This is a genomic window from Campylobacter novaezeelandiae, assembly GCF_018968685.1.
In the GTDB taxonomy this organism is placed as follows: Bacteria; Campylobacterota; Campylobacteria; order Campylobacterales; family Campylobacteraceae; genus Campylobacter_D; species Campylobacter_D novaezeelandiae.
Genome location: NZ_CP076657.1, coordinates 862,483 through 977,825, shown reverse-complemented (window position 1 = coordinate 977,825; position 115,343 = coordinate 862,483). Strand labels below are relative to the sequence as shown.

At 27.8% G+C, this 115,343-nt stretch carries 111 protein-coding genes, 2 tRNA genes, 1 other RNA gene and 1 pseudogene (2 of these 115 only partly in view); 71 read left to right on the top strand and 44 right to left on the bottom strand.

Annotation, left to right across the window (positions count from 1 at the left end):
• From phsA to mnmH, 17 genes are all read left to right on the top strand, one after another.
• Window positions 1-1,907 carry the 3' portion of a thiosulfate reductase PhsA gene (gene phsA / locus CNZW441b_RS05040; RefSeq protein ID WP_131165816.1) on the top strand. It extends 343 nt beyond the left edge of the window, so the window shows 1,907 of its 2,250 coding nt (coding positions 344-2,250); its start codon lies off the left edge, out of view; it ends in the stop codon at window positions 1,905-1,907.
• Between the two features lie 6 nt (window positions 1,908-1,913).
• Window positions 1,914-2,486 carry a 4Fe-4S dicluster domain-containing protein gene (locus CNZW441b_RS05035; protein ID WP_131165815.1) on the top strand — a complete coding sequence of 191 codons (573 nt, stop codon included), beginning with the start codon at window positions 1,914-1,916 and terminating at the stop codon, window positions 2,484-2,486.
• A complete protein-coding gene (gene nrfD / locus CNZW441b_RS05030) occupies window positions 2,479-3,426 on the top strand; it encodes an NrfD/PsrC family molybdoenzyme membrane anchor subunit (protein ID WP_131165814.1) in 948 nt (315 codons plus the stop codon). The genes CNZW441b_RS05035 and nrfD overlap by 8 nt, the downstream gene beginning before the upstream one ends.
• A gap of 168 nt (window positions 3,427-3,594) precedes the next feature.
• Complete coding sequence (locus CNZW441b_RS05025; protein WP_131165813.1) at window positions 3,595-4,641, top strand: flagellar basal body P-ring protein FlgI; 1,047 nt, start codon at window positions 3,595-3,597, stop codon at window positions 4,639-4,641.
• Window positions 4,641-4,967, top strand: coding sequence for a rod-binding protein (locus tag CNZW441b_RS05020; RefSeq protein WP_131162898.1), 327 nt, complete (start codon window positions 4,641-4,643; stop codon window positions 4,965-4,967). The genes CNZW441b_RS05025 and CNZW441b_RS05020 overlap by 1 nt, the downstream gene beginning before the upstream one ends.
• 68 nt (window positions 4,968-5,035) lie before the next feature.
• Window positions 5,036-5,236 (top strand): flagellar biosynthesis anti-sigma factor FlgM, encoded by a 201-nt coding sequence (locus tag CNZW441b_RS05015; protein WP_131165812.1) that lies wholly within the window; start codon window positions 5,036-5,038, stop codon window positions 5,234-5,236.
• Between the two features lie 37 nt (window positions 5,237-5,273).
• The gene (locus tag CNZW441b_RS05010) at window positions 5,274-5,708 is read left to right on the top strand and encodes a flagellar protein FlgN (RefSeq protein ID WP_131165811.1); all 435 of its coding nucleotides are present in this window, start codon (window positions 5,274-5,276) and stop codon (window positions 5,706-5,708) included.
• Window positions 5,709-5,718: 10 nt separating this feature from the next.
• On the top strand, window positions 5,719-7,545 hold the full coding sequence (gene flgK / locus CNZW441b_RS05005; protein ID WP_131165810.1) for a flagellar hook-associated protein FlgK: 1,827 nt from the start codon (window positions 5,719-5,721) through the stop codon (window positions 7,543-7,545).
• Between the two features lie 104 nt (window positions 7,546-7,649).
• Window positions 7,650-8,414, top strand: coding sequence for a TIGR02757 family protein (locus CNZW441b_RS05000; RefSeq protein ID WP_131165809.1), 765 nt, complete (start codon window positions 7,650-7,652; stop codon window positions 8,412-8,414).
• Window positions 8,404-9,171, top strand: a complete 768-nt coding sequence (locus tag CNZW441b_RS04995) for a TSUP family transporter (protein ID WP_131162893.1) — start codon at window positions 8,404-8,406, stop codon at window positions 9,169-9,171. The genes CNZW441b_RS05000 and CNZW441b_RS04995 overlap by 11 nt, the downstream gene beginning before the upstream one ends.
• A 10-nt stretch (window positions 9,172-9,181) precedes the next feature.
• A complete protein-coding gene (locus tag CNZW441b_RS08205) occupies window positions 9,182-9,313 on the top strand; it encodes a hypothetical protein (protein ID WP_262867985.1) in 132 nt (43 codons plus the stop codon).
• A gap of 10 nt (window positions 9,314-9,323) precedes the next feature.
• Window positions 9,324-10,022, top strand: coding sequence for a tRNA1(Val) (adenine(37)-N6)-methyltransferase (locus CNZW441b_RS04990; RefSeq protein WP_424944978.1), 699 nt, complete (start codon window positions 9,324-9,326; stop codon window positions 10,020-10,022).
• Window positions 10,012-10,386, top strand: coding sequence for a YkgJ family cysteine cluster protein (locus CNZW441b_RS04985; protein ID WP_131162891.1), 375 nt, complete (start codon window positions 10,012-10,014; stop codon window positions 10,384-10,386). Before CNZW441b_RS04990 ends, CNZW441b_RS04985 begins: the two co-directional genes overlap by 11 nt.
• Window positions 10,359-11,630 carry a tetratricopeptide repeat protein gene (locus CNZW441b_RS04980; RefSeq protein ID WP_131162890.1) on the top strand — a complete coding sequence of 424 codons (1,272 nt, stop codon included), beginning with the start codon at window positions 10,359-10,361 and terminating at the stop codon, window positions 11,628-11,630. The genes CNZW441b_RS04985 and CNZW441b_RS04980 overlap by 28 nt, the downstream gene beginning before the upstream one ends.
• Window positions 11,618-12,304 carry a beta/alpha barrel domain-containing protein gene (locus CNZW441b_RS04975; protein ID WP_131162889.1) on the top strand — a complete coding sequence of 229 codons (687 nt, stop codon included), beginning with the start codon at window positions 11,618-11,620 and terminating at the stop codon, window positions 12,302-12,304. The genes CNZW441b_RS04980 and CNZW441b_RS04975 overlap by 13 nt, the downstream gene beginning before the upstream one ends.
• A complete protein-coding gene (locus CNZW441b_RS04970; RefSeq protein ID WP_131162888.1) occupies window positions 12,304-12,795 on the top strand; it encodes an HIT family protein in 492 nt (163 codons plus the stop codon). Before CNZW441b_RS04975 ends, CNZW441b_RS04970 begins: the two co-directional genes overlap by 1 nt.
• Complete coding sequence (gene mnmH / locus CNZW441b_RS04965; RefSeq protein WP_216681268.1) at window positions 12,779-13,789, top strand: tRNA 2-selenouridine(34) synthase MnmH; 1,011 nt, start codon at window positions 12,779-12,781, stop codon at window positions 13,787-13,789. The genes CNZW441b_RS04970 and mnmH overlap by 17 nt, the downstream gene beginning before the upstream one ends.
• On the opposite strand, the gene CNZW441b_RS04960 is transcribed toward mnmH, so the two are convergent.
• Window positions 13,778-15,304 carry an inorganic phosphate transporter gene (locus CNZW441b_RS04960; protein ID WP_131162886.1) on the bottom strand — a complete coding sequence of 509 codons (1,527 nt, stop codon included), beginning with the start codon at window positions 15,302-15,304 and terminating at the stop codon, window positions 13,778-13,780. The genes mnmH and CNZW441b_RS04960 overlap by 12 nt on opposite strands.
• A gap of 115 nt (window positions 15,305-15,419) precedes the next feature.
• On the opposite strand from CNZW441b_RS04960, the gene CNZW441b_RS04955 reads away from it, so the two are divergent.
• Entirely contained in the window at window positions 15,420-16,184 is a 765-nt protein-coding gene (locus tag CNZW441b_RS04955) for an inverse autotransporter beta domain-containing protein (RefSeq protein WP_131162885.1), read from the top strand.
• On the opposite strand, the gene CNZW441b_RS04950 is transcribed toward CNZW441b_RS04955, so the two are convergent.
• Window positions 16,185-17,573, bottom strand: a complete 1,389-nt coding sequence (locus tag CNZW441b_RS04950; protein ID WP_131162884.1) for a cation:dicarboxylate symporter family transporter — start codon at window positions 17,571-17,573, stop codon at window positions 16,185-16,187.
• A gap of 195 nt (window positions 17,574-17,768) precedes the next feature.
• On the opposite strand from CNZW441b_RS04950, the gene cetC reads away from it, so the two are divergent.
• The 4 genes from cetC to mnmG all read left to right on the top strand — a co-directional run bounded on the left by cetC (window position 17,769) and on the right by mnmG (window position 22,215).
• Window positions 17,769-18,266 (top strand): energy taxis response protein CetC, encoded by a 498-nt coding sequence (cetC, locus tag CNZW441b_RS04945; RefSeq protein WP_131162883.1) that lies wholly within the window; start codon window positions 17,769-17,771, stop codon window positions 18,264-18,266.
• A gap of 271 nt (window positions 18,267-18,537) precedes the next feature.
• The gene (gene cetA, locus CNZW441b_RS04940) at window positions 18,538-19,794 is read left to right on the top strand and encodes a bipartate energy taxis response protein CetA (protein WP_424944980.1); all 1,257 of its coding nucleotides are present in this window, start codon (window positions 18,538-18,540) and stop codon (window positions 19,792-19,794) included.
• A gap of 17 nt (window positions 19,795-19,811) precedes the next feature.
• On the top strand, window positions 19,812-20,309 hold the full coding sequence (locus tag CNZW441b_RS04935) for a PAS domain-containing protein (RefSeq protein ID WP_131162881.1): 498 nt from the start codon (window positions 19,812-19,814) through the stop codon (window positions 20,307-20,309).
• 52 nt (window positions 20,310-20,361) lie between these two features.
• Complete coding sequence (mnmG, locus tag CNZW441b_RS04930) at window positions 20,362-22,215, top strand: tRNA uridine-5-carboxymethylaminomethyl(34) synthesis enzyme MnmG (RefSeq protein WP_131162880.1); 1,854 nt, start codon at window positions 20,362-20,364, stop codon at window positions 22,213-22,215.
• A gap of 9 nt (window positions 22,216-22,224) precedes the next feature.
• Here the strand turns inward: mnmG and CNZW441b_RS04925 are convergent, their stop codons facing one another.
• Genes CNZW441b_RS04925 through mltG form a run of 5 tightly spaced genes read right to left on the bottom strand, consistent with a single transcriptional unit; the run spans window position 22,225 to window position 26,297 of the window.
• Window positions 22,225-24,006 carry a peptidoglycan D,D-transpeptidase FtsI family protein gene (locus CNZW441b_RS04925; protein WP_216681600.1) on the bottom strand — a complete coding sequence of 594 codons (1,782 nt, stop codon included), beginning with the start codon at window positions 24,004-24,006 and terminating at the stop codon, window positions 22,225-22,227.
• Window positions 24,007-24,012: 6 nt separating this feature from the next.
• Window positions 24,013-24,312, bottom strand: coding sequence for a flagellar hook-basal body complex protein FliE (fliE, locus tag CNZW441b_RS04920; protein WP_131162879.1), 300 nt, complete (start codon window positions 24,310-24,312; stop codon window positions 24,013-24,015).
• Window positions 24,313-24,314: 2 nt separating this feature from the next.
• A complete protein-coding gene (flgC, locus tag CNZW441b_RS04915; protein ID WP_131162878.1) occupies window positions 24,315-24,809 on the bottom strand; it encodes a flagellar basal body rod protein FlgC in 495 nt (164 codons plus the stop codon).
• A gap of 9 nt (window positions 24,810-24,818) precedes the next feature.
• Window positions 24,819-25,250, bottom strand: coding sequence for a flagellar basal body rod protein FlgB (gene flgB / locus CNZW441b_RS04910; RefSeq protein ID WP_131162877.1), 432 nt, complete (start codon window positions 25,248-25,250; stop codon window positions 24,819-24,821).
• A gap of 51 nt (window positions 25,251-25,301) precedes the next feature.
• Window positions 25,302-26,297: an endolytic transglycosylase MltG gene (mltG, locus tag CNZW441b_RS04905; protein ID WP_131165802.1), complete on the bottom strand. Its 996-nt coding sequence runs from the start codon at window positions 26,295-26,297 to the stop codon at window positions 25,302-25,304.
• Between mltG and CNZW441b_RS04900 the strand changes: the two genes are divergently transcribed.
• The 17 genes from CNZW441b_RS04900 to CNZW441b_RS04820 all read left to right on the top strand — a co-directional run bounded on the left by CNZW441b_RS04900 (window position 26,212) and on the right by CNZW441b_RS04820 (window position 42,716).
• Window positions 26,212-28,758 carry a YhdP family protein gene (locus tag CNZW441b_RS04900; protein WP_216681267.1) on the top strand — a complete coding sequence of 849 codons (2,547 nt, stop codon included), beginning with the start codon at window positions 26,212-26,214 and terminating at the stop codon, window positions 28,756-28,758. The two genes, mltG and CNZW441b_RS04900, sit on opposite strands and share 86 nt — an antisense overlap.
• A gap of 124 nt (window positions 28,759-28,882) precedes the next feature.
• Window positions 28,883-29,191: a 4Fe-4S binding protein gene (locus tag CNZW441b_RS04895; protein WP_131165800.1), complete on the top strand. Its 309-nt coding sequence runs from the start codon at window positions 28,883-28,885 to the stop codon at window positions 29,189-29,191.
• A gap of 15 nt (window positions 29,192-29,206) precedes the next feature.
• Complete coding sequence (locus CNZW441b_RS04890; protein WP_131165799.1) at window positions 29,207-30,331, top strand: 2-oxoglutarate synthase subunit alpha; 1,125 nt, start codon at window positions 29,207-29,209, stop codon at window positions 30,329-30,331.
• Complete coding sequence (locus tag CNZW441b_RS04885; protein WP_131162872.1) at window positions 30,332-31,177, top strand: 2-oxoglutarate ferredoxin oxidoreductase subunit beta; 846 nt, start codon at window positions 30,332-30,334, stop codon at window positions 31,175-31,177.
• Window positions 31,174-31,725, top strand: a complete 552-nt coding sequence (locus CNZW441b_RS04880; RefSeq protein WP_131165798.1) for a 2-oxoacid:acceptor oxidoreductase family protein — start codon at window positions 31,174-31,176, stop codon at window positions 31,723-31,725. Before CNZW441b_RS04885 ends, CNZW441b_RS04880 begins: the two co-directional genes overlap by 4 nt.
• A gap of 148 nt (window positions 31,726-31,873) precedes the next feature.
• Window positions 31,874-32,137 carry a DUF2018 family protein gene (locus CNZW441b_RS04875; RefSeq protein ID WP_131165797.1) on the top strand — a complete coding sequence of 88 codons (264 nt, stop codon included), beginning with the start codon at window positions 31,874-31,876 and terminating at the stop codon, window positions 32,135-32,137.
• Window positions 32,138-32,155: 18 nt separating this feature from the next.
• Window positions 32,156-32,671, top strand: a complete 516-nt coding sequence (locus CNZW441b_RS04870; protein WP_424944979.1) for an exporting protein — start codon at window positions 32,156-32,158, stop codon at window positions 32,669-32,671.
• 15 nt (window positions 32,672-32,686) lie between these two features.
• Window positions 32,687-33,580, top strand: a complete 894-nt coding sequence (locus CNZW441b_RS04865) for a polyprenyl synthetase family protein (RefSeq protein WP_131165796.1) — start codon at window positions 32,687-32,689, stop codon at window positions 33,578-33,580.
• Window positions 33,580-34,893 carry a glutamyl-tRNA reductase gene (gene hemA, locus CNZW441b_RS04860; RefSeq protein ID WP_131186613.1) on the top strand — a complete coding sequence of 438 codons (1,314 nt, stop codon included), beginning with the start codon at window positions 33,580-33,582 and terminating at the stop codon, window positions 34,891-34,893. The genes CNZW441b_RS04865 and hemA overlap by 1 nt, the downstream gene beginning before the upstream one ends.
• Window positions 34,880-36,586, top strand: coding sequence for a proline--tRNA ligase (locus tag CNZW441b_RS04855; protein WP_131186612.1), 1,707 nt, complete (start codon window positions 34,880-34,882; stop codon window positions 36,584-36,586). The genes hemA and CNZW441b_RS04855 overlap by 14 nt, the downstream gene beginning before the upstream one ends.
• Window positions 36,583-36,975 carry an FxsA family protein gene (locus CNZW441b_RS04850; protein WP_131186611.1) on the top strand — a complete coding sequence of 131 codons (393 nt, stop codon included), beginning with the start codon at window positions 36,583-36,585 and terminating at the stop codon, window positions 36,973-36,975. Before CNZW441b_RS04855 ends, CNZW441b_RS04850 begins: the two co-directional genes overlap by 4 nt.
• Window positions 36,972-37,898, top strand: a complete 927-nt coding sequence (gene hemC, locus CNZW441b_RS04845) for a hydroxymethylbilane synthase (protein WP_131186610.1) — start codon at window positions 36,972-36,974, stop codon at window positions 37,896-37,898. The genes CNZW441b_RS04850 and hemC overlap by 4 nt, the downstream gene beginning before the upstream one ends.
• Window positions 37,898-39,700, top strand: a complete 1,803-nt coding sequence (locus CNZW441b_RS04840; RefSeq protein ID WP_131186609.1) for a menaquinone biosynthesis decarboxylase — start codon at window positions 37,898-37,900, stop codon at window positions 39,698-39,700. The genes hemC and CNZW441b_RS04840 overlap by 1 nt, the downstream gene beginning before the upstream one ends.
• 119 nt (window positions 39,701-39,819) lie before the next feature.
• Window positions 39,820-40,176 carry a FlaG family protein gene (locus CNZW441b_RS04835; RefSeq protein WP_131162863.1) on the top strand — a complete coding sequence of 119 codons (357 nt, stop codon included), beginning with the start codon at window positions 39,820-39,822 and terminating at the stop codon, window positions 40,174-40,176.
• A 1-nt stretch (window position 40,177) separates the two neighbouring features.
• Window positions 40,178-42,118, top strand: coding sequence for a flagellar filament capping protein FliD (fliD, locus tag CNZW441b_RS04830; RefSeq protein ID WP_216681266.1), 1,941 nt, complete (start codon window positions 40,178-40,180; stop codon window positions 42,116-42,118).
• Between the two features lie 9 nt (window positions 42,119-42,127).
• The gene (fliS, locus tag CNZW441b_RS04825) at window positions 42,128-42,511 is read left to right on the top strand and encodes a flagellar export chaperone FliS (RefSeq protein ID WP_131165791.1); all 384 of its coding nucleotides are present in this window, start codon (window positions 42,128-42,130) and stop codon (window positions 42,509-42,511) included.
• Entirely contained in the window at window positions 42,495-42,716 is a 222-nt protein-coding gene (locus CNZW441b_RS04820) for a hypothetical protein (RefSeq protein WP_131165790.1), read from the top strand. Before fliS ends, CNZW441b_RS04820 begins: the two co-directional genes overlap by 17 nt.
• Here the strand turns inward: CNZW441b_RS04820 and rnpB are convergent.
• Window positions 42,704-43,031: RNase P RNA component class A (gene rnpB, locus CNZW441b_RS04815), an RNA gene on the bottom strand. The two genes, CNZW441b_RS04820 and rnpB, sit on opposite strands and share 13 nt — an antisense overlap.
• Before the next feature lie 104 nt (window positions 43,032-43,135).
• Here rnpB and efp point away from each other — a divergent pair.
• Window positions 43,136-43,705 carry an elongation factor P gene (efp, locus tag CNZW441b_RS04810; protein ID WP_131162859.1) on the top strand — a complete coding sequence of 190 codons (570 nt, stop codon included), beginning with the start codon at window positions 43,136-43,138 and terminating at the stop codon, window positions 43,703-43,705.
• A 4-nt stretch (window positions 43,706-43,709) separates the two neighbouring features.
• Here the strand turns inward: efp and CNZW441b_RS04805 are convergent, their stop codons facing one another.
• A complete protein-coding gene (locus CNZW441b_RS04805) occupies window positions 43,710-44,729 on the bottom strand; it encodes a bifunctional 3,4-dihydroxy-2-butanone 4-phosphate synthase/GTP cyclohydrolase II (protein WP_131165789.1) in 1,020 nt (339 codons plus the stop codon).
• An 81-nt stretch (window positions 44,730-44,810) separates the two neighbouring features.
• Here CNZW441b_RS04805 and CNZW441b_RS04800 point away from each other — a divergent pair.
• Window positions 44,811-44,885: transfer RNA gene (locus CNZW441b_RS04800), tRNA-Gln, on the top strand.
• A gap of 11 nt (window positions 44,886-44,896) precedes the next feature.
• A tRNA-Met gene (locus CNZW441b_RS04795) sits at window positions 44,897-44,972 on the top strand.
• Window positions 44,973-45,393: 421 nt separating this feature from the next.
• Here CNZW441b_RS04795 and CNZW441b_RS08135 read toward each other — a convergent pair.
• From CNZW441b_RS08135 to CNZW441b_RS04755, 8 genes are all read right to left on the bottom strand, one after another.
• On the bottom strand, window positions 45,394-45,624 hold the full coding sequence (locus CNZW441b_RS08135) for an AAC(3) family N-acetyltransferase (RefSeq protein WP_279586429.1): 231 nt from the start codon (window positions 45,622-45,624) through the stop codon (window positions 45,394-45,396).
• Between the two features lie 107 nt (window positions 45,625-45,731).
• Complete coding sequence (locus CNZW441b_RS04785; protein ID WP_131165788.1) at window positions 45,732-47,156, bottom strand: anaerobic C4-dicarboxylate transporter; 1,425 nt, start codon at window positions 47,154-47,156, stop codon at window positions 45,732-45,734.
• Window positions 47,157-47,398: 242 nt separating this feature from the next.
• Entirely contained in the window at window positions 47,399-49,462 is a 2,064-nt protein-coding gene (locus CNZW441b_RS04780) for a flagellar hook-length control protein FliK (protein WP_131165787.1), read from the bottom strand.
• Entirely contained in the window at window positions 49,462-50,631 is a 1,170-nt protein-coding gene (locus CNZW441b_RS04775; protein ID WP_131165786.1) for an MFS transporter, read from the bottom strand. The genes CNZW441b_RS04780 and CNZW441b_RS04775 overlap by 1 nt, the downstream gene beginning before the upstream one ends.
• Complete coding sequence (locus tag CNZW441b_RS04770) at window positions 50,609-51,109, bottom strand: hypothetical protein (protein ID WP_131162855.1); 501 nt, start codon at window positions 51,107-51,109, stop codon at window positions 50,609-50,611. Before CNZW441b_RS04770 ends, CNZW441b_RS04775 begins: the two co-directional genes overlap by 23 nt.
• Window positions 51,106-51,351, bottom strand: a complete 246-nt coding sequence (locus CNZW441b_RS04765) for an AtpZ/AtpI family protein (protein WP_131162854.1) — start codon at window positions 51,349-51,351, stop codon at window positions 51,106-51,108. Before CNZW441b_RS04765 ends, CNZW441b_RS04770 begins: the two co-directional genes overlap by 4 nt.
• Entirely contained in the window at window positions 51,348-52,622 is a 1,275-nt protein-coding gene (gene hemL, locus CNZW441b_RS04760) for a glutamate-1-semialdehyde 2,1-aminomutase (RefSeq protein WP_216681265.1), read from the bottom strand. Before hemL ends, CNZW441b_RS04765 begins: the two co-directional genes overlap by 4 nt.
• Entirely contained in the window at window positions 52,622-52,897 is a 276-nt protein-coding gene (locus CNZW441b_RS04755; RefSeq protein WP_234194087.1) for a hypothetical protein, read from the bottom strand. Before CNZW441b_RS04755 ends, hemL begins: the two co-directional genes overlap by 1 nt.
• A 139-nt stretch (window positions 52,898-53,036) precedes the next feature.
• Here CNZW441b_RS04755 and folD point away from each other — a divergent pair, with 139 nt between their 5' ends.
• The 5 genes from folD to dnaK all read left to right on the top strand — a co-directional run bounded on the left by folD (window position 53,037) and on the right by dnaK (window position 58,077).
• Complete coding sequence (gene folD / locus CNZW441b_RS04750; protein WP_131186605.1) at window positions 53,037-53,879, top strand: bifunctional methylenetetrahydrofolate dehydrogenase/methenyltetrahydrofolate cyclohydrolase FolD; 843 nt, start codon at window positions 53,037-53,039, stop codon at window positions 53,877-53,879.
• 15 nt (window positions 53,880-53,894) lie between these two features.
• A complete protein-coding gene (lepB, locus tag CNZW441b_RS04745; RefSeq protein ID WP_131186604.1) occupies window positions 53,895-54,746 on the top strand; it encodes a signal peptidase I in 852 nt (283 codons plus the stop codon).
• A gap of 149 nt (window positions 54,747-54,895) precedes the next feature.
• A complete protein-coding gene (locus tag CNZW441b_RS04740; RefSeq protein ID WP_243830419.1) occupies window positions 54,896-55,681 on the top strand; it encodes an HrcA family transcriptional regulator in 786 nt (261 codons plus the stop codon).
• A complete protein-coding gene (gene grpE / locus CNZW441b_RS04735; RefSeq protein WP_131162848.1) occupies window positions 55,678-56,184 on the top strand; it encodes a nucleotide exchange factor GrpE in 507 nt (168 codons plus the stop codon). The genes CNZW441b_RS04740 and grpE overlap by 4 nt, the downstream gene beginning before the upstream one ends.
• A 21-nt stretch (window positions 56,185-56,205) precedes the next feature.
• Window positions 56,206-58,077, top strand: a complete 1,872-nt coding sequence (dnaK, locus tag CNZW441b_RS04730; protein ID WP_131162847.1) for a molecular chaperone DnaK — start codon at window positions 56,206-56,208, stop codon at window positions 58,075-58,077.
• Window positions 58,078-58,736: 659 nt separating this feature from the next.
• Here dnaK and CNZW441b_RS04725 read toward each other — a convergent pair.
• Window positions 58,737-61,826 carry an autotransporter outer membrane beta-barrel domain-containing protein gene (locus CNZW441b_RS04725; RefSeq protein ID WP_216681264.1) on the bottom strand — a complete coding sequence of 1,030 codons (3,090 nt, stop codon included), beginning with the start codon at window positions 61,824-61,826 and terminating at the stop codon, window positions 58,737-58,739.
• A gap of 355 nt (window positions 61,827-62,181) precedes the next feature.
• Between CNZW441b_RS04725 and CNZW441b_RS04720 the strand changes: the two genes are divergently transcribed.
• The gene (locus tag CNZW441b_RS04720; RefSeq protein WP_131163841.1) at window positions 62,182-62,523 is read left to right on the top strand and encodes a cupin domain-containing protein; all 342 of its coding nucleotides are present in this window, start codon (window positions 62,182-62,184) and stop codon (window positions 62,521-62,523) included.
• Here the strand turns inward: CNZW441b_RS04720 and CNZW441b_RS04715 are convergent.
• From CNZW441b_RS04715 to CNZW441b_RS04655, 13 genes are all read right to left on the bottom strand, one after another.
• Window positions 62,520-63,305: an FkbM family methyltransferase gene (locus CNZW441b_RS04715; protein WP_131165978.1), complete on the bottom strand. Its 786-nt coding sequence runs from the start codon at window positions 63,303-63,305 to the stop codon at window positions 62,520-62,522. The two genes, CNZW441b_RS04720 and CNZW441b_RS04715, sit on opposite strands and share 4 nt — an antisense overlap.
• A 7-nt stretch (window positions 63,306-63,312) precedes the next feature.
• Window positions 63,313-64,482 carry a pyridoxal phosphate-dependent aminotransferase gene (locus CNZW441b_RS04710; RefSeq protein ID WP_131163842.1) on the bottom strand — a complete coding sequence of 390 codons (1,170 nt, stop codon included), beginning with the start codon at window positions 64,480-64,482 and terminating at the stop codon, window positions 63,313-63,315.
• 187 nt (window positions 64,483-64,669) lie between these two features.
• Window positions 64,670-66,514, bottom strand: coding sequence for a biosynthetic arginine decarboxylase (gene speA / locus CNZW441b_RS04705; protein WP_131163843.1), 1,845 nt, complete (start codon window positions 66,512-66,514; stop codon window positions 64,670-64,672).
• On the bottom strand, window positions 66,511-67,737 hold the full coding sequence (gene hisS / locus CNZW441b_RS04700) for a histidine--tRNA ligase (RefSeq protein WP_131163844.1): 1,227 nt from the start codon (window positions 67,735-67,737) through the stop codon (window positions 66,511-66,513). Before hisS ends, speA begins: the two co-directional genes overlap by 4 nt.
• A complete protein-coding gene (gene tmk, locus CNZW441b_RS04695; RefSeq protein WP_131163845.1) occupies window positions 67,734-68,315 on the bottom strand; it encodes a dTMP kinase in 582 nt (193 codons plus the stop codon). The genes hisS and tmk overlap by 4 nt, the downstream gene beginning before the upstream one ends.
• Window positions 68,306-68,782 (bottom strand): pantetheine-phosphate adenylyltransferase, encoded by a 477-nt coding sequence (coaD, locus tag CNZW441b_RS04690; RefSeq protein ID WP_131163846.1) that lies wholly within the window; start codon window positions 68,780-68,782, stop codon window positions 68,306-68,308. Before coaD ends, tmk begins: the two co-directional genes overlap by 10 nt.
• 15 nt (window positions 68,783-68,797) lie before the next feature.
• The gene (locus CNZW441b_RS04685; RefSeq protein WP_216681263.1) at window positions 68,798-69,367 is read right to left on the bottom strand and encodes a UbiX family flavin prenyltransferase; all 570 of its coding nucleotides are present in this window, start codon (window positions 69,365-69,367) and stop codon (window positions 68,798-68,800) included.
• Window positions 69,364-70,023, bottom strand: a complete 660-nt coding sequence (gene flgA, locus CNZW441b_RS04680; protein WP_131163848.1) for a flagellar basal body P-ring formation chaperone FlgA — start codon at window positions 70,021-70,023, stop codon at window positions 69,364-69,366. The genes CNZW441b_RS04685 and flgA overlap by 4 nt, the downstream gene beginning before the upstream one ends.
• A gap of 20 nt (window positions 70,024-70,043) precedes the next feature.
• Entirely contained in the window at window positions 70,044-70,814 is a 771-nt protein-coding gene (locus CNZW441b_RS04675; protein WP_131165980.1) for a MetQ/NlpA family ABC transporter substrate-binding protein, read from the bottom strand.
• A 53-nt stretch (window positions 70,815-70,867) separates the two neighbouring features.
• Window positions 70,868-71,626 carry a methionine ABC transporter permease gene (locus CNZW441b_RS04670; RefSeq protein ID WP_131165981.1) on the bottom strand — a complete coding sequence of 253 codons (759 nt, stop codon included), beginning with the start codon at window positions 71,624-71,626 and terminating at the stop codon, window positions 70,868-70,870.
• Window positions 71,608-72,618, bottom strand: a complete 1,011-nt coding sequence (locus CNZW441b_RS04665) for a methionine ABC transporter ATP-binding protein (protein ID WP_131165982.1) — start codon at window positions 72,616-72,618, stop codon at window positions 71,608-71,610. Before CNZW441b_RS04665 ends, CNZW441b_RS04670 begins: the two co-directional genes overlap by 19 nt.
• 2 nt (window positions 72,619-72,620) lie before the next feature.
• Complete coding sequence (locus tag CNZW441b_RS04660) at window positions 72,621-75,233, bottom strand: valine--tRNA ligase (RefSeq protein ID WP_131165983.1); 2,613 nt, start codon at window positions 75,231-75,233, stop codon at window positions 72,621-72,623.
• A 35-nt stretch (window positions 75,234-75,268) separates the two neighbouring features.
• A complete protein-coding gene (locus CNZW441b_RS04655; RefSeq protein WP_131165984.1) occupies window positions 75,269-76,360 on the bottom strand; it encodes a hypothetical protein in 1,092 nt (363 codons plus the stop codon).
• A 128-nt stretch (window positions 76,361-76,488) separates the two neighbouring features.
• On the opposite strand from CNZW441b_RS04655, the gene CNZW441b_RS04650 reads away from it, so the two are divergent.
• The 4 genes from CNZW441b_RS04650 to CNZW441b_RS04635 all read left to right on the top strand — a co-directional run bounded on the left by CNZW441b_RS04650 (window position 76,489) and on the right by CNZW441b_RS04635 (window position 81,166).
• Window positions 76,489-78,504, top strand: coding sequence for an ATP-dependent helicase (locus CNZW441b_RS04650; RefSeq protein ID WP_216681262.1), 2,016 nt, complete (start codon window positions 76,489-76,491; stop codon window positions 78,502-78,504).
• A gap of 50 nt (window positions 78,505-78,554) precedes the next feature.
• Window positions 78,555-79,295, top strand: a complete 741-nt coding sequence (locus CNZW441b_RS04645; RefSeq protein WP_216681261.1) for an extracellular solute-binding protein — start codon at window positions 78,555-78,557, stop codon at window positions 79,293-79,295.
• A 106-nt stretch (window positions 79,296-79,401) separates the two neighbouring features.
• Entirely contained in the window at window positions 79,402-79,902 is a 501-nt protein-coding gene (gene tpx / locus CNZW441b_RS04640) for a thiol peroxidase (RefSeq protein WP_216681260.1), read from the top strand.
• A gap of 109 nt (window positions 79,903-80,011) precedes the next feature.
• The gene (locus CNZW441b_RS04635) at window positions 80,012-81,166 is read left to right on the top strand and encodes an MFS transporter (RefSeq protein ID WP_131163856.1); all 1,155 of its coding nucleotides are present in this window, start codon (window positions 80,012-80,014) and stop codon (window positions 81,164-81,166) included.
• On the opposite strand, the gene CNZW441b_RS04630 is transcribed toward CNZW441b_RS04635, so the two are convergent.
• From CNZW441b_RS04630 to rplI, 7 genes are read right to left on the bottom strand one after another with little or no spacing between them, the layout of a single operon-like run.
• Complete coding sequence (locus CNZW441b_RS04630; RefSeq protein WP_131163857.1) at window positions 81,156-82,925, bottom strand: aminopeptidase P family protein; 1,770 nt, start codon at window positions 82,923-82,925, stop codon at window positions 81,156-81,158. The genes CNZW441b_RS04635 and CNZW441b_RS04630 overlap by 11 nt on opposite strands.
• Before the next feature lie 10 nt (window positions 82,926-82,935).
• A complete protein-coding gene (locus tag CNZW441b_RS04625; RefSeq protein WP_131163858.1) occupies window positions 82,936-83,484 on the bottom strand; it encodes a hypothetical protein in 549 nt (182 codons plus the stop codon).
• The gene (locus CNZW441b_RS04620) at window positions 83,477-84,628 is read right to left on the bottom strand and encodes a hypothetical protein (RefSeq protein WP_131186696.1); all 1,152 of its coding nucleotides are present in this window, start codon (window positions 84,626-84,628) and stop codon (window positions 83,477-83,479) included. Before CNZW441b_RS04620 ends, CNZW441b_RS04625 begins: the two co-directional genes overlap by 8 nt.
• Window positions 84,615-85,487: a GTPase Era gene (gene era / locus CNZW441b_RS04615; protein WP_131163860.1), complete on the bottom strand. Its 873-nt coding sequence runs from the start codon at window positions 85,485-85,487 to the stop codon at window positions 84,615-84,617. The genes CNZW441b_RS04620 and era overlap by 14 nt, the downstream gene beginning before the upstream one ends.
• Entirely contained in the window at window positions 85,484-86,803 is a 1,320-nt protein-coding gene (hslU, locus tag CNZW441b_RS04610) for an ATP-dependent protease ATPase subunit HslU (protein ID WP_131163861.1), read from the bottom strand. Before hslU ends, era begins: the two co-directional genes overlap by 4 nt.
• A complete protein-coding gene (gene hslV, locus CNZW441b_RS04605; RefSeq protein ID WP_131163862.1) occupies window positions 86,800-87,342 on the bottom strand; it encodes an ATP-dependent protease subunit HslV in 543 nt (180 codons plus the stop codon). Before hslV ends, hslU begins: the two co-directional genes overlap by 4 nt.
• A complete protein-coding gene (gene rplI / locus CNZW441b_RS04600; RefSeq protein WP_131165990.1) occupies window positions 87,342-87,785 on the bottom strand; it encodes a 50S ribosomal protein L9 in 444 nt (147 codons plus the stop codon). The genes hslV and rplI overlap by 1 nt, the downstream gene beginning before the upstream one ends.
• Window positions 87,786-87,960: 175 nt before the next feature.
• On the opposite strand from rplI, the gene CNZW441b_RS04595 reads away from it, so the two are divergent.
• Genes CNZW441b_RS04595 through CNZW441b_RS04580 form a run of 4 tightly spaced genes read left to right on the top strand, consistent with a single transcriptional unit; the run spans window position 87,961 to window position 90,584 of the window.
• A complete protein-coding gene (locus CNZW441b_RS04595) occupies window positions 87,961-88,209 on the top strand; it encodes an RNA-binding S4 domain-containing protein (protein ID WP_131165991.1) in 249 nt (82 codons plus the stop codon).
• Window positions 88,203-88,610: a tRNA (adenosine(37)-N6)-threonylcarbamoyltransferase complex ATPase subunit type 1 TsaE gene (gene tsaE, locus CNZW441b_RS04590; RefSeq protein WP_131165992.1), complete on the top strand. Its 408-nt coding sequence runs from the start codon at window positions 88,203-88,205 to the stop codon at window positions 88,608-88,610. The genes CNZW441b_RS04595 and tsaE overlap by 7 nt, the downstream gene beginning before the upstream one ends.
• The gene (lptB, locus tag CNZW441b_RS04585) at window positions 88,603-89,331 is read left to right on the top strand and encodes an LPS export ABC transporter ATP-binding protein (RefSeq protein ID WP_131163866.1); all 729 of its coding nucleotides are present in this window, start codon (window positions 88,603-88,605) and stop codon (window positions 89,329-89,331) included. Before tsaE ends, lptB begins: the two co-directional genes overlap by 8 nt.
• Window positions 89,332-89,333: 2 nt before the next feature.
• On the top strand, window positions 89,334-90,584 hold the full coding sequence (locus CNZW441b_RS04580; protein WP_131165993.1) for an RNA polymerase factor sigma-54: 1,251 nt from the start codon (window positions 89,334-89,336) through the stop codon (window positions 90,582-90,584).
• A 9-nt stretch (window positions 90,585-90,593) separates the two neighbouring features.
• Here CNZW441b_RS04580 and CNZW441b_RS04575 read toward each other — a convergent pair whose 3' ends face one another.
• A complete protein-coding gene (locus CNZW441b_RS04575; RefSeq protein WP_131165994.1) occupies window positions 90,594-91,532 on the bottom strand; it encodes an NAD(P)-binding domain-containing protein in 939 nt (312 codons plus the stop codon).
• A 68-nt stretch (window positions 91,533-91,600) separates the two neighbouring features.
• Here CNZW441b_RS04575 and CNZW441b_RS04570 point away from each other — a divergent pair, with 68 nt between their 5' ends.
• Complete coding sequence (locus CNZW441b_RS04570; RefSeq protein WP_131163869.1) at window positions 91,601-92,833, top strand: glutamate-5-semialdehyde dehydrogenase; 1,233 nt, start codon at window positions 91,601-91,603, stop codon at window positions 92,831-92,833.
• 11 nt (window positions 92,834-92,844) lie between these two features.
• Here the strand turns inward: CNZW441b_RS04570 and CNZW441b_RS04565 are convergent, their stop codons facing one another.
• Complete coding sequence (locus tag CNZW441b_RS04565) at window positions 92,845-93,450, bottom strand: nitroreductase family protein (protein WP_131163870.1); 606 nt, start codon at window positions 93,448-93,450, stop codon at window positions 92,845-92,847.
• Window positions 93,451-93,551: 101 nt separating this feature from the next.
• Between CNZW441b_RS04565 and CNZW441b_RS04560 the strand changes: the two genes are divergently transcribed.
• From CNZW441b_RS04560 to CNZW441b_RS04550, 3 genes are read left to right on the top strand one after another with little or no spacing between them, the layout of a single operon-like run.
• Window positions 93,552-94,697, top strand: coding sequence for an efflux RND transporter periplasmic adaptor subunit (locus CNZW441b_RS04560; protein ID WP_131186693.1), 1,146 nt, complete (start codon window positions 93,552-93,554; stop codon window positions 94,695-94,697).
• Window positions 94,697-96,622 (top strand): ABC transporter permease, encoded by a 1,926-nt coding sequence (locus CNZW441b_RS04555; protein WP_131165996.1) that lies wholly within the window; start codon window positions 94,697-94,699, stop codon window positions 96,620-96,622. Before CNZW441b_RS04560 ends, CNZW441b_RS04555 begins: the two co-directional genes overlap by 1 nt.
• 1 nt (window position 96,623) lies before the next feature.
• A complete protein-coding gene (locus CNZW441b_RS04550; protein ID WP_200287104.1) occupies window positions 96,624-97,979 on the top strand; it encodes a TolC family protein in 1,356 nt (451 codons plus the stop codon).
• Here the strand turns inward: CNZW441b_RS04550 and CNZW441b_RS04545 are convergent.
• From CNZW441b_RS04545 to CNZW441b_RS04530, 4 genes are read right to left on the bottom strand one after another with little or no spacing between them, the layout of a single operon-like run.
• Window positions 97,969-99,081 (bottom strand): GDSL-type esterase/lipase family protein, encoded by a 1,113-nt coding sequence (locus CNZW441b_RS04545; protein ID WP_131163874.1) that lies wholly within the window; start codon window positions 99,079-99,081, stop codon window positions 97,969-97,971. The two genes, CNZW441b_RS04550 and CNZW441b_RS04545, sit on opposite strands and share 11 nt — an antisense overlap.
• Window positions 99,074-100,051 (bottom strand): SGNH/GDSL hydrolase family protein, encoded by a 978-nt coding sequence (locus CNZW441b_RS04540; protein WP_131165998.1) that lies wholly within the window; start codon window positions 100,049-100,051, stop codon window positions 99,074-99,076. Before CNZW441b_RS04540 ends, CNZW441b_RS04545 begins: the two co-directional genes overlap by 8 nt.
• Window positions 100,051-101,415, bottom strand: coding sequence for an MBOAT family O-acyltransferase (locus CNZW441b_RS04535; RefSeq protein WP_131165999.1), 1,365 nt, complete (start codon window positions 101,413-101,415; stop codon window positions 100,051-100,053). Before CNZW441b_RS04535 ends, CNZW441b_RS04540 begins: the two co-directional genes overlap by 1 nt.
• 18 nt (window positions 101,416-101,433) lie before the next feature.
• Complete coding sequence (locus tag CNZW441b_RS04530; protein ID WP_131163877.1) at window positions 101,434-101,934, bottom strand: ferritin; 501 nt, start codon at window positions 101,932-101,934, stop codon at window positions 101,434-101,436.
• Window positions 101,935-102,164: 230 nt separating this feature from the next.
• Between CNZW441b_RS04530 and CNZW441b_RS04525 the strand changes: the two genes are divergently transcribed.
• From CNZW441b_RS04525 to CNZW441b_RS08290, 11 genes and pseudogenes are all read left to right on the top strand, one after another.
• Window positions 102,165-104,615 carry a hypothetical protein gene (locus tag CNZW441b_RS04525; RefSeq protein ID WP_216681259.1) on the top strand — a complete coding sequence of 817 codons (2,451 nt, stop codon included), beginning with the start codon at window positions 102,165-102,167 and terminating at the stop codon, window positions 104,613-104,615.
• A gap of 2 nt (window positions 104,616-104,617) precedes the next feature.
• Complete coding sequence (locus CNZW441b_RS04520) at window positions 104,618-105,934, top strand: MATE family efflux transporter (protein WP_216681258.1); 1,317 nt, start codon at window positions 104,618-104,620, stop codon at window positions 105,932-105,934.
• Window positions 105,910-106,554 carry a M48 family metallopeptidase gene (locus CNZW441b_RS04515; protein ID WP_131163880.1) on the top strand — a complete coding sequence of 215 codons (645 nt, stop codon included), beginning with the start codon at window positions 105,910-105,912 and terminating at the stop codon, window positions 106,552-106,554. The genes CNZW441b_RS04520 and CNZW441b_RS04515 overlap by 25 nt, the downstream gene beginning before the upstream one ends.
• Window positions 106,555-106,571: 17 nt before the next feature.
• Window positions 106,572-108,092: a hypothetical protein gene (locus CNZW441b_RS04510; protein ID WP_216681257.1), complete on the top strand. Its 1,521-nt coding sequence runs from the start codon at window positions 106,572-106,574 to the stop codon at window positions 108,090-108,092.
• Window positions 108,073-110,262, top strand: a complete 2,190-nt coding sequence (gene hypF, locus CNZW441b_RS04505) for a carbamoyltransferase HypF (protein WP_216681256.1) — start codon at window positions 108,073-108,075, stop codon at window positions 110,260-110,262. The genes CNZW441b_RS04510 and hypF overlap by 20 nt, the downstream gene beginning before the upstream one ends.
• 75 nt (window positions 110,263-110,337) lie before the next feature.
• A complete protein-coding gene (hypB, locus tag CNZW441b_RS04500) occupies window positions 110,338-111,066 on the top strand; it encodes a hydrogenase nickel incorporation protein HypB (protein ID WP_131163883.1) in 729 nt (242 codons plus the stop codon).
• Window positions 111,066-111,347, top strand: coding sequence for a HypC/HybG/HupF family hydrogenase formation chaperone (locus CNZW441b_RS04495; RefSeq protein WP_131163884.1), 282 nt, complete (start codon window positions 111,066-111,068; stop codon window positions 111,345-111,347). Before hypB ends, CNZW441b_RS04495 begins: the two co-directional genes overlap by 1 nt.
• On the top strand, window positions 111,331-112,422 hold the full coding sequence (hypD, locus tag CNZW441b_RS04490; protein WP_216681255.1) for a hydrogenase formation protein HypD: 1,092 nt from the start codon (window positions 111,331-111,333) through the stop codon (window positions 112,420-112,422). Before CNZW441b_RS04495 ends, hypD begins: the two co-directional genes overlap by 17 nt.
• The gene (gene hypE / locus CNZW441b_RS04485; protein WP_216681254.1) at window positions 112,419-113,393 is read left to right on the top strand and encodes a hydrogenase expression/formation protein HypE; all 975 of its coding nucleotides are present in this window, start codon (window positions 112,419-112,421) and stop codon (window positions 113,391-113,393) included. The genes hypD and hypE overlap by 4 nt, the downstream gene beginning before the upstream one ends.
• The gene (gene hypA / locus CNZW441b_RS04480; protein ID WP_131163887.1) at window positions 113,393-113,737 is read left to right on the top strand and encodes a hydrogenase maturation nickel metallochaperone HypA; all 345 of its coding nucleotides are present in this window, start codon (window positions 113,393-113,395) and stop codon (window positions 113,735-113,737) included. Before hypE ends, hypA begins: the two co-directional genes overlap by 1 nt.
• A gap of 1,074 nt (window positions 113,738-114,811) precedes the next feature.
• A pseudogene (locus CNZW441b_RS08290) lies at window positions 114,812-115,343 on the top strand (autotransporter outer membrane beta-barrel domain-containing protein) (its annotated part continues 1,632 nt past the right edge of the window); the annotation flags it as partial.

Here is a 115,343-nt window from a genome sequence, read left to right as displayed (position 1 = left end):
AAGAAGCTTATAAGTTTATTGCTTTAAAACTAAATGAAATTAAATCAAAATATGGAGCTAAAAGTGTTGCCTTTGCCTCAAAATCAGGTCCTGAGTCTATATTTATAAATCAATTTGCTTATGCTTATGGATCGCCTAATATTTTTGATCACGGAAACACCTGTCCTAGTGCTTATTCTGTGGCTTTAAAAAGTGTTTTTGGAACAAGTTCTTTAGAAAGAGATTATGCTAATGCTAAATTTATACTAAGTTTTGGACATAATATTTATGAGGGTATGGTTATTAGTTATATAAGAGCTATAAATAAAGCCTTAGAAAAAGGTTGTAAATTAGTTTCTTTAGATCCTCGTTTTTCTATGCTTTCTTCAAAGGCAAATGAGTGGATACCTATAAAACCAGCAAGTGATGTAGCTTTTATGTTGGCATTTATTCATATTTTAATTTATGAAGAGCTTTATGATAAAAAATTTATTCAAAAATACACCATAGGGTTTGAGAAGCTTAAAGAAAGTATAAAAGATTACACCCCAGAACTTATGGCTAAAGAATGTGATATAGATGCTAAAAAGATTAAAGAGCTTGCACGAGAATGCGCTTCTTTTTCTCCGCATTGTATTGTAGATTATGGACATAGAAGCACTTTTACTCCTGAAGAAATCGAATTTAGAAGAGCTATAGCCATTGCAAATACTTTGCTTGGAAATATAGAAACTAAAGGTGGAATTTATTTTTTGAAAAATGCAAAAATTTATAATAAATTTGCAAAAGAAAATGTAGCACCTATCTTTGAAAATGTCTTACCAAAGATTATTAAACCAAAAGATTTAAGGATAGATGGGGTTGATATTAAGGATGGAGAATTTAGCAAAATTGGAGAAAAAAGAGGAATTTATACTAAAGTTTTTAATACTATTTTAACTCAAGATCCTTATCCGATTTCTGGACTTTTTATTTCAAGATCAAATCCGGTCATAACGGCCAATAATGCAAAAGAAGTAATAGCAGCTCTTAAAAAACTTGAATTATTTGTTTGCATTGATATATATTTAAGCGATAGTGCGATGTATGCAGATGTGATTTTGCCTGAGTCAAGCTATCTTGAAAGAGATGAACAATTTTTGGCAAATGCAGGCAAATATCCAAGCTATAGTGTTCGTCAGAAAGTACTTGATCCTATAGGTGATACAAAGGCTTCTAGTCAAATTTTTAAAGAGTTGGCTACTTATATGAATTTAAATAAATTTTTTCCTTATAAAGACATAGAAGATTTTAGAATGAAACAAGCTTTTAAATATCCTGAATTTATATATGAACTTAAAAATAAAGGAGTATTAGAATATGGGATTGAGTTATTGGCAAGAGATAAAGAAAGTATTGAAAAATTTATAGAAAAATATCCTAATTCTAAGCAATTTTTAGACGAAGATGGCGAATTTAAAGATTTGCTTGCGTGTCAGACTTTAAGTGGCAAAATAGAACTTTTTGATGAGGTATTGGAAAAAGCTTGTGCAAGGGGAGCTTTAACATACAATAAAATAAAATTAAAAGAAGAAAATGAGTTTTATTTTATACAAGGAAAAGTAGCTGTACATACTAATGGACATACAGTTAATGTGCCTTGGCTTAATGCTTTGATGGATAATAATGCTGTATGGATTAATCAAAAAATTGCCAATGATTTAAATTTAAAAAAAGGAGATAGTATAAAAATCACAAATGAAGTAGGTAGTGTAATAGCACAAGTTTTGCCTACTATAGGTATTAGAGAAGATACCATTTTTGCTTATTTTGGCTTTGGACATATAAATAAAAAAGGTATAAGTGCTAGTTATCTTTTAAAAAATGATATTTCGCCAGTGTGTGGTAACAATGTTCATACTATAGGTGTTAGCATAGAAAAAGTTTAAAGGCTTATAATGAAATACGCAATGATTTTTAACACTCAAAAATGTATAGGCTGCCAAGCTTGTACTATAGCTTGTCGTAGTGAAAATTCAGTTCCTGAAGGCCTTTATAGGCTTCAGGTTAAAATCAAGGGCCCTAAAGGTATTTTTCCTAATTTAGTTTTTGATTTAAAAAGACATTCTTGCCAGATGTGTGAAAATGCTCCTTGTGTTGCTTGTTGTCCTACAAAGGCTTCTTTTATAGATGAAAATGGTATTGTAGATATTGATGCAAATAAATGTGTGGGTTGTTTATATTGCATCGCAGCTTGTCCTTATAATGCAAGATTTTTGGATCCTAAGAGTAAAATTCCTAATAAATGTAATTTTTGTAAAGATACTCATTTAAAATTTTATGGAGAGCCTGCTTGTGTTAGGGTGTGCCCTTCAGATGCTTTAATTTTTGGAGACTTAGAAAATATCAATGATCCACTCTATAGTGTTTTAAGTAAAAAAAATTACATTAGATACAAAGAGTACCTTAAAACAAAACCAAAATTATTAATCATAGCTGCAAGTAAAGGAGAAATAAATTATGAATGAAATTTGGGGCATAGAAAATACAAATCAAATTTGGCATTGGCCAATAGCTATTTATTTATTTTTAGCAGGACTTTCTTCAAGTGCGCTTTTAACAGCTCTTAGTTTAAAATGGAGCAATGCAAAATCATATATCGCTTTTATTAAATCAGGCATTCTTATTTCTCCTATAGCAATTATTATAGGGCTAATTGTTCTCATTTTTGATCTTAGTAATCCTTTGAATTTTTATCAGCTTTTATTTCATTATAATTTAAAATCAGTTATGTCTATAGGAGTTTTGCTTTTACTTTTTTATACCCCAATTTGCGTGATATATGCTCTTGCTATTTATAAAGAGTTTTTACAAAAAACATTTTTTAGTTTTTTTATAAAAAGTTTTAAATTTATGTTTGATTTTTTAGAAGTAAAATTAATTTATATAGAAAGAATTCTCTTTATTTTGGGAGTTGGAGTTGGAGTTTATACAGGATTTTTACTTTCTGCTATAGAAAGTTTTCCTGTTTATAATAGTCCTATTTTGCCTGTTTTATTTTTAACAAGCGGTTTATCAAGTGGAATTGCAGCTTGTATATTTTTTGGAATTTTGTTTTTTAAAAAAGATCTTTTAGAGGAAAAATCTAAATATCTTTTAGCAGCAGATTTAAGGGTGATTCCTATTGAGTTGTTATTAATTTTTGCTCTTTTTATGGGACTTTATTTTCAAGGCAAAGGATATATTATTCCGATTATAAGTATAAATTTTAGTTTTTTAAGTTGTATTTTTTGGATAGGAGTAATTGGATGCGGTGTTGTAATTCCTAGTATTATTTCTATTACTGCTTTAAAAAATCACGCTTATAGATTAAATTTTATACTCTTAAATTCTTTTTGTGTAATGCTTGGAGTTTTAGCTTTGAGACTTTTTATATTGTATGCTGGGAATTTTTATGATTTAAACTAGTTAAATTTATTAATTTTTATATGAATATTAAATATTTTATTAGTTTAATTTATAGATTTTAGTTTCTTTTATACAAGAAATTGTAATTTTTATTTTTATCAATATTTGGAAAATTGGAACATTTCTTGCTTTGTTTTTGTATTAAGTTATAGATTAAAGGAATAATCGATGAGAATTTTGGCGTTTTTTTTATTCTTTATTGCTAGTGCTTTTGCGGTTCAAATTAAGGATATTGCCAACACCGTTGGAGTAAGAGACAACCAATTAATAGGTTATGGTTTAGTTGTTGGATTAAATGGAAGTGGAGATGGAACAAGTTCTAAATTTACTCTTCAATCCGTTTCAAATCTTTTGCAAGGTATGAATATAAAAGTTGATCCAAATGATATTAAATCAAAAAATACTGCAGCAGTTATGGTAACTGCAAAACTTCCTGCTTTTGCAAAAAGCGGAGATAAGCTTGATGTAACTGTTTCATCATTAGGAGATGCTAAATCTTTGCAAGGTGGAACTCTTTTGCTTACAGCTTTAAGAGGGATTGATGGAGAAATTTATGCCATAGCACAAGGTTCTTTATCTGTAGGAGGTTTAGCTCCAAGACCAGGAGGAGCAGGATCTCATTCCACTGCTGCTACTGTAATGGGAGGGGCTAATGTTGAAAGAGAAATTCCGCAAAATTTTAATGAAAGCAATAATTTAACTTTAAGCTTAAAAACGGCAGATTTTAAAACAGCCAATGATATAGAAAGAGTTTTAAATACTATTTTTGAAGAAAATGTTGCAAAGGCTGTTGATTCAAGAACAATAAAACTAAACAAACCAGAAGATCTTTCTAATGTAGAATTTATGGCTAGAGTTTTAGAACAAGATATTGCTTATACGCCACAAAATAAAGTTATCATTGATGAAAGAACTGGCACAGTGATTGCTGGAGTTGATGTAGAAGTTGAACCTATTTTAATTACTCATAAAGATATTACTATTAAAATTGATCCTAATAATTCTACTGCTTTAGCTGGTAATGAGATTGATATGAAAGATGGAGGAATTGTTGATCCTAATTCTAATACTTTAAGAATTAATAGTTCAAAAACAACTGTAGCAAATATAGCAAGAATGCTTAATAAGCTAGGTGCTAGTCCAAATGATATTATAGCCATTATGGAAAATTTAAAAAGAGCAGGTGCTATTAATGCTGATTTGGAGGTTATATAATGAAAATTGATAATTTCTTAAATACTTATAATATGTCAGGTCAAATTTATGATTTAAAAAAACCTTTTGAAGCTAGAGTAAAAGACAATGAAGTTATTGCAAAAACACCTCAAGATCAAGCTTTAAAAGAGCAAACAGATGCTTTTGAAGCTTTTTTGGTTAAATCTGTGCTTGATATTTCTTTAAAAAATCAAAATTCACTTTTTGGAAAAGATGCAAGTGATGAGATTTATTCGTCTATGTATAATGATACTATGAGTAAAGCTTTAAGTGGCGGACTTGGATTTTCTAAATTATTATACGATTTTTTAAAAGAAAGGAGTTAATTTTTTTTAGATTTATCCGATATGCCTTATAGGAAATTGTAAAATCCATTTTAATAAGGAAGGCAAAAATGATAAATCCAGTAAAACAAGGTTATCTTAGTAGCATTGCTGCTGTAGATACAAATAAATCAGATAAAAAAATAAAACTAGATAACACTCAAAAAACGGAAAATGAGAAAGTTGTAAAAATTGCTGAGCAGATTAAAAATGGAGAGTATAAGATAGATTTGAAAGCTACGGCAAGTGCAATTGCAGATTCTTTAATCTAATTTCTTTTCTCCTTTTTTGAGTAAAAAAGGAGAAATAATGATAAAAAAACATTTAGATGAAGTCAATGCGATTTTAGAGGATTTAATTTCGCTTACTACTGAAGACATAGAAAATATTAAAGTTGCCAAACATGAAAGTGTTTCTTCAAGTGTAGAAGAAAAAAATAAATTAATATCTAAATTTAATCAAGCCAAAAAAGAACTAGATCAAGCTTTAATTACTCTTAATAATAGCTCTACAGCAGGATTATCTCAAGTGCTTGATGATGAAGATAAGCAAAAGCTTGATCAACTTAAAAATAATCTTCAAACCCTTTATGCAAAAAATAAAGAATATGCAAAATTTGTTTTAATTGTTAAAGATTTTTTAGATGGCTTGCTTAATAAAATGTTTGATACAAATAATGGAACAAATAATGCTTATGGAGATAAAAAGACTACACCAGAATCATTTTTTAAAATAAATGTTTAAAGGGTTATAAATGGGTATTTTTTCTACATTGCATACAGGAGTAACAGGACTAAAAGCAAGTGAAGTTCAAATTGCTACAACAAGTAATAATATTTCAAATGCTAATAGCACTTTTTATACTCGTCAAAGAGTTGTTCAAACAACAAATGGATTTTATACAACAGGAGGAGTGCAAGTTGGCACTGGAACGAGTGTTGATAGTATCATTCGTTTGCATGATGAGTATTCTTATTATAAGTTAAAAAATGCCTCAACGCAACTTGAATATACAAAATATTTAGGAGATACATTAAAAGAAGTGTCCCAAAGATTTCCAGATCTTCAATCAACTGGAATTTTAAAAGATTTAGAAAATTATAATAAAGCTTGGAATGATTTTGCTTCAAATCCTAATGAAAATGCGACAAAAGTAGCTCTTGTTAAAGCTACTCAAACCCTAACAGAAAGCTTAAATAATACTTTTTCTACTTTAGGAAAAATGCAACAAAAAGTTAATGATGATATCAAATCAACAGTTGATGAGATCAATCGTATTGGTGAAGAAATCGCAACAATTAATAAACAAATTTATGGACAAGAAGCTTTGATTACAGAACATGCTAATGAATTAAGAGATAGAAGAGATGAGCTAGAATTGACTCTTTCAAAATTAGTAGATAGTGTTGCTTCTAAAAACCCAATCGATCAAAACAGTCGTTTTGATCAAACTATTACAGATCCTGGTCATCAATATAATCTTAGTATAGAAGGTTTTACTATAGTCGATGGAATCAATTTTCATCCTTTAAAGCTTGATTATGATGATAAAAATAAATCTTATAGCATTTATTATGAAACAGCAGATGAAAAAATTCGTGATTTAACTGGAAAGATTAAAGGAGGGCAGCTTGGAGCACAACTTGATCTTCGAGGTAGAGATTATAATAAATTAGAAGGAAAGTATGAAAATGGAATCCTTCAAGGTTATATGGATTCTTTGGATACTTTTGCAAAAACTTTAATTAATGAAACAAATAATTTATATGCAAGTTCTGCAAAAAATTCAATGACTTCTGATTATATTAATGGTCTGCAGTCTAATATACCTTTAATGAATTATGATAGAACTATACAACCTGGAAGTTTTGATATTGTTATTTACGATGAAAAGGGAGATAAAAAAGCTACAAAAACTATTACTATAGATGTTAATACTACTATGGAGGATTTGGTAAGGCAGATTAATTTTAACTCCGATGATAATGGCGATCATAACAGCCAAAATGATGTAGATGATTTTATCAATGCAAGTTTTAGCTATGATCCAAAAAGTAATAGTGGTTTATTTCAAATCAATGCAAAAAGTGGTTTTAAAGTTGCTATTGAAGATAAAGGAACCAATTTTGCAGGGGCTTTTAGCATAGGGGGATTTTTTAGTGGAAATAATGCAGGGAATATTTCTGTTAAAGATAGTATACTAAGTGATCCTAGCACTTTAAGAGCAAGTTTAAGTGGTGTAGATAGTGGTAATGATATGGCAAATAAGATTATCCAACTTCAATACGATAAAGTAAATTTTTATAATGATGATGGCACTATTGATAAGCTTACTTTGGAAGAATATTATAGAAAATTTACAGGAAAGATTGCAAGCGATGGAGAAAACAATGAAGTTATCCTTGCAAGTAATACCACTTTATACAACTCTGTTTATACAGAGTATCAGTCCAAAAGCGGTGTAAATACCAATGAAGAATTGGCAGCTTTGATACAATATCAATCAAGTTATGGGGCAGCAGCAAAAATTGTTAGCACTGTTGATCAAATGCTTGATACTTTATTGGGGCTTAAATCTTAGAAAATGGTTTTGAAATTTGACTTTTTTGTCAAATTTCTTCTTAGTTTTTGAAAATTCTTATATGTATTGATTTTGTATTAAGTTAAAGCAAATAGAAGGTTTTAATGCAAAATTTAAATAATCTTAAAATAAAATTAGATAATTTAGCAAAAGAAAAAAATAATCTTGAGTCTTTGTTTAATGCTCCTGATCCTCTTCAAATTGCTAAAATACATAATGATGAATTTATATCATTAATCTGTGCTCTTTTTGCTTATGGAAATGCAAAAAATATACTTAATTTTTTAAAAAAGCTTGATTTTAATTTAATTAATTCAAGCGAGGAACAAATTAATAAAAAATGTAAAAAATTAAAATATCGTTTTCAAAATGAACAAGATATCACCCAGATTTTTATTACTTTTAGAAGATTAAAACAAGAAATTTCCCTTAAAGAATTATTTACTAGTGCTTATCAAAAAGAAGAGAATATTTTAGATGCTATTTTAATTTTTATGCAAAAAATAAAAACATTAAACAATTATGAAAGTTATGGATATAATTTTTTCTTTTCTAAAATTTTTGAAAATATTCCAAAATCCCCATTAAAACGTTATAATATGTTTTTAAGATGGATGGTAAGAAAAGATAATCTTGATATGGGACTTTTTGATAAAATTCATACTAAAGACCTATTAATGCCTTTAGATATACATACTTTTAAAACCTCTATAGCTTTAGGACTTGTTAAGCGCAAAGTGTATGACTTTAAAAGCGTGTTAGAATTAACAAATAAACTCAAAGAATTTGATTTTTATGATCCTGTAAAATATGATTTTGCTCTTTATAGATTGGGGCAGAGTAAGGAGATTTTAAAACATGGGACTTGAGAACTTTGATGTAATTTATTATTTTGTGCTTTTGTTTGTTGCTATTTTTGCAGGATTTATTGATTCTATTGTAGGAGGAGGTGGTCTTATAACTATACCCGCTCTTTTAGCCTGTGGGGTTTCACCGCATTTGGCTATAGCAACTAATAAACTTCAAAGTGTTTTTGGATCTTTGACCGCTGCTTTTACTTACTATAAATCAACAACTTTGCCTCATTTAATTTGGGGAGTTTTTTTTACAGCTATTGGAGCGGCTATTGGAAGCTATGGTGTTTTATTTGTTGAAGATGATTCTTTAAAAATTATAATATTAATATGTTTAACTTTTACCTTTTTATATATTGCATTTAAACCTAATTTTGGAAAAGAAGAAAGCAAAGCAAAGATTAAAAATATTAAAATTTTTCATATTATTTGTGGGTTAACTTTGGGTTTTTACGATGGTTTTTTAGGGCCAGGAACTGGATCTTTTTGGATTTTCGTTTGTGTTTTTTTATTGGGTTTTAGTATGAAACAAGCTAGTATTAATACTAAAATTTTAAATTTTTCTAGCAATATTGTCGCCCTTTTTATTTTTATTTGGCAGTATAAAATTTTATGGGATATAGGTCTTTTAATGGGTTTTGGGCAAATTATAGGTGCATTTTTAGGTTCAAAACTTGTTTTAAAGACTAAGGGTCATTTTATAAAAATTTTATTTTTAATTGTTGTTGCCTTAACAATTATAAAAGTATCTTGGGATTATTTTATAAAATAAAGGAAAATTTATGCATAAGATTATTTTTTTGATTATTTTTTCTTCTTTGCTTTTTGCAAAAGATTTTATAAATTTCGATCAAAATATTTCTAAAGAGCAACAAATAAATAAAAAAAAGATAGTTAAAATTCCAACTCATTAAGGATATGGATTTGGAGCTTTTACATTTTTTTCAATATAAACAAGGTTATCGTTACAATAGCGATTCTTTATTGCTTGCAGATTTTATATTAAAAGAGGGTATAAAATCTGAAGTTTTAGATGTTGGGAGTGGTTGTGGAATTATAGGGATATTATTAAAAAAAAATATTTCTAGTTTAGATTTAAATTTGTTGGATATTCAAGAGGAAAATATAAAACTTATTAAAAAAAATTTAGAATACAATTCTTTAGAGGCTAAAGTATTTTGTGAGGATTTTAAAAATTTTAATCCTTTGAAAAAATTTGACTTTATTGTAAGTAATCCTCCTTTTTATAGACAGGGGGCACAACTTGGCAATGATTCTCATAAAAATATAAGTAAATTTAGAGAATTTTTACCTTTAGAAATTTTCATAGAAAAATCTTATCGTTTATTAAAACCTCGAGGAATTTTGTATTTTTGCTATGAGAGTATGGCTTTAAGCGAAATTTGTGCTTTATTAGAGAAAAATAATATAAAAATTATTAAAATTTGTTTTGTTTATAAAGATATAAAATCAAAATCAAGATTAGTTTTGATTAAAGCAAGAAAAGGAGTAAAAAGTTCTTGTGAAATTGTAGCTCCTTTTTTAATGTATGAAAATAATCATTTGAGTGATAAAATGAATGAAATTTGCTTAAGATTTGGGATAAAAAGTTATGATATATGAAAAGGATTTTCCTTATGCTTTTGATGAGAATGCTTGTGCTAAATGCGGGGGAAAATGTTGCACTGGAGAAAGCGGTAATATTTTTATAAACAATGAAGAAATAAATCTTCTTAGTGATTATTTAAAACTAGATAAGAAGCAATTTATGGAACAGTTTATAAAAAAAGTTGGCTTAAGGTATAGCTTAAAAGAGGTTGAATTTGAACAAGGATATGCTTGTGTTTTTTTTGATCAAATAAAAAGAAATTGTAGTATTTATGAATTAAGACCTAAACAATGCAAGACATTTCCATTTTGGAAATATTTTAAATATCATAAAGAGGAATTACAAAAAGAATGTATAGGAATTTATTATTTATCTTAATAACTATTTTTTTAACAGCTTGTGCAAATAAAAATCAAGTAATTTTTAAAGACCACAAAGAGCAACAAAGCAATAAACTTGATGCACAAATTCTTAGTGCTTTAAATTATGAATATTTTAACAATTATAAAAAATCCAGAGATATTTTTTTGGAACTTTTTAGAGAATATAAAGATGTTGTTTTTTTGCAAAATGCATATTTTTTAACATTAGCCAATAATTTAGATGATATTAAAGAGATTGATAATATAGCTAGTGCTTATGTAGATGAAAATGATAATCTTAAAAGACTCAGTGCTTTTTATGCGTTAAAAAGCTTAGAGCTTAATAGGGCACAAAAACTAATCAAAGAACTTTTAGCTAAAAATTCTAATGATCCTAGAAATTTAGAACTTTATGGCGATTTATTTATGCAAAAAAAAGATTTTATTAATGCTTTAAAATATTATAAATTAGCCTATGAGCAAAATCCAACAGAGGATTTTTTATTTAAAATTATTAGTTCTTATGCAATTTTAAATGATGCTAAAAGTATTAAAAAATTACTTGAAAAATGGCGTCAAAAAAATGGTTGCACGCTAAGATCTTGTGTTATATTGGCTAAAATTTATAATGATGAAAAACAATTTGATTTGCTTGAAAGCGTTTATATAGATCTTTATAGATTAAGTAATAATAAAAGCTTTATTTATTCTTTGATTGATGTTTTAAATAAAGAACAAAAAAAACAAAAAGCTTTAGATTTAGCTATAGAGTATGATTTAGATGATAATATTAAAATTTTTTTATATCAAGATCTTAAAAAATTTAATGAAGCTAAAAATTTAAGCTTGAAAATGTATGAACAAAGTGGAAATAAAGAATATCTTATGCGTGCTGCTATTTTTGAATTTGAACAGGCAAATTTGGATAAAAAAATAACTCCGAGTTTAATTTTATCTGTGGCAAAAAAATTTGAAAAAGGAGTAGATGATAATAGCAATGCTTTATATTTAAATTATTATGGATATTTATTAATTGATTATGATTTAGATATTAAAAAAGGAATGCATTTGGTTGAACTTGCTTTAGAAAAAGAGCCAAACAATTTATATTATATTGATTCGCTTGCTTGGGGTTATTATAAATTAAAAGATTGTAAAAAGGCATGGGAACTTTTAGAACAAACCTTTTCCGATAAAGAATTTTCAAATTCAAAAGAAAGCAAAGAACATCTTAAAGCGATTAAAGAATGTTTAAAATAACAAATGAGCAAATAAAACAAAGCAAAATAGAGCTTGAAAAAAGAAAGAAAATTTTTTCCTATGATATGTTAGGAAGATCTTTATCTTCAAATCCTTTTTTTCCAAAAGAAGTAAAAAAGAATCTTCAAAGAATAAATGGTGAAATAAAATTTATATCCATTATAAAAGAAGAAAAAGAAGAAAAACTTTTAAATCAAGCTTTAAATTTAGAAAAAGATGAGACTAATTGTGCATTGTGTATTGAGTTGCAACCTCAAGATATTCAAAATTTAAGTTTAATAAGACGTTATATTAAGCTACCTTTGCTCAATAAACAATTTATTTTTGATCAATATCAAATTCTTGAATCTTTGGTTTATGGAGCAGATTTTATTTTACTTTATGCTAAATTTTTAAATTTAAAAGAACTTAAAAGCTTGCTTGAATTTACAAGATATTTAGGGCTTGAAGCTTTGGTTTTAATTAGCGATAAAGAAGATTTAAGCAAAGCTATTTTTGCTGGAGCAGATATTTTAGGAATTTATTTTTTACAAACTTTTGATGAAATATCTTATAAAAAAATGATTTCTTTAATCCCTAACTCTAAAATTATTTTAGCCTGTAATAATATAGAAAAAAATGAAATTAAAAAATATCAAAATTTAGGAATTGATGTTTTTTGTAAGGATAAATAATGCAGTATTTATATGCACCTTGGCGCGAGGAATATTTTAATCACAAAGAGCAAACTTGTGTTTTTTGTAATTGTGCGAATAAAGTAAAAAGTGATGAAGAATTAGGGGTTATTTTTAGAGCAAAGTATTGTTTTGGCGTGATGAATGCTTATCCTTATTCTGTGGGTCATTTTATGGTTGTTCCTTATATTCATGAAGAGCATATAGAAAATTTAAAAAATGAAATTTGGCAAGAAATGAGTGATTATGTAAGACTTGGGGTAAAAATTTTAAAGCAAGAATTAAATGCTAGTGGGATTAATATAGGTATGAATTTAAGTAAAGATGCTGGAGCTGGGATCGCAATGCATTGTCATTATCACCTTGTGCCACGTTGGAGTGGGGATACTAATTTTATTACAACAATAGGAAAAACTAGAGTTTATGGAAGTGATATTAAAGAAAATTATAAAAAATTACTAATAGCTTTTAATAATGTTTCAAGAGTTTGAATTTCAAGAGTTTGATAAACAAAATTTTGATTGTTTGATTGATGCAAGAAGCCCTAGAGAATTTAAATATTCTCATATTTCTCAAGCTAAGAATTTTTATGCATTAAATGATAATGAATTTGAAGAAATAGGTATTTTATATTCAAAAAATCAATCCTTGGCTAAAATTAAAGGCGCAAGTTATATTTGTAATAATATGGCAAAACATATTTTAGAGCTTTATAAAGAATTTCCATTAAAATCTCTTATTGGAATTTATTGTTCTAGAGGAGGAATGCGCTCTAAGAGTGTTGGTATTATTTTATCAGAGCTTGGTTATCGTGTAATTAGATTAAAGGGTGGTTATAAAGCTTATAGAGCGTGTTTAAATGATTATTTTTCTAAGCAGTTGAATTTTAAACTTTTAGCACTTTGTGGTAACACAGGAAGTGGGAAAACAGAACTTTTAGAATTATTACCTCAAAGTATCAATCTTGAAAAACTAGCAAATCATTTAGGATCAGCTTTTGGATCGATTTTAGGAGATCAACCAAATCAGAAATTTTTTGAAACTAAACTTTTTGAAAATTTTAAAAATATTAAAAATTTAGCTTTTATAGAACTTGAAAGTAGAAGGATAGGAGATATTGTTTTGCCTTTAAATTTATATGAGGCAATGCAAAACTCTTTTAAAATTTATTGCTTTTGTTCTTTAGAGAATCGTATTTTAAGAATAGAAAAATTTTATAAGACAAAAATAACGCCTTTAAAATTTAAAAAAGCTGTAGAAAAAATTACACCTTATATCAGTACAAATTTTCGTCTTGATTTATTAAATTCTTATAATAGAGGCGACTTAAGAAGAGTTATTACTATGCTTTTGCAATACTATGATAAAGTTTATAAAAAACCTAAAAATATCGATTTTGTGTTAAACACAGATAATATTATGCAAGCAAAAGAGAATCTTTTAAATTTATTTAATTTAAAAGATTCTTTAAATTTAAAGCCCTAATGCAAATTTAAAAATAATAAAAACAATAGCTGCTATAAGCCCTGCAGCAGGTAAAGTAATTACCCAAGCTAAACCTATAGGTTTCATAAGAGACCAATTTGCATTTTTGTTATAAAGGCCTATGCCTAAAATAGCTCCTATTAAAATATGAGTTGAGCTCACAGGAATTCCAAGTCCAGTGGCCAAAAGTATAACTAGACTCGCACCAAGTTCTGCACTAAATCCTGTTGTTGGCTTAATCTTTGTAAGTTTAGAACCAACTGTTCTTATTACTTCTTTTCCTAAGAACCAAAGTCCTATAACTAAAGCTATACCAAACATACAAAGAGCAGCAAAAGGAACTGGTGAGTTGGCGTTTATTGCGTTATTTTTTAAGACATCTAAAATTGCAGCAAAAGGTCCAATAGCATTTGCTATATCGTTTGCGCCATGCGAAAAAGCAAAACTTGAAGCAGTAAAAATCTGAAGCCACGCAAAGATTCTATTAGTTGTTTTATTTAGCTCAGTTTTTCTAACAATTTTGACAATAGCAAAAGTAACAATATATCCAACTATGCCTAATATCCCTATAATCCATACATTTTGCAAAATATCTAATGTGCTAACATTATTTAAACCTTTAAACAAGAACATGGCAGAGATAATAATAGCACTTAAGCAACCTATTACCGGCATGTGGGTTTTTAAAACAGAAAAAATATCAATAGCTTTTTCTCTTTCTTTGAAGTCTTTAATTTGATTTTTATAAAAACTCTTTTCTTTATCTTCATCATCTAGAACAATTAAACTTAATTCTTTAATTTGTTCATTTTGAGGTTTATTTTTAAGAGCTTGAAAATATTCTTCTTTAAATTTTTTCTTTTCCTTTTTGATATTTTTAACTTGTTCGTTTAAATTTTTAGAAGGTTTAAGAATTTTTTTATCTATATAACTAAAGATACCATAAGCTACTAAACCGCCTAAAAGAGGGGAAATAACCCAACTAATAACAATTTTTAGAATTCCGCTCCATTTAACCATAGAAAGAGTTTGTTCGCCATCAAAGTATATCATTCCCATCATAATGCTAGCACCTACAATTCCACCTATAATACTATGTGTTGTAGAAACAGGAAGCCCTCTTTTTGTAGCTATAAAAATCCAAGTTCCAGAGCTAATAAGAGCCGTTAGCATAATGGCCACAAAAAGCATAGGATTTAAATCTTGTGAGAAATTTACTATATTAGAACGAATAGTTTTTGTGACTTCCCCGCCTGCAAAAATAGCTCCGCTTAATTCAAAAATAGCAGCTATTATAAGAGCTTGTTTTATGGTGATGGTTTTTGCACCAACACTTGTGCCAAAAGAATTGGCTACATCATTTCCGCCAATATTAAAAGCCATAAAAATTCCAAAAACACTCGCAAGGGTAAAGAGTATTAGATGATCATTAGAGATATAATAGCTTCCCCAAATAAAAAAGACAACAATACTAACAATAAATATGCCAGAGGCAATAATATTATCCTTTTTCAAACATAATTCCTTAACATTAAATTGCGATCGCAGCTGAAGTTTAGCAAATTTTTCTTATTTTACTTTTAATTTGTTTTATTTTTTTATAATGTTTTTTATTTTATTTTGGATAGTAATGAAAAAAATATTTTTAATTCTAATAATATACATTATAAACGCTTTAGCAGAATCTGATATGCATAATCAGTGGAAAAAATTTGATTTTAATATTTCTCAAAAAAAAATTAAAACACCAGAATATAATGTAAATTTTAAGGATTCTTTTAATTCTTTATTATCTAATTTTTTGGAAAATAAAAACGGTATTGACAAAACTTGGGGTGACTTAAATTTTAACAATGAAAACTTAGCAATTAAAAATTTAAATTCTTTATACGAATATAAAAACGTTTCTTTACTATTTCAAAAAGAATTGCATATGAGCGAAGATAATTATAATTATTCAGGTGGGTTAATTAATCGTTATAAGCAGGATAATTTTTTAATTGGTATTAATAGTTTTATTGATAGAAAGAAAGATCAAAAAGATGTTAGTTTTGGAGGAGAATTTGGATATGCTAATTTTTTAAAAGCTTATACAAATTATTATTTTGATCAAACAAAACGCAATATCCAGCTCGGTGTAAGTTTTACAATTCCAAATTATGATTATTTTTATTTTGACATTAATAAAAATGAAGAAAATGTTGATTATAAAATATCTTATTCTCCTTATAGTATTTTTAATTTAAATTTTATTTTTAGGGAATTAGACCAAAATGAAGATAAAATTTTACAATTAGGTTTTAAAATCGATTTAAATAAAAGTTTTTTAAAACAGCTTAAAAAAAATAACAATATTTTTGAGGAAGTTCAGCGCTATGACTTCCTTAAAAGATAATTAATACATCCCAGCATTGCGAAATTCTTCAGGATGATCTAGGGCGTATTTAAATTTTTCTCTATCAATTTGTTTATCCCATATGCTTACAATTAAGGCTGCGACACTATTTCCACAAAGATTGCCTACAGCTCTCATTTCTGACATAAATTTATCAACCCCAAGCAAAATTCCTATAGCAGCCACAGGTAAAACTTCAGCCAAAGTTCCACCAAGTCCATTATTTGCTTCTGGAATTTGCATACCTCCTAGTGCTGCTAAAGTGCTTCCAAGAACTATAAATCCAGAGCCAGTAACACCAACAGCTCCTTTAGATGCTATCATCAAAACAATTAAAATGCTAATTTCGTGACCTAAAGAAAGGTTTACATTAAAAGCTTGTGCTAAGAAAATTAAACTCATTGCTAAATAAATATTTGTACAATCTAGATTAAAACTATATCCTGTTGGTAGCACAAGCCCAACTGTTGTTTTAGACAATCCTGCTTTTTCTAATTTTCTCATCAAAGGAGCAAGGGCTGATTCGCTTGAACTTGTAGCAAAAACAATTAAAACTTCCCTAGAAATAAAACGCATAAATTTAAAAATATTTACTTTTGCTAAGTAACAAATAATGCCTAAAATGATAAAAATAAAGATAAGACAAGAAATGAGCATCACAAAAAGTAGATAGCCAAGATTAATTAAAGATTCAATGCCATATTGTGCAATTAATAAAGCCATAGCAGAAAATGCTGCAATAGGGCTAAAATACATTACAATTTGCAAGATCTTAAATACAAAATTTTGAGCAATTTCAAATGTTTTTTGTATTACTTGCTTATCTTCTTGTTTCATTAAAGAAATAATTAAAGCTGTAATAATAGCGATGATAAGAACTTGCAAAGTTTTTCCTTCTGTAAAAGGACTAATAATATCTGTTGGAATTGCATCTTTTAAAATATGCATAATTTCTGATTTAGCACTAATTTCTTGAGTTTGACTGATATATTTTTCAACTTTAGTTAAATCAAGTGCCTTTGGATCAAGATTCATTCCAGATCCTGGTTGCATTATATTAGCCATAAAAATTCCAATAGCTAAAGCTAAGGTGCTTACTATTTCGAAATAAAGAACAGATTTAACCCCAATGCTACCTAGTTTTTTAAGATTTTCAAGACTGATAATACCTAGTACAATAGTAATAAATATAATAGGTCCAATTAATATTTTTAAGGTTTTAATAAAATATTCTACTCCACCTTTGCTAGCAAAGGCTAAATCTTTATTAAAATATCCAAGTATAATTCCGCCAATAATGCCAATAATAACCCAAAAACCAAGACTTTTTATTAAAGATTTTAAAAAGGGTGGTTTTCTTTTTATCAAAGTTTGACTCAAAGTTTCCAAATTAAACTCCTTTATTAAACTTAAAGAAGTTTAACAAAAAAATAAATATATAAGTATTATTTTTTTATTTTAAAATAAAATCCTTTTTAAATGTTACTTATTTTCTCAAAAAAGATTAATTACTTTTATGGAAAATATTTAATTTTTGTTTTACTTAAATACGATATAATTAACAAAAAATATATAGGTAGATGTATGAAAGAGATTTTTCTAACAAAAGATGCTTTAATTACTTCTAAGACAGATCTTAAAGGAAATATTATTTATGCAAATGATGATTTTTCCAAATATGCTGGTTATGAAGTTAGAGAGTTTTTAGGAAAACCTCATAATATTGTAAGACATCAAGATATGCCCAAAACCGTTTTTAAATGTTTATGGGATACCATACAAAAAGGAGAAGAAATCTTTGCATTTGTAAAAAATAAGTCAAAAAATGGAGATTATTACTGGGTTTTTGCAAATGTTACTCCATCGTTTGATTCTAATGGAAAAATAATTAATTATTATTCAGTTAGAAGAGCCCCAAACCGTAAGGCTTTACCTATTATTGAAAGTGTTTATAACACCATTTTAGAAAAAGAAAAACAAGGTGGTATTAAGGCTGGATTGGAAGCTTTAATAGAAATCGTTTCATCCTATAATGTTACTTATAATCAACTTGTTTTTGATCTGCAAGAAAATCTTAAATAATTAAGATAAAATTAATCTTGTTTTTAATATAATTAACCTTTTCAAAAAACTATAAACCGATTTAAGTTTAAATACTTAAAGCTATATATCAAAAGTATCTAAAATAAATTTATTGATTTAATTTAGTATGTGGGAGGGAATATAGATTAAAATGGTGAATTTATTTTTATTTTCTATTTTGTTAATTGTATTAGGGATTTTAGGGACGTTTATAAGCAGTAGTTTTGTAGCTATTCCTATTTTAATTTTAGCTTTAGGATTACTCGTTTACATGTTGTTGTGCTACAAAGATGAACAAGCTATGATTGATAAGCTATTTCAGCTTTCTTCAGAACTTAAAGATGGCAATTTTGATGGTAGAATCGTTTATATAAATACAAAAAGTAAAAAACTAGGTAATATTGCTGATAATATTAATAATACTATAGATAATTTAGAAGCTTATCTAAGAGAAATTAATACTGCTATTGCTTGTTCACAAAAAGGAGAATTTTATAGAAAAGCTCTTCCTGAAGGTTTAAAAGGTACTTTTGCTTATAATATAGAATTTATTAATAAAGTTTTATCAAGTATAGAAACTACTTCTAAATCAGCATATAAAAATGCCTTGTCAAAAACTTTAATGGATTTAAGTTTAACTAATCAAAATAAAGACATGTCTGAAATTTCTTCTTCTTTAAATCAAGATATAAATATCATGAAAAATGTTTATGATATGGTTGATTTTATTACACAAACTGCAACACAAAATGGCTCTGAAGTAAATTCATTGCAAAATGCTATGAGTTCTTTAATGGAAGTAGTAAATTCAAGCAAAGAGACTGTTCAAACTTTCGTAGCTAATTCTCAAAATATCACTTCTGTTGTAGAAGTTATTAGAGATATCGCAGATCAAACTAATTTATTAGCACTAAACGCAGCAATAGAGGCTGCAAGGGCTGGAGAACATGGGCGTGGTTTTGCTGTTGTTGCTGATGAGGTTAGAAAATTAGCTGAGAGAACTCAAAGATCTACAAGTGAAATTTCAATTGCTATACAAACAATGCAGCAGGATTTTACAAATATCCAATCAGGTAGCGAACAAGTATTTGGTATTGTAAGTGAGTCAGAAGAAAGAATTAGTAAATTTTCTCAGGCATTTAAAGGTCTTGAAGAAAATAGTTTATCTTTAGGAAAAGATTTTGCAGAATTTGCAAAAAGACTCATACTTTCAGCTGTTAAGATTGATCATATTTTATATAAATCAAATATTTATTTAAATCTTAATGGAACTCAAGAATTTAATCTTGAAAGTATTGATCCAATTTCAAATCTTTGCAATGATGATAGGGCTAAAGATGTCATTAGCGAGTGTATTAAGGAAAGTGAACTAAATCAAGGAAAAGAATATATAAAAGAGAATGCTCAAAAAGCAATAAAAGAATCAAATCTTGAGTATATTGATCAAGCAACATACAATGTAATTGTTAATGATGTTAAAAATTTAGAGCAAAGAAGTTTAGAAATATTAGAAAAATTGAAAGTATAGCTTAAAGAGGAAAAATAATGTCGAAAGAAATTTTTTTAACAAAATATTGTTTAATAACCTCAAAAACAGATTTGCAAGGAAGAATAGTTTATGCAAATGCTGACTTTTTAAAGTATGCCGGTTTTTCAATGAATGAAATTTTATATAAACCTCATAATATAGTTAGACATTCTTCCATGCCAAAAGCAGTTTTTAAACTTTTATGGGAGTATATGAAAGAAAAAAAAGAAATCTTTGCATTTGTAAAAAATAAATCAAAAAACGGAGATTATTATTGGGTTTTTGCAAATGTTACTCCATCGTTTGATTCTAGTGCAAATAAAATTATAGGATATTATTCCGTTCGTCGTCAACCTAATAAAAAGGCTGTTGATATAATTGAAAATTTTTATGATAAACTATTAAAAATTGAAGATACAGAGGGTATAAACGCAAGTTTAAAAACTTTGAATGAATTTTGTAAAAGTCAAAATAAAACTTATAATGAACTTATGTTTCATCTTCAAGAATCTTGAGTGAAATTTACTTAAGATTTTTATTTACCCAATTAATTTTTAGAGGTTAGCTATGTTTGATATTATTGTTATAGGCGGTGGACACGCTGGGATTGAAGCAAGTGCAGCGGCTTCTAGAATGGGTAAAAAAACTCTACTTTTAACTACTCTTATCGAACAAATTGGAGCAGCAAGTTGTAATCCTGCTATAGGAGGACTTGCCAAAGGGCATTTGGTAAAAGAACTTGATGCCATGGGCGGTTTAATGGGAGAGATTACTGATCAAACAGGAATACAATTTCGTATACTCAATGAAAGTAAAGGTGTAGCTGTTAGGGGTTCTAGAGCACAAATTGATATGGACGCTTATAGAATTTGTGCAAGAAATAAGCTTTTAAGTTTGGATAACTTAGATATTTCTCAAGAGCAAGTTATAGATTTAATGATTGAAAATGACCGAGTAGTTGGCGTTAAGACTAATTTAAATAATCAATATTTTTCTAAAAAAGTTATACTAACAACAGGAACTTTTTTAAATGGACTTATTCATATAGGAGAAAAAAAAATTGAAGCAGGAAGGGTAGGAGAGTATTCTTCAATAATGCTTGCAAATTCTTTAAAAAAAAATAATTTAAACATTGGAAGATTAAAAACTGGAACTTGTCCAAGAGTTGATGCTAAAAGTATTGATTTTAATCTTTTGGAAATTCAATATGGAGATCAGATTCCTAAAGCCTTTAGTTTCAGAACAAAAAATTTTAATCCTATTCAACTTCCTTGTTATATTGCAAGAACAAATTTAAATACACATGAAATTATAAAAAATAATTTTTATCGTGCTCCACTTTTTACTGGACAAATCGAGGGAATAGGGCCAAGATATTGTCCTTCTATAGAAGACAAAATCAACCGTTTTAGTGATAAAGAAAGTCATCATTTATTTATAGAACCGCAGACAAAAGCTGCAAATGAATATTATATTAACGGTTTTTCTACTTCTTTACCTTATGAAGTGCAAATTGCGATGTTAAGAAGCATAAAAGGTTTTGAAAATGCTAAAATAACACGTTTTGGTTATGCTATAGAATATGATTATATTGATCCAACAGAACTTTATCATACTTTGGAAACAAAAAAGATTAAAAATCTATATTGTGCTGGTCAAATTAATGGTACAACAGGTTATGAAGAAGCTGCAGCACAAGGTTTTATGGCCGGAGTAAATGCTGTTTTAGCCATTGATGAAAGAGAGCCTTTTGTTTTAGATAGAGATGAGGCTTATATAGGTGTTTTAATTGATGACTTGGTAACAAAAGGAACGAAAGAGCCTTATAGAATGTTTACTTCAAGAGCTGAATTTAGACTTTTGCTAAGAGAAGAAAATGCTATATTAAGACTTGGAAAATATGGTTTTAAATTTGGACTTTTAAGCCAACATGACTTTGATTTTATTGAAAATATTAATACTAATTTAAATAGGGGTTTAAATTTTTTACTTGAAAAAGAGCTTACTCCAAATAATGAAAATAATGAATTTTTAGCAAGTATAAATGAAGAACCTATTACTTCGGTATTAAATTGGCAAAAAATTGTTGCACGTTCAAGTTTTAATATAGAAAAACTTAAAAAAATAAATATGATTTTTGAAGATATGGATGAGTACTCTTTGCAAGAAATTTTAAGCGAAGCTAAGTATTATCATTATATTAAAATGCAAAAAGCGCAAATTAATAAAATGAGAAATTTAAATGAATTAAAAATTCCAAATGATTTTAATTTTAGAAATATTAGTGGTTTGAGTAATGAGGTAGTGGAAAAATTAGAAAAATTTAAACCCCAAACTCTTTTTGCAGCAAGCAAGATTAGCGGTATTACTCCTGCAGCTTTAGATATTTTGCATATTTATATTAAAATGAAAAAGAAATGATAAGAAAAATTACTGAGCACTTTGTATCGGTTTTAAGAAATCTTCATTAATTAAAATATCAATAACATCTTTAAACATAGGTAAAGCACTTTGTGCGGCATAATAAGTTTTAGTAGGATTTCTTACCAAAACTCCTATAGTATAATGATGATTTTCATCGTTAGCAAAACCAAAAAATGATGCATTATAACGGTTAGACGTATAACCTTGTCTTTCAGCAATTCTTGCAGTTCCTGTTTTTCCTCCTATGATTATTCCAGGTGTTATAGCTTTTCTTCCTGTTCCTTTTTCTATAACATCAATTAAAATATTTTGCATAGTTGTCGCTGCTTCATTTGAAAGAATTTTTTCTTTTTTAATTTCATCATCTAGACTATTAAAGCGTCCATTTTGATAAAATTTATCTGCAAGTTTTGGAGTAATATATATTCCATCATTATTAAAAACATTATAAGCTCCAAGGAGTTGCATAAATGTAGTTTTCAAGCCATATCCATAGCTTAAAACAGATTTTTCTATATCTCTTAATTTTTTAGGATTTGGAAGTTCTCCTTTTTGTTCGTAAGGTAAATCTATGCCACTTTTTTCTCCAAATTTAAAAACTCTAAGTCCAGAAATAATTTCTATATTATTTAATCTTTTAGCTATTTGAATCATTCCTATGTTTGAAGAATATCTAATGATTTCTTCTGTACTCATTTTATCTTTTTTATGATCATCGCTAATAATAAAACGTCCTAGTTTATATTTTCCTCCATAAGTATTAATAATTTCATCAAGTTTGATTTTGTTAAGTCTTAAAGCTGTTACAAAAATAAAGGGTTTGATAACAGAACCGGCTTCATAACCGTATTCTATAGCACTAGCATTTAAAACAGATAAATCTTTACTACGATTTTTAGGATTGTATCTTCTTGAACTAGCAAGAGCTAGGATTTTTCCTGTTTTACTTTCCATTACCCCAACAATAATTTCATTTGCTTTTAACTCTTCATTTCTTTGATCAATCGCTTTTTCTATATTTTTTTGAAGTTTTAATGAAATATTTAAATAAAGATCACAACCATTAATTTTTTTTTGCTGTAAGGAGTTGGAGTTTAGGATAATATTTCCTCCTATATCTTTAAGACCTTGGATTTTTTCATCTTGTAAAGGACTTAGGCATTCATCATAGTATTTTTCTAAACCCTTAACTCCTATATTTTTTAAAATATTATTATCTTTATCTAGAAAAGTTTTAGTATAGCCAATAGCAGGGGTTAAGGTATCTGCTGACATATAAATTCTATCTTCTCTATGCTCGATAATGCTTAAACCTCTAGTTTCAACACGATTATTATTAGTAAATGCTTTAAAAAATCCTTGTATGTATAATTTTTTGGCAAGTTCTTTTAGATAACTTGCTCTTTTTGAATCAAGATTTTGTAAAAGGACAAAATTATAACTTTTTTTCTTTCTATTTTGAATTCTTTTTTTAATATCAAGCATTTGTTCATTGCTAGCTCCGCTATAAATTTGGAAAAGCTTTAAAAACAAATCAAATTTATCCTTATCAATGCTTCTAAGATCAATTTCAGCACGATAAACTTGACGTGATGATGCGATGGTGAAATTATCTTTTGTAATAATATTTCCTCTTAATGCGTGAGAGTATTGATCTTTTTCTGTGTTTGGTATATGGCGTTTCGAAGTTAAAAAAAAGGTAGAAACAAGAAAAATAATCATAAATAAAAGAGCCATGCAAAAAGCAAAAGCAACTTTTGATATTCTATTTTTTTTATTTTCTTGTATCAAAGCTTAAATTTGTGTTCTTGTGATTTCTTTATATGCATTAATAGCTTTATTTCTAACTTCAAGCATAAATTTCATACTACTTTCAGCTTTAGTTATAGCAATTGCAGCTTGATGCAGATCTTTAACTTCCCCAGTTGCTATATCTGTCATAGCTGCTTCAGCTTCTTCTTGAGTTTTATTAAGACTTTTAATTTCATTTTTAAGAAGTTGTGAAAATTCATCTCCAATATTACTTGAATTTTTATTATTAGATAAATTGTTATTTGTAATTGTATTAAGTCTTAAATCATTAATATTATTCATTCTTAACCTTTAAGTAAATCAATAGCACTTTGTGCTATGGTTTTAGCACTTGTAAAAGCACTTACGTTTGCTTGATAAGCTCTAGTAGCTTCAATTAAATCGGCCATTTCAATAACTGGATTAACATTAGGATAAGCCACATATCCTTCTGCATTAGCATCTGGGTGTGATGGATCGTATTTCATGCGAAAATCCTTGTCATCTCTTACAACTTTATCAACTACAACGCTCATAATAGCAGGTTTAGCATCTTTTGGAGAAGTCGGATCATTTAAAGGATTCTCATATTTTAAAAAATTATTATCTTTGTTAATTTGCTCATTTAATAATTTGTCAAAATCCGTTGCTTTAAAAATAACCTCTCTTCTTCTATAAGGCCCACCTTCTGCGGTTCTGGTTGTATTTGCATTAGCTATATTTGAGCTAATTACATTCATTCTAAAGCGTTGAGCACTTAAACCATATCCACTTATATCAAAATCACTTAAGTATGCCATAATTTTCCTTTAACTTAATTTAGAACTTGCATCGATAATAGAGCTAAAAATATTACTTTGTCTTCTTAAAACCCCATCAAGGGCTGTTATCATAACTGTATTTTTGCTCATTTCTGTAGTTTCTACATCAAGATCTACTGTATTTGCGTCATTTCTTGCCAAATGTCCATCTCTTAAATAAATTGTTGATTTGCTTGGATCTGGAAATTTCCAAGGTTTTTGATGTCCTTGCTCTGTTAGTGCTAATTGTAATTCTTTATTATTATTTTTTTTAAAAATTTCATTGGCACGATTTACCAATGCTGTTTCAAATTCAATATCTCTTGCTTTATAAAAAGGAGTATCAACATTTGCTAAATTAGAATTAATGAGTTGATTTCTTAAATTTCTACCAGCTAAAGCACTTACTACAAGTTCTTTTGATTTAAATGGTGAGATCATTTTATTCCTTTTTATTTTGATGTTTAAATATCATAAGCAAAAAATGTTCCATTATTTTTGCCTATTGATAGCATTATTGTGATCTTTAATATTGGTAGTAAAAATATGTTTTTTTGTGTTTTTATCTCTTACAAAATATAAATAATCACTTTTTATTGGAAAAATAGCAGCCTTAATAGCATTTAATGAAACATTGCAAATAGCATCTTGTGGAATGCCACTAAATTTATAAGTATTATAAGAAGTATTATCTTGTTTTATTCTTTGAGGAGTTATTTTTTCATGAGAATAAATTCCATAATTAAGGGTTCCATCCATTTGAAGTTTCATTCCTTTTTTAAGGCGATTATAAATAACACTTGAAACAATCGGCATTTCATCTTCACTTGCGGCTTCTTTTTGAATAATTGAAGCTATTATAATGTATTGGTGCCATTTTTTTGCATTATACTCACCAAAAATTTTTTTTGATATTTTTTGAAAATTATTTTCTGAATATTTTAATATAAAATTGATAAATAAAGATTCTGTGATTCCTTTGGGAATTTTATAAGTTTCTGGCATTAAAACCCCTTCTTTATAAGGAGCTTGCTTTTCAAATTCTTTTAAGAGTATAGTTTTGTTAAGATCTAATTGTTTGGCGACTTGATCTAAAAATATGATAGTTGTCTCACCAGGTATTAAAGTGATTGTTTCAAGTGCAGCTTTAGATACGGTAAGTTTATATAAAAACTCAGCGCGGTTTAATTTTTCATTTCCTATATTAATCCAACCAGATTGAGGATGCCCTAAAAAATATAGAATATATTTATCTATTGTACTCATTTGATAATTATTTTGATTTAAATATGATATAATTTGTCCTACTGAGCCTTTAGGGATATAAACTACAGAATTACTTTTAAGCGGAAAAAGCAAGTAGTAAAAAATTCCAAAGATAATAAATAGAAAGAAGTAACGCATGAAAAAGAAAATATTGTATTTTTTATTAGCGATTTCTGTATTTATAATATTATTATTTTTGGTTTTAAAAAACGGAATTTCCATATCAAGTGTCCAGTTTGATTTTTTAAAATTAGAGCAATTATATATTAAATTAGATAAAAAATTAATTGTAAAAGCAAAAAATATTAGTATTTATCAAAAATCAAATATTGATTCTAAAAAGCAAACTAGCCAATTTTCCTCAGTTAAGCTTTTAAATCTTGCTGAAAATTTAAAATATTTTTATATTTTTATACAAGAAATGGATATTCGTAATTTAGCTTTTAAAGATTATCATTTGAAAATTTTATTTAAAAATAATGAGTTTTTTATAGATAATAATTTATTTTTTCTAAAAACAACCCTGCAAAAAGAAGTGAATAATATAAAAGCAAATATAGAAAAAATGTTTATTAGAGATTATAATTTAAGCATAGTTGGGAATTTGGATATTAATACTAAGAGTGAGTTTTATTTTTTTGATGCTAAGGCAAGTTCTAATCTAATTAATTTTAACATCAATCTTTCTTATAAAAATGGTCAACTTGCATATAATTTTAAAGAAGTTAGCTTTAAAAATACTTTAGACATTTTTAATAAAATTAAAAATAAAATTGAACTTCCAGAGGATCTTGTTTTATGGGTTGGACATAGAATTAAAGGAGAGTTTTATTATTTAGACTATATTAAAGGTTTTATAGATTTTAATAAAAATAAATATTATTTAGATAACATCGAAGCTTCTGGTTATGTTGATAGGGTTAAAATTAGCTTGGATAACAAAATGGATCCAATTGAAATTCCAAAACTTAATTTAAATTTAAATAAACAAAGACTTAATTTTGATTTCAAAAAAGCTAGTTACAAACAAGCAGATTTGAGTGCAAGTAAAATTTATATTTATGATTTGATGGATGAAAATAAAGCAGGAATTTATTTACATATTATATCCAATAATTTAAAATTGGATCAAAAACTATGGAAAGCGCTTGATTTTTATGACGTTAAAATACCATTTTTTCAAAAAGAAGGAAAGGTAAAAAGTGATTTTATTTTAGATCTTGGCTTTTATAAGGATCAGAGTCTTTTTAATGGAGAATTTGTTGTAGAAAATTCTGTTTTAAGTTTTTTAGATACAAATGTTAGTAAAGCTTTAATTAAAATAAATAATAATTTATTAAATATAGAAGAAGCTGATATTGCAAATAAATTTTTAAAAGCTGATTTTAATGCTAGTATTGATTTAAACACAAAAATAGGACAATTTAATACAAAAATAGGACAATTTGAAATAGCAAACAATATTATTAGTATCAAAAATGAAAATGTTATTATAGATCTTGATTTTTCTCAAAATTGTAAAGTTTTTATCCCTAAATGGCAACTTGATTTAGAGATTCTTGATAATTTAAAAATTAATCTAAATAATCCTTCTATATTAAATTCATATTCTCCTTTGCTTAAACAATTAGGTTTTAAAAGTGCTCAAAATATTACTTATGAAGGAATTGATTTTGATAATTTCAAAATACAGATTAACAATGCATCATTTCAAAGCAATTTTTTAAATGGTAATATTCCTTATGAAAAGGATAGTTTTTTTATAGAAAAAAAGCAAGATACAGTTTTGATTAATTCAGAAAGTGATTTAATTAGCGCTATATTAAATGATAAAAATAAAGAAATTCATCTTAAAAATTTGACTTATATTTATAAAGAAGATAAAGAAAGATTTTTTAATTTAGAATCTAATGTTCAAAATATCTATTTTGGTGGAGCTAATTTTAGTATTATTCTTAAAGACACTAATAATATTTTATCATTTGATCGCTTAGAGGCAATCTTAAATGAAAATACTCTAAATATTAGAGCTAATAAAAATAATACAAATTTAAATTTTAATTTTTCTCCAAATTATATTAATTTAAATATTAACAATATCAATGATGAGTTTTTAAATACTTTCCTTCAAAAGCAAGCTGTGTTGCAAGGAGTTTTTGATTTAAATATTACCGGTAGAAATTTTGAAGATTTTGAAGGACGATTTAAGATTAAAAATACTTTTATCAAAGATTTAAAAGGGACGAATCAACTTATAAGTTTTATTGATACGGTTCCTAGTTTGCTTTTATTTAAAACACCAACCTTTAATGAAAAAGGTCTTAGTGTTATTGATGGAGAAATTGTTTTTGATCGTAGAAAAGATTTATTTAGAATTAAGGCTATTAGTTTAAATGGAGAAAGTGTTGATATTTTTGGAATTGGAAGTGTAAACTTGCGTTTAAAAAATATAGATTTAAATTTAGAGCTCAAAACTTTAAAATCAGCCTCTAGCGTTATTTCTAAAGTTCCAATTTTAAATTATGTTATTTTAGGTAAAAATCAAGAAATAAGTACAAACATTAAAGTGGATGGTTCTTTGGATAATCCTAGTTTTCATACTCAAATTTTAGGAGATGTTGTTAAATCACCTTTTAATCTTATAAAAAATATTATTGAATTGCCAACAAATTTGTTTAAATGATTTTAAAAATTCACTATTTGAAACAAAGTTCGGTATTTTTTTATGAAAATTATTGTATTTAATAAAATTAAAAATAAATTCAAATTAAAATAATTATTTAGATTTTATTTATCAAGGAGAATAAATGAGCTTGATGGCACCAAAAAATACTCCAGTTTGGGTTGATGAGCAAAGATGTAAAGCTTGTAATATATGTGTAAGTTATTGTCCGGCTGGAGTTTTAGCGATGCGTGATGATGTTCATGCCGTTTTAGGCCAAATGATAGAAGTAGTACACCCTGAATCTTGTATAGGTTGTAGCGAGTGTGAAGCACACTGTCCAGATTTTGCAATTATGGTAGCCAAAAAAAGCGAATTTCAATTTGCCAAGTTGACGCCACAGGCAAAAGATAGAGCAAAACTAATAAAAGATAATGATTATAAAAAACTTTAGCATAGGAAGAACAAAATGAGAGAAATTATAGCAACTGGAAATTCATTGATTGCAAAGGCTGCAATTGATTGTGGATGTAAATTTTTTGGAGGCTATCCTATTACTCCAAGTTCAGAAATAGCTCATGAATTAAGTTATTTGTTGCCAAAAAATAATGGCACTTTCATTCAAATGGAGGATGAAATTTCGGGTATAAGTGTAGCTATAGGTGCTTCAATGAGTGGAGTAAAATCAATGACAGCAAGTAGTGGTCCTGGTATTTCTTTGAAATCAGAGCAAATTGGTTATGCTTTTATTGCAGAAATTCCTTTAGTAATTGTAAATGTAATGAGAGGTGGTCCTTCTACTGGACTTCCAACAAGGGTAGCACAAGGAGATTTGTTTCAAGCAAAGTCTCCAACCCATGGAGATTATGCGAGTATTGCTATTGCTCCTGCGTCTTTAGAAGAATCTTATACGGAGACAATAAGGGCTTTTAATTTGGCTGAAAAATTTATGACTCCAGTTTTTTTACTCATGGATGAAACTATTGGTCATATGAATGGAAAAGCAATGCTTCCGGAATTGAAAGATTTAGAAATTATTAATCGCGCTAAATTTGAAGGGGATAAAAAAGATTATAAACCTTATGCTGTGGGTGAGAATGAAAGTGCTGTTTTAAATTCATTTTTTACAGGTTATCGTTATCATATTACTGGACTCCATCATGGAGATATAGGCTTTCCAACAGAAGATGGAGAGATTGTTAAAAAAAATATACAAAGACTTATTGGAAAAATTAAAAATCGCACCAATGAAATATGTTCTTATGAGGAATATTATCTTGAGGATGCAGAATTTTTAATTATTGCTTATGGAAGTGTTTCTCGTTCTGTAAAAGAAGCTATTTTAAGATTGAGAAAAGAAGGAGTAAAAGCAGGACTTTTTAGACCTATTACTTTATATCCTGTGGCCGAAAATGAAATTGAAAGAATTGTCAAAAAATTTGAAAAAATTATGGTTTGTGAGCTCAATATGGGTCAGTACTTAGAAGAGATGCAAAGAGTAAGCAAAAGAAGTGATTTGATTTCGCTTCATAAAGCTAATGGGCGTCCTATTACACCGGATGAAATTATAGTTAAGGTAAAGGAGAATTTATAAATGGCTTTTAATTATGATGAATATTTAAGAGTGGATAAGCTTCCAACTCAGTGGTGCTGGGGCTGCGGTGATGGTGTTATTTTAAAAAGCATTATCCGTGCTATAGAAAAAATTGGTTGGAGTATGGATGATGTTTGTTTGGTTTCTGGTATAGGATGTAGTGGTAGAACTAGTTCTTATGTAAATTGTAATACAGTGCATACAACTCATGGTAGAGCTATTGCTTATGCAACCGGTATTAAATTGGCAAATCCCAAAAAACATGTGATTGTTGTAAGTGGAGATGGAGATACTTTGGCTATTGGTGGAAACCATACTATACATGGATGTAGAAGAAATATTGACATCACTCATATATTAATTAATAATTTTATCTATGGACTAACAAATTCTCAGACCTCTCCAACTACTCCATTAGGTTTTTATACTGTTACAGCTCAATTTGGCAATATAGATCCTAATTTTGATGCTTGTGAACTTACAAAAGCTGCTGGTGCTACATTTGTGGCAAGATCAAATGTAATAGAAATAAATAAACTTGATAATATTATTTATAAAGCTTTAGAGCATAAAGGCTATAGTTTTGTTGATATTTTTTCAAATTGTCATATTAATCTTGGGCGTAAAAATAAGATGGGAGAAGCGGTTTCTATGCTTAATTGGATCAAAGATCGTTGTGTTGAGAAAACCAAATTTGAACAAATGAATTCTCAAGAAAAAAAAGGTAAATTTCCAACCGGTATTTTGCATCAAAATAAAGATTGTATAGAATATTGTGAAGCTTATGAAGAAGTGCGTAAGGCGGCTCAAGAAGGAAGAATGGTAAATTTAGGAGTATTACAATGAAATTTCAGTTGAGATTTGGGGGTGAGGGAGGTCAAGGTGTAATTACTGCAGGTGAAATTTTAGCTAATGCTGCAATTAAAAAAGGACTTCATGCTTTTAAAGCTTCAACTTATACTTCTCAAGTACGTGGAGGTCCAACAAAAGTTGATGTAATTATAAATGAGAATGAAATTCTCTTTCCTTATGCTATAGAAGGTGAAATTGATTTTATGCTTTCTACTGCAAACAAAGGATACAAGGGTTTTAAGGATGGTGTTAGAGACAACGGCATTATAGTGATTGAGCCAAATTTAGTATATCCTGATGAGCAAGATTATAAAAAATGGAAAATTTTTAAAATTCCTATTATTAGTATTGCCAAAGATGAAGTGGGTAATGTAGCAACCCAATCTGTGATTGCATTAGCTATTGCTGCTTATATGAGTAAGTGTATTGATTTAAATATTTTAAAAGAAATTATGCTTGATATGGTGCCAATTAAAACAAAAGAAGCTAATGCAAAAGCTTTTGATTTGGGTGTTGAATATGCTAGTAGAGTTGAAAATTAATTTTTAAGCTAAACTTTATGTTTAGCTTATTATATAAATATTATAAAAATAATTAAAAATTATTTAATATTTTTTATTTATTATTTTAATTTAGCTACTTTTAACTATTAAAATTTTATAATCAGTTTGTCATTAATTAAGGAAAATAATGGATATTTTTGATGAAATGTTAAATAAAACACCTAAAGAAAAATTTATAGAAATTATTAAAAATGGAAATTTAGGAGCACTAGAAAAAACTTTTGATAATTTTTTTGCAGAATATATAGCCATGATAGAGCTTTTAGAGCAACAAAAGATTAATGATAAAGATGTGAAAAAATTTATACTTGAAAATGATGAGCTTATAAAAGAAAGACAAAATGATATTTTTATTGGTTTGGGTGCTGAAATTTTAGGATATGAAGGTTAAATTTTGAAAAATATATTTATATATTTTTTAATAAGTTTTTTGTTGGTTTTTGGCATACAGGATCTAAAAGCATCTTTGCCAGTTTTTCAGTATACTTATAAATTTACTTTAAAAAAAGATGAAAGAGCAAGTGTAGAAATTCAAGAGCTTGGATATGATGATAAGGTGCAAAATTTTGATTTTTATTGGACCTTGTTTGATAATACAAATATTATAGTTCATTCTAAATTTAGAAAATTTCCAAGGCAATTTACTATGTCTTTACGCAGAAACCTTAATTGGGTCACCCAAACTTTAATTCCTGATTATACTAACCCTCATATTGATAGAGCACGTTTGATTTTAGAGTTTAATTCTTATAATAAAGGAGAAGCTACTTTTATAGTATATATAGAGGATAAAGATTTGCGCTTAGCAGTCAAATTTTTAGATCCAAGAAAATTCCCTTTAAAAAATCCTCCACAAAATAATCAAATTGTTCCAATGATTAATTTTAATGAATCTCAGGTCAAACCTTTGACAAATCAAAAATGAAAATAAGGAAGAAAATTGCAAGAAATTGACACTCTTATTCAAAATTATTTAAAAGATCTAGATTATACTCCCGTTTTAAAGATGTTAGATAGTATAAATATAGGTAAAAAACTTCGATCAAAATTGCTTTTAAATATAGCAGGTAAAAGTGATATATCTTTTAAGCTTTGTGCAATTATAGAGCTTATACATTTGGCAAGTCTTTTGCATGATGATATTATTGATGATGCAAAATTAAGAAGAGGAGCACGATCTATCAATGATAAATTTGGGGCTAAAAATGCTTTAATGCTGGGAGATATTTTATATTCCAAAGCTTTTTTTGAGCTCTCTAAAATGGATGCTAATTTTGCACAAATAATTTCTGATGCTGTGGTTAAATTATCTCTTGGCGAATTAATGGATATTAATTTAAGTCAAGAGTTTAATATCGATGAAGATAAATATTTAAAAATGATCTATCATAAAACGGCTGTTTTGATTGAAGCAAGTGCAAAATGCGGTGCTATATTGGCAGGTTTATCTGAGGGTAATTTTGCTAATTATGGTAAAAATTTGGGTTTAGCATTCCAAATTGTTGATGATATTTTAGACATTAAGAGTAATGAGAGTATACTTGGAAAACCTATAATGAGTGATTTTAAAGAAGGCAAGACAACATTACCTTATATTTATCTTTATAAAAAATTAGATAATGCTGATAAAAATATATTGGTTAGTTTTTTTAAAAAAGAACTAGATAAAAATGAAATTTTATGGATTAAAGAACAAATGATTGAAAAACAAATTTTAGAAGAAGTATTTAATAAAGCTAAAACATATGGAAATAATGCATTAATAGCTATTGAGTCTTATAATAATGCTTCCTTAAATGAAATTATTGATAATATGATAAGTAGGGAATTTTGATGCATTATTTTTGTATCAGCTTTACACATAAAAATACTGATATTTCTATAAGAGAGAAATTAAGTTTCAGTAACAATGCTAATAAAAAAGAATTTCTTGATATTATTTGTGCTAATGAAAATATAAAAGAAGGTTTAGTCATTAGCACTTGTAATCGTATTGAAATTTTAACTTTTGTTAAAAATAAAAGCCAGATTGATAAATTTATTATTTCTTCTTTATCTTTATTTTGCAATGTAGATTCTCAAATTCTCTTTGAAAAAGCGGATATTTATGAAGATAGTGATGCGGTTCATCATCTTTTTGCGGTTGCTAGTTCTTTGGATAGTTTGGTCGTTGGAGAGACACAGATTGTAAAACAGCTTAAAGATGCATTTATTTTTGCACTTGAAAATAAATTTTGTTCTATGCATCTTTCTAGAATCATGCATTTTTCTTTTAAATGTGCTGCAAAAGTAAGAAATCAAACTCAAATTTCTAAAAATCCTATTTCAGTAGCATCAGTTTGTGTTGCAAAAGCTAAAGAATTTTTTGATTTAACACAAAAAAAAGCAATAGTAATTGGTGCAGGGGAGATGAGCGAGTTAGCTTCTAGGTATTTAATTTCTGCCGGGGCTAAAGTTATTATTTTAAATAGAGATTTAAAAAAAGCAAAAAAATTATGTGAAAATTTAGGAGAATCAAGTCACTTTGATCATCTAAGTCAATTATCCTCTTACATTAATGATTATGATTTATTTTTTTCTGCTACAAATGCAAGTAATGCAATTATTACAAAGGAATTGCTTAAAGAGGTAGATTTTAAGCGCTATTTTTTTGATATTGCTGTTCCAAGAGATATTGAGCTAGAAGAAAATGATAAAATTAAAGTTTTTTCTGTAGATGATTTAGAAGAGGTTGTTAAAAAGAATTTAATTTTAAGAGAACACGAAGCCCAAATTGCCTATAAAATTGTCAATACAATGACAGATGAATTTTTTAAGTATTTAAATGATCTAGCTATTATGCCAGTTATCAAAGCTATACGATTGGAAGCAAAAGAGTGCGCTACTAAGCAACTTGAGATAGCACTTAATAAAGGTTATCTTAAAAAATCAGATTTTAAAGAAGCTCAAAAGCTTATTCATCAAGTTTTTAAAGCTTTTTTACATACTCCAACTATAAATTTAAAGAAAATGCAAGGTAAAATTCAAAGCGATACTATAGTTAATGCTATGCGCTATGTTTTTGATATAAAAAATGATTTAGAAGATTTAAATTTAAATCAATATAAATGCGAATTTAATGCAAAGGAAGAGGATGAAATTCAGTAAACTTTATGCTCCTACAACAAAAGAGAATCCAAAAGATGCGGTTTTACCTAGCCATATTTTTTTAACACGTGCAGGTTTTATTGAGCAAATTGGAAGTGGACTTTATAATTTTTTGCCTTTAGGAAAAATGGTTTTAGAAAAAATTAAAACAATAGTTAAAGAAGAGATGGATAAAGCAGGAGCGCAAGAATTAAATCTTAGTTTTATTACACCATCAGATTTATGGAAAGAAAGTGGTAGATATAGTGTTTTTGGTAAGGAATTATTAAGATTTAAAGATAGAAAAGAAAATGAGTTTGTTTTAGGACCAACACATGAAGAAGCCATACTTTCTTTAGTTAAAAATAAAATTACAAGCTATAAGCAACTTCCTTTGCATCTTTATCAAATAGGATTAAAATTTAGAGATGAGGCAAGACCTAGATTTGGGCTTTTAAGGTGTCGTGAATTTTTAATGAAAGATGGCTATAGCTTTCATAGCAATGAAGAGGATTTGCAACGAGAATTTGATTTAATGTATAAAACTTATAGTCAAATTTTTACAAGACTTGGTTTTGATTTTCGCGTTGTTAATGCAGATAGTGGAGCTATTGGTGGGAGCGGATCAAAGGAATTTATGGTTTTGACGGATAATGGCGAAGATGATATTTTAACTTGTCAAAATTGTACTTATGCTGCAAACATTGAAGTAGCCAAAAGAGCAAAAAAAGAGTGTAAAGATGAAAGACCAGAAGCTAATTATGCGAGTAGATTTCATACGCCAAATGTTAGAAGTATTGAAGAATTAGCTGATTTTTTTAAAATAAATAAATTTTATACGATTAAAGCAATTGTAAAAAAAGCTATTTATGAAAATGAGAGTAAATTTATTGTGTTTTTTATACGAGGATGTGACGAGCTTCAGGAGGTAAAAGCTTTAAATGCTGCTAATGCTTTAGAGCTTCAAGATGCTAATGAAGAAGAACTTATTAAGATTGGACTTTGTCCAGGATTTATAGGTTTTGTTGGGCTTAAGGATATTGAATTTTATATAGATCAAGAACTTGAAAATGAAAAGCAAATGATTATAGGCGCCAATGAAAAAGACTATCATTTAGTTGGCATTGATGTTGTAAATTTAAATAAAAACCGTTTTAAAGATCTTGTGGCAGTAAAAGAAGGGGATTGTTGTATAGAGTGTGGAGCAAAATTAAAAAAGAGCAAAGGGATTGAAGTAGGACATATTTTTAAGCTAGGACAAAAATACTCTAAAGCCATGAATGCTAATTTTTTAGATGAAAATGGTAAAGCTCAAGCTTTTTACATGGGATGTTATGGTATAGGGGTAAGTCGTTTGGTTGCAGTAGCTATAGAAGCAAGTTATGATGATAAAGGTTGTATTTGGAATAAAATTCTAAGCCCTTTTGATTTAAATATTATTATTTCAAATATGAAAGATGAGAAAATAGTCGCATATGCTAATAATCTTTATGAGAATTTAAAGAAAGAGGGTATTAAAGTATTATTAGATGATAGAAATGAACGTTTTGGAGTTAAAATAAATGATTTTGAACTTATGGGTTTTCCTTATGCTCTAGTTATAGGGAAAAATTTTGAGGAAAATAAACTTGAATTTATACAAAGAAAAGATTTAAAAAAAGAAGTAATTGATACTAATAGAGTTCTAGAATTTATAAAAAAGACGGTATTATGAAATTTAAATTAAGTTTAACTCCTTTGATTTTACTTGAAATATTTTTTACAATTTTATTTATTATTGTTTTTGGACTTGGAAATTTTCTAGCCTTTGTTTTGATGAGTATGGTATGTGGTATTGTAATTTTAGGTATTTTTTGGAGAAATTTACTTGAATTTCATATCGATGGCTTTAAAAATATGTTTATACAATTTTCTTTTGTAATTTCTGGTTTTTTGCTCATTTTTCCAGGGATTTTAAGTAGTATTTTGGGAATTTTAATATTTATTTTTGGCATTTTATTAAAGATAAGCTTTAACACTAGTTCGTTTAAGACCGCTAAAACAAAGCAGAATTCGTATAATGATGATATTATTGATGTTGAAATAATAGAGGATAAAAAATGAAAGAATTAATTATTGCAACAAGAAAAAGTCAATTGGCTCTATGGCAAAGTGAGTGGGTGAAATCATTTTTAGAAAAAGAACATAATATTAAAGTTGTATTAGAGGGTTTTAAAACAAAAGGTGACATTTTGCTTGATTCTCCTTTGGCAAAAATAGGAGGCAAAGGACTTTTTACAAAAGAGCTTGAGCAGAGTATGCTTGAGAAAAAAGCTCATTTAGCGGTTCATAGCCTAAAAGATGTACCAAGTTTTTTTCCAGAAGGTTTAAAGCTTATAGCAATTTCAAAAAGAGAAGAAAGCAATGATGCCATGCTTTCTCAAAAATATCCTACTTTAAAAGATCTGCCTAAAAATGCCAAAATAGGAACAACAAGTTTAAGACGCAAAATGCAACTTCTACTTTTAAGACCTGATTTAAATATTATTTCTTTAAGAGGTAATGTAAATTCTCGTATAGATAAACTAAAAAATGGTGAATTTGATGCAATTGTTTTAGCTTTAGCAGGAATAAAAAGATTAAATTTAGATTCTTTGGTTAATTATGTAAGTGTTTTTTCAAAAGATGAAATGATACCCGCTGCATCACAAGGGGCTTTAGGAATTGAAGCTCTTGATATGCCTGAGATTGTCTCTTTGCTTGAATGTTTAAACGATGAAAATTCGGTTATAGAAACCACTATAGAAAGAGATTTTATAAGAATTTTAGAAGGTGGATGTCAAGTTCCTATTGGTATTAATGCTCAATTGTTTCAAGATAAAATTCACATAAGAGCTATTTTAGGGCTTCCTGATGCAAGTGAATTTCTAAAAGAAGATTTTTTAATCAATAAAAGTGATTTTAAAAGCGCAGGCGAAAAACTAGCCTTAAAATTTATAAGCTTGGGAGCAAAAGATTTATTAAAAAGAGCAGAGGCGATGATATAATGAAAAATTTTATTGAAATTCTAAAACAAAATGATTTGTTAAAAATTATAGAAGAGCCTGTAGATATTGATCTTGAGATAGGATATATCGCTTATATAGAAGCAAAAAAACAAGAAAAAGGCAAAGCTTTATTATTTACCCATCCTATAAGTAAAAAAGAAAATAAAAGCTATGATTTTCCAGTTCTTATGAATACTTTTTGTAATGAAAAAGCTTTAAATTTAATCTTCACACGTCCTTATTTGGAAGTAGCAGATGAAATTTCAAAGCTTTTAAAGCTACATATTCCCACAAATTTAAAATCAAAAATAGATTTTTTTAAAACTTTGCTTTCTTTAAAAAATGTTCCACCTAAAAGATTAAGCGCTAAACATTCTAAATTTTCTTTTAAAACTTTAAATTCTTTGGAGGAGCTTCCTATTTTAAAAACTTGGCAAAAGGATGCTTCTAAATTTATTACTATGGGTCAAGTCTATACTCAAAATATAGATAAAACTCAAAATAATCTTGGAATGTATCGTTTACAAGTAAGCGATAAAAATGAACTTTTGATGCATTGGCAAGTCCACAAAGACGGAGCGCTTTTTTATCATGAGTATAAAAAAGCAGGTTTTAAAAAGATGCCAGTAAGTATTGCTATTGGCGGGGATCCTTTGTATATTTGGTGTGCTCAAGCGCCTTTGCCAAAAGGAATTTTTGAACTTTTGCTTTATGGTTTTATTAAAAAAACTAGAGCTTTGCTAACTCCTTGCGAAAATGGTATTTATGTTCCTTATGATAGTGATTTTGTTATAGAGGGTTATGTGGATTTAGATGAATTTAAACTTGAAGGTCCTTTTGGAGATCATACGGGTTTTTACACTCCACAAGAACTTTTTCCAGTGATGAAAGTTGAAAAAATTTATGCTAAAAAAGATGCTATCTATCAGGCTACTATAGTAGGAAAACCTCCTTTAGAAGATAAGATTATGGGGCTTGGAACAGAAAGGGTATTTTTGCCTTTATTACAAACTAATATTCCTGATTTAATTGATTATAAAATGCCAGAAAATGGAGTATTTCATAATCTTATTTTAGCAAAAATTGATACAAAATATCCTGCCCATGCTAAACAAATTATGCATGCTTTTTGGGGTATGGGACAAATGAGTTTTGTAAAACATGCTATTTTTGTAGATAAGGATGCTCCTGATTTAAATGACTATGATAATTTAATCCCTTATATTTTAGATCGTTTTAATTGCAAAGATTTGCTAATTAGCGAAGGAATTTGTGATCAATTAGATCATTCATCTACTAATGTTTGTTTTGGAGGTAAGGCTGGACTTGATGCTACTGGAGCAAAAATAACGCAAGAGTTAGAACTTCTAGAAGATAAAGATTTAAAAGCTTTATTTCAAACTAAACTTGAAATTATTGATTTAAAGCAATTTTATAAAGAGAGTAAAAATCCTATAGTATGTATTTTACTTGACAAAAAAGAAAGTATAAAACAAAGTTTTGAAAAACTTTTGGATTTTAAACAACATTTTAGTATTTTAATCTTTTTAGATAAAGAAAATCAATTAGAAAATCCCTATATGTTAGTATGGAGAGTTGTTAATAATATTGATGCTAAAAGAGATTTTTATATCATAGAAGAAAGAATTGCTATAGATGCAAGTGCTAAAAATGAGATGGACGGATATGAAAGAGTTTGGCCAGAAGAGACAATTTGTTCTAAAGAGGTTATTGACGATTTAATTTTGCGTAAAATTTTAAAAAATGATATACAGCTTTTTAAAAAATTTGAAATTTTTTAAATTTGAGAATGCTTTTTGCTTACAATTTTTATAAGTTTATAATTTTTTATATAAACTATTAATTTTTTTTATATTTATCCGATATCTAGTAAAACGAAAATTTTAAAAAGGATTTTAAAATGGAAGTGACTAAGCTGGCTAAAATGGATATTTCTAATAATATGAATATTCAAAATAATCATAAAACCAATGAAGAAAATATTCAGAAGGTTCAAGAAAATTCTAAACATTCTAAAGAAATTCAAGAAGGTTTAGGCGAGAAATTATCGGATATTACAAAAAAATTAAACGAACAAATGGATTCGTTAAATACAAATATAAGATTTGCCTTTAATGATAAAATAGGTTCTATGTATATCAGTGTTACTGAAAAAAATACAGGAAGAGAAATCCGTCAAATTCCTAGTGAAGAAGCTATGAGATTGGCTGAATATTTTAGAGATGCATTAGGGTTAATTTATAATAAGGAGAGTTAAAATGGCATTTGGAAGTCTATCTAGTTTAGGTTTTGGTTCTGGAGTTTTAACACAAGATGTCATTGATAAATTAAAAAAAGCAGATGAAGCAAGTCGTATAAATCCATATACAAAAAAAATTGAAGAAAATAACACTAAACAAAAAGATTTAACTGAAATTAAAACAAAACTTCTAAGTTTTCAAACAGCGGTTTCAGCTTTGGGTGATGCGACTGTTTTTGCAAAAAGAAAAGTAAATGCAAGCGTAACAACCAATCCACCAGCCAGTTTAACAGCTGATAGCGGTGTGGCTTTGCAAAGCATGAAAGTAAATGTAACTCAACTTGCTCAAAAAGATGTTTATCAAAGTAAAGGTCTTGCTAATGATGGTGGTTATATTGATGCAAATTTAGAAGGAACAGCTTCTTTTACTCTTTTTCAAAATGGAAAAGAATATACTATTAGCTATGATAAAAATACGACCTATAAAGATTTAGCTGATAAAATCAATCAAGCAACAGATGGAAATATACAAGCTAAAATAGTAAATACTGGAGAAAAAGATGCCCCTTATCGTCTAACCCTTTCAAGCAAGGAAACAGGTGAAGATAATGCTATAAGTTTCTTTGATGGATCTAAGGCAGAGGATGGAACTTATAAAACTGATGCGAATGCTTCAAAACTTTTTTCAAATCTTGGTTGGGAACTTCATAAGCCTATGGGTGGCGCTGGTGATATTCCTATTGATTCAAAAGATTTTAAAGGTTATGGTATAGAAGATGATCCTGATAATCCTTTACATATCCAAAAAGCTCAAAATGCTGAATTTACTTTAGATGGTATCAAAATGATCCGTCAAAACAATACAGTAACAGATTTAGGAGTTGGTATAACTTTGACTTTAAATTCAACTGGAGAGATTAATTTTGATATCCAACAAGACAATGAATCTGTTGTAAAAGCTATGAATGATCTTGTAGATAGCTATAATGATTTAATAGTGAATTTACAAGCAGCTACAGATTATAATAGTGAAACAGGAACAAAAGGAACCTTACAAGGTATTACAGAAGTAAATAGTATAAGATCAACTATTATTTCCACTCTTTTTGGATCTCAATCTGTTGATGGATTTATTGAAGATGCAAATGGCAATAAAATTCCTTCTAAGGTAATGATTTCTTTACAAGATTATGGACTAAGTTTAAGTGATTCTGGAACTTTAAGTTTTTCTCAATCAACTTTTGAAGAAAAGATGAACGAAGATCCAAGTTTTGTCGAAAGTTTTTTTGCTGGTATTACTCAATATAAAGATATTGGCTATACAGGTGATTTAGTAGAGACTAATGATACTGCTACTTTAGCAGAAGGAGAAAAAGAGATTAAATTTGAAAAAGGTAAATTTACTATAGTTTTTAATGATCAAACTTATGATTTATCAAAAACTAGAGATGGTAAAGAATTTGTTCTTAAGGGCGAAACCAAAGAAGAACAAATGAAAAATTTGGTTGAACATATCAATAGCTTAAATATAGATGGATTAAATGTTAGACTTGAAAATGTAGAAAAAGATGGAAAAAAAGGTGTTATTATAAAATTTAATAGTGATAATGGCTCTGATTTAACCATCAAAGGAGATGATGAATTTCTTAAGCAGTTTGGTTTAAAAAATACTACTGTAATTTCAGAACCTATCGAAGGACTTGGGGTTTTTGCTCAACTTAAAAGCAAGCTTCAAGGTATGACAGGAAGCAATGGTTCTTTAACAAAACTTGATGAAAGCTTAACTAATGATACAAAATCATTAACAAAATCTAAAGAATCAACTCAGGCCTTGATTGATTCAAAATATGAAACAATGCAAAATCAATTTTTGCAATATGAAAGTATTTTAAATAAATTAAATACACAGCTTAATACCATAACAAATATGATTAATGCTATGAATAATCAAAACAGTTAAGGAATAAAGATGCAAAATAATTTAGCTTATAATGCTTATTCTCAAAATCAAGTGGGGATAGAATCCCCACAAAAGCTTATTGAAATGCTTTATGAGGGGATTTTACGTTTTTGTGCAAGAATTAAATTTGCTATTAAAAATGAAGATATAGAGCAAAGAGTTTATTATGTAAAAAGAGCTACTGCAATTTTTATAGAACTTATTGACAATCTTGACTATGAAAAGGGTGGAGATGTGGCTCATTATTTAAGCGGTCTTTACACAAGAGAGATTCAACTGCTATCTTTGGCAAATTTAGAAAATAATGAAGCAAGAGTTGATGAAGTGATTAATGTTGTAAAAGGTCTTTTAGAAGCTTGGAGAGATGTTCATAGCAATGAAAACTTGGCTTGATAAATTTAAACTTGCTTTAATTGAGGAAAATGTTAACATTTTAGAAGAACTTATTAGTAATTTTCCAAATGATATAGAAAAAGAAAAACTAAGCGAAGCTAAAGCTTTGATTGAAGAAGCAATAAAACTTATTTCCGATAAAAAAGATGCAGTTGCTATGGAAATACATAAATTTAAAAGAGCTTTAGAATACACTAAAGCATAGCTATAAGCCGAGTTCTGTTTTAAATGCTCATTTATCTAGTTTTGTTTTTACAAACAAAATCAAGCGAAGGGTTCAATTAAAGACTTAAACCATCCCTTCTTGCTGCGAATTGGGTTTACAAAGCCGAAATTATTACTAAAATCGCTGGTAAGCTCTTACCTCACCTTTTCACCTTTTCCACTTTTTGTGGTAGTTTGTTTTCTGTTGCACTGTCCCTTAGGTCACCCTAGCCATCCGTTAGATGGAATTCTTGTCTTTTGCAGCTCGGACTTTCCTCTTCATTTGAGATAATGAAGCGAGCATTCGCTATGCTTTATATAATTTTAGCCAAAATTTCTTGTTTTGAAAATAAATTTTTTATAAGTATATAAAATAAAATTTGGTAAAATGAAGTTTATTTTTCATATAAGGAAATGATTATGGCATCTTATTCGATGGGTGATTTAAAAAAAGGTTTAAAAATTGAAATTGATGGTATTCCTTTTAAAATAGTAGAATATCAACACGTAAAACCAGGAAAAGGTCCTGCTTTTGTACGTATTAAGATAAAATCTTTTATTGATGGAAAGGTTCTTGAAAAGACTTTTCATGCAGGCGATAAGTGTGAAGCGCCAAATTTAGAAAATAAAAAAATGCAGTATCTTTATGATGATGGTGAAAATTGTCAGTTTATGGATACTGAAACTTATGAGCAAGTAGCTATTACAGAAGATGATGTAGGTGAGGCTAAAAAATGGCTTTTAGATGGTATGATGGTAGAAGTTTTATTTCATAATGGTAAAGCAATCGGTGTTGAGGTTCCTCAGGTTGTAGAACTTAAAATCATAGAAACAGCGCCAAATTTTAAAGGTGATACTCAAGGATCCAATAAAAAACCAGCTACTTTAGAAACTGGAGCTGTTGTACAAATCCCTTTTCATGTTTTAGAAGGTGAAGTAATTAGAGTGGATACTACAAGAGGTGAATACATAGAAAAAGCAAGCAAATAGCATTTTATGCTATTTTGCAAGTTTTAATATTAAGTCCAAAACCTTTAAGTCCTATAAAATCTTTATCATGATTTTGTGATATTAAATTTATTTCTTCTACCCCAAAATATCTAAGAATTTGTGCCCCAATTCCATAGTTTTTTACTTGAATTGCTTGTGTTTTTTCTCCTTGCATAAAAACAATAAGACCGCCATTTTTATATAAAAATTCTATTTGTTTTAGCAGTGTAGAAAATTTATCAGAAGTAAGAAGCTCAAAATCACTTCCGCTTGAATGAAATTTTACATTTTCAATTTTTTTCGGTTCTTTAAAAGAAAAAACAATATGTCTAATTCCGTTATGATCTTTAAATTCGTATTTTTGCGCTGCAAAACCAGCAAGAGAGCTAGAGCTTTGATTAATTAACTCAATTAAACTTTCATTTTTTAAACGATATTCTATTAAATCAGAAACTGTGATCATATTTAAATTATGTTTTTGGCAGAATTCTTCTAAATCAGCACGTCTTGCCATATCTCCATTATCTTTGACAATTTCACAAATTACGCAAGCTTCTTTAAGTCCTGCTAAACGACATAAATCAACGCTACCTTCGGTATGTCCAGTGCGTTCTAATACTCCGCCTTTTTTAGCTATTAAAGGATTTATATGTCCTGGACGAACGAAGCTTTGTGCTGTTGCATTTTCATCTGTTAAAAGTTTTATAGTCATATTTCTTTCATAAGCGCTGACCCCAGTTGTCGCTTCTTTTGCGTCAATGGTTATAGTGAAAGCTGTTTCGTGATTGGAAGTATTATTTGGAACCATCAAAGGAAGTTCAAATTTTTTAGCCAATTTTTCACTTAAAGCAACGCATACAACCCCCCTTGCTTCTTTTATAGTAAAATTTACTTTTTCTTTTGAACTAAACTCAGCTGGAAAAATAATATCTCCCTCATTCTCCCTGTCTTCTGCATCTACCATTACGAGCATTTTTCCTGCTTTTAAATCTTCAATGGCTTGCTCTATACTTATAAATTTCATTTAAATCCTTAAGTTTTTTAAAAATTATAGCTTTATTTGCTTGACAAATCAATTAAATTTAATTATAATTTTGGTTTTTATTGGGGTATCGCCAAGCGGTAAGGCAACAGGTTTTGGTCCTGTCATTCAGGGGTTCGAATCCCTTTACCCCATCCATTTCTTAATATCGCGAAGTAGAGCAGTGGTTAGCTCGTCGGGCTCATAACCCGAAGGTCGGGAGTTCAAATCTCCCCTTCGCAACCAAATGTATTGTTTTTTTACTTCTTTTTATTTATAAAATAGGATTTTGCTAAAGATTTAATTATTTTAGATTATTTTTAATTTATTATACTTATATTTTTTTATCGACTTTATTATTGACCTAAAGAAATAAAAGTGTTAAATAATATCAAAATAAAAGCTTTAAAATTCAAATAAAATATATATTTTCTAAAATTTACTTTTAAATTTATCTTTTTGTGAATTAATAAATTTTTTAAACAAGATTATGATTTTTATTTGAATTAGAATTTAATTTTCTAAAAGACAATAAGGATCATCTAGTAATTTTTTTAAAGTATTTGTTAGATAAGATTTAGAATTTATATTTACGATATGAGAATTTCCAAATTTTTCTTTTTTAAAATTATTAGAATTTTTTAATATTGCTATTTGTTTATAAACATCAAGAGGTAAAAGTAGGCATTATAAGAGTTCTACTTTCTCCTAAAACTTCTAAAAAAGACTCTATATAAATACTAAGATATTCTTTTTTAGGAAGTAGAGGAAAACCAAAATTAAAAAGTTCAGTATGCACACAAAGTATATCACCCTTTTTAATACCTAGCTTTTCTAAGGTAATAATTAAATCTTTTTTAGTATAGTCTTTATCTTTGGCTTTTAAGAAAGGATTCATTTTATCTCTTTTACTATTTAAACGTATTTATTATATAAGATTTTAATAAATATAATATTTAGATAAATGAATAATGATTGATTTAATTATATAATTAAATCAAAATATTAAATATATCCAGCACTTAAGGCAATTAAATATCCAGCTACACAAGAACTAAATACACCTAAAAGTCCAGGTATGATAAAACTATGATTGATTACAAATTTTCCTATATGAGTTGTTCCTGATCTATCAAATTGTATTGTTGCTAAATCGCTTGGATAAGTAGGTAAAATGTAATACCCATAACAAGCTGCTGCAAAAGCTATAATAATTCCAGGTTCTACGCCAATATTTAAAGCTAATGGGACAAAAGCTGAAATAGCTGCGGCTTGAGAATTAACAAATTTTGAAATCAATAAAAGCATAATTGCATAAGTATAAGGATAATCTTTAACTATATTTCCAAGCATTTCTTTCATCATTGGAGTGTGAATAGCAAACATAGTATCAGCCATCCAAGATATCCCAAAAACTGCTACCATAGCAATCATTCCGGATTTAAAAATTTCATTTGAAGCAATTTTTTTAGCCTCTGTTTTAGTAAAAATAATTATCAAAGATCCCGCTAAAAGCATAAACATTTGTATAACAGATACCATAGATAAAATATCTATTTTTGGATTTCCTAAGCTATCAAATTGAGGAATATTATTTTTTATAATTTGTCCCCAATTTGGACGTAAAAAATCAAAAATTCCAAGCAAAGCAACACAGATAATAGCACCTAAGAAAATCCACATTGCTAGCCAATTATCTTTTGAAAGCTTTTCGTTTAATAAAGTTTTAGTATTTCCATAAACATAGTTTTTAAATTCTTCATTTTTGAGTTTATTTTGAAATTTCTCATCTTTATCTAAATCCTTACCCCTAAACCATGAAAAAATTCCTATGCATAAAACTCCAAAAAGTGTGCTAGGTATTGTAATTTGCAATAAATTTATATAACCATCAAATCCTGCTAGTTTATGGTTAGAATTTAGCAAAAGTGCTGTAAGTGAGACAACAGCAACAGAAACTGGACTTGCTATAATCCCCATTTGAGAAGAGATCGAAGCTGCAGCCATTGGGCGTTCTGGGCGAATGTTATTTTTAATGGCTATATCATAAATGATTGGCATTATAGTATAAACAACATGACCCGTTCCACAAAGTATAGTTAAAAAACAAGTTATAAAAGGTGCGAGTATGGTTAGAAATTTCGGGTTGCGTCTTAAAATACGTTCTGCAATTTGAAGCATCACATCAAGTCCGCCACTAGCTTGTAGAGTAGCACTTGCAACAACTACTGCTAAAATTGTTAGCATTACATCAATAGCTGGTTTTCCTGGTTTTATATGAAAAACAAAGACAAGTATTAAAATTCCTATTCCTCCAAGCAATCCAAGTGCTATACCTCCTTTTTTTGCTCCATAAAAAAGACAAATAAGAACGATAATGATTTGGATTGCAAATTGAGTGCCTTCATTGAGATTGATTAAGAGCTCCATTTTGCCACCTTTATTTTATTAATATTAATAAAATATTATATTAATAAAAATTAAATATATCTTATTTAAGAAAAAATATTTTTAAAATTACTTGGTGTGATTATTTTTGTTATCTTGATTTTTGAAATATTTTAAAAAATGATTTTTATCAAAGAGATTATGTGTAATGGATAATTTTTTATTATAAGAAGTAAGAAGATGGTATTTAAATTTTTAAGATAATTTTTATTTGAAAATTTAAATCAAACTTTTTTATCCATTCCCATATTTAAATCGAAATTTTTTGTATGTATATCAAATTTTGATTTAATAATATCACCAACAAAGAAATTTGCACTTAAAAGACCTGCTTTGTTGATATTTTTTTTAAGTTTGTGTGCATTTTCATAAATATTTTTTCTAAATTCTTGATTTTCTGCCATTATATTTATATCTATATATTTTTGGTTATTTAAAGCAATTAAAATTTCTAAATTTCCAAGTTTTGAAAATTCAAGTTTAATTTGAGCAAAAAATTTATCTTTTTTTCCTCTTTTGAAAATGATTTTAGAATCATTTAAATCATCCCAAGAAAAAGGTATATGAGTGTTAATAGAATTATTAGCCAAGGACATTAATTGATTGATTTCAATTTGTGCAATCAGTCTATTTGCTTGATTAAAAATAGCTTCATTGTCTGTTGCTTTGGCCAAATTTGAAACTTGAAGTAAGGTAGATTTTATATCATTTTGTATATCGTGATTTATGTCATTTTGGGTTCTTGGTTTAATATTTTGTATATCTTTCATAGAAAGATTAATTTTGTGATCAATATTTTTTAATTCCACTAAAATATTCTTGGCATTTTTAGAATTTGGATCAAGTTGTTTTAAACTTTCTTCAATTTTTTTAGAAAATGATGATAAAGCTTTACTTAAATCTTCCGCTTCATTTAGTATCTCTCCATTATTTAAAAAAATTAAATTTTTAATATTTTGCTCATTTAAATTTTCGTTTTTTATTAGATTATTGAATATATTTTGATTTAAATTTTCATTTTTATGAGTATTATTTTCTGTATTCAAATCAATTTTTTGGGAATTTTTTATTTCTTTTTGTGTTAATTTATTTTCATTATTTTTATCAAATTTTATTTCTTTTTTGTCGTTTTCTTTGTCTTTTGTTTGAGGTGTTTTTGACTCTTCTTTTGTGTTTTCTTGTTTTTTTTCATCTTTTTGATTTATATCTTCTTTTTTTACATTTTCTTGATTTTTTATTGTTTCATCTTTTAATTCTTTTGTTTCTAGTTTAATATCTTTAGTACGGGTTTGATTTTCCTTTTTTTCTGTTGAAGTTGTAATTTGAGTATTTTTTTCGTTGTCTGTTTTGTGATAAGCTTTTTCAATAATGTTTTTTAAAGTGCGTTCGAGTTTGTCTAAACTTTGCATAGTTTGTTTAAGAATTTGTGGATTTTTGATTGCTATATTTTGAGGTTTACTAAGATCTTTTATAAAATCTTTTTTCAATGTATTGATTTCATTTAGAATTTTATTTGCTATTGTGATAATTTTTTTCTGGGATAATTCAGGATTTTTGTTAATATAATTTTTAAAATTTGTAATTTTTTTACCTAGATTTATCAAAGCATTAAAAGGACTGTTTTGTATAATTTGTTTATTTTCTCTGATATTTTTTTCTATAATATTTTTAAGTTTTTCTAAGCTTTGTTTTGGATTTAAATTTAAAGAGTCTAGTTCTAAAATTTCATTGATAATATTTTCATTGCTTAAAGATTTGATTCCATTGATAAGACTATAAAAACTTTTAGGTAAAAGTTCTTTATTAAGAGAATCTTTTAATTTAGCTTCAAAAAATATTCCAGAATTTTTAAATAATAAGGCTATATCATTGTTTTTAATTTCTGTTACTGGTTTTAATAAATTTTCTAATTTATTTAATACTTGTGAAAATTGATTATTTTTTGAAAGTTCTTGTATCAAGCTTTTTAATTCGTTTGCAAAATTTGGAGCAAGATTTAATTTATTGGCTTGTTTTAGGACAGGAGAATTCGGATTTTTTTGAGCATTAATTTGATCAAGAAGTTTATTGATTAATTCTTTAAATTTTAAATCAGTTTTACTTTGTATGAGTTTTTGTATATCTTCTTGAGAATCTATAGGTTTATCTAAATTTTGTTTTAAAGTTTTATTTAAAAGATTTTTAGGATCTAATTTATCTTTTAATACATCATCTTTAGAATTTGACTCAGGTTTAATTTCATTTTTGAGTTTTGTTCCTATTTGATTTGTGAGAGCCGTATTAATCATTATCTTATCTTTAAGATTTTTATTTTTTTAGAAATGAAATTTGGCTTATTAATAGCAAAAATAAATAAAAAAGCAAATAAAAATGCATAAAAATAAATAAAACCATAAAAAGTAAAATATTGCATTAAAATACCCAAAATTAAAGGAGAGATTAAGGATCCTAAAGAATAACAAAACAATACTCCGCGTCCAAGTTCTACTATACTATCTTTCGATGTTAGGGCATCATTAGCACGAGCTAGCGCTAAAGCATAAAGACAAAAAGTCCCAAAACCTAAAAAGAAAGCTAGAAAATATTGAAAATAAATATTTGGCTTAAACAATAAAAAGCATAACATAGTTAAAAAGCCTATGAGAACACAGATAATAATAGCAAATTTTCTTCCTAATTTATCGGAGATAAAACCCATAATTGCTTGAGCTAAAAATCCCCCTAAAGTTGCACAAGCTATGAAATAAGAAACAAATTTTGTATCATAGCCTTGTAAAATAATAAATAAAGAAGACATGGAAAAAAATCCTCCAATAAGCAATCCCCCAACAAGACTCGTCGCAATAGCTAATGGAGCAATGTTAAAAATTTTAGGTATAGAAATAGGATGAGGTTTTGGTATCGCTGGTTCTTTGATTTTGATTAAATTTAAAGGCAAGGAGGAAAATAAAATCAAACTAGCACTTATAATAAAAATTGTATATTGACTTAAATTTAAAGCCAAAATTAAAGTACCTAAAGCATAAGAGAAATAAAAAATTATCTCATAAAAGCCTAAAATTCTAGATCTTGTAGCATTTTTAGATTTTTCATTGAGCCAAGATTCTATGACCATAAGTAAACCATAATAACAAATTCCAATTAAAAATCTTAAAAAAGCCCAAAAAAATAGATTGTTGCTTAAAGCATGTAAAATAGCAGAAATTCCAAAAATAGATACAAAAAGTCCAAAAGATCTAATATGTCCTATTTTAGATATGATTTTATGAATTCCTATTGTTGCGCATAATGCTCCTATGAAAAAACAAGAACTAATAATCCCTATTACCAAAGAGCTTGAGTTATTTTCTTTTAAAATTACTCCTATTGAGCTCATCATCAAGGCATTTCCAGCAAATAAAAAAGCCATAGAGGCAAATAATGCCATTAAAGATCTAATTATTCTTGTTAAACTCATATTTCACACACAAGGCAAATATTATAATACAAAGTAATAAGGCTGAAATTCCACCCAAATAAGCAAAAGCAGAAAATATGCCTTTGCGGTTTAAAAATAAAAATCCAGCAACTAAAATTCCATAGGCTAGTAATTTAAATAAAGTAAAAAATAAAGTAAAATTTTTTATTTTATCTTTAAAATTCAGGTCTAAATCGTCATTTGCTTTTTTAAATTTTATAATTTTTTGATCTTTTTTATAATTTTTAATAAAAATATTTGGCATTTGGTAAAATTGATATTTATTAGTATTTTTTATAATATTTTTTTGATAATTAAAATACGAGATAATGATAATTAATAAACTACTAAAAAATGCAATTTCAAAACTTATAATATTTTTTTGATTTAAAGAATGGATAAAAAATAAAAACCCATAAAAAAATATATGGGCAATAATAAATAATAAAAATAATTTTTTTTTATCTTTTGTTTTCATTTTTTATTTTGAAATTCTTCATAGCTTTTAACTTGTGCTTTATAGGCTTTATATACATTTAAAATAGCCGCTGCTATCCCCCAAAAAACTCCAAGCCAAAAAAGAAAAGTAAGTCCTGTAATTTTTTTTAAAAAATAACCCAAAGCTACACCAATAATAATAGCAACAATAATAGAAATTCCAAGGCTTAGGCCATTGGCAGCTTCTATGCTTTTTTGAATAATCTTTTTTCTTTTGTTCATAATTTTTTAAAACTTTCTTTTGCTGCTTCTAAAGTAAGATCGATAGTTTTTTGAGTCATTTTTGAACAAATAAAACCCGTTTCAAAAGAAGAAGGAGCTAAATAAATTTTATTTTTAATCATATTTTGATGGAATTTAGCAAAAAGTTTTAAATCAGATTTTAAAGCATCTTGATAATTTTTTACTTCATTTTCGTTAAAGAAATATCCAAACATTGATCCAACATAAGAAGTTTGTAGTGCTATACCTTTTTCTTTGGCAAGTTGTTTAAGCCCTAAAGTTAGTTTTTTGGCAAGTTTTTCAAGTTTGGTGTAGAGATTTTTAGTATTTTTTGCTTTGCTAATACTTGCAATCCCTGCTGCCATAGCTAAAGGATTTCCGCTTAGAGTTCCTGCTTGATAAACTCCACCTAGTGGACTTAAATAGTCCATAATTTCAGCTTTTGCTGCAAAAGCTGCTGCTGGCATTCCTCCACCTATAACCTTACCAAAAGTTACAATATCAGCTTCTATTTTATTGATTGCATATGAACCTAAAAAAGAAGCTCTAAACCCACTCATTACTTCATCAAAAATAAGCAAAGTTTCATTATCTTTACAAATTTTAGCCAGTTCTTTTAAGAAATTAATTTCCCCTTTTACTAAACCCATATTTCCAGCTATAGGTTCTATAATAACACAGGCTATATCTTTATGTTTATGAAAAAGCTCTTTAACACTTTCTATATCATTATAAGTTGCTACTAAAGTTTGCTTTGCAACATCTTTTAAAACGCCTAAAGAACTAGGAGAATTAAATGTAGCAGCTCCACTTCCAGCACTTACTAATAAAGAATCAGAATGTCCGTGATAACAACCTTCAAATTTAAGAATTTTATCTTTTTTTGTATATCCTCTAGCAAGTCTTATGGCACTCATTGTTGCCTCTGTGCCACTATTTACAAAACGAATTTTATCAAGATGAGGAAAAGATTCTAAAATGAGTTTTGCAAGTTCAGTTTCAAGTAGAGTAGGGGCACCAAAACTTGATCCCTTTTTTAAAGCTTTAATACAAGCATTTTGTATATCTTTATCACAGTGTCCAAAAAGCAAAGGTCCCCAGCTTTGAACATAATCAATATAAGCTTCATTGTTAATATCATAAATATAAGCACCTTTGCCATGATCTATAAATAAAGGATTGCTCTGAACATTTAAAAAGGCACGAACAGGAGAATTAACTCCACCAGCTATAAATTTAGATGATTCTTCAAAAGCTTGTTTGTTTGTCATTATTTTTCCTTGTGATTGATGTAATTATATAAAGTTATTATTTCATCTTCGGTAAGAGAATAACTTGGCATAATAGATCTTGAATCTTTTTCTTGAGTAAGAGCTAGTTTAAATTTTTCAAAACTTAAATTTTGAATACTTGGAATTTTATAAGGTATTTTTGTATCTTTTTTGATGATATATCCTAAAATTTGCTCTCCACCATCTTTTCCATGACATTCTTTGCAGCTAATTCCTCTAGGATTTTCATATAGCATTTTGGCATATTCTTTCATAGTGATAAAATCTTCTGCAAAAAGTTTTGAAAAAATCAATAATACTATAAAAATAAGTCTCAAATTTTACCTTGTTAATAAATTCTTAATATGATACAATTTTTATTTTAAAAAATGTATAAATTTAAAAAGGAATACAATGGTTTTACTTGATGGCAAGGCTTTAAGTTTAAAAATAAAAAATGAATTAAAACTTAAAGTATTAGAGCTTAAAGAAAAATCTATAGAACCTTGTTTAGCTGTTATTTTAGTCGGAGATGATGAAGCGAGTAAAATTTATGTGCAAAATAAAATTAAAGCTTGTGAATTTTGTGGCATTAAATCGCTTTCTTATCATCTGAAAAAAGATATAACACAAAATGAGCTTTTAGCTCTTATTAATACCTTAAATTATGATGATAGTATACATGGAATTTTAATCCAACTTCCTTTGCCAAGCCATATTAATAAGGATATTATTTTAGAAAATATTGCAAGTTCTAAAGATGTTGATGGTTTTCATCCTATAAATGTTGGATATTTAAATTTAGGTTTAGAAAGCGGTTTTTTACCTTGTACACCTTTAGGGGTGATCAAGCTTTTAAAGGCTTATGATATTAATTTAGCAGGACTTGATACTGTAGTGATTGGAGCGTCTAATATAGTAGGGCGTCCTATGGCAAGTATGCTTTTAAATGCTGGTGCTAGTGTAAGTATATGTCATATTAAGACAAAGGATTTAAATTTTTACACTAAAAAGGCTGATTTGATTGTAGTTGCTGCAGGTTGTGCTCATTTATTAAAGGCTGATATGGTAAAAGAGGGCGTTATTGTTATAGATGTTGGTATTAATTATATTGATAATAAAATTGTAGGTGATGTTGATTTTGAAAATGTTTCAAAAAAATCAAGCTACATTACGCCTGTACCAGGAGGTATAGGCCCTATGACTATAGCAATGCTTTTAGAAAATACAGTCAAATCAGCAAAAAATAGACTTTAATTTTAGGGAAATTATATGCAATTTTTAAAAAAACTTTATCGTTTTTCTCAGTCATGGACTGGAACAGTTGTTATTGTTCTTTTAGTAATATTCTTTTTTATTCAAGCTTTTGTTATCCCTTCTGGTTCTATGAAAAATACTTTATTAGTTGGGGATTTTTTATTTGTAAAAAAATTTAGTTATGGTATTCCAACTCCACATATTCCTTGGCTTGAAATTCCTATTTTGCCTGATTTTAATAAAAATGGACATTTAATTTCTGCTAAGGGGCCTAAAAGAGGGGATATAGTAGTTTTTAGAAATCCTAAAAATACCAAAGAACATTATGTAAAACGTTGTGTAGCTTTAGGTCTTGATCGTGTAGTTTATGCTAATAAAACTTTATATATAAGAATGCACGAAGGCGATGATTTTATGAAAGAGCATTATAAAGATGATATAGTTATTTTAGGTGGGGAAATTTATGTAAAAGAACCTTATAAGCAAAAAGGGATTCATTATGATATACATAAAAATATAGAAGGTGATATTTTAGAATATATGATGCGAAATGATTTTGCTATGTCTCCTATTTATTTTAAAGAATTAGGCACCAATGTAGGATTTAACGGAGGCAATGCTTATGTTTTTGATGTTCCAGAAAATGAATATTTTATGGTAGGCGACAATAGGGATAATTCTTATGATAGTCGCTTTTGGGGAAGTGTGCCTTATAGTTTAATTGTTGGAAGTCCTTGGTTTGTATATTTTTCTTGGGATGAGGAGAAAAATGTAAGATGGAACAGAATAGGGCGTTTTGTGAAAACTTTAGAAAGTGATGAGTATTTTGAACAAAATTCAAGTAAAAATTCATCACAATCATATTAAATTACTTAAATTTATATATGTATACTAATATAACTTTAGCGTTATAGACTAAATAAAATTAAGTATATTTTTTAAAATAATACTTGACAAAATATCACTAAAGTTATATAATTATCAAAAATTATAGATTTTTTAAGAGTTTAATAATGATAAAAGTTGAGGATAAAAGAGAATTAATTTTAAAATCTATCATTGAAACTTATTTGTCAGATAATACACCTATAGGTTCTAATGAGTTGAATTCTAGTCTTTGCATTCCAGCTTCTACTATACGTGTATATCTTAAAAAACTTAGCGATGAAGGGCTTATAACTCAAATTCATATTAGTAGCGGTCGAATTCCTACTATTTTGACCATGCAAAATTATTGGAGAAATGAGCTTGATATCGATAGTGAGCTTGATATTAAAAACGAAATATTTTTATATCACTTGCTTAAAGAATATAAGATTTATTGTTTGGTTTATGGCGGAAGAGATCTTGTTTTAAAAGAAATTTTCAATCTAAATGATAAATTTATTATTTTAGACTTTGAAGAAAATGAAATTGTTTTAAAGTATAACAGTCAAGGTTTTGATTTTTTAAAAACTTTAATAGGATTAAATCTTTTTGATTTAGAAAATATAGTTTTAAAAGTTAAATTTGTTGAACTTGCTCAAAAAATTTCAAATTTAAAGCAAAGTTTGGTTTATAGTAAAATTAATGAACAAAGGGCTTATCAAATTTATCAAAATGATGAATTTGCTAAGCTCTTAGATTGCACAGTTGATAGAAAATTTAACAAAAATTTACAATTTGAGCCTTTATTTAAAAAAGGTTTTATGGGATTTAAAATCAATGCGCAATTTTTGGGCAAGAGTGTAAATATTATCTTTGCTGGTAGTGTTTATACAGACTATAATAAAGTTTTAAAACAAATAAAGGAGGCTGCGTGAGTCAAGAGAATAACGAAGAAATTATAGAAGACAATCAAGAAATCAATCAAGAACAAGAAAATAAAGAAGTTATTTTACAAAAAGAGCTAGATGAGCTTAAAGATAAATACATAAGAGCTAATGCTGAATTTGAAAATATCAAAAAAAGAATGGAAAAAGAAAAGCTTTCAGCGATGCTTTATGCCAATGAAAGTTTTGCCAAAGATTTGCTTGATGTTTTAGATGCATTAGAAGCAGCCTTAAATGTTGAGGCAAATGATGAAATAAGCTTAAAAATTAAAGAGGGGGTTCAAAATACTCTAGATTTATTTATGAAAAAACTTGAAAAAAATGGCGTAAAATCCATAGATGAAATTAAAGAATTTGATCCAAATTTACACGAAGCAATGTTTCATGTAGAGAGTAAAGATCATGAAAGTGGAAGTATTATACAAACCTTACAAAAAGGTTATAAAATCAATGATCGTGTAATACGACCTGTAAAAGTTAGCGTAGCAAAATAAATTTATTAAAAAGGATAAAAAATGAGTAAAGTTATAGGTATAGATTTAGGAACAACCAATTCTTGTGTTTCTGTATATGAACGTGGCGAAAGTAAAGTAATACCAAATAAAGAAGGAAAAAATACAACCCCTTCTGTAGTTGCTTTTACAGATAAAGGTGAAATTTTAGTAGGCGATAGCGCTAAACGTCAAGCAGTAACTAACCCTGAAAAAACAATTTATTCTATTAAAAGAATAATGGGTTTAATGATCAATGAAGAAGCAGCTAAAGAAGCCAAAAACAGACTTCCTTATCATATCACTGAAAGAAATGGAGCTTGTGCTATAGAAATTGCAGGTAAAATTTATACTCCGCAAGAAATTTCAGCTAAAGTTTTGATGAAATTAAAAGAAGATGCAGAAGCTTTTTTAGGTGAAAAAGTTGTTGATGCAGTTATTACTGTGCCTGCATATTTTAATGATGCACAAAGAAAAGCTACAAAAGAAGCAGGAACGATAGCAGGGCTTAATGTTTTAAGAATTATCAATGAACCAACCGCTGCAGCTTTAGCTTATGGTCTTGATAAAAAAGATAGCGAAAAAATCGTTGTTTATGATCTAGGTGGAGGAACATTTGACGTTACTGTGCTTGAAACAGGTGATAATGTTGTAGAAGTTTTAGCAACTGGCGGTAATGCTTTCTTAGGTGGTGATGATTTTGATAATAAATTGATCGATTTTCTAGCAAGTGAATTTAAAAATGAAACAGGAATTGATCTTAAAAATGATGTAATGGCTTTACAACGTTTAAAAGAAGCTGCAGAAAATGCTAAAAAAGAGCTAAGCTCTGCTAATGAAACCAATATCAACTTGCCATTTATTACAGCTGATGCAAGCGGGCCAAAACATTTAACCAAAACAATCACTAGAGCAAAATTTGAAAGCATGATTGAAAGTTTAGTGGCTGAAACCATTTCTAAAATCAATGAAGTTGTAAGCGATGCAGGACTTAAAAAAGATGAAGTTAAAGAAATCGTTATGGTAGGAGGATCTACTCGTGTTCCTTTAGTTCAAGAAGAAGTTAAAAAAGCTTTTGGAAAAGATCTTAACAAATCAGTGAATCCAGATGAAGTTGTGGCAATTGGTGCTGCAATTCAAGGTGCGGTTATAAAAGGTGATGTTAAAGATGTGCTTTTACTTGATGTTACTCCGCTTTCTTTAGGTATTGAAACTTTAGGTGGAGTGATGACTAAGATTATCGAAAAAGGCACTACTATACCAACTAAAAAAGAGCAAGTTTTCTCAACTGCAGAAGACAATCAAAGTGCAGTTACTATCAATGTTTTACAAGGTGAGAGAGAATTTAGCCGTGATAATAAATCTTTAGGAAATTTCAATCTTGAAGGAATCCCACCTGCACCGCGTGGTATGCCACAAATTGAAGTTACTTTTGATATCGATGCTAATGGTATTTTAACTGTAAGTGCAAAAGATAAAGCAACAGGAAAAGCTCAAGAAATCAAAATCACAGGTTCAAGCGGTTTAAGTGAAGAAGAAATCGATAAAATGGTAAAAGATGCAGAACTTCACAAAGAAGAAGACAAAAAACGCAAAGAAGCTGTAGATGCTAGAAATTCAGCTGATAGCCTTGCTCATCAAGTAGAAAAATCTCTAAATGAGTTAGGAGAAAAAGTTGCAGAAGACGAAAAAGCAAAAATCCAAAAAGCATTAGATGACTTAAGAGAAACTCTTAAAAATGAAAGTGCAAGTAAAGAAGAAATCGAAAGCAAAATGAAAGCTTTAAGCGAAGTTTCTCATAAATTAGCTGAGAATATGTATAAAAAAGATGAGCCAAATGCAGCAAATGATAAAAAGAAAAAAGATGATGATGTAATCGACGCTGAAGTAGAATAAACTCTTTAAATTCTTCAATCAAGCCTTTTTAAAAGGCTTGAATTTTTCTTATAAAAACTTAAATATTTTTATATTTTTTTTGAGTGTATTAATTTTAAATAAATATTTTAGGCTTTAGTGATATCCATACAAAAAAATTTTCAATCCAAACATATTAAAAACAACTTAGTATTTGATTTTTTATTTATATCTATCTTATTATTTTATATACTTAGTTAAACACTTATCACAAATACATATATTTATATCTATTAAAAGCATAAAAGATAAAATTGTCAACTTAAAAGCATATAAACATATAGTTAAAGTATAAAGTTTTAATATACTTTTAAAGTATATTAGCGTGCAAAACCATAAAAACCATAAAAACCATAAAAACCATAAAAACCATAAAAAGTATAAAAAGTATAAAAAGTATAAAAAGTATAAAGTTATTAACTATATATAAAATATCCAATAAGTATTAAGTTATAAAGCATAAATATATAAGATATATAAAAACATCAACTTATAAACTATACAAAGACATAAAAGCAATAAAGTATAAAAATAAAGTATAAAAAATAAAAATAAAAAAATAAAAGTATAAATATAAAAACATAAAACCCAAACAACTAAAGTCATTTGGGTTTAGGAGATTAAACTAGTAACTTAAGTTTTTACCATACATAATTAAATTGTGCATATCCTGTATGAGTATTACCATCTCTATCAAACATACCATTATAATTTAAGCTAAAATAGAAAGCTTCATTAAGAGGAATGATAAAAGATCCTGTTGCATAGCTTTGAACTCTTGGTAAAGTAAATTCATCAGTTGCTTTAATACTACCAAATCTAGCTTTAGCTTTTACGCTAGGATTGATATTAAATTTAGCTCCAAGGGTTAAAGAAGTTTTTAAATGAGGTAACCAATCTCTAAACCAAGTAAGACTTGTTTTAGTAGAGAATAGATTTAAATAGTTTGCATAAACTCTTTCTCCACCTTTAACAGTAGCTTGACCTATAGTATCTTGCATAGAAAAAGCCTCTGTATAGCCTCCTTCATAGGCTAAGCCAATTTCAGGTGAGAATATATCTTTATCATAGATAAAATTCATACCTATATCAGAACTCATACCATAAGCATAAGAATTAGGTTCAGCTTTAGCTTCATTAGTTCCTACTCTTTTAGTTAAATCATTTTTAATTAAGGCTGTTTTACCTTGAGCTTTGATATAAACTTCTTGACCTTTACTTGTAGTAAATAAAGTATTAAAGTATTTTAAACCTGCATAATAGGTTCTATTGTTGATATTAAAATAAGTTGAACTCATTTTTGTATCTTCATAACCTGCATACACACCATATATTCCACTATCTTTTAAGGTAGAATAACCTATGATAGTTCCTTTAGTATGTCCTTTACTTTCTTCATTTAAAGAAAGTTCAACATTCTGTGAAGAAGCATAAGGAAGGATAAATAAGGAGTGTTCTTTATTAGATCCATAAGAAGCATTAGAAAAATCACTCTTTATATAATCACTTGCATCAGAGTATAAATTACCCTTTTCAGACATAGCCATTCTTTGAGCTCTACTTGAATTTCCTAAATAAAAGCTTTGCATAGAATTGCCCATAACATTATCTATAAAGGTTGATCTTCTTGTAGTAGTAGAGATTAAAGATCTAAAGGTTGCACCAGATATTGAAGCATTAAGGTTAAATCTTTGATAAATTTTTCCTGTTGTAGGATCATAGACTAAATCTATTTCTCCACTACCATTGATTGTTACATTGCTTACATTGCCATTATTGATTCCTGTAATTACATCACTTATATGATCAAGATTATCTAGATCAAGACCACTCTCATCTACAGTAATTTGATCAGCAGTGACGTTACCAGTATTACTTCCACCTACAACTATAGTATCTAATTTGCCTGAATCATCAGAACTTACAAGCCAATCTTCTATAACTATGCTACCAGTTGATTCATTGGTTAAGTTATGTCCTTGATCATTTTTATCTATAGTTCCTTGATTATTAACATAGATAGTTCCGCTACCACTATTAGTAACTCCACTTGTAATAGTAGCACTAGAATCATTTTTTAAGCTTAGATTATTATTTGATTTATTTACTATATTACCATAGATGATTCCATTATCTGTATTTAAAATACCACTACCATTTGTAGAAGTGATTAGACCATTGTTTTCAATGGTGATACCGTGGGTTTGAACATTTACATCTTTTTGCCCTATGGTTCCAGTATTAATAATACCCCCATTACCCCCTTGTATAGTTCCAGATACAGTGATGCTTGTTTTTAAATTTTTTCCTCCACCTATATAAATACCTGCATTACCACCTTCTAATCTACCTTTTACGTCTATGCCTTCGCCTACTATGTCTTTATCATTACCATCAATGTTGATGCCATTGTTACCTGCTTTGATGATACTGCCTGTATCTAGGGTGATTTTACCGATGTTGGTTGTGCCATCATCAAGATGACTAAAGCCATAAAAGCTTAAACCATTCAAGCTAGCATCTATAGTGCCTTTATTGATAAGGGTTTCTATGGAATTGCCTGTTTCTACTAAAATACCGTGAGAATTTGACTGAACAAGTCCTTCATTGGTAAAATTTTCTATTGTAGATTTACTCTTAGAAACAGCCGAAAGATTGATAGCTGCAGAAAGTTCATTACTGCTAGTTGATTGAATGGTACCTTTATTGGTAAAATTATTAATTGTGCTTGCATTTAAACTTACACCCATAATACCAGAAATAAGTCCATTGCTTTCATTGGTAAAATTATTTATCGTGCCATTTTGCAAAAATACACCTGTTGAAACTTCTGTAAAATTAGAAGGTTCTCTAGTTCCTACATTTTTTATAGTTCCTCTATTTACTAAAGTTTGGACTGTTCCATTATTTATATTTATGGCTCCAAAATCACTCTTTCCTTGAATAATTCCATTAGTTTCATTGGTAAAACTAGTTATAGTTGCTCCACCTCCTATACTTACGCCATATCTATTATCACTCTTAATAGTTCCGCTATTAATAAAATTTGCTATACTTGCTCCACTAGCTATATTAATACCATGACCATTATTAGAACTTATAGTTCCTTCATTTTTGAAAGTGCTAACATTAGCATTACCAATATAAATAGCCTCACCATTATTAGAATTTATAGTTCCACTATTGTTAAAATTAGTAATACTAGATTTATTATCATTTTTTCCCCAGATAACTACTCCAAATCTAGAAGAACTATTGCCTATGATACCACTATTTTCAAATGTTTGAATAGTAGCTCCACCACTATTATTTACTCCTACTTGAACACTAGAAGTATTATTTCCACCTATAAGAGTTCCTTTATTTAAAAAAGTAGTTGTTGAAGAATTTTGAGTAAAGCTTACTGCTTGATTATTAGCAGGAGTAGAAATTATAACTGAACCGCCACTTTCTACAACTAGAGTATTACCACTTCCACTTACAGTGTGAGTATTAGTTTGTGAATCCTTTATAGTAGTATTACTTTTAGCTTGAGGACTATAAACACTACTTGATTTACTTTTAAGATTATCATCATAAGTTTTTGAATTTGTTGTAGCATAAGAATAAGAACTTAAAAAAGAAATTGTAACTAAAGAAAGGGCTAATTTTTTTGAAGAAGAATGACTTTTTTTCAATTCCCCCCCCCCTAATGTTTCTTTTTTAAATAAACCAAGTTTTTTCTGACCCATTAATTAAACTCCTTGCGTTTATTTATTTTAAAAAAAGAAAATAAAAAATTAATAAAATATTAATTATAAACTTTTTAAAATAATAAAATATTTTTAATTAAAAATTTATTAATAACAATTTTTAATTGATTTTTTTTATATTGGTGTATTAAGATAAAAGATAGACTAAAAAAGAAAATAATAAGTGATAAATTTTTATTTTAAGGATAAATAAGCTAAAGCATTTTAAAAATAAAAATTTTTAAGATAATTTAATAGAGTTTAAAATAATACTTAGTTTTGATTATAAACATTAACATAAGTTTATATTTGATGTTTGATTTTTTGTTAGAATTAAAATAAAAAGGAAATTCTTATGCAAATTATGAAATGGAGTAGGGCAGAATTTAGCCCAAAGGAAGTTAAAATAAATGTTTTAATCGACAATGAAAGTGGCAAGGAAATTCAAATTTTGATGGCTAAAGATAGTATAATGAAAGAACATAAAGCCCCATTTGCCATACATGTGCAAGTTTTAAGTGGTAAAATCTGGTTTGAAGTGGAAAATAAAAAGTTAGAATTAAATGCTTTGGATATGATAAGCTTAGCACCAAATGTGCCTCATTCTTTAGCGGGGATAGAAGATTCTATCATAAGACTTAGTTTGAGTAAATTTGATAGCATTCAAAGGGTGAGTGCTGTACTTAAGAAGCCTTAAGCACGTGGGTTTATTTTTAAATGATTGATTATAGGGTCTGCTTTATAAATAGCTAAAATGTTGATTCCAAATTGAAAAATTTTATATCCTAAATTGTTTAGCATATGGATAATATCTTGGGGGTTTGACTTAATGATTTCAATCTGTAATACAGGCTTGAAATTTTTGATATGATTTAAACATCCAAGCAAGACTTCTTGCTCCATACCCTCTACGTCTATTTTGATAAAATCGATTTTTTTAAAATCGAAATTATCGAGTTTTAGGTAAGGGACTTTTTCTTTTTTTTGAGGAATTTGTCCTATGAATTCGTTATTTGATTTTAGTTCCAAACTTCCAAAGGAAGCTTTTTGAGTATAATCTGGAACTAAAATTTCAAGCTCTTTTTGATTTTTTTGAGGATTGCCTAGACAAGCGTGTATCGCTTTAGCGTTGAAGCAATTGTTGATTGCTATATTTCCTGCTAGAGCGTAAAAAAGTCTTTCTTGTGCTTCAAAGGCTAATACCCCCCCCCACTCATGCATTTGTATAGCCCATTTTATAGTATGAGCACCGATATTTGCACCGCAATCTATAGCAAAAACATCGCCTTTGTGATATTTTCTGCGTAGTTTTAAAAGCTCAAGACAAAAATCAATTTCTTCAGGATCAAAACTGCAGTAATTTAAAAACTGAAAACCAACTCCATAGCTACCTTTTGATGTATCGTGTCTATCTAGGTGATTTACAATCATAGTTGCGTTATTTGTAGCGGCCAATATAAAAGGTAAAGGTCTTTTCATACAACAATCATTTATAATTTAAGATAAAACGACTTATTCTTTCTAAGCCTTTTGTGATGAGTTCATTGCTAGTAGCGTATGAAAGTCTAAAATATCCATCCATGCCAAATCCTATACCAGGAACAACAGCAACTTTTTCTTGTTCTAGTAGTTTTTGGCAAAATTTCATAGAGTCTTTTTCAACTTTTTGTATGTTTATAAAAAGATAAAAAGCACCTTCTGGTTTATATACGCTGATATTTGGAATTTTATCTAGTATGCTTAGGGCTAAATTGCGACGTTTTTCAAAGATTTGACACATTGTTTTTATATCCTCATCACAAGCTCCATTTAAGGCAGGAATGGCTGCATACTGGGCAATGGAACAAATATTTGAAGTGCTTTGTCCTTGAAGTCTTTTTACAGCTGAAATTAAGTCTTTATTTTTACTAGCCATATAGCCAAAACGCCACCCTGGCATAGCTCCGCACTTGCTAAGTCCGTTTATGGTTACAGTGCGTTTTAGTGCGTCTTCGCTTATGCTTGCAAAGGCTGTGAAGTCAAAATCGTCATAACGAAGTTTTTCGTATATTTCATCACTTAATACCATGATATTTGTGCCTTCTAAAACTTTGGCAAGTTCGCTTAGCTCTTTTTTAGAATAAATTGATCCTACTGGGTTTGATGGGGAATTTAATATTAGCATTTTGGTTTTATTTGTGATGCTGTTTTTAAGTTGTTCTGCTGTGATTTTAAATCCATTTGATTCTAAACCTTCTATAAATACAGGCTTTCCTCCAGCGAATTTTACCATTTCAGGATAGCTTACCCAATAAGGAGTGGGAATGATAACTTCATCTTCTTCTTCTATAAGGCATTCTATGCACTCAAATAAAGAATGTTTTGCACCAACATTTGTGATAATCTCGCTTATCTCATAGTCAAGATTATTGTCTTTTTTGAGTTTGGCTTGTATGGCTTTTAAAATTTCATTTAAACCAGCAACGGCAGTGTATTTTCCGCAACCTTTTTCAATGGCAGCTATGGCAGCATCTTTAATGGCTTTTGGAGTGTCAAAATCAGGTTCACCAGTTGAAAGACTTATGATATCTTCGCCCTTGGCTTTAAGCTCATTTGCAAGTGTGGCAATGGCTAAAGTGATAGACTCTTCTAAAACTTTAGATCTTTTTGTTAGCATTTTTATCCTTTAATTTTTTTGTTTTATTCTATCAAAAAATATATTTGAGTATTAAAAAAGATATAAAAAATCCTGATTAAAATTAAAAATGTGGAAAATTGGTAATATTTTTTGAACTGATAAAATTTAATATTTTATCAGTTATGTTAAATAAAATTTTATTTAGTGGCATTTAGCCACTTGTTTTTTAGCTTTCTTTTCCGTCTATGCTTTTTAAATAACCATTGTCGTTTAAGAAGAGATATAATTCTCCTAAGATGTGTTTTTTTTGTTTTTCATCTACTAGTTTTGAGTTGGAGATTCTTTCATTTAATATATCCATAATAGCGTGTATATCATAGTCTAAATCTTCTAGTGTATCTAGTATAGATTGTGCTTCTATGATACTTTCTATTTCGTAGGACTTTTCATTTATGCTAATGGTTGCTTCGGTTGGATGGGTGAAAAGATTGTGCTTCATTCCTAAAACTTCTTGATAAGCACCCACTAAAAAAAATCCTAAGAAATAATTTTCTTTTTCTAAATCTACATCGTGCAAAAATAAGGGCTTATCTTTAGAATAAGCTATTTCTCCATCGCTATCGCAAGTTATATCCCAAATACTTGCACTTCTTGTAGGCTTTTTGTCTAATCTATCAAGAGGCATGATAGGGAAATTTTGATTTAAACCCCAAAAATCAGGCATACTTTGAAAAAGAGAAAAATTAATCAAATATCTTTCTTGCACTTCATCTTGTATGGCAAGTAAATCTGTAGTATTTTGTTTATCTCCTACTAATAATATAGCTTTTTTTGTGATTAGATGGGTTAGAATTTCAGCATTAGATCTATCTTGTAAATCCACATAACCTAAATCAAAAAGGGTTAAAATGCTTTCTAAATGATCTATGCTATCATGTAAATATTCTAGAGCATTGGAGGGCTTTATATTGGTATATAAATCATAAAGTTCATCAATAAGCTTTGGATTTGTTTTTTTAAGCAAAAGCTTACTTTCTGTGTATTCTTGCGAGAAAAGTTCTAATACAGGGGCAATTAAAACGGCGTGATTTGCGGCTACAAAACGACCGCTTTCTATAAAAATATCAGGTTCAACATCGCTTTTTTGCTCAGCAATATTTTTTAAAATAAAAACAACATCATTAGCATATTCTCTTAGGGTATAATTTCTACTTTTGCCATTGCTAAATTGAGAATACTCTACTGCTAATCCCCCGCCAAGATTGATGGCTTTTAGATTTTTTGCTCCCATTTTTCTAAGTTCGGTATAAATATTTCCTACTTCATTAAGAGCCTTTTTTAAAGGATGAATTTCTGTAATTTGTGAGCCTAAATGAAAATGGATCATAGTAAATTGATCTAAAAGTTTATTTTCTTTTAATAAATTAATGGCCTCTATAAGCTCAGTTGAAGTAAGACCAAATTTTGAATTAATCCCTCCGCTTTTTGCCCAAATTCCAACTCCTGCTGAATGAAGACGCACTCTTAGACCTATATTTGGTTTGGGTTTAAAGCGTTCTTTTGCTATGTCGATGATGGCTTTTAGTTCATTTAGCCCTTCTATAGTTAGGGTTATATTGTGTCCCATTTCAGCTGCTATAAAGCCTATATTAATAAGTTCTCTATCTTTAAAGCCATTAACTGTAATGGGTGCTTTTTCGTTATTGTAAGCCATGGCAAGTAAAAGCTCGGCTTTACTACCTGCTTCTAATCCATAATTATAGTTTTTTCCAAGGCGGACAAGATTTTTAACAAAACCTGGATATTGATTTACTTTTAAGGGATAAACGGCATTAAATTTTCCTTTATAAGAGAATTCTTTTCTGGCTTTATCAAAGCTTCCATAAATATTTTCAATTTGTTTTTGTATAAGGTGTGGAAAACGCAAAAGTAAAGGGCCTTTATAACCATCATCGCGCAGAGATTTAACTATATCAATAATGGCTGGTTTTTCTCCGTGATTGATACATATTTTACCGTTTTTAATGATAAAATTGTTATCTCCCCAAATGTCAATGCCATAATTTGTCATAATACATTCTCCAAATCTTTGATTAAAATTTGTTCTTCTTTTTTTGAATTTAAATTTTTATAAAATAAACTTTCGTTTTTTGCTTCATTTTCTCCCATGCAAAGAAAGATTAGATTTTTATTTTTATCGGCTAATTCTAAGTGTTTGGCAAGTTTTTTAGCTTCATAACTTAGAATCACTTTGTGTTTTTTTCTAAGTTGTGTTGCAAGTTTTAAAAGATTTGTTATATATTTTTCATCCATAGAACAAAGATAAATTCCTTCTCTTTGTAATTTTTCTTCTTTTTGTTCTAAGATAGCGATAATCCTTTCTATACCCATAGCAAAGCCAACGCCAAAACCACTTTTTCCATCAAGGTATTCAATAAGTTTATCATAGCGTCCACCACCTGCAATAGCAGCTTTTGCCCCAATCTCATCGCTAATAAACTCAAATGCCGTTTTAGAGTAATAATCAAGTCCTCTTACTAATTTAGGATCTATTTCAAAATTTACATTATTTTCTTTTAAAATCGTTTGTAAAATTTCAAAATCTTTTTGACAAGAAGAACATAAATTTTGGTTTAAAAGCGGTGCGTTTGTAAGTAATTTTTGACAACATTTATTTTTGCAATCTAAAACACGGATAGGATTTAGGCTTTTTCTACGCAAACAATCCTCACAAAAGCCCTCTTTAGAATCTAAAAATCGTATTAATTTTTCGCGGTATTTTGGCATACATTCTGAGCAACCTAAAGAGTTAATGAGTAATTTAAATTTAATATCTAAGCGTGAAAAAATTTCTACTAACATTAAAATAATGCTTGCATCTTCATAAACACTTGCATTTCCAAAGCTTTCAACTCCAAATTGATGAAATTCTCTTAAGCGTCCTTTTTGAGGTCTTTCGTAGCGAAACATAGAGCCATGATAAAACCAACGTTTTATAGTATTATTTTTATCCATTTTTTTTTCTATATAAGCACGCACTACCCCAGCAGTTCCTTCAGGACGCATACAAACATGGTTTTGGCCTTTATCGATAAATTCATACATTTCTTTGCCCACTATATCAGAGCTTTCTCCAACGCTTCTTTTAAAAAGGGTGCAAAGTTCTAAATGTGGTATATTGATAAAGCTAAATCCATAATTTTTTACAACTTCTTCACAAGTTTTAATCACTTTTTCATAATAATACGCATCTTTATCTAATAAATCTTTCATTCCCTTTAAAGCATTTATCATTGTAAAAATTCCTTTATTTGTTGATGTAAATTTTCTTTTGAATTCTCAGCATTTAATTTTAAAAGTTTAAAATCAATTTTTTCTTTTAAAAAATTTAGAGTTTCTTCAAGCTCATTTTGAACGGTTAAAAAGTAATCAATACCGCGTTTTTCTATGCTATCTAATTTCTTTTTGCTTAAGCGTTCTTTTATGAGTTCTTTGTGAGCTTTTAAAAAAATTATTTTTTGTGGAAAGAAATGGCTTAAAGCAAAAGCATTAAATTCAAAAAGTAAATTTTTATCAAAAGCTTTATTGGCATAAGCTATACCTGATATAAAACTACGATCAGAGATAATTAATTTATCTTGATTTTTTTTTAAAATTTCATCGTAATGTTGAGCACGATCTGCTAAGAAAAGTAAAAGCTCAGCTTTTTTGTCAATTTTATAGGATTTATTGAGTAAAAGCTCTCTTAAGTGTTTGCCAAGTTCTGTTCCACCTGGTTCGGCGGTAAAAATAGCTTGTTTAAAACAATCTTTTAAAAGCTCAATTTGAGTGCTTTTTCCTACACAATCAATACCTTCAAATACTACATACAAGTTTCATCCTTTAAAAAGGGTAAAATTTCTTTAGGCACTAGAGTACTTACATCGCCATTGTGTGAAATAATTGATCTAACTATAGAGCTTGAAATGAAAGCATTTTTTAAATTTGGCATCAAATAAACGGTTTCTAGATCTTTGCATAAAGAATTATTGGCATAACCCATTTGAAGCTCGTATTCAAAATCACTCACAGCTCTTAGACCTCTAATTATAATATTTACATCAAGTTTTTTAGCTAAATCTACAAGCAAAGTTTCAAAGCTAACGATTTTTACATTTTTTAAATCTTTTGTGGCTATATAGGCTAAATTTTCTCTTTGTTCTAGTGTAAAATGAGGTTTTTTGTGTTCGCTTTTTGCAATAGCAACTATAACTTTATCAAAAATTTTAAGCGCTCTTTTAATCACATCTAAATGCCCATTGGTAATAGGATCAAAGGTTCCTGGATATAAACAAGTCATTTTATTTTATCCTTTTTATTTTAATTTTTCCCATCTTTTATATAGATTATGTTCAATATCTAAAAGATCTAGCCATTTTCCAATAATAAAATTATCAATATCTTCTAAAGCATTTATTTTAGGATATGTGGCATAAACTGGTGGTGCTATTATAACTCCAAGAGAGCTTAATTTTGCCATGTGTTCTAAATTTAGAGTTGAAAAAGGCATTTCTCTTACAGCTAAAATTAGTTTTTTTCTTTCTTTTAGGGCAACTGCACAGGCTCTTGTAAGTAAAGTATCTGCAAATCCTGAGTGAATTTTAGCCAGTGTTGAGATAGAGCAGGGTGTAATAATGGTTTTATCAATTTTAAAAGATCCGCTTGAAACAGCTGCGCTTAAATCATCATCATCAAAAAAAAATGTTTTTTTAAATTCTTCTTTACATAAAAGTTCTAAATCTTTGCAATTTTCACTATAGAAACTTAATTTTGCTCCCTTGGTTAAAATGCAAAATGTTTCAAATGGTTCTTGTTCTAAATGTTTAAGTAGCTTAAGGCCTAGATTGACATTGCTAGAGCCTGAAATTCCTAATAAAATTTTCATTGTAAGAGTATCCTATTTTTTCCATTTACTATACCTTGCATTACTTTGCCTTCTTTATTTTTAACTTTTATTCTTTCTCCTAAGTTTGCACTTTCTAATGCAATCAGTTCTATTTCTATATCTACATTAGAATCTCTTAAAATACCTATAACCGGATCATTTCTTTTAATCAAAGCATTGATTTTAAACATATTTCTTTTTAAAATTGTATTTTTATTTATATTAACTTTAGCTATTAAATTTTTTGCTTCTTCTATACTTAGGGCATTTATGGGAATTTTATCAAAATCCATTGAAACTTTATTAAAATCCAAAGGACTTAATTTCTCTCCTTTGAGTATAGGTTTTTTTGATTTTAAAATTTCAATATTTGCATCAACAAAATAACGAAAAAAAATATTTTTTTGTATATTTTTTGGCGTCTTAAATTCGGCTCTTAAGAATCCTTGAGCTTTATTAAATTTTGCATTAGCCAATCTTAAAAATTCGTATTGATCAAAATCTTTAGGTAAGGGTGTATCCATAATGTCAATTTTAGTAATAGAGATATTACTAAAATTATTTTGTAATTCTTTGCTTAGGGCTAGTTTGACTTTTTCTATATTGTTTGCAAAGCATAAATTAAAAATACAAATAAAAAAAAATATTTTTTTCATTTTAAAATTTAGAATATTTTTTAAAATGCTGGAATAATGGAACCATTATATTTTTCTAAAATAAATTGTTTTATTTTATCACTTTGAAGAGCTTGGATTAAAGCTTTGATTTTAGGATTGTTTTCATTTCCTTCTTTAACAACTATAATATTTGCATAAGGATTATTTTTATCTTCAATTAAAACAGAATCTTTTAAAGGATTTAATCCGGCTGATAAAGCATAGTTTGAATTAATAACTGCAAAATCAACATCGCTTAAAGCTCTTGGAAGTTGCGCTGCTTTTAATTCTATAAATTTTATTTTTTTAGGATTATTAATAATATCAAGTGGAGTTTTTAAGACAGAATCTTTGAAAGAAACTAATCCAGTTTTGCCAATAAGATCTAAAGCTCTACTTTCATTGGTAGGATCGTTTGGAATGGCAATTTTAATTCCTTCTTTAATATTGTTAAAATCTTTATATTTTTTAGAATATACTGCCATAGGCTCTATGTGAATGGTTGCTACTTTAACTAATTTTGTTTTTTTAATATTGTTAAATTCTTTTAAATAAGGTTCGTGTTGAAAAAAATTTGCATCAATTTCATTTGCATTAACGGCTAAATTAGGCAAAACATAATCGGTGAATTCTTTGATTTCTAATTTATAACCTTGTTTTTCTAGTTCAGGTTTAATTTGTTCTAAAATTTGCGCATGTGGAACAGGAGAAGCCGCAATGCTTATGGTTTCGGTTGCATTAAGATTGAAATAAGTTAAAAAAAATAATAATATTAAAGCTTTTAATTTCATTTTTTTCCTTGATGTTAAATTTCAAAATTATAAAAAAGTTAAGTAAATAGGCATTATTTTTTGCTTAGTTTATATAATAAATTTCCTATTATTTGAACTGCTTGAACTAAAACAAGTAAAATAATGATGGTTTGAAGCATTATTTCTGTATTGAAGCGTTCATAGCCATAACGAATAGCTATATCTCCTAATCCACCACCGCCAATAGTTCCAGCAAGTGCTGAAAACCCTATGGTGAAAATTAAAGTTAAAACTATACTATTTATAATATTTGGCAAGCTTTCTACAAAAATGATTTTAAAAATGATTTGTAAATTAGTAGCTCCGTAAGATTTGGCTGCTTCTATAGTTGATTTATCAACTTCTTTAAAAGCACTTTCAAGCATTTTAGTTAAATAAGGTGCTATACCTATAGATAAAGGTACAATTGCTGCACTTGTTCCTATACTTGTTCCTATTATAATCTTTGATAGAGGTAAAAGAACGATGATAAGTATAAGAAAAGGAAAAGCACGTAAAGTATTAATAAAAAAATCTAAAATTCTATAAAAAACAATATTTTCTTTTAGGCCATTTTTATCATATAAAGTGAGTAAAATAGCAGGAATTATAGCCAAACAAAATCCTAAAAAAGTTGCCATAAAACTCATATAAAGGGTTTCATTTAATGCTGTTTTTAAAATATTTTCAAAATTTATTGGAAAAGTTTTAAAAGTATTGATTAAAGTTGTATTGATACTTTCAAAAGAAAATTCATCACAAAATTGCTTTATTCTGTCTAAAAAACCTTCATTCAAGATACTATCTCCCATAAAACTTTGCTTTTTTCAATATAATCTAATACTTTTTCTTTATCTTTTTGATTTATATTTATCACTAAATTACCTAAAGCATTTCCATTTAATTTTTCTATTTTACCCCAAACTATATTAAAATCAATATCAAGTGTTCTTGCCATATGAGTAATTATGCTTTTTTGGGCGATTTCTTTTGGAAAATAAAGTTTGATATTTAAACCATTATCTGGTAAAAAATCACTTTCTCCTAAAAATTCTTTCATTTTGTGATTTGGTTTTAAAAAAAGCTCATCAATTAAGCCTTCGCCTATAACTTTGCCTTTTTCAAGCAAGATAGCCTTTTGTGCTACTTCTTTTACAACATCCATTTCATGAGTTACTAAAACTATGCTTATATGTAATTCTTTATTGATTTTTTGTAAAAGTTCTAAAATATTTTTGGTAGTATTTGGATCAAGTGCAGAGGTTGCCTCATCGCTTAAAAGGATCTTAGGATCAAGTGTTAATGCTCTGGCTATAGCTACTCTTTGTTTTTGTCCCCCACTTAATTCTTTGGGATAAGCTTTACTTTTTTCTAGAAGTCCTACTATATCCAAAAGTTTATTAACTTTAGCCTGAACTTCATCTTCGCTCATAAAATCTTTTTTAAAAAGCTTAGCATAAAATCTACTTTGACTATAATGTGTTCTTAAAGGTATTGCAACATTTTCAAAAACATTTTTTCTATTAATCAAAGCAAAATTTTGAAAAATCATTCCTATATTTTTTCTTAAAAATCTAAGTTTTTTTGGATAATTTTGTTTTAAATTTGAAATTTCTTCCCCTAAAACTTCTAAACTTCCTCCCTGATAGTCTTCTAATCCGTTTATACATCTTAAAAGAGTTGATTTTCCTGCCCCGCTATGTCCTACTATAGCATAAATTTCTCCTTTTTTTATTTGCAAGGAGATATCGTTAAGAACTAAGTTTTGTTCATAATATTTTTTTAAATTTGTAATTTTTATCAAAATCAACCTTTTAAATTTTTTAATTCTGAGTCAATCTTTTGAAGTTGTTCTTTTAAATTTATTGAAATATTAGTATTTTGTTCAATAATATTTTTTGGAGCATTTTTAAGAAAATTTTCATTTGAAAGCATAGAATCTAACTTCAAAAGTTCTTTTTGTAGTTTTGATTTTTGATTTTCTAGCCTTTGGATTATAGCGCTTAAATCAATATTATCTAGAGTGATAAAAATTTCTAAATTTTCGCTGACATCACAAACAGAATTTGGTATTTTTGTATCGGTAAATTCAATTGATTTGCATTTGGCTAAATTTGTAATAAAGTGAGAATAAGGCTCTAATTTATTTTTTTGTTTTGTATTGTTTAGTTTTATAAAAGCTTTTTCAATTTTTGAGTTTCCTAGCTCTATCAAGCTTTTTGCACGACGAATGCTTACTATGCTTTCTATGAGTAAATTAAAAATTTCTTTAATTTCTAAATTTTCTTTATCAAAAGTTGGATAGGCACTTATCATAATAGAAGAAGTGTTTTCAAGATCGCTTTTGCTGAGTTTGTGATATAAGTATTCGCTAATAAATGGCATAAAAGGATTTAAAGCTTTTAAGGCTTCTTTAAAGATGCTTCCTAATTCTTTAATGCTTGATTTATCCGCTTTGCTAAGTTCTATACCCCAGTCGCAAAAATCATTCCAGAAAAATTTATAAAGTATATTAGCACTATCGTTAAAGCGATATTGTTCTAAATTCTCTCTTAAATTTTTAATACATTCTTGAAACCTTGTATAAATGTAAATTCCAAGATCGCTTTTTAATTCTATATCTTTTAAATCTTCAAATTTATTTTGATTTAAAAGTAAGTAATTGCTTGCATTGTAGAGTTTATTGGTAAAATTTCTAACTTGCAAAAGCTTATCATTGCTTAGTTTTATATCTCTTCCTTGTATAGCAAGAAGTGCTAAGGTAAAACGTAAGATATCAGCACTGTATTCTTTGATGCACTCATTTGGATCAATCACATTACCCAAGCTTTTACTCATTTTTCTGCCTTGCTCATCTTTAACAAGGGCATGTAAGTAAATATCTTTAAAAGGTAGCTTATCAAAAACATTGCTACTTTGAAACATCATTCTTGCTACCCAGAAAAATAAAATATCAAAACCTGTGATTAATAAAGAATTAGGATAAAATTCATTTAAATCTTCTTTATTCCATAATTTTCCTTCGCCCCAGTGTTCATTACCCCAGCCTAAAGTGCTAATAGCCCAAAGTCCTGAAGAAAACCATGTGTCTAAGACATCTGGATCTTGGGTTATATTTTGACTATTGCATTTTGGGCATTGATTTGGTTGTTCTTGGCTTGCCCACTCATGAGAACATTCACAATAATAAACAGGAATTTGGTGCCCCCACCATAATTGTCTTGAAATGCACCAATCTTTTAAATCTCTCATCCATGCGTTAAAGCTATTGATCCAGTGTGAAGGATAAAATTCGCTTTCTTTTAGATTGATCTTTTCAATACTTTTTTGAGCAATTTCTTTTTTAACAAACCATTGTTTTGAGATATAAGGTTCTACTACATTGTTACATCTATAACAATATCCTACTTGATGAGTATAATCTTCTATTTTATCAATAAAACCTAAATTTTGTAGTTGATTTACGATTTTTTCTCTAGCTTTTAATCTTTCTAAGCCTTGAAATTCTAGGCAATGTTCGTTTAAGATACCTTTTTCGTTAAAAATAGTAATAAATTCTAAATTATGTCTTTTGCCAATTTCATAATCATTTATATCGTGGGCTGGAGTGACTTTAACTATACCTGTTCCAAAACTTGTATCAACATAATCATCAGCAATTATTTTAAGAGTTCTTTTACAAAGAGGTAAAATAACTTCCTTTCCAATGAAATTTTTATAACGTTCATCATTTGGATTTACCATTAAAGCACTATCGCCAAATAAAGTTTCAGGTCTTGTGGTTGCAATTGTAACAAAATCATTGCTATCTTTTAAAAAATATTTTATATAATAAAGTTTACCTTTTGTTTCTTTATAATCTACTTCAATATCACTTAGAGCACCATCATGTGTACACCAATTAATCATATAATTTCCGCGTACAATAAGCTTTTTATTATAAAGATCTACAAAAGATTTTTTTACCGCATTAACAAGTCCTTCATCCATTGTAAAACGTAAACGAGACCATGCTGGAGTAATACCTAAGGTCCTCATTTGATTAAGAATTTTATCTCCGCTTTGTTCTTTCCATTCCCAAACTTTTTCTATAAATTTTTCCCTACCTAATTCTTCTTTTGTGATGCCTTGAGCAAGAAGTTGTTTTTCTACAACATTTTGAGTGGCAATGCCAGCATGATCAAGTCCAGGTTGATAAAGAACTTTATATCCATCCATTCTTTTATAGCGTGTGATAATATCTTGTAAAGTAAAAGTTAATGCATGTCCTATATGTAAAACTCCTGTAACATTAGGAGGAGGCATCATAATGCAAAATATTTTCCCATTTTTTTGGATAGCTTTATTTGAGTCAATCTCAAAATAACCCCTCTCTTCACAAATTTGATAATATTTTTTTTCTAAATTTTTATCATACATTATTTGCCTTTGACGTTTTGCTTAAAATTCTATGATTATATAGAAGAAATTTCTATAATTTCACAAAATGGAAAAAAGTACTGAGCTGTGTTGAGTCCAGTTTTTAAACTTTTAATATGTTTTGAAAACTCACTTCCTTTACCTTCTTTTTTAATTTGAAGTTTAAGTCTTTCCATAATTTCTTCGCGTGCTACGTGTTGGTTTAATTCATTTAAATTGTTTAAATAAGGGCTTAATTGATTTAAATTGATATATTTGTAAGATTTTTTCATATCTGAAAAAATAATTTCTTTATTATAAATGGTTAATTTCATTTCTCCTTTTGGTAACATTTTTACAAAAACGCTTAAATAATAATCTTTAGAATTATCTTTTATAGAGTTTAGCATATCTTTTAAAAGGTTGATTCTATATTGACTTAGAAATTTTCCATCTAGAATATAAACTTTCATATTTTCTGTGCTAAGTTCTGGTTCTAAGCGACTGTTTTTTCCTATACTTAGATATTCTCTAGCTGTATTTAGATATTTGTTTTTATTTGATTTATTTGATTGAAGTTCTTTTTTTATAGCTTTTTCTCTTTCTAGGATTTTTTGTTGTTTGCTTATCTCTTTTTTAAGAGCTTCTATTTTGGTTTGTTTATCTTGTTGTAATTGTTGAGAATCTTTATTTGTAGTTTTAATGCTTTGATTATTCTCATTTGTTGTTATTGTGTTGCTTATATTATTGTCTGTATTTAAATTTTCATTATTTTTATTTATGGTAGTAGTGTTAGTTGTGATATTGTCATTTATGCTTTTGTTGTTTTCATTATTTTCACTTGTTGAAACTATATCGCTTGCATTATTATTTGAATTTTGATTTATATTTGGCGAGCTTGTTTCTTGTTTTTGTATAATGTTATTATTAGTGTTTGTGTTATATGAATTGTTGTCAATTTTGCTTGTACTTGATGAATAAGAATTATTGTAATTATTAGAGTATGATTTTTGTTCAGAATAAGAATTGCTATTTAAAGTATAATTTTTTGGCTTTGAGTATTCAAAAAGATAATAATAAGTTCCGCCAAGTATTGCGATAATAGTAATTAATATACCAACAATAATAGAAAAAATTTTAAAATTCATTTTGTTATCCCTTAGATAGAGTTATTAATATAGTTTGATATTGTACTATAATCTAATATAAAGTAATTTTAAATTTTTATGTTTTTAAGTAATTTTTTTTTATAATTTTAACTTTTATAAGGAAAATAATGCCGCTTTCAAAGTTAAATGATGAACAATATCTTGCTGCTACTACTAATTTTGGACATAATCTTATCATAGCAAGTGCAGGAACAGGAAAAACTTCTACAATTGTTGCAAGAATAGCTTATCTTTTAAAGCAAGACATTCAACCTGAAAAGATTATGCTTTTAACTTTTACAAATAAAGCAAGTAAAGAAATGATAAAACGTTTGGAAAAATTTTTTGATAAAAGTATCACAAAAAGAATTTTGGCAGGAACTTTTCATGGTGTAGCATATTCTTTACTTAAGCAAGAAAATAAAGATATACTTTTAAAGCAAAGTTCGGAATTAAAAATTTTACTTAAAAGCATATATGAAAAACGAACTTTTTCTCATTTAAGTGATATTAAGCCTTATCAATCAAGTTATCTTTATGATGTGTATTCTTTGTTTCAAAATAAAGCTTTTATGCAAGAATTTTATTATTGGTTTTGTCAAAATTATGAAGAACAAAGTATTTATGCTGAAATTTATGAAGATATTCTTAAAGAATATGAAGAAGAAAAAAAACGTTTTAATTATGTTGATTTTAATGATTTATTGATACATCTTAAAGAACTTATTAAAAATAAAAAATTTGAATTTGATGAGATTTTAGTAGATGAGTATCAAGATACTAATGCTTTGCAGAGTTCTTTAATAGAAGCTTTTTTATCAAAAAGTTTATTTTGTGTTGGAGATTATGATCAAAGTATTTATGCTTTTAATGGAGCTGATATTAATATTATAGGAGGATTTAAAGAACGTTTTAAAGATGCAAAAATCTTTTCTTTAAATAAAAATTATAGATCATCTAGAAGTATTCTAGCTTTAGCAAATAAGGTTATTTTAAATAATGAAAGACTTTATCCTAAGGAGCTAATTGTTACTAGAGATGATGAATTTAAGGCTCCGACTTTATTAAAATTTGAAGATTTAATTGAGCAATATCAAAATATTGCAAAGATGATTTTAACTAGCGGTGTTTCTTTGGAAGAAATTGCAGTTATTTTTCGTAATAATTCTAGCGCTGATGGTATTGAGATAGCTTTAAAAGAACAAGGAATTGCTTGTGTTAGAAAGGGAAGTGCTAGTTTTTTTGAAAGCTTAGAAGTGAAAGCTTTTTGTTCTTTTCTTTCTTTAATTGTAAATCCTAAGGATATTATGGCTTTTATCCATCTTATAAGCTATTCTAAAGGTGTAGGGGGAGTTTTAGCAAAAGAGATTTTTGACTCATTGTTAAAACTAGGGCATGGAAATTTAATCAAGGGTTTTTTAAAGCCTGATAAAAATATTAATCTAAGCACTTCTGTAAGGAAAAGCTATGATCTTGGTCTTTTTTCAGACTTCAATGAGCTTGCTAATGAAAATCGTTTTGATTTAGAAAGTGAGTTTAACCACCATCCTATATTAAAACTATCTAAAATTACAAAAGAATGTGCATTAAATTTAGAGAGACTTTATCTTTTTTTGAAAAATACACAAGAGCAAAAACATGCTATAGAAATAATCCATTTAATTTGCAAAAATTCTTTTTTTCTTGAAATTTGTGAAAGACTTGCAAATAAAAGAGCAACCAATAAAGATGGACAAATTGATCTTTTAAGAAAAAAAGAGAATTTAGAAAAAATTGATGCAAAGATTTTTATTTTAAAAGATTTAGCAAAAAAATATTCAGATATTTATAAATATTATAATTTTTTAGCCTTAGGTTCTAATGAAATGAATAATGGAAAAGGTGTTAATTTATTAAGCATACATGCGAGCAAGGGACTTGAGTTTGATTTAGTCTTTGTAATAGATTTGGCACAAGGACGTTTTCCTAATCAAAAACTTATTTCAATGGGGGGAAGCTTAGAAGAAGAAAGAAGATTATTTTATGTTGCTGTTACTAGAGCTAAAAATATACTTTATTTAAGTTATGCAAAATATGATAAAAATAAAAAAACTTCTTTTGCTCCTTCTTGTTTCTTATTTGAAGCAGGACTTTGCAAGGATTAGTTAATTATAACTCGATAAAATCTTGTTTTAAATATTAATGAAAGGTTTAAATGAAAAAAATAATTATTTCAAGTTTAATAGTGGCAAGTTTTTTAAATGCTGAAATTTTAGTCTATGGTCCAGGAGGTCCAGCGCCTGTTATAAAGGAACTTGCAAAAAAATTTGAAGAAAAGACAAAAGAAAAAGTTACTGTAATTGCGGGTCCAACTTCATCTTGGATTGATAAAGCAAAAGAAAATGCAGATTTGATTTATTCTGGTAATACTTCTATGATGGATGATTTTATTAAAAAAATTCCAAATTTGAGTTTGGAAAATTTAAATGTTTTAAATGTGCGTCCTTCAGGAATGATTGTGCGTCCAAATAATCCAAAAAATATTAAAAATTTTGATGATATTTTAAAAGATGGTGTCAATATAATGGTTGTAGACGGAGCTGGACAAGTAGGGCTTTATGAGGATATGGCTTTAAAAAGCGGCAAAAGAGAAAATCTTGTAAAATTGCGTAAAAATATTAAAATTTATGCTAAAAATTCTAAAGTCGCAATAGATGAATGGAATAATAATCAAGATATCGATGTTTTAATTATTTGGTCTCATTGGGCCAAGGCTTTAGGCGATAAAGCTTTATTTATAAAAGACAATAAAGTGGTAATTTATCGTGCGGCTGAAATAGCTCCAACCCAAAAAGGACTTCAAAATAAACAAGCTTTAGAATTTGTTAATTTTATACAAAGCAAAGAGGCACAAAAAGTATGGAAAAAATATACTTGGAGAGCTGTAAAAAAATAATTATTTAAAAAAAAGATAAATATTAAAAATAATTAAATTTATTTAAGATATAATTACTCTTAAAACATTAGATTAATTATGTTTTATTTTATAAAAAGGATAAATTATGAATTCAGTAAATTTCAAAGGTAGTTTAGTAAAATTAAAAGGCGATGCTTTAGAGGTAGGCGTAGCTGCACCAAAAGTAAAACTTAAAGCAAAAGATTTAAGTGAAGTTATTATAGCTGAAGAAGGAAAAACTCAGATTGTTTTAAGTCTCCCAAGTCTTGATACTCCAGTTTGCGCCACAGAAGCAAGAGAATTTAATCAAAAAATAGCTTCTTATCCAAATGCACAAGTTATAGTTGTAAGCATGGATCTACCCTTTGCAATGGGAAGATTTTGCTCTACAGAAGGAATTGATAATATTATAGTAGCAAGTGATTTTGTTGCAAAAGAATTTGGAGAAAAGTATGGTGTTTTAATTGCAGATGGTGCTTTAGAGGGTCTATTGGCTAGAGCTGTGTTTGTAATCAAAGAAGGTAAAATTGCTTATAAAGAATTAGTAAATGAAATTACAGAAATGCCAAATATTAAAGAATTAGATGCTTTCTTTCAAAATAATTAAATAAAAATTTAATTTATATGTTTTATTAATATCATATTAATAAAACATATTTAAGTTATTTTAGATAAAATTGCCCCTTTGAACCTTTAAATGATTGCGATATTATTCTATGTACAAAAAAATTTTTTGGCTTAATTTTTTTATAGTTATTGCTATAGCTTTTAATTTAAGAGCTCCTATAACTTCTATAGGTCCTGTTGTTGATACAATTAAAGAGTATTATTTTCTTAATTCTACCTTGGCTGGTATGCTTACCACTTTGCCTTTGTTTTCTTTTGGAATTATTTCTTTTTTTGTTGGATATTTTTCGCCTTTAAAAACTATGATAATTGGGATAATTCTTATTTTTATAGGAGAATTTTTAAGATCTTATACTGGATATTTTGGATTGTTTTTAGGTATGTTGCTTGTAGGTTGTGGTATCGCTATTGCTAATGTATTATTGCCAAGTTTTATAAAAGAAAAATTTCCTAATAAAATTTCTTCCATGATGGGTGTTTATAGCCTAATGCTTAGTATTTCTTCTATAGCTGGTATTTTTTTGGCTATTCCTTTGCTTGATTTTTTGGGTATAAAGAGCTCAATGGCATTTTGGATGATTTTTGCTTTGTTGGCTTTAATTATTTATTATCCTCAAGCAAAAAATGGTCGTTTTTTGCGTTCTAAAAAGAAAATTAAAAAAAATATTAATCTTTTTAAAAATTCTACAGCCTGGAAAGTTACTTTTTTTATGGGGTTGCAAAGTTTTTTAGCATATAGTATTTTTTCTTGGTATATTCAATTTATTATAGAAAAAGGATATTCTAAAGAATTTGCTACACATATGATATTATTTGCTCAAATTATTGCTGTACCTGTATCTTTATTTGGACCCTTGCTTTTAGGGAAAATTAAACCGCATTTTCATAGTATTTATATAGCTATTTTATGTACTTTGTATGTTATACCATTTGCTTTATTGTTCTTTTTTAATGGCAAAGAGATAATGATTTTAAGTTCTTTTTTTATAGGTTTTCCTTGGGGTGGCGTTTTTGGAATAGCTTTACTTTTTATAGCTCAAAAAAGTTCTAGCACACAAATTGCAACTAAACTTTCTTCTTTTGCGCAAGGTTTTGGATATCTTATAGCAGCACAAGCTCCTTGGTTAATAGGATTTATGCACGATAAATTTGGAAATTTTCAAAGTTCTATATTAATGCTTTTATTTGTGAGTATTTTGGTTAATATTTTTGGCTATTTAAGTTTAAAAAGTTCTAAAATTTAATAGGAGCTGTTTTTTTCTTTAGCCATTTTAGTTCTTTTACTTGAAGCTTTTTATGAAGTTTTTTGTAAACTTCTTTGTGATAATCATTAAGCCACTTTTTTTCTTTTGAATTTAATAATTTTAAATCAATGCATTTTTTTTCAAAAGGAAAAAGAGTTAGAGTTTTAAAATATAAATAATCTCCAAATTCTTGTTCTTTTGGTTTTTTAACATCTAAAATAATAGCTAAATTTTCAAGTCTTATCCCCCATTTATCTTTTCTATAGATACCAGGCTCCAAAGAGCTAATCATACCTTTTTTTGTCTGATGTTTAAAAGAAGGCATAGTTGTATACGAAAGATTTTGTGGACCTTCATGAACGCTTAGAAAATATCCAACCCCATGACCACTTCCGTGATTATAGTTTATTTGTTGTTGCCATAAAGGTTTTCTTGTAATGCTATCAAGTAAAGGCATAGAAATATTTTTTGGAAAAATAGTAGTAGAAATTGAAATTAATGCCTTTAAGATCAAAGTATAATCTTTTTTTTGTTTAGCACTGATTTTTCCAATAGGAAAAACACGTGTAATATCTGTTGTCCCGTTTAAATATTGACCCCCAGAATCAATTAATAATAAGCCATTTTCTTTGATTAAAGATGAATTCTTTTCATCTGCTTTATAATGAATAATTGCCCCATTAGCATTAAAGCCTACAATATTGGCAAAACTATCGCTAATGTAATAAGGACTTTTAGAGCGAAATTCACTTAATTTTCTTCCGATTTCAAATTCATTAAAACCTAGATGGATATTTTCTTCAAACCAAGAACAAAAACGACAAAGTGCTATACCATCTTCTATCATTGCTTTTTTAATGCAAGAGATTTCTTTTTCATCTTTGCATGATTTTAAATATGTGCTTGGATTTAAATCCTGTATGATTGTGATATTTTTTAGATCTTGAAGAAAAAAAGATGTTGTTTTATTAGGATCTATTAAGAGTGTTGTATTTTTTAGATTTTTGAGTTCTTTGTATATATTCTCATAGTTTTTAAGAATAATGCCTTCATTTTGTAGCTTATTTTTTAAAAAATGATTGAGTTTTTCTGGATTAATAAAAAATAAAATCTGCTGTTTTGTAATAAGCAAAAAACTAAAGAAAAGAGGGTTAAATTCTATATCTTTGCCTCTTAAATTTAAAATCCACGCTATATCATCAAGACTAGAAATAAAATGCGCATCAGCTCTTAATCGTTTCATTTCTTTGCGAATAAGAATAATCTTATCTTCTCTTGATAAAGAATAAAATTTTTTAGGATGCTCATAAATACTATAAGTTGGAAGTTCTGGTCGATTGATCCAAATTTTAGAAATTAAATCACTATGTATTAAATTGCAATATTTTTTTAAATCATTTTCAAGTGCTAAAGGAAGAGTTTTAAAATCAATGCCTATAGTTGTTTGAGGGTTACAGTATTCTTTTATCCAGTCTTTAAAAGTATGATTTGTATCTTGTTTTTTTAAAATAACCCCACTTTCTTTAAGTTCTTTTTGTGCTTGAAGCCAATATCTTCCATCTGTCCATAAAAATGCCTTATCATGTGTGAAAATAAGCACCCCATAAGAGCCTTTAAAACCACTCATAAAAGATATACATTGATAATGTTGTGTTAAATATTCTGATAAATGAGGATCAGAATTTAAAACTATATAAATATCGATTTTATTTTCTATCATGCTTTTTTGTAGTAGGCATATTTTTTGTTTATAAGTCATTGTCAAGCCTTTATTTTAAAATTATAAAATTAAGTGTTAATTTGAGTTCTAGGTTAATGCTTTTTAGATTTTCTATGTCAATGCTTTTTATATTTAAATAAAATTTTGAATTTTCCAAAGCTAGAATAAATTCCAACAAATTTTTAAAATCTCCTCTTGCTATTAGAAAAACATTGTATTTTTGTATATAATTAAATTCAGTATGTGAATTTTGAATATTTTCAAAAATAATATTATATTTCTTCGCTAAAATTTCTATTTCTTCAATATATTCTTCATAACTGTGTTTAAATTTATTTATTTGTTTATTGTACAGACTGATTTTTTCTGTTTGCTTTGCTAATATATCTTGTAATTCTTTTTGTTTTGTTTTTAAATTAGAAAGTTCTGTTTTTTGGTTGTATATATTTTGCTCATCAATACTTAATTCATCAATAAAAACAAAGAGAAATTCGTAAGTTTTAAAAGCAAGAAAAAATGCAAATATAACTAAAAAGATAAGAAGAAGAATTTTTTCTCTTAGATTTAAATTTTTAAATGAAATGTTTAAATCAATCATTTTTATAACCTAGAGAAATTTTTAACGCAGTTTCATCTTTGTCAATGATTTTAAATGAGGACTTATCATTGAATAGTTCTAGTGTTTTTTTGAAATTATCTTTATTGTAAAATGAAACCATAATAGTATAATTTGATAAGCTAAGAGTTAAAATTTGTATATTTTTTTGATTTAATAAAGAAATAAATTCAAAAAGGGTTCGTGTTTGATTATTAAGAATGAAATTTTTATTTAGCTCCAATAAGATATTTTCATTTTGTTTTAACAAAAGCTTTTGATTATTAATCATAGAATTTAATTCTTGATTTTCTTGCTTTATATTATTATTTTGTTTAATAATTTTTTCAAATTCATAATTTAAATTTTGATTGTATTTTTTGGTTATTTGGCTTTCTTTATAAGATGGGTAATTTTTTAAAAATAAAATAGCTAAAGAAAAGCAATAACATAATAAAAAGAAAACAATAATCTTAAGATAAGGAGTAAAATTTGTTTTTGTTATCTTGATAAAATTTGCATCATTATCAAGATGCTTTTGTGCCAAAACGCTTAATTTTTCTAAAGCATTTTCTTTTAAAATATTTTCTAAATTTAAAAAAGGAATATCAATGTGTTTCATTAAAAATTGACTAAATTTGAATTGATCACGATGAAGAATAAAAATTTGAGTTTTATAATATTTTAAAAGTTCTAAAACACGACCTTGCTCAAAAAGGATTTCAAAAAAGAGTTTTTCTCTTTCATTTTGATTTTTTAAATTGATATCTTTAAGGCTAAATTGAGGTAAATTTTTGATTGTGCATAAATTTCCGTTTTGATAAAAAGTTAAAAAAGTAAAATTTTCATTGAAATTTATAAGTGCAAAATTTGATTCTTTGATTATTTTTTCATCAAATAATACTTTAAAAAGTAAAGGTTCTGGATAGCAAAACTTTAAAGAATTTAAATTTTCAATCAAAGTAAAAAAAATATGATAAGTATCATTTTGTTTAACAAAACTCATTTGATATTTAAAAGCTGGAGTGAGATTAAGTTCTTTTGTTGTATTTATAAACAAAGAGTCATTGTCAAATTCCCCTTGTTTTTGAGTATAAATTAGCTGATTAAAAGAAATAAAAGAGCCTTGGTTTTTACTCTTCTTCATTTAAAAGCTTTTTTATAAAGTTTTCATCTTTTTGCCAATTTTTTTTAATTTGAATAAAAAGTTTTAATAGAACTTTTTTTTGGGCAAGTTTTGAAATTTTAATTCTTGCGTCTTTTCCTATTCTTTTTAATGTTTTGCCTTCTTTTCCTATAATCATAGCTTTATGGGAATTTGTATCTGTGATAATATCTGCTTCGATGATTAAAAATTCATTTTTATCTTTGAGTTTTTTTATAAGAACTTCACTACAATAAGGAAGTTCTTCGCTTAAATTCTCATATACAGCTTCTAAAATAAAATCTCTATAAAGATCTTTTTCATTGCTTGTGGTTAGAAACTGAGGATCATAAAAATATTCATGTTCTGGTAAATATTTAATGATTTCATCTAATAGAATTTTCTTATAAGATTTTTTCTTTGAAGAATAAGGAATAACAGCTTTAAAGGTGTTAAATTGATTATATTCGTTTAATTTCTGCAATAACTGCATATTGTTTGTTAAGTCTACTTTGTTGATTACTATGATGTGTGGTACTTTAGGGCTTAGACTTAAAAAATCTTCATAATCTTTAATAGGATCAAAAACACTTGCTACAAATAAAATAAGATCACAATCACTTATAGATTTAATAGCACTTTGAACTAACATTTGATTTATTTTTTGAGAACTTTTATGAAGACCGGGTGTATCCACGATAATAATTTGATCATTACCGTGCATTACAATAGCTTTTATTTTGCGTCTTGTTGCGTTTTGTTTGTGAGAGACTAAGGTAATTTTTTCTTCAAGCAAGGAATTAATTAAAGTGCTTTTCCCTGCATTTGTTCTACCAATAACACTCACAAAGCCTGATTTCACAAAATATACCTTGCTAAATCTTTATTTTCTATCACATTTTCTAATTTTTCTTTAACCATATTTTTATCTACTGTGAATTTTTTTCCAGCATACATATCAGCTTCAAAACTTAAATCTTCTAAAAGTTTTTCTATAACTGTATGTAAGCGTCTTGCTCCGATATCTTGCATTTCTTCATTGGCTTTTGAAGCAATTTTTGCTATTTCTTTTATAGCTTCATCATCAAATTCAAGCTCTAATTTTTCGGTTTTTAAAAGCTCTATGTATTGTTTTAATAATGAATTTTTAGGTCGTGTTAAAATTTCATAAAGAGCTTTATCATCTAAACTATCAAGCTCAACTCTTAAAGGAAAGCGTCCTTGAAGTTCAGGAATTAAATCACTTGGTTTGCTTAAATGAAAAGCACCTGCAGCAATAAAAAGAATATGATCTGTTTTTAAAGTTCCAAGTTTTGTTTGCACGCTACTTCCTTCAACTATAGGAAGTAAGTCTCTTTGAACACCTTCTTTGCTTGGATCTTGTCTGCTTGAATTTCCGCTTGAAATTGCTATTTTATCAATTTCATCAATAAATATAATTCCTTCATTTTCTGCTCTTTTTAAAGCTTCGCTTTTAATACTTTCTTGATCAAGAATTTTATCACTTGCTTCATTTTTTAAGGCATTTTTAGCGTCTTTAATTTTCATTTCTTTTTTTACTTTTTTGCTTCCTACTCCAATAACCTTAACTATATCCTGCATTGCACCCATTTCAGGAGGTAGATTTGGATTAGTATCAAACATATTTTGAGAAACTTCTATCTCAATCATACTTTCGTCAAGATCTCCATTTCTAAGCTTAGTTCTCATTTTTTCAAAGCTATTTTTATATTCTTCTTGTTTTTCATCACTAACGCCTTTTGGCAAAGGAGGTAAGAGTTTTTCTAGAATTTTATCTTCAATAAATTGATCAATTTTTTCTTGATTTTTTTCCTTATGTTCATTTTTAACTAAATTTAAAGCCGCATTAGCTAAATCTCTCACCATACTTTCAACATCGCGTCCAACAAAACCAACTTCTGTATATTTGCTTGCTTCAATTTTGATAAATGGAAATCCCATCATTTTAGCCAATCTTCTTGCAATTTCGGTTTTTCCAACTCCAGTTGATCCTATCATAAGAATATTTTTTGGCATAATATCATCTTGAAGATCTGGAGTTAACTGCATTCTGCGATAACGATTTCTTAAAGCAATAGCTATAATTTTTTTTGCATTTTTTTGACCAATAATATAATCATCTAAAAAATGGACAATCTCTTTAGGAGTTAAATTCATTTTTCATCCTTTATGCAGTAAGTTTTAATGTTTGTATTGGTGTAAATACAAATTTCTCCAGCAATTTGAAGGCTTGATTTTACAAGCTCTTCTTCGTCTAAATTGCTATGTTTTGCTAATGCTCTAGCAGCCGATAAGGCATAATTTCCACCACTTCCAATGGCAGCAATAGCTCCATCTTCTGGTTCAACTACATCTCCAGTTCCTGAGAGTAAAAATATATGCTCTCTATCCAGCACCAGCATCATTGCTTCTAGTTTTCTTAAAAATTTATCTTTACGCCATTCTTTAGAGAAGTCGATTGCAGCTTTTAAAAGATCTCCTTTAGAGCTTTGAAGTAAATTTTCAAACATATCAAAAAGATTGAAAGCATCAGCTGTGCTTCCTGCAAAACCTGCCAAAACCTTTCCATTGTTAAGTTTTCGTATTTTTACAGCATTTGCTTTTAAAACTGTATTGCCAAAACTTACTTGTCCATCGCCTCCAATAACAGACTTATTTTTTCCTTTATAAGCTAAAATTGTAGTTGCATGAAACATTACTCAGCCTTTACATTGATATTAAATTGCGCATGGATACTATGTCCTAATTTCAAACTAACACTATGACATCCTAGGCTTTTTATTGTATCACACTCTAAAGTTTTTTTGTCAATTTCAATATTTTTTTGTTCTTTTAAGGCATGTGCTATTTCATCTTTAGTAACTCCGCCAAATAAATTCCCATTTGCTCCGACCGGTTTTACAATTTCAATAGTAATTTTGCTTAATTCTTCTTTTAGTTTTTCTAAATTTGCTAATTCAAATCTTAAATTTTCAGCTTCTTTTTTCTTTTGAGCTTCGTATTTTCTTAAAACTTCTGTTGTAGCTAGTTTAGCGTAACCTTTTCCTATAAGAAAGTTTTGTCCATATCCATCTTTTACTTCTTTTATTTCTCCTGCTTTGCCTAAGCTTTTTACATCTTTTATGAGTAAAACTTTCATAAGTATTCCTTAATGTTTTGATTTTTAACAATATTAGGATAAATTTTATTATTTTTCTCTTTAAAGTCTACTTTCTATACAGAAAATATTAATTTTTATTATTTTGTTTGGGCAAAATTTTTAAATACAAGCATTTTTTGTTCCAAAATATATTTTTTTTGATATAATTTGAAGTATGAGAATAGATAAATTTTTAAACGTAGTAAATATTACAAAAAGACGTGCTATTTCTGAAGATATGTGTAAAAATGGTGTAGTTTCTATTAATGGGAATGTAGTTAAAGCAAGTAAAGAAGTAAAAATCAATGATATTATTTCTTTGCATTTTAATAATGGGGTTCAAAGTTACAAAGTTTTAGCTATTCCCACAACAAAAAATATCCCCAAATCATCACAAAATGAGTATGTGATTAAAATATGCTAGAGATGATTTTAAAACAAAACGAGCTTAATCAGCTTTTTAGACATTTGCCCAAGGAAGGTGTAATTTTAATTAAGGGTGATTTAGCAAGTGGAAAAACGACTTTGGTTAAAGAATTTGTAAATTATTTAGGCATTAGGGATTTGGTCGATTCTCCTACCTTTTCTATAATGCAAAAGTACTTCAATGATCAATACGTAGTTTATCATTATGATATTTATCAAAAAGGTTTTAAGTCATTATTAGATAATACTTTGATAGAAAATTTTTTTGAAAATGCTTTACACTTGGTGGAATGGGGTGATGAAAATTTAAAAAACTGTCTTGAACGTTTTGGAAAAAAAAGTATTTTTATAGAAATTGAATTATTTAAGGATAAGAGAAAGTATAAGATTTATGAGTAAGCTAGAAATTCTTAATTTAGAAAAAGTAATTAAAAAAACTAAAATTATTCATAGTGTTTCTTTGGAGCTAAATAGCGGTGAAGTTGTTGGTCTTTTAGGGCCTAATGGGGCTGGAAAAACGACAACTTTTTATATGATTTGTGGATTAATTCCGCCTAGTAATGGTCAAGTTTTACTTGATTCAAAGGATATTACAAAGGATCCATTAAACAAAAGAGCTAGACAAGGAATTGGTTATTTACCGCAGGAAAGTAGTATTTTTAAAGATTTAAGCGTGGAGGATAATTTACTTTTAGCGGCACAAGTTTTTTATAAAGATAAAAAAATTTTAAAAGAAAAAGTAGAGCAAATGTTGGAGCTTTTAAGTATAGAGCCTATTCGTTTAAGAAAAGGATTAAGTCTTAGCGGAGGCGAGAGAAGAAGATGCGAAATTGCAAGATCTTTAATATGTGATCCTAAATTTTTATTGCTTGATGAGCCTTTTGCTGGAGTTGATCCCATTGCTGTTGCTGAAATTCAAAATTTAATTAATGAGCTTAAAAGCTTAAATATTGGTGTTTTAATTACAGATCATAATGTAAGAGAAACTTTGGCAATTTGTGATAGGGCTTATGTTATTAAATCAGGTGCATTATTGGCTAGCGGTAGTGCTAAGGAAATAGCGTATAATAAAGATGTGATCAAACACTATTTAGGAACAGAGTTTAAATTCTTGGATTAAGTATGTTAAAGCAAAAATTAGCTCCCAAAAATAAGCTTTCTCAGACTTTAAGAAGTTGGTTGCCTATTTTACAAGCAAATATTGAAGATTTAAAAGAAAATTTAGATGAGTTTAGCAAGGAAAATCCTTTTGTTAATATCAAAGAAAATGTTAATACACAAGTTAATAATAAAAATTATATAGATTATTTTTATAAAAACTCTACTCAAGCACAAAATCTTCAACATATGGCTATAACGCAGAAAAGTGTTTATGAAATTTTAAATGAACAAATCATTCCGCCTTTATTTCCTACAGAGAAATCTCAAAAAATTGCATATAAAATTATAGAATGTTTAAATCATGAAGGATATTTTGAATTTGATGAAGAGCTTTTAAAAGAGTGGAGCCAAAGTGAAATTGAAAATGTAAGATTAAGATTTAAATTTTTAGAACCCATAGGAGTGGGAGCAAAAGACTATAAAGAAGCATTTTTATTTGCTTTGGATAATTTAGATATTGATAATGAGCTTTACGAATTTTGTAAAATTTTGATTAAAGATTTTGAAAATATAGGATCTTATACAAAAGAAAAACTTTATAAGGAGGCAATAGTTTTAATCCGAAAATTTAGCATACCTCCTTTTATCGAATATTTTGAAGATAGCAGACAAATAGTTCCTGATATTTTTATTTTCAGGGAAAATGATGAGATAAAAGTTAAAATAAATGATGAATATTATCCAGAAATATCTTTAGAAACCGATGGAATGAGTCATGAATTTTTAAGTGCTTATATCAAGGAAGCCAAAAATTTGATTGATGCTTTAGCTATGAGAAAAGCAACTCTTTATAAAATAGGACTTATGATAGTAGAATATCAATACGATTTTTTCTTGGGTAAAGAAATTAAACCTATGACTTTAAAAAATATTGCAGATGATTTAGAGCGTAATACTTCTACTATTTCAAGGGCAATTGCAAATAAATATTTAAGCTGTGAAAGAGGTCTTATACCTTTAAAAGACTTTTTTACTATCGCTTTAGATGAAAATGGTGAAACATCAAATACGAGTGTAAAAGAATTTATTGTAAATTTAATTAAAAATGAAAGCAAAAAAAAGCCTTTAAGCGATCTTAAAATTCTAGAATTGATACAAAAAGAATTTAAAATTGATATAGGAAGAAGGACAATAACAAAATACAGAAAACAACTTGATATTGGAAGTTCTAGCGAGAGAAAAAAAATCTATGAGCTTGAAGGTGCTAAATAATCTTTAAGATTATTTAAGCACGGAAATGATTTTAGCTGCATCATTTAGACCGCAAACTATGCTAGCACCATTTTTTGTTGTTATATCTCCTGCAAGAAAAATTCCTTTAATATTACTTTCTTTATTTTCATTCATCAAAGGTATTCCTTTATCATCAACATTAACACCGCATTTTTGTAAAAAATCAACCGGAGTTGAACCGCCAATAGCATAAATTATACGATCATAAATTTCAAAAGTTCCATCATTAAATTTCACTTTAGCCTTAGAATTTTCATCTTCTACTTCTAGAATATCAACACCCAATTTTAATAATAATTTATTTTGATTTGCTGCACTTTCTATATCGTTTAAATTGGTATCATTTAATCTTGTAAATTTATCTTTTCTATAGCAAAGACAAACTTGATTTTTGCTAGCTAAATCAACAGCATATTCTGCTGCAGAATTTCCTCCCCCAACAATGAGAATCTTTTCATTGTTTTGAACATTATTAGCATTAAAATTAATTATTTTAGTAAGTGTAGGAGGTAGTTTATAATCAGGTTTATTAGGCTTACCCATTCTTCCTATAGCAATAATAATATTTTGACATTCGTAAGTGTTTTTAGAAGTTGTTACTATAAAATTTTCTTTATCTTGCTTAACGCTTTCTACTTCGCTTGAAAATTCTATGCTAATATCATGCTCTTTTATTAAAGACTCAAAATTTTCTATAGTGCTTTCTTTTGTGCCGTCTTCAAAGCGAACATGACTATAATTTTCTCCTTCTAATCCTTTATAAGCCTTATCAACTCTTTTGCCGTCTTTATAAAATTGTCTTAGAGTTTGGCAAATTTCTTTTGTCTTTTCAAGAATTAAAACTTTTTTATTTTTTAATTTGGCCTCTATGGCACATCCAATTCCAGCAGGGCCAGCGCCAATAATAATTAAATCTAATTTTTCCACTTTTTTCCTTTTTTTGTTAAATATTTTTGTATAATTTAACAAGTTTTTTGTAAACAAAGGATTAAAGAATGAGAAATTTTGTTCAAAATATCAAAAAAAACTCTCAAAAACTTTACAATTTAAATCCTAAATTAAAAGAAAATATTATTTTAGATTTTGCAAAGATTTTAAAGGAAAATTCTAATTTTATTTTAGAAGAAAATTTAAAAGATTTGCATGATTTTAAAAAAGATGATGCCTTAAAAGATAGACTTTTATTAAATAAAAATCGCTTGGAGGATCTTTGCTTGAGTTTAGAGAAAATCGCTTATTTAAAAGATCCTATAGGAAGCATTATAGAAGGCTGGGTTAATGAAGATGGATTATTGATTCAAAAGATAAGAATTCCCATAGGTTTAATTTGTGTTATTTATGAGGCAAGACCTGCTTTAAGTGCTGAGATCATAGCTTTGATGCTTAAGAGTTCTAATGCTTGTATTTTAAAAGGAGGAAGTGAAGCAAAAAATACCAACGCAGCTATTTTTTCACTTATAAATAAAATATTAGAAAAATATCATTTAAATGATTGTTTTTCTATGCTTTTTAGTAAAGATGATGTGTATTCTATTTTAAAAATGGATGATTTAATTGATGTTATTATTCCAAGAGGAAGTTCTAAAATGATACAAGAGCTTTCTAAAAACACTAAAATTCCTTTAATAAAGCAAGATAAAGGTTTATGTCATATTTTTGTAGATTATAATGCTTCTTTAGAGCAAGCTGTAAATATTATCATAAATGCAAAATGTCAAAGAGTAAGTGTTTGTAATGCTTTAGAAACTTTATTGGTGCACGAAAGTGTTGCTAAAAATTTTTTTAAATTGCTTATCCCAAGGCTTGAGGAATTTAAAGTTAAAATTCATGTATGCAAAAATACATTTTCATTTTTTGAAAATTCAAATTTAGAATATATTTTGGCCGATGATGAAACTTTTTATACAGAATGGCTTGCTTATGAACTAAGTATTAAAATTGTAAAAGATTGCCAAGAAGCTATAGAGCATATTAATAAATATAGTTCTTATCACTCAGAAGCTATACTTTCTAATGATTTTAATAATATAGAAAAATTTAAAAAAACAATCCAATCAGCTTGTGTATATGTAAACGCTTCAACGCGTTTTAGTGATGGTTCTAAGTTTGGTTTTGGTGGAGAAGTTGGAATTTCTACCAATAAACTTCATGCTAGAGGCCCTATGGGTATTAATGAGATTTGTACTTATAAATATATTATTGATGGACAAGGACAAATTAGAATTTAAATGTAGTAAAATTATAAAAATTTTACTACTTCATCAAAGCTAAAGCGATTTTTAACAGGAATTTTCTCTTCTTCACTAATTCCTAAAGCTACAATTAAAGTAGCGCTTTCTTTTTGAGAATTTAAATTTAAATAAGAATTTAATTTTTCTTGATTAAATCCTCCTATGGTGCAAGAGTTTATTTTTAAAGCATTTGCTGCATAAAGTATACTTGCTAATGCTATATAAGCTTGCTCTCTTGAGTAGGCTATTTTTTGTTTTTCATCTAAAGAATTTAAAAATGGTTTATAAGTATTAATTCTTTTTTTAATTTCTTCTTCTGGCATATTTCTTGCTTTTAGTTTGTTTTCAAAATATTCATTAAAATCAAATCTTGATGTGATTATAATTAATGCTGTAGCTGTTTTAACATGATCTTGATGATTAGCGATTAAAGATATCTCCTCTAATTTCTTTTTATCTTGAATAACATAAAATTTCCAAGGTTCTAATCCCAAAGAACTTGGACTTAATCTTGCTATTTCTAAAATAGCTTTTAAATCTTCTTCTTTAATTGTTTTATTGCTAAATTTTCTACAAGAATACCTTGTTGTAAAAACTTCTAATTCTTTTTTCATTTTTTCTCCTTATATAATTTAATCGTATAGAAATTTATATTAAAATTCACATAAAATTTATTTTTATTAAATAGAATTAAGTTTATTTTTGAAGGTTTTAAATGAAATATAAAATTCTTTTTATTGTTTTGTTAATAGGTATTATTTTTGGAATTTATTATGGTGTTTTTTATACCAAAGATAAAGTTCAAGTTGTAACTCAAAAAATTCAAAGAAGCAATATTGAGCAAAGTATAGAAGCTGTTGGAAAGGTTTATGCCAAAGATCAAGTTGATGTGGGAGCTCAGGTAAGTGGGCAGATTATAAAACTTTATGTTAAAGTTGGAGATAAGGTTAAACAAGGTGATTTGATTGCTCAAATTGATAAAGATAAACAGCAAAATGATTTAGATATTACAAAAGCTAAACTTGAAAGTATAAAAGCAAGTTTAGAAAGTAAAAAAGTTGCCTTTGATATAGCAAGCAAGCAGTATCAAAGAGAGCAAAAGCTTTATGCTCAAAAAGCAACATCTTTAGAAAGTCTTGAAACTCTTAAAAACAATTATTATACGCTTAAAGCAGATGTTGCAGATTTAAATGCACAAGTTATCCAACTTGAAATTAGTCTTAAAAATGCTCAAAAAGATTTAGGATATACGACGATTAGGGCCCCAATAGATGGGTATATTATAAATGTTGCTGTTGATGAAGGACAAACTGTCAATGCCAATCAAAGCACCCCAACTATAGTTAAAATCGCAAATTTAGACGAAATGGAAGTTAGAATGGAGATTGCAGAAGCTGATATTAATAAAATAAAAATAGGAACAGAAGTTAATTTTGCAGTATTAAGCGATCCAGATAAAAAATATCAAGCTTTAATTTCAAGCATCGATCCAGCCGATACTGAGGTTAGCGATTCTAGTTCCTCTTCTAACTCTTCTAGCTCCTCTTCTAGTGCAATTTATTATTATGCTAAATTTTTTGTTCCTAATAAAAATAATTTTTTACGCATTGGAATGAGTATTCAAAATGAAATTATTATCCAAAGTGCTAAAAATGTTATTGTGGTGCCTACTTATACAATTTATAATGATGCCAATGGGTATTATGTAGAAATTTTAGAAAATGATAAAAAAATAAAAAAATACATTAAACTTGGAATTCACGATGCTATAAACACTGAAGTTTTAGAAGGTTTAAGCGAAAATGAAGAATTAATTATTTCTTTAGATTCTTTAGATAACACAAAAAAGATGAGAATGTGATGATACATCTTAAAAATATTTGCAAATTTATAAATCAAACTTGTATCTTAGATAATGTTAATTTAAACATAGAAAAAGGTGAATTTGTTGCTATTATAGGTCAAAGCGGTAGTGGCAAGACAACTTTATTGAATATTATTGGAACCCTTGATGAACCAAGCAAGGGGAGTTATATTTTTGAAAATTATGAAGTAACTTTATTGGATAAAGAGCAAAAAGCTAGATTAAGACGTGAAAAAATTGGTTTTATTTTTCAAAGATATAATCTTTTAAGTTTATTAAGCGCGGGCGAAAATATCGCTTTGCCCGCTATATATACAGGAAAAAAATTTCATCAAAGAAATCAAAGAGCAAGAGAGCTTTTATCTAGCTTGGAGTTAGAGCATAAATTTGATTTTAAACCAAATGAACTAAGTGGGGGACAACAGCAAAGAATTAGTATAGCAAGAGCTTTAATGAATGGTGGAGATTTGATTTTAGCAGATGAGCCAACTGGAGCTTTAGATAGTAAAAGCGGGATTAAAGTTCTTGAAATTTTACAAGAGCTTAATAAATTAGGTCATACTATTATTTTAGTAACACACGATAGAAGTATTGCAGCTAAAGCAGAAAGAATTATAGAAATTAAAGATGGAAAAATACTAAGTGATACCAAAAAAAATACTAAAGAATTTAAAATAAATTTAAAACCTTTTTCGAAAGAAATAAAAACATTTGATCTTTTAAGAAATCAGATTTTAGAAAGTTTTAAAATAGCTTTTTCGTCTATTATTGCACACAAATTAAGATCAATACTTACTATGCTAGGAATTATTATAGGTATTGCTTCTGTTGTATGTGTAATTGCCTTAGGTCTTGGCTCTCAAGAAAAAATTCTCTCATCTATTTCAAGACTTGGAACTAATACAATTGAGATTATCCCAGGAAGAGGATTTGGGGATTTAAGATCTGGAAAAACAAGACTTAATTTTAGCGATTTAAATACTTTAAGATCTTTAGAATATCTAGATGCAGTAGAGGCAAGAGCCACAACTTCTGGAGTAGTAACCTTTAAAAATACTTCTTTAAATGCAAGAGGTGAAGGAGTTGGCGTAAATCAGTTTAAAATTAAGGGTTTAAATTTAGAAGCTGGGACTTTGCTTAGCGAAGATGATATTAAAAATAGCTCCAATGTTGTTGTGCTTGATTATAATGCCAAAAAAAATATATTTAAAAATGAGGAAAGTAAAAATATTTTAGGTCGTATTGTTATTTTTGATGATCAACCTTTTAAGATTATAGGGGTCTTAAAGCAAGATACAAATAAATTTTTTGAAGATAATACAGTGCGTCTTTATATGCCTTATACAACTTTAATGAATAAATTAACCGGAGATAGGAATTTAAGAGAAATCATAGTAAAAGTTAAGGATAGCGTAAGCTCTTCTTTGGCTGAAAGTGCTGTGATTAGAATTTTAGAAATTAAACGCGGGAAAAAAGATTTTTTTACTATAAATTCAGATAGTATAAAAAAAGCTATAGAAGAAAATGAGCGCACCACAACCATTTTGACAGCATCTATTGCTATTATCGCTTTAATTGTCGGTGGTATAGGTGTTATGAATATTATGCTTGTTTCAGTTAGCGAAAGAACTAAAGAAATAGGAATTCGTATGGCTATAGGTGCTAGAAAAGAAGATATTTTGATGCAATTTTTAATAGAAGCAATAATGATATGTTTAGTCGGTGCTATTTTGGGGGTATTTTTATCCATAGCGATAGTTTTTGCTTTTAATACTTTTAGCGTTGATTTTCCTATGATACTTTCGAGTGGGTCTATTATTTTAGGTTTGTTGAGTTCTATTTTAATTGGAATTATTTTCGGTTTTTTTCCAGCAAAAAATGCTGCCAATTTAAATCCTATCAATGCTTTATCTAAGGAATAAAATGAAAATTGTAATATTTTGTTTTATGTTTATTTTTTTGGGTGCTTGTGCAAGTAATATTTCTATGATAAAAGAAGAAAATCTTTCTCAAGATGAATTAAAAGATTTAAATATTACAAAAGAATGGTGGAAATTATACAACGATAAAAAACTAAACGAGTTTATTTTTTTTGTATTAGAAAATAATACCGACATTAAAGTAGCTAGAACAAATTTATTAATGGCCTTAGCTAGAGCTGATTTGATTAATTATGATTTGTATCCAACCTTAAGTGCAAATTTAGCTTTTTCAAGTTCAAGAAATTTAAATCAAGGAATTCACTCAAATAATTTCTCAAATTCTTTAAATTTAAACTATGAGCTTGATATTTATTCTAAGATTTCTGATGAATTTAAGGCAAGAGAATTTGATGCAAAAGCAAGTGCTTATGATTTAGAGAGTTTAAAATTAAGCATTATTAATTCTACAATTAATAATATTTTTGAGTTGGCTTATTTTAATGATGTTGCCATTCTTTTAAAAGAATATATTCTAAATTTAGAACAAATGAAAAATCTTTATAGTTTTAAATATGAGCTTGGAAAAATTGAAAATCTTGATTTATTAAATATTGATCAAAATTTATTAAAAGCAAAACAAAATTTGCTTTCTAATGAACAAAATAAAGAATTATTGCTTAAAAATTTAAAAGATCTTATAGGAAAGCAAGAAGGTTTTGTTTATCTTGAATATTTTAAAAATTTATCTCTTGATGATTTTAAAGATTTAAATGTGAATTTTAATATCCCTTTAAATGCTTTATTTTATAGGCCAGATGTTTTGGCTAAATTAAATAATTTAAAAGCGGCATTTAAGGATTATTCTAGCGTAAAAAAATCCATGTTTCCTGCTATTTCACTGGGTGCAAGTTTTAGTGGAAGTGATGAAAAATTTGATGAAAGTTTTAAATTTTCTTTTTTAGATGGCAATATTAAAATTTCTCTTCCTTTTTTAGATTATGCAAGGTTAAAGAAAAATATTAAAATTTCTGAGTATTCTTATAAAGTTTTAGTTTTTGAATATGAGCAAGTTTTACAAAGTGCTATTAATGAATTTGTATATTATTCCAAGGATTATGAAAATACTATTCAAATATTAAATAATCTTAAAAAAATTAATTTAAAACAAGAGCAAATTACTAAAGCTTATTTACAAAAATATGAACTGGGCAAAAGTGAACTTAAGGATTATTTAGATGCAAAAAATAGTCTAAATTCTTCACTGCAAGATTATTTAAGGGCTAAATTTAATCTTTTATCAATTATTAATTCATATTATCAAATTACAACTATCTATTATGATGCTACTAATGGATAGTTTTAAGGGTATTTATAAGATCTTGATACATTTTTTTGGCCATAATCTCATAGCCTTTAACACTTAAATGCACATCTTTTAATGAAAGTTTTTGTTTTATCCAATAATCTTTTCCTTTGTTATCTTTCATAAATTGATGCATATCAAAAATTAAAGTTTTTTCTTCTTTTGCAATTTCATAAAGACTTTTTCTTATGGTAAAAAAATGTGAGTTTGATTCTTTTATGGTTGGTGGAGAGATTATCATAAAAACAGCATTTTTATTAATCTTTTTTAAAATTTGAATCAGTTTTTTAAAATCTTGTTTAAATGTTTTTTTATCAAATTTACCATATAGAGCGTCATTGGTTCCATAAGCAAGTATAATCAAATCTTGTTTTAAAATTTTAAGCTCTTCTTTGCTTATGTTTAAATTCCATTCCTTCCATAGATCGCTTTTTGCTCCATTGATAGCAAGAGTATCTAAAAAAAGATTATTTTTGTTTTTATTATAAATTATATATCCACCAAGCTTTGCATTTTTGGTTAAAGCGGTGATTTTAAAAGGAAAATCAAGCTCTATTTCTTTATAAGACCATTTATTTTTTTTGCTTTTTAGTTTATAGGTTTTATTATTTTTGTCTTTGATTATAAAGGCATCATCACTAGATGGGCTTTTAAAAATAAAACCCACATTAAATTTTTTAGGGTTTAATTTTGTATCAAGGATAATATAAGCATTTTTTTTTAAAGCATTTGCTATAACTCCCCCCAAAGGATAATTAATATTTTTTTTGAGATTTTTAGAGCTTAGAATTTCAAAATTTTTAAATTCATAAATTAAATTTGAGTTTTGTTGATATTTTGGCTGAATGGCATAAACAAAACCTAATGCATTTGTTTTAAATAATAAATTTCTTAAAGTATTAGGAAAAAAATCTGCAGCTATATGAGAATCTCCATAAATTCTAATTCCTAGATTTTTATTTTCTTTAATTTTTTGTTTGAGTAGTTTTAAGGATTTATTATCTGCATAATTACTAATGCAATTTCTAGTATCTAGTGATACAGCATTTAAAAAAACATAAGAACAAACTATAAAAATAATAATATTTTTAATCATTTTCGCCCTTGATTTTTATATAACGCATAAGAAGTTCTGACATTTTTTTAGCGCCTGTTGGTGTAAAATGGATCCCATCATCTGTTCTTATTTTAATGCTTTTATTATTTTCATCTTTGATATAAGTTGAGAATTTATTTTCATAACTAAAAAATGTTTTAGTCGGAATAAAAATTTCATCATTATTTGTCACAATATTTTGATAAATATTATTTAATATAATAATTTTTTTATTTAGATCTTCTTTTTTTACAGGAGGAATTTCATACCAAAATATTTTTACATTGTATTTTTTAGCAATACTTATAAGTTCTTGCACTCTATAGGTATAAATTTGAAGCCAAGATGGTGAGTTAAAATGATGATAAATTCCATTTTTTTTAATATCCCAAGGGTCGTTTACGCCCAACAAAACAACTAAATATTTAATATTTGGATTTTTTTGCAGGGTTGTTTTTGTGGTATTTGCCCAATTAAAATATGATTTATAAGATAGTCCTGTATTTTGCTTGCTAAGATTTATGGTTTTTATGCCTAAATTTTTTAAATCTTTATTTAAAGAGATGGCAACTCCTTGCATCAAAGAATCCCCGATAAATAAAAAGCCATCTTCTTTAGGATCTATATAAATGATAGGCTCTAAATTTTTTGTTAAATTATTGTCTTTGACTATATCAAAATTTGTTTGTTCTAGATAATTTGATGCATTGAGTTCTTTTGAATTATTATCCTCTAAAATAACATTATCATTATCTAGTGTATCCTTAAGTGTATTTTGTTGGTTAATAATAATATTTTTAATTTCTTCTAATTTGACTTTTAAGGAATTTGCCTGTTTTAATATGGTATTTTGCGGATAGAAAATAAGATGATATTTTTGTTCTAAATAAGAGCTAATGCTTTCATTCATTACTAAAACGACCAAGAAAAAACTAAAAATCAATACAAACAAAAATTTTAAAATATTCATCAAAAACTCGAATAAATGAAATTTGGAATTTCATTAGGGATAAAAGTAAAAATTAAGAGCAATAAAAAGGCTATTATAATTGGTTTTAATATTAGTGGTGTTGCTTCTAAAATTCGAGTGCAATTTTTTTGATAATTTCTAAAAGATGGATAAATTATAAAAAGAATAGAAAAAACAATCAGCACATAAAAAGTTTCATAATCAGGAAGTAAAAAGAAATTTTTATAGCAAATTTTTAAATATTCAAAACTATCTTCTAAATTTGGATAATAAAAAAATATCCAAGTAAAGCACACAAAATGAAAGGTTGTAAATCTTGCTATAAAAGGAAATTTTTTAAGTTTAAAAAGTGATATGTGATTAAATATCACGCCAAAGCTGTGCAATAAGCCCCAGATAAGAAAATTAATTGTATTTCCATGCCAAATTCCTGAAAGACAAAAAGCAATTATAATATTGAGATATGTTCTTAAAATCCCTTTTTTATTTCCCCCTAAAGGAATATAAATGTATTCTTTTATAAAATTAGAAAGACTTATATGCCATCTTGACCAAAAATCTTTTAAATTTGTTGCCAAATAAGGCATATTAAAATTAATAGGAATGCTAAAACCAAGCATTAAGGCAAAAGCACTAACTAAATCTATATATCCGCTAAAATCACAATAAATCTGCAAAGCATAAGCATAAATAGCACTTAAAAGTTCTAAAAAACTATAATTTTGAGGATCATCTAAAATACCTTTAGAATAAATTTCTAAGTAATTTGCTAAAAATACTTTTTTAAAAATTCCAAACAATAATAAAACAAAAATTAAGTCTATATTGCCAAATTTTCTTTTTTTAAAGATTTGATTAAAAAAGAACTCGCTTTTCATAATAGGACCTAAAAGCAAAGTTGGAAAAAAACTAAGATAAATAGCAAGATTAATAAAGCTTTCAACCTTATGTTTTTTATAAACGCTAACAAGATAAGTAATAGAATTAAAAGTATAAAAACTAATGCCTATTGGAAAAATAATATCGATATTTAAAAAATCAAATCCTAAATAATTAAAAACAATATTTAAACTATCTTTAATATCTGAAAAATATTTAAAAAAACAAAGATTTAAAATAACAGATATGATTGAAATAAAAAGAATATATTTTTTTTCTCTTGTAAAAATAAGCAAAGCAAAATAATGGATAAAAAAAGTATAAATCAATAAAATCAAAGCAAAATAAGGATTGATAAGAGTATAAACTAAATAACTAAACAATAAAACTAAAATATTTTGTATTTTATAGTATTTTTTAAAGATCCAATAGATTATAAAAAAAGCCGATATTAAAATGCTAAATTCTAAAGAAAAAAAAGTCATTTTTTATCGGCAATAAAGTTATTTTTTAGCTTGTGCTAAATTTTTTATATACTGATCTGCTAGATAAAGACCATTGCCATTATTTCCGATAAGTTTAATCTTATCAACTATACCTCTAAATAAAGCCTCTTCTTCGTGTTGTTCACTTACATACCATTGTAAAAAATTAAAAGTTGAATAATCTTTGTAATGCAACATTTGCTCTACTAAAAAATTAATAGAATTTGTAATAAATTGTTCGTGCTCAAAAGTTTTTTCAAATACATCAAGCAAAGAAGAAAAATTTTGTTCAGGTTGCTTAACTTCTCTAAGATCAACATGAGAATCTGTTTCGTTTAAATAAGTGATTAAACGTTTTGCATGTTCGCTTTCTTCACTTGCGTGATTAAATAAAAAAAGTCCAGCCCCATCAAGACTATTTTCATAACACCAAGAACTCATACTTAAATACAAATTTGATGCATACATTTCTTTGTTGATTTGTTCATTTAGTAATTTTACAACTTCTTTTAAAAGCATTAAAACCTTTCTTAATTTTAAATTTTATCTTATAATAATATAGTGATTTTTTTAAAAATAAAATAAATTTTTAAGCACAGATTTTATGTCTTAAAGATATCTTAATATATTATGAATAAATTCTTTTATTAAGGCTTACTTTTTAAATAGCGTTTTTGATTAAGCTTTATACAAAAACAAGTGAATTTTTATTAAAATCATGTCTTTAAAATATTTTTTAAGGATATGATTTGTTTAAGGAGCTTTTAAAACTTAGCGAAGAGCCTTTAAAAAGTAAGATTAAGGATTTGTATTTTTCTAAGTTTAATTATGTAGGTACTAAGATTGATTTTTGTATCACTCAAAATTTAGGACTTTTAGGCGAAGTTAATTTACTTTGGGCTGAAGCCAAACAAGGAAAAAGCGAGCTTAAAAAGTCTTTTGTTCAGCTTGTGCTTACCATGGGAAAGTATAAATTTTATACAGAGCAAACTCCAAATTTACTTTGTGCTTTTGACGCTGAAAAGATAGCCTTTTTACCCTTTTCTTCCTTGCAAGAAATTTTTTATCAAAGCGATATAGACTTTAGCGTAACACCTAGCAATCATAAAAGTGAGCAGTTTTTAAAACTTCTAAAAGAACTAGATAGCATTTTAAATACAGCACAAATTTTTTATTATGAAAAAAATGATGAAGAATTAAAAAATTTCATAAAAGAAAATCTTACGAGTGAAAATATAAGCAAATTTAAAATCGATAAAAACAATTTTGTAAGTATTTATCATAAATGGAACAAAATGGTTAAAGATACCATCAGTATTGATTGGAATTTGGCTAAAGAAAGTGGGATTATAGATGCTGATTTTTATTTGGCTGATTTACTTTCAAATGAAAATGAAACTATCAGTCAAAATTTATTTGCTATTCTTAAAAAAGATTATTATGAATTTAACAAAACAAAAAGCCATTTAGGTTCTATCATCAACGAACGCACTTCGTTTAAGGATAATCAAAAAGCCCATCATGAATTTTGGGCGATTTATGAGCGTCCTCCAAGAAAAGAATTTTGGGATTATATTATAAAGCGTAGAGATTTGCTTGTAGATCAAGATATAAGAGAGAGAAAAGGAGCATTTTTTACTCCAAGAATTTGGGTGGATAAGGCTTGTGAGTATTTATCAAAAACTTTTGGTGAAAATTATGAAGAGGAGTATTATATATGGGATTTAGCTGGTGGAACAGGGAATTTACTAGCTAATTTTACCAATGCAAAAAATATTTTTTGCTCCACTCTTGATAAAGCTGATATAGATGTTATACATGAGCGTATCAAAAATGGTGCAAATTTGTTTGAAAAACAAGTTTTTCAATTTGACTTTTTAAATGATGAATTTTTTGATGAAAAAGATGATAAAGGCCATATCAAACAAAAATCAAAACTACCTTTAAATTTGCAAGAAATTTTAAAAGATGAAAATAAACGTAAAAAATTAATAATCTTTATCAATCCTCCTTACGCGGAGGCTGGAACTACTGCTACAAGGAATAATACTGGAAAAAATAAAGAAAAGGTGGCTAGAGAAAATAAAATTTGTGAAAGATACAAAGATATTTTAGGTAAAGCAAATAATGAGCTTTTTGCGCAATTTTTTATAAGAATTTATTGTGAAATTGAAGGAGCTATACTGGCTAGCTTTTCTACTTTAAAATATGTAAATTCTACCAATTTTATAAAATTTAGAGAGAGTTTTAAGGCTAAGTTTTTAAAAGGTTTTATGGTTCCTGCTTATACCTTTGATAATGTAAAAGGAAATTTTCCCATAGGATTTTTGATATGGGATATGAGTAAAAAAGAAGAAATTAAAAAAATAAAACTTGATATATTTAATGAAAATGGAAATTTTTTGGGCAGGAAAAATTTTTATAGCGATAAGTGTAATTTTCTTTCAAGTTTTGGAAAAATATCTTTTGATAAAAATAAAATTCAATTATGTCATTTTACAGCCAAAGGAAATGATCTCCAAAACCAAAATGGTGTTTTCATAGAAAATTTTGAAAAAACAAGAACTAAATCAGGTGGTGTTCATATTTTTGTAGAATTAAATAATTTTCTAGAAATTTGTATATCTTTCTCAGTGCGTCATGCTATAAATGCTACTTGGATAAACGATAGAGATCAGTTTTTATATCCTAATGATTTATATGAAAATGATGATGAGTTTAAAAGTGATTGTTTAGCTTTTATGCTCTTTCATAGACAAAATAAAATAAGCTCTAAAGAGGGGATAAATCATTTCATACCTTTTAGCGAAAAAGAACTAGGTATCACAAAAGAAGCTTTTAAGAGTGATTTTATGTATAAATTTATAAAGGGCAAGATAAAAGATGAAAACTCACTTTTTGATGATGAATTAACAAAGATAGAATTTAGCCCCCAAGCAAACGAACTTTTAAAAGCTGGAAAAGAACTTTTTAAGTATTATCATACCCATAGTGAAGATAAAAACTATCTGGTCAATGCTTCACTTTATGATATCAAAGAATTTTTTCAAGGTAGAGATGAAAAAGGCAAGATGAATAATCCTTCCAAGGCAAAAGATGAGCATTATAAAGCTTTGCTTAGTGATTTAAACACAGCTTTAAATGCTTTAGCCAAAAAGCTAGAACCAAAAATTTATGAATACGGCTTTTTAAAGGAATAATCATGGCAAAAAAACAATTTTCCTTAACAAGACTTAGTATTCCTATATTTTGGGACTTGCTTTCTAAGTATTTAACCGTGATTATCAATACTGCTATGGTGTCGCATTATTCTAATTTTCTTGTGGGTGCTATGGGGGCTGGAAATCAAATTTTAGATCTTTTTATTATCATTTTTTCGTTTTTAAGTGTGGGTTGTAGTGTAGTGATAGCTCAGGCTATTGGAGCAAAAGATCATATTTTAGCAAGAAAAGTGATCCATCAAAGTTTGTTTTTAAATGCACTTTTAGGCTTTGTGTGTGGCGCGCTTATTTTATGGCATGGGGAGTATTTGCTTTATCTTTTAAAAATCCCACAAGAACTGCTTAAAGACAGTGAAATTTATTTGCATATGCTCGCAATTTGTTTGTTTTTTGACGCCATAGGCATTGTTTTAGCAGCCATTGTAAGGGTTTATAATATGGCTTATTGGGTGATGTTTATAGGCTTTTTGGTGGATATAGTGGTGATTGGGGGAAATTATTATGTTTTACATTATACAAAATTAGAACTTTTTGGAGTAGGACTTAGCAATATTTTTGCACGCATTGTTGCTATAGTGGCTTTACTTGTGATACTTTTTTATAAGCTTAAAATTCATCTTAAAATCAAAGAAATGATAAAACTTGAAAAAAAAGTTTTAAAAAAGGTTTTAAATATAGGTGGATTTTCAGCAGGAGAAAATCTTTTGTGGATAGTGCAATACACTATAGCCTTTGCTTTTGTGGCAAGCTTAGGTGAGGCGAGTTTAGCTGTGCAAACGATTTATTTTCAAATTTCAATGCTTATTATGCTTATAGGACAAGCTACAAGTATAGCTAATGAAATTATAGTGGGTAAATTAGTCGGTGCAAGATATGAAAATATCGCTTATAAACATGCTTGGCGTGCTTTGTATTTTAGCGTGGTAGCGAGTGCTTTAGTAGCACTTTTAAACTATTTTTGTCAAGATTTTATTATGCAAGCTTTAGGTTTAAAAGAAGAGTTAAAAAATTTAATGATACCTTTATTTGCTCTTTCAATCTTTCTTGAAATTTCACGCACTTTTAATATAGTCATGGTAAATTCTTTACGTGCAAGTGGTGATGCGAAATTTCCATTTTTTAGTGGACTTGTTTTTATGATGGGTGTGTCTTTGCCTGTGGGTTATGTGCTTTGTTTTCATTTTAATCTTGGAATTTTAGGAATTTGGATAGGATTTTGTGCGGATGAGTTTTTGCGTGGAATGGTAAATTCATACAGATGGAAAAGTAAAAAGTGGCAAGGCAAAGTTCTAGTTTAAAATCTTTTATTTATAAAGATGAGTGTTATTTTTATGCTAAAAAACGTATAAAAAGTTTAAGATTAAGGCTAAATGAAAGGGGTGAGTTTGTTCTTAGTATCCCTTATTTTTGCACTTTTAAAAATGTTTATGAGTTTTTAGATAAATCAAGCTCTTGGATAAGCGAGGCTAAAAAAAGATTTTATCAAAAGGCCTTAAAAGAAGATGAGCTAATTTTTTTAGCTAAAAAATATAAAATTATTTTTGATGAAAATGCTAAAAAAACTTATTTTGATAAAGATGGTATTATCACTCCAAGTAAAGTAAAATTAGATTTATTTTTAAGGCAAAATGCTAAAAAGATTTTTACTTTTTATCTTAAAAAATGGTCTTTAAAAATAGGGGTTAATTTTACACATTTAAGCATTAAAAATATGAAAACACGTTGGGGATCTTGTAATCACAATAAAGCCTATATTAATTTAAATTTAAAACTTTTACAAAAGAGTTTAAAAGCTATAGAATATGTCATTTTGCACGAGTTAAGTCATATTAAATATCCAAATCATAGCAAGGAATTTTATGATTTTTTATATAAATTTATGCCAGACTTTAGAGAAAGAGAAATGGAATTTAAATAAACAAAAAAGGATAAAAATTGGTTTTAGAATTTAAATTTAATTATATAGGCGATAATGATGTTTTTGAGCATTTGCTTAATTTTTATGCAAAAGATTATATTTATGATATATCAATCGATGATGAAGAATATATTCTTAAAATAAAAGCAGATCCTGATAAATTAAGTGATTTTTGCAATTGTTTTAATAATATATCCCATAGTATATTTTTAACAGGGTTTGAAGTAAAAGAAGCAAAGGATTTTAATCCCACGTATAAGCAAAAGCAAAATTTAGAAAACTACGCTTCTTTAAGTTTTTTAAATTCTAATGCCTATGTACAAAAAAATATATTAGCCGAAAATGAATGGGGAAAATTTTGCGAAATTTCACTTTCTTTTGATGGTAAAAATTTTGAAAAAGTTAATAAAAGCAATTTTCACTCTTTGCTTTTAAAAACACTAGATATTATTAAAAAACGCGAAAAAGTTTGGATGAAAAATCATAAAGGTATTTATACTTTTTATCTTTTTGATAAAGAATTTAAAGAAGATTTTTTAATGCCTTGTGATGTTAAGGCTATTTCTTCTATTTTTGTATGTTCTAATGAGCAGTTAAAATTTTTAGCAAGTTTTGAAAAGCCTTTATTGGCCCTTAGATTAAATGCGTTATTTAGACAAAAATATGATTTAAAAATTGATAAATTCTTTTTAAAACTTGCTGAAGATATATTTTTATTTGCTTTAACTCATGAGCTTTTTAAGGAAAATTTTCATTTTTTATCATTTAAAAAAATTGAGAGTTTTATGGATGATTTTAAAATACTAAATATTAAAGATAAATTTGTCGTATTGGAAGGGTTTGAATTCGTGCATTCTAAAATTAAAGATTTAATTTTTGCCAAAGATGATAAAAATATGGCAAGGATTTCTTATCTTGCTTCGCGTTTTAAGCAAAAAAGTTTAATTTTAGAGCTTAGTAAAGAATACGATGATATTTTATTGCTAAATAAAGAATTTAATCTATTAAAAATTACTTTACCCGATCACTCAAAAAATATATATAGCGAGCTTGAAAACGATCCTACAGGAAAAAGACTTTTGGAGAATTTTCAAAAAGAATTTAAGCTTTTAGATGAAAAATTTGAAAGTAAAAATAATTTCTTTTCTTTGCTATGCATTGTAGGTAGAATATTAAATTTAAGCCAAGATTTTAAAGAAGCAGGGCAAAACTTGCTTGCATTAAGCGATCAATCAAGATTATCTAGAGGTGTTAAGATTGATTTTAAGTTAAATGATAATAAAGAATTTGATTTTATAAGAACTTTGCGTTCTGTGATGAGTTTTATGTTGGCTGGAGTTAGCGCTCAAGATATTTCTTATGGAGTGGTTGAAAGTTTGTCGTATTTTTTACGTGATTTTTATGATGAATTAAAACAAGAAAAAAAGGCTGAAATTGTGTTAATTAGCGGTAGCTTATTTGAACATAAAAGTTTGCTTGAAAATGTTTTAAAACATATTAGAGATTGTAAGTTAAGCAATGTGCCACTTAGGATATAAAATCAACATTTCAGGATTAGTCCAAGGAGTGGGTTTTCGCCCCTTAGTCTATGAACTAGCTTTGAAATTTAAACTTTTTGGCGAGGTAAGAAATGATGGTTTTGGAGTAGAGATTATCCTTTCTTGCACCCAAGAAGAATGCGAAAATTTCATACAAAGCTTAAAAAATCATCTCCCACCTTTAGCAAGGATAGATCAGCTTACATATACTCAAATTCCTATTTCAAGCTATACAAATTTTAGTATTACTTCTTCTTTAGAAAATGCAAAAACCACTCCTATGCTTAGTGATTTTGCACTTTGTAAAGAATGCAAAAAAGAATTTTTTGATGAAAAAAATCCACGTTTTTTATATCCTTTTATCACCTGCACGCATTGTGGGCCACGTTTTAGCATTATAAAAAGTCTCCCTTATGATAGGGTAAATACCTCTATGCAAGATTTTATTATGTGTGAGTTTTGCAAAAATGAGTATGAAGATCCTAAAAATAGACGTTTTCACGCTCAGCCTATAAGTTGTCCTAAATGCAAAATTAGTGTTTTTCTTAAAAATAAAAAGGGTGAAATTTTAGCCAAAGATAAAGAAGCTTTTATACAAAGTGCAAAATTTTTAAAAGAAGGTAAAATCCTAGCTATTAAAGGTATGGGTGGTTTTCATTTGATGTGCGATGCCTTTAATGAAGAGACATTAAAAACCTTAAGACTTAGGAAAAATCGCCCTAAAAAACCCTTCGCCTTGATGTGTAAAGATTTAAAAAGTGCTAAAGAACTTGCCTTTATAGATGAAAACGAAGAAGCCTTATTAAATGGAGTTTTAGCTCCCATTGTAATTTTAAAGGCAAAGAAAGCCTTTTCTTTAATCGCTCCTGATGTAGATAAACTAGGTATTATGTTAGCTTATACCCCTTTACACCTTTTGCTTTTTGAGTATTTTAAAGGAAGTCTTGTAGCAACAAGTGCGAATTTAAGCGGAGAAAGTATTATTAAAGATGAGTTTAATTTGTGTCAAAAACTTGATAAAGTTTTTGATTTTTATTTAGATTATGATAGAGAAATTGTCAATGCAAGTGATGATTCTATTGCCCAAATTGTAAATGGAAAAACTATGTTTTTACGCACTTCAAGAGGGTTAAACCCTTTTTATTTAGAAAGAAATTTTAATAAAAAAGGCACTTTTTTGGCTTTGGGTGCTGAACTTAAGAATGAATTTGTAATTTTTTATGAAAATAAGCTTTTAATTTCTCCTTATATAGGGGATTTAAAAAGCGTTGAGGTGCACGAGAGATTTTTTAACCTTTTGGAATTTTTTAAGCAAAATTATGATTTAAAATTTGATGCGATTTTGTGCGATAAACATCCTCATTTTAGCTATGCAAAAGAATTTAAAAACAAGATTAAAATTCCTCATCATTACGCGCATTTTTGTGCGGCTTATTTTGAATACGAAAAAGAATTTTCAAAAGATGAAAAAGTCTTAGCCTTTATATGTGATGGAACAGGTTATGGAGAAGATGGTAAAATTTGGGGCGGGGAAGTTTTTATAGGAAATTTAAAAAACTATAAAAGAATGACGCATTTTGAAAATTTCACTCTTATAAATAGCGATATTAAAAACATACAAAATTTAGCCCTAAGTTTGATTTGGCATTATGATTTAGAAAATGAAGCCAAAGAATTTTTAGCAAAAATTCCAAAAATAAAACTTGAAAATCTTAAAAAAATTTATTCATCTTCTAACTTGCAAACAAGTTCTTTAGGCCGTATCATCGATGCTTTTGGAAGCATTGTTTTTAGCTTAGAAAAAAGCTCTTATGAAGCCCAAGTTGGCTTGATGTGTGAAGCCTTTTACGATAAAAATCTTGATTTTTCTTACAAGCTTTTTATAGAAAAAGGACATATTAATTTTAAAAGTTTGATTTTAGGAGCCTTACAAGATGAAAAAAGTAAGGCTATTACGGGCATGTTTAATGCTTTAGCAAATTTTATCATAGAATTTAGTAAAGATTATGATTTAAAAGTGCTTTTAAGTGGTGGAGTTTTTCAAAACAAAACCTTGCTTGAAATCTTAAAAGCTAAAAATTTTAACTTTTTTGTACCTTTGAAATTTCCTTGCAATGATAGTTCTATAGCCTTAGGGCAAATGGTACATTATTTAAATTCGCAAAAATAACAAAACATTCCAAAAACTCATAATTTTTTAATGCTTTTAAAGTTAAAATGAGATAAAAATTATAAAGGAAATAAAATGTGTAAAGACTGTGGCTGTTCTATAAATTCAACCCATACGCATGATCATCATGAAAATCCAAGTTTAAAAGAAAGCAAAACCGTAGAAGTAATTTCAAAAATTCTAAGCAAAAATGACGAAGAAGCTAGGCATAATAGAGCCCATTTTAACGAAGCCAATACTCTTTGTATCAATCTAATGAGTTCCCCAGGTAGCGGAAAAACCACGCTTTTAGAAAATACCATCAAGGCTTTAAAAGATGAGTTTAAAATCGCTGTAATCGAAGGAGATCTAGAGACCAATAATGATGCTTTAAGGGTAAAAAATGCCGGAGCCTTAGCATATCAAATCACCACAGGACAAAGCTGTCATTTAGATGCCTTTATGGTTCATGAAGCCTTGCATCATTTAGATATCAAAGATATAGATTTGCTTTTTATAGAAAATGTAGGAAATTTAGTTTGTCCTGCAAGTTATGATTTAGGAGAACATATAAACGTAGTTTTGCTTTCTGTAACGGAGGGTAGTGATAAGCCACAAAAATATCCAGTGATGTTTAAAAAAGCAGACATTGTTTTAATCACAAAAGCAGATCTAGCACACCATTTTGACTTTGATACAAAAGAAGCAAGCAGGCTTATCAAAGAATTAAGCCCTAGAGCTGATATCATCGTTCTTGATGCAAAAAATGGCACCAATATGGATCTTTGGTATAAAGTGCTTAAACTCAAAAAGGAGCTTTTTTAATGTGTTTATCCATACCTTCTGAAATTTTAGAAATCGATGAGTTAAATAATGCCTTAGTGCAAACCTTAGGCGTAAAAAGAAAAGTAAATTTAGATCTGATTGATGAGCCTTTAAAACAGGGTGATTATGTTTTGATCCATGTAGGCGTTGCCATGGAAAAAATCGACAAAGAAGCTGCATTAGAGAGTATTAAAACCTATCAAGAAATAGTAGAAAAAATGAATAGCGAAGAGATAAAAAGCGATGAAGGGGATTTGGGTTTAAATGAATTTTATCGATGAATTTAGAGACAAACAAAGCATTCTAGCCTTAAAAAAACTCATAGAACAAGAGCTTAAAAATCCTATCAATATCATGGAAATTTGTGGTGGCCATACACATAGCATTATGAAATATGCTCTACCTTCTATTCTGCCAAAAGAGATTAACTTTATCCATGGACCTGGGTGTCCAGTTTGTGTTATGCCAAGAACTCGCATTGATACAGCCATTAAACTTGCCTCGATGAAAGATACTATTTTTTGCACCTTAGGTGATCTTTTAAGAGTGCCTGGAAGTGAGTTTTCTTTGCTTGATTTAAGGGCTAAAGGAGCTGATATTAGGGCACTTTACTCTCCGCTTGAAGTTTTAGAGATTGCCAAAAAAAATTTAGATAAAACCATCATTTTTTTTGCTATAGGTTTTGAAACAACTACTCCTATGAGTGCTTTGCTTATTGAAAAAGTGATAGAAGAAAATTTAAAAAATGTTTTTTTTCATATCAATCACATCACCGTTCCAGCACCCATAGAAGCGATTATGAGCGATGAGAATGTAAAAATCAATGCTTTTTTAGGTCCTTCTCATGTAAGTGTGATTACAGGCTATGGTATTTATGAGTCAATAGCTGCCAAATTTAAAACCCCCATAGCCGTGAGTGGTTTTGAGCCAGTAGATATTTTAGAAAGTATTTTAAATATCATAAAACAAAGTAACGAAGGCACTTTTAAAGTGTATAATCAATACAAAAGAGCTGTAAGTAAAGAGGGTAATGTTAAAGCGCAAAATTTGGTTAAAAAATATTTTCAAGTCTGCGATTTTGAATTTCGTGGTTTAGGACTTATTAAAGATGGAGGTTTAGAACTAAAAGAAGAATTTAGCGCCTATGATGCGAGCAAAAAATTTGATTGCACAGTGCAAAGCAAAAATGAAAACAAAGCTTGTATTTGTGGGCAAATTTTAAGAGGTTTAGCTAAGCCTTATGATTGTAAAGTTTTTGGCAAAGCTTGTACTCCAAGAAATCCTATAGGAAGTTGTATGGTTTCAGGTGAGGGAGCTTGTGCAGCGTATTATAAATACTCAAAGGTGAATGTATGAAAAATATTTCCTTAGCCCATGGGGGTGGTGGAGAAGAGATGAATGAGCTTTTAACTAAGCTTTTTAAGATTTTTGATAATGAAATTTTAAACTCAAACAATGACGCGGCGATTTTGGGCGATTTGGCCTTAAGCACGGACTCTTTTGTTTTAAGTCCTATTTTTTTAGATAATGAGATCAATATCGGCAAACTTTGTGTTTGTGGCTCTATTAATGATGTTTTAATGGTAGGGGCAAAGCCAAAATATCTAAGCCTAGGACTTATTTTAGAAGAAGGTTTTGAATTTGAAAAATTAGAACGCATTTTAAAAAGTATCAAAAAAGAGTGTGAAAAATGTGGCGTAATTTTAGTTTGTGGTGATACTAAAGTTGTTCCTAAAGGCAAAGGCGATGAAATTTATATCAACACCACAGCCCTAGGCGAAATCATTGCTAAAAAAGAAAGCAAAAATATCAAAGCAGGGCTTAGCATACTTCTTTCAGGTGACATAGGAAGACACGGAGCTAGTGTTTTGATTAAAAGAAATAACCTAGAAGCCAGTATCAAAAGCGATTGTAAGGCTTTAGATAAAGAAGTTTTAGAGCTTTTAGAAAAAAATATAAAAGTTGTAGCCATGCGTGATGCAACACGAGGCGGACTTAGTGCGGTTTTAAATGAGTGGGCAAAACAAAGCGGGAATGATTTATTAATCTTTGAAGAAAAAATTGTTGTGCAAGATGAAGTTTTAGGTCTTTGTGAGCTTTTTGGCTATGAGCCGTATGAGCTTGCAAATGAGGGCACTTTTATACTTTGCGTAGAAAAAGAAGATGAGTTAAAAGCCTTAGAAATTCTTAAAAAATACAACAAAAACGCTAGTATCATAGGCGAAGTTTTAAAAGAACAAAAAGCACGTGTGATTTTACAAAACGCTTATGGAGCTAAACGCTTTTTAGAAAGCCCAAAAGGCGAACTTTTACCAAGAATTTGCTAATGCACGAATTAAGTATCATAGAATCTTTAATCACGCTTTGCGAAGAAAACGCCTTAAACAATAACGCCAAAAGCATACAAGAAATTTATGTAAAAATAGGGCGTTTAAGCGGTATAGAAGTAGATCTTTTTAAGCGTTGTTTTGAAAGCTTTAAGGAAAACTCAAGTTTTTGCAAAAATGCTAAACTTTTTATAGAACTCGCACCACTTGAAATTTTATGTCTAAAATGCAATCAAATGAGTATTTTAGATGAAAATGTTTTTAAATGTCCTAAATGTAAAAGTATAGAATATAAAATCACACAAGGCGAGGATTTGCATTTAATACGACTTGTTATGATATAGATTAAAACTATAACCATTATTCTTTTAATTTTTAATCTATATCTTTTATCTTAATACAACAATATCAAAAAAAAAAAAAAATGAATTAATAATTATTATTAATAAGAATTTAATTAAAAATATTTTATTATTCCGAAAATCTAATTTAGATTTTATTACTCTTTATTTTTATTTCCCTTTTAAAAACAAAATTAAAACAAATAAACGCAAGGAGTTTAATTAATGGGTCGACAAAAACATAGTTTATTTAAAAAAGAAACATTAGGGGGGGGGGAATTGAAAAAAAGTCATTCTTCTTCAAAAAAATTAGCCCTTTCTTTAGTTGCAATTTCTTTTTTAAGTTCTTATTCTTATGCAGATAATTCTAATGCAAAAACTTATGATGATAATCTTAAAAGTAAATCAAGTAGTGTTTATAGTCCTCAAGCTAAAAGTAATACTACTATAAGTGATTCACAAACTTCAACACAAACTATAAGTGGCGCTGACAATACTCTTGTTATAGGAAGTAGCGGTTCAGTTATAGTTTCAGGTGGCAACAATCAAGCAGTAAATTTCACTCAAGGCTCTTCAACTTCTACCTTTTTAAATCAAGGAACACTTCAAGGTGGAAGTGGTACTTCTAGTGTTCAAGTAGGAGTAAATAATAGTGGTGGAGCTACTATTCAAACATTTGAAAATAGTGGTATCATAGGAAATGATTCTTCTAAATTTGGAGTGGTAGTTTGGGGAACAGATAGTAGCAAATCTACAATCAATAACTTTAGCAATAAAGGAACTATAAGTTCTAATAATGGTGAAGCTATTTATATTGGTAATACTGAGATTACAACTTTTAAAAATGAAGGAACGATTAAAAGTAATAATAGTTATGGTGTAAATATAGGAGGTGGAGCAACTATAACTAGTTTTACCAATGATAACAGTGGAATTATTCAAGGAAAGAGTGATTTTGGAGCTATAAATATAAATAATGGAACAGTCCAAACTTTAGTAAATAGAGGAACTATAAAAAATGTAGGAACTAGAGAACCTTCTAATTTTACAGAAGTTTCAACAGGTGTATTTTTGCAAAATGGCACGATAAATAATTTCACCAATGAAGGGCTTATTTCTGGTATTATGGGTGTAAGTTTAAATGCAAGCACAATTGAGCAATTTAAAAATACAGGAACCATAAAATCAACTAGCAGTAATGAACTTTCTGCAGCTATTAATCTTTCGGCTGTTTTTGCTAGTACTTCTACCATAGGTACTTTTACTAATGAAGGAACTATTCAGTCAAATTCTAATGGTATTTTAGTAGAGGCTGGTAATAAAATACAAACTCTAACTAATAAAGGTACTATAGATGCTAGCTTGAATGGCTTAAGTTTTTATGTTTTTGATCATCTTGGTGGTGATAAAATTGATATCGGTGAAATCACTATAGAAAGTGGTGGTATCATTAAAGCAGGAAATAATGCAATCAATATCGATGGAAGCAAAAATGGTATCGAAGGAAAAGGCATTAAAGTAGAAAGTGGTGGTATATTAAATGGTGGTAATGCAGGTATTTATATAGGAGCTAATAATAATGTAAATACAAGCATCACTGTATCTGGAA

What these genes read in the sequence shown, in the direction of transcription:
- CNZW441b_RS04835 (WP_131162863.1), top strand. Translation starts at nt 39,820, where the DNA reads ATGGAAGTGACTAAGCTGGCTAAAATGGATATTTCTAATAATATGAAT.
- hemL (WP_216681265.1), bottom strand. Translation starts at nt 52,622, where the DNA reads ATGACAAACAAACAAGCTTTTGAAGAATCATCTAAATTTATAGCTGGT.
- CNZW441b_RS04895 (WP_131165800.1), top strand. Translation starts at nt 28,883, where the DNA reads ATGAGCTTGATGGCACCAAAAAATACTCCAGTTTGGGTTGATGAGCAA.
- CNZW441b_RS04955 (WP_131162885.1), top strand. Translation starts at nt 15,420, where the DNA reads ATGAAAAAAATATTTTTAATTCTAATAATATACATTATAAACGCTTTA.
- CNZW441b_RS04545 (WP_131163874.1), bottom strand. Translation starts at nt 99,081, where the DNA reads ATGATTAAAAATATTATTATTTTTATAGTTTGTTCTTATGTTTTTTTA.
- CNZW441b_RS04650 (WP_216681262.1), top strand. Translation starts at nt 76,489, where the DNA reads ATGCCGCTTTCAAAGTTAAATGATGAACAATATCTTGCTGCTACTACT.
- efp (WP_131162859.1), top strand. Translation starts at nt 43,136, where the DNA reads ATGGCATCTTATTCGATGGGTGATTTAAAAAAAGGTTTAAAAATTGAA.
- CNZW441b_RS04820 (WP_131165790.1), top strand. Translation starts at nt 42,495, where the DNA reads ATGAAAACTTGGCTTGATAAATTTAAACTTGCTTTAATTGAGGAAAAT.
- mltG (WP_131165802.1), bottom strand. Translation starts at nt 26,297, where the DNA reads ATGGAAATTCCGTTTTTTAAAACCAAAAATAATAATATTATAAATACA.
- coaD (WP_131163846.1), bottom strand. Translation starts at nt 68,782, where the DNA reads ATGACTTGTTTATATCCAGGAACCTTTGATCCTATTACCAATGGGCAT.
- CNZW441b_RS04620 (WP_131186696.1), bottom strand. Translation starts at nt 84,628, where the DNA reads ATGAAGAAGAGTAAAAACCAAGGCTCTTTTATTTCTTTTAATCAGCTA.
- CNZW441b_RS04725 (WP_216681264.1), bottom strand. Translation starts at nt 61,826, where the DNA reads ATGGGTCAGAAAAAACTTGGTTTATTTAAAAAAGAAACATTAGGGGGG.
- CNZW441b_RS08135 (WP_279586429.1), bottom strand. Translation starts at nt 45,624, where the DNA reads ATGAATCCTTTCTTAAAAGCCAAAGATAAAGACTATACTAAAAAAGAT.
- flgK (WP_131165810.1), top strand. Translation starts at nt 5,719, where the DNA reads ATGGGTATTTTTTCTACATTGCATACAGGAGTAACAGGACTAAAAGCA.
- CNZW441b_RS04975 (WP_131162889.1), top strand. Translation starts at nt 11,618, where the DNA reads ATGTTTAAAATAACAAATGAGCAAATAAAACAAAGCAAAATAGAGCTT.
- CNZW441b_RS04775 (WP_131165786.1), bottom strand. Translation starts at nt 50,631, where the DNA reads ATGAGTTTAACAAGAATAATTAGATCTTTAATGGCATTATTTGCCTCT.
- CNZW441b_RS04530 (WP_131163877.1), bottom strand. Translation starts at nt 101,934, where the DNA reads ATGCTTTTAAAAGAAGTTGTAAAATTACTAAATGAACAAATCAACAAA.
- CNZW441b_RS04520 (WP_216681258.1), top strand. Translation starts at nt 104,618, where the DNA reads ATGGCAAAAAAACAATTTTCCTTAACAAGACTTAGTATTCCTATATTT.
- cetA (WP_424944980.1), top strand. Translation starts at nt 18,538, where the DNA reads ATGTTGTTGTGCTACAAAGATGAACAAGCTATGATTGATAAGCTATTT.
- CNZW441b_RS04755 (WP_234194087.1), bottom strand. Translation starts at nt 52,897, where the DNA reads ATGAAAGAATATGCCAAAATGCTATATGAAAATCCTAGAGGAATTAGC.
- CNZW441b_RS08205 (WP_262867985.1), top strand. Translation starts at nt 9,182, where the DNA reads ATGCATAAGATTATTTTTTTGATTATTTTTTCTTCTTTGCTTTTTGCA.
- CNZW441b_RS04555 (WP_131165996.1), top strand. Translation starts at nt 94,697, where the DNA reads ATGATACATCTTAAAAATATTTGCAAATTTATAAATCAAACTTGTATC.
- CNZW441b_RS04805 (WP_131165789.1), bottom strand. Translation starts at nt 44,729, where the DNA reads ATGAAATTTATAAGTATAGAGCAAGCCATTGAAGATTTAAAAGCAGGA.
- CNZW441b_RS04850 (WP_131186611.1), top strand. Translation starts at nt 36,583, where the DNA reads ATGAAATTTAAATTAAGTTTAACTCCTTTGATTTTACTTGAAATATTT.
- flgB (WP_131162877.1), bottom strand. Translation starts at nt 25,250, where the DNA reads ATGATCTCACCATTTAAATCAAAAGAACTTGTAGTAAGTGCTTTAGCT.
- fliS (WP_131165791.1), top strand. Translation starts at nt 42,128, where the DNA reads ATGCAAAATAATTTAGCTTATAATGCTTATTCTCAAAATCAAGTGGGG.
- fliE (WP_131162879.1), bottom strand. Translation starts at nt 24,312, where the DNA reads ATGAATAATATTAATGATTTAAGACTTAATACAATTACAAATAACAAT.
- CNZW441b_RS04710 (WP_131163842.1), bottom strand. Translation starts at nt 64,482, where the DNA reads ATGCTAACAAAAAGATCTAAAGTTTTAGAAGAGTCTATCACTTTAGCC.
- CNZW441b_RS04780 (WP_131165787.1), bottom strand. Translation starts at nt 49,462, where the DNA reads ATGATTAATACGGCTCTCACAAATCAAATAGGAACAAAACTCAAAAAT.
- hslU (WP_131163861.1), bottom strand. Translation starts at nt 86,803, where the DNA reads ATGAATTTAACTCCTAAAGAGATTGTCCATTTTTTAGATGATTATATT.
- CNZW441b_RS04550 (WP_200287104.1), top strand. Translation starts at nt 96,624, where the DNA reads ATGAAAATTGTAATATTTTGTTTTATGTTTATTTTTTTGGGTGCTTGT.
- flgA (WP_131163848.1), bottom strand. Translation starts at nt 70,023, where the DNA reads ATGAAAAAAATATTTTTTTTTATTTGTATTTTTAATTTATGCTTTGCA.
- hypB (WP_131163883.1), top strand. Translation starts at nt 110,338, where the DNA reads ATGTGTAAAGACTGTGGCTGTTCTATAAATTCAACCCATACGCATGAT.
- dnaK (WP_131162847.1), top strand. Translation starts at nt 56,206, where the DNA reads ATGAGTAAAGTTATAGGTATAGATTTAGGAACAACCAATTCTTGTGTT.
- tsaE (WP_131165992.1), top strand. Translation starts at nt 88,203, where the DNA reads ATGCTAGAGATGATTTTAAAACAAAACGAGCTTAATCAGCTTTTTAGA.
- CNZW441b_RS04970 (WP_131162888.1), top strand. Translation starts at nt 12,304, where the DNA reads ATGCAGTATTTATATGCACCTTGGCGCGAGGAATATTTTAATCACAAA.
- speA (WP_131163843.1), bottom strand. Translation starts at nt 66,514, where the DNA reads ATGACAAATTATGGCATTGACATTTGGGGAGATAACAATTTTATCATT.
- CNZW441b_RS04890 (WP_131165799.1), top strand. Translation starts at nt 29,207, where the DNA reads ATGAGAGAAATTATAGCAACTGGAAATTCATTGATTGCAAAGGCTGCA.
- CNZW441b_RS04855 (WP_131186612.1), top strand. Translation starts at nt 34,880, where the DNA reads ATGAAATTCAGTAAACTTTATGCTCCTACAACAAAAGAGAATCCAAAA.
- CNZW441b_RS04995 (WP_131162893.1), top strand. Translation starts at nt 8,404, where the DNA reads ATGGGACTTGAGAACTTTGATGTAATTTATTATTTTGTGCTTTTGTTT.
- CNZW441b_RS04630 (WP_131163857.1), bottom strand. Translation starts at nt 82,925, where the DNA reads ATGACTTATAAACAAAAAATATGCCTACTACAAAAAAGCATGATAGAA.
- CNZW441b_RS04785 (WP_131165788.1), bottom strand. Translation starts at nt 47,156, where the DNA reads ATGGAGCTCTTAATCAATCTCAATGAAGGCACTCAATTTGCAATCCAA.
- CNZW441b_RS04980 (WP_131162890.1), top strand. Translation starts at nt 10,359, where the DNA reads ATGTATAGGAATTTATTATTTATCTTAATAACTATTTTTTTAACAGCT.
- fliD (WP_216681266.1), top strand. Translation starts at nt 40,178, where the DNA reads ATGGCATTTGGAAGTCTATCTAGTTTAGGTTTTGGTTCTGGAGTTTTA.
- CNZW441b_RS04670 (WP_131165981.1), bottom strand. Translation starts at nt 71,626, where the DNA reads ATGGGAGATAGTATCTTGAATGAAGGTTTTTTAGACAGAATAAAGCAA.
- CNZW441b_RS04885 (WP_131162872.1), top strand. Translation starts at nt 30,332, where the DNA reads ATGGCTTTTAATTATGATGAATATTTAAGAGTGGATAAGCTTCCAACT.
- cetC (WP_131162883.1), top strand. Translation starts at nt 17,769, where the DNA reads ATGAAAGAGATTTTTCTAACAAAAGATGCTTTAATTACTTCTAAGACA.
- CNZW441b_RS04875 (WP_131165797.1), top strand. Translation starts at nt 31,874, where the DNA reads ATGGATATTTTTGATGAAATGTTAAATAAAACACCTAAAGAAAAATTT.
- CNZW441b_RS04715 (WP_131165978.1), bottom strand. Translation starts at nt 63,305, where the DNA reads ATGAAAAGACCTTTACCTTTTATATTGGCCGCTACAAATAACGCAACT.
- CNZW441b_RS04770 (WP_131162855.1), bottom strand. Translation starts at nt 51,109, where the DNA reads ATGAAAACAAAAGATAAAAAAAAATTATTTTTATTATTTATTATTGCC.
- CNZW441b_RS04880 (WP_131165798.1), top strand. Translation starts at nt 31,174, where the DNA reads ATGAAATTTCAGTTGAGATTTGGGGGTGAGGGAGGTCAAGGTGTAATT.
- mnmH (WP_216681268.1), top strand. Translation starts at nt 12,779, where the DNA reads ATGTTTCAAGAGTTTGAATTTCAAGAGTTTGATAAACAAAATTTTGAT.
- CNZW441b_RS05025 (WP_131165813.1), top strand. Translation starts at nt 3,595, where the DNA reads ATGAGAATTTTGGCGTTTTTTTTATTCTTTATTGCTAGTGCTTTTGCG.
- mnmG (WP_131162880.1), top strand. Translation starts at nt 20,362, where the DNA reads ATGTTTGATATTATTGTTATAGGCGGTGGACACGCTGGGATTGAAGCA.
- hemC (WP_131186610.1), top strand. Translation starts at nt 36,972, where the DNA reads ATGAAAGAATTAATTATTGCAACAAGAAAAAGTCAATTGGCTCTATGG.
- CNZW441b_RS04625 (WP_131163858.1), bottom strand. Translation starts at nt 83,484, where the DNA reads ATGATTGATTTAAACATTTCATTTAAAAATTTAAATCTAAGAGAAAAA.
- CNZW441b_RS04645 (WP_216681261.1), top strand. Translation starts at nt 78,555, where the DNA reads ATGAAAAAAATAATTATTTCAAGTTTAATAGTGGCAAGTTTTTTAAAT.
- hypF (WP_216681256.1), top strand. Translation starts at nt 108,073, where the DNA reads ATGTGCCACTTAGGATATAAAATCAACATTTCAGGATTAGTCCAAGGA.
- CNZW441b_RS04660 (WP_131165983.1), bottom strand. Translation starts at nt 75,233, where the DNA reads ATGTATGATAAAAATTTAGAAAAAAAATATTATCAAATTTGTGAAGAG.
- hisS (WP_131163844.1), bottom strand. Translation starts at nt 67,737, where the DNA reads ATGATAAATGCTTTAAAGGGAATGAAAGATTTATTAGATAAAGATGCG.
- flgC (WP_131162878.1), bottom strand. Translation starts at nt 24,809, where the DNA reads ATGGCATACTTAAGTGATTTTGATATAAGTGGATATGGTTTAAGTGCT.
- rplI (WP_131165990.1), bottom strand. Translation starts at nt 87,785, where the DNA reads ATGAAAGTTTTACTCATAAAAGATGTAAAAAGCTTAGGCAAAGCAGGA.
- hypE (WP_216681254.1), top strand. Translation starts at nt 112,419, where the DNA reads ATGAAAAATATTTCCTTAGCCCATGGGGGTGGTGGAGAAGAGATGAAT.
- CNZW441b_RS05020 (WP_131162898.1), top strand. Translation starts at nt 4,641, where the DNA reads ATGAAAATTGATAATTTCTTAAATACTTATAATATGTCAGGTCAAATT.
- CNZW441b_RS05000 (WP_131165809.1), top strand. Translation starts at nt 7,650, where the DNA reads ATGCAAAATTTAAATAATCTTAAAATAAAATTAGATAATTTAGCAAAA.
- CNZW441b_RS04720 (WP_131163841.1), top strand. Translation starts at nt 62,182, where the DNA reads ATGCAAATTATGAAATGGAGTAGGGCAGAATTTAGCCCAAAGGAAGTT.
- hemA (WP_131186613.1), top strand. Translation starts at nt 33,580, where the DNA reads ATGCATTATTTTTGTATCAGCTTTACACATAAAAATACTGATATTTCT.
- CNZW441b_RS04840 (WP_131186609.1), top strand. Translation starts at nt 37,898, where the DNA reads ATGAAAAATTTTATTGAAATTCTAAAACAAAATGATTTGTTAAAAATT.
- folD (WP_131186605.1), top strand. Translation starts at nt 53,037, where the DNA reads ATGGTTTTACTTGATGGCAAGGCTTTAAGTTTAAAAATAAAAAATGAA.
- CNZW441b_RS04935 (WP_131162881.1), top strand. Translation starts at nt 19,812, where the DNA reads ATGTCGAAAGAAATTTTTTTAACAAAATATTGTTTAATAACCTCAAAA.
- lepB (WP_131186604.1), top strand. Translation starts at nt 53,895, where the DNA reads ATGCAATTTTTAAAAAAACTTTATCGTTTTTCTCAGTCATGGACTGGA.
- CNZW441b_RS05010 (WP_131165811.1), top strand. Translation starts at nt 5,274, where the DNA reads ATGATAAAAAAACATTTAGATGAAGTCAATGCGATTTTAGAGGATTTA.
- CNZW441b_RS04985 (WP_131162891.1), top strand. Translation starts at nt 10,012, where the DNA reads ATGATATATGAAAAGGATTTTCCTTATGCTTTTGATGAGAATGCTTGT.
- CNZW441b_RS04685 (WP_216681263.1), bottom strand. Translation starts at nt 69,367, where the DNA reads ATGAAAATTTTATTAGGAATTTCAGGCTCTAGCAATGTCAATCTAGGC.
- lptB (WP_131163866.1), top strand. Translation starts at nt 88,603, where the DNA reads ATGAGTAAGCTAGAAATTCTTAATTTAGAAAAAGTAATTAAAAAAACT.
- CNZW441b_RS04540 (WP_131165998.1), bottom strand. Translation starts at nt 100,051, where the DNA reads ATGAATATTTTAAAATTTTTGTTTGTATTGATTTTTAGTTTTTTCTTG.
- tpx (WP_216681260.1), top strand. Translation starts at nt 79,402, where the DNA reads ATGAATTCAGTAAATTTCAAAGGTAGTTTAGTAAAATTAAAAGGCGAT.
- nrfD (WP_131165814.1), top strand. Translation starts at nt 2,479, where the DNA reads ATGAATGAAATTTGGGGCATAGAAAATACAAATCAAATTTGGCATTGG.
- CNZW441b_RS04900 (WP_216681267.1), top strand. Translation starts at nt 26,212, where the DNA reads ATGAAAAAGAAAATATTGTATTTTTTATTAGCGATTTCTGTATTTATA.
- CNZW441b_RS04655 (WP_131165984.1), bottom strand. Translation starts at nt 76,360, where the DNA reads ATGAATTTTAAAATTTTTTCTATTATTGTTGGTATATTAATTACTATT.
- CNZW441b_RS04635 (WP_131163856.1), top strand. Translation starts at nt 80,012, where the DNA reads ATGTACAAAAAAATTTTTTGGCTTAATTTTTTTATAGTTATTGCTATA.
- hslV (WP_131163862.1), bottom strand. Translation starts at nt 87,342, where the DNA reads ATGTTTCATGCAACTACAATTTTAGCTTATAAAGGAAAAAATAAGTCT.
- CNZW441b_RS04765 (WP_131162854.1), bottom strand. Translation starts at nt 51,351, where the DNA reads ATGAACAAAAGAAAAAAGATTATTCAAAAAAGCATAGAAGCTGCCAAT.
- CNZW441b_RS04580 (WP_131165993.1), top strand. Translation starts at nt 89,334, where the DNA reads ATGTTAAAGCAAAAATTAGCTCCCAAAAATAAGCTTTCTCAGACTTTA.
- CNZW441b_RS04570 (WP_131163869.1), top strand. Translation starts at nt 91,601, where the DNA reads ATGAGAAATTTTGTTCAAAATATCAAAAAAAACTCTCAAAAACTTTAC.
- CNZW441b_RS04595 (WP_131165991.1), top strand. Translation starts at nt 87,961, where the DNA reads ATGAGAATAGATAAATTTTTAAACGTAGTAAATATTACAAAAAGACGT.
- CNZW441b_RS04675 (WP_131165980.1), bottom strand. Translation starts at nt 70,814, where the DNA reads ATGAAATTAAAAGCTTTAATATTATTATTTTTTTTAACTTATTTCAAT.
- CNZW441b_RS05015 (WP_131165812.1), top strand. Translation starts at nt 5,036, where the DNA reads ATGATAAATCCAGTAAAACAAGGTTATCTTAGTAGCATTGCTGCTGTA.
- hypA (WP_131163887.1), top strand. Translation starts at nt 113,393, where the DNA reads ATGCACGAATTAAGTATCATAGAATCTTTAATCACGCTTTGCGAAGAA.
- CNZW441b_RS04560 (WP_131186693.1), top strand. Translation starts at nt 93,552, where the DNA reads ATGAAATATAAAATTCTTTTTATTGTTTTGTTAATAGGTATTATTTTT.
- hypD (WP_216681255.1), top strand. Translation starts at nt 111,331, where the DNA reads ATGAATTTTATCGATGAATTTAGAGACAAACAAAGCATTCTAGCCTTA.
- CNZW441b_RS04535 (WP_131165999.1), bottom strand. Translation starts at nt 101,415, where the DNA reads ATGACTTTTTTTTCTTTAGAATTTAGCATTTTAATATCGGCTTTTTTT.
- CNZW441b_RS04495 (WP_131163884.1), top strand. Translation starts at nt 111,066, where the DNA reads ATGTGTTTATCCATACCTTCTGAAATTTTAGAAATCGATGAGTTAAAT.
- CNZW441b_RS04565 (WP_131163870.1), bottom strand. Translation starts at nt 93,450, where the DNA reads ATGAAAAAAGAATTAGAAGTTTTTACAACAAGGTATTCTTGTAGAAAA.